Genomic DNA, 115,343 nt, shown 5'->3' with positions numbered 1-115,343 from the left:
CGTATACATCGCATTGTTTGCTCCAACTCTCATTCGACATACGCCATTTCTGCAAATGGCATCGGTCAAGTCGACAAACTCAACGTGCTCAAATTGCTCAAAGTAGTTCACTAACTTCGCCACGTTTTGAGGGTGATGTTGTTTGGGAGAAAAGTCGCAGGCAGACTCTTCTGTCTCGCCAAACAAACGCGCTTTCCAAAGGCATTCTCCTACCGCAAACGGTGCAGAAGGGGTTGGACCGAAAACGACCACTTCCTTTCCTTTCAGTTCATTCAATAATTTGGTTAATGATGCTTCATAATCGGCTTGTGAAAGCTCTTTATTGAAATTAGAAGAGATAACAACGCGACGAATGGAAGGGGTACTTAGAATGGTATCGACAGCCTCATTGAAGAACTGTCGGCAAGAAATTGAGCCAGCAGCTTCTAGGATGTCGACATAACCGACCGCACAGGAATCTTGAGTAAGTTGCACCACGCCAGTTGGTGTTACTTCGGATAGACGCTTCACGTAAACCATGCTGTGACTATTGCCTAACACAGCGATGGCGGGCTGCGGCGCAGACGAACACACATCGTTAACGTTGGTGTTGCCGTTGCAATCTAAACCATAACCGTTGTTAACGCGCATGGCCTCGAAAAATGCGCTTCTTTCTGGAAAACCACCGTTCTGATGACCGATAACGCCGAGCGTTAGCAAGGGCAACGTCAACAACACAATAACCGCGGACACAGTGCGCATGCTCATGGCTTTTCGGCTACGGAACGGCTTTTCAATAAAGCGCCAAGTGAAGTAAGAAAGTACAAAAAGAGTGACAACGTAAAGTGGGATATTGATGTCTTGTGTTGTGTCCAACACGTAGCGGTAAAAGACAAATAATGGAATGTGCCACAAGTATAAGCTGTAGCTGATTAAGCCGACGAACACGACCCACTTTAGGCTCAGTAATCTACCGCAGACATTGTCTTTAGAGGCAAACAAAATCACCAACGCGCTACCGATGACTGGCACCAGCAGCGTAATGCCCGCGCCATCTTGCGATTTTTCAAACAAAAGCGCGGAAGCCAATATCAAAACGATGCCAATGGTTGCTAGAGTATCGTTAGATTGAACTTGGACTTTTCTCATCACTAATGCGAGTAATGAACCGGTTGCCAGCTCCCAAGCGCGAGAGAAGATCATGTAAAAAGCGAAATCAGGATCGTTGCTCGCGTAGACAATAGTCATCAAACTCAGCGCAAATACCGCGATGAAAAAAGTCAGGTAAAACGCGTTTTTACCACGAGCGAGTAGCATGAGTAGTAAAGGAATGACAATGTAGTATTGTTCTTCAACGCCCAAGCTCCAAGTGTGAAACAGCGGATTGGCTTGATCTTCTAAACCGAAGTAATTGTGGCCTTTTAGATACAGAAGAATGTTGGATGAAGAAAGAATAGAAGACACTGCAAACTGACCAACGTCTTTGTGTGCTTGCGGCAAAAATAGCCACCAAGACATCAAATAGCTGACGGCGATCACCACCAGTAAGAGGGGGAGTATGCGACGAATGCGTCGCTCATAAAAATCACCAAGGCTGAACTTCTGGTTTTCTAAGTCGTTAATCACGATGGCAGTGATCAAATAGCCGCTGATCACAAAGAACACGTCGACGCCAATAAAGCCACCAGCGAATTGCTCAACTCCTGCATGAAACAAAATCACCAACGTGACAGCAATCGCCCTTAATCCGTCTACTTCTGCTCTGTAAGTCATATCGTGTTGCTCCAACATTCCGTTTAATGAAGTAGAGCAAAATATGAACCAGAAATAATGTTTATTTAAATCAGTGCCTTAAAATGATCATCAAAATGAAAATGCTAGGTGGGTTAACGAATTCCCAAATTGAATTTCAATATGGAAACCCCATAAAGAATGATCTTAAGAAGTGCTAAATCAAAGAACGTAAAGCGCGAGGCACTTAGACTTCATTGAAAATGATTACGCTAAAGAAACGATGACAGAGAATACGATTCAGGAAAAAATTGCCAGCTTTACTTGTATCGAAGAGGCTTTGAATTACTTCGACATCGAGTTTGATAGCCGATTTATCGAAAACAATCGAACCGAGTTGGTTAAGAGGTTTAACGGCTACCTAATCCTCACTAAACCGGATGATTGGTTTTCAGGTCGTCGTGCTTTAAAGAATGCTTACTGTAAAGTACAACGCAGTTTGCTCAGTAAAACGACGCGCTCTGCGTGTCGAGGTTGTACATCTTGTCAAAGACGTTAATTCTGGTGGCTTGCCTAAAAAGAACCCTGCATCTTGGTGTCACAGGGGGAAGAGCAAGGTTCTTTTGGTTTCGCTATTGGTTTGTCGCGAGTTACGAATCAGCTTTACGTAGATGAATTAACCCGCGTGATACGCAGGGTAGTCCACCAAGCCTTTTTCACCGCCGCCGAACAATGTGGCAGGGTCATGTTCTGCCAGCGGATAGCCATGCTTGATGCGGCTTGGTAAGTCTGGGTTTGCAACAAACGGACGGCCAAAGCCAATCATGTCGGCTAAACCACTTTCAATCGCGTGTTGCGCCTTTTCTGCGTTGTAACGACCGGCATAGATCAGTGTGCCTTTATACGCCTCACGAACTGCGGTTTTAAAGTCGTGCGGAGTGTCTGGCGCGTCGTCCCAATCCACTTCAGCAATGTGAATGTAAACCACATTGAGTTTATCAAGCAGCGCTGCAGCGGCGGTGTAGGTTTCGACTGGCGTACTATCAACGGTGCCATTTAACGAAGTGAATGGTGCAAGACGAACACCAACACGCTCAGCGCCAATAGCTTGCGTCATCGCCTCTACCACTTCACCAAGAAAACGCAGACGGTTTTCAATTGAGCCGCCGTATTCATCGGTGCGGTTATTCGCTTCAGAATCGATAAACTGGTTAACCAAGTAGCCATTCGCTGCATGAAGCTCGATACCATCGAATCCGGCTTCTATCGCGTTTAGGGCGGCTTGGCGGTACTCTTCAATAACGTTCTTGATGTCTTGTTTGGTCATTTCACGTGGCTCAACCACGTCGACAAAACCCGGTTCGTCTGTGCCGTTATCGACAAATACTTTCACGTTTTCTGCTTTTAGCGCAGAAGAAGAAATAGGCTGCTCACCGCCAATGTTATCAGGGTGAGTCACGCGACCAACGTGCCACAATTGCGCGAAGATAGTGCCGCCATTCTCGTGCACCGCATTGGTTACCTTTTTCCAGCCAGCAATTTGCTCTGGGCTGTAAATGCCTGGTGTCCATGCATAGCCTTGACCCATTGGCGAAATTTGTGTGCCTTCAGCAACGATTAGGCCCGCTTCAGCACGTTGAGCATAGTAGGTCGCCATCATGTCGTTAGCGATATTACCTGGTTGAGAAGCACGAGAGCGCGTCATCGGAGGCATAACGATACGGTTTTTTAATGAGAGAGAGCCAAGTTGAATGGGTTGAAATAATGCGTCTGTCATAGGAAACCTCGTTATTTTTGAGTTTGGATGAGTTCGATTTGGTAACCATCGGGATCTTTAATGAACGCGATGTGAGTTTCTCCGCCTTTCATTGGACCTGGCTCGCGAGTAACGTTGCCACCAAGCGCTTTAATTTTTTCGCAAGCGGCGTAAATATCTTCAGACCCCAGTGCCATGTGTCCGAATGCGTTACCCAAGTCGTAACTGTCGGTATCCCAGTTATAAGTTAGCTCGATGGTCGCGCCATCTGGTTGATCAGGGTTACCAACAAACACCAGTGAGTAACGCTATTCTTGGTTTTCAAAACGATCCAAAACACTCATTCCCAGAACTTTTGTATAAAATTCGATAGATTTGTCTAGGTCAGCAACACGGATCATCGTGTGGAGAAACTTCATAAGTCGCCTTTTCATAACGTTGCGTAATCACTATGCAAACCATATCGCCACTCTAAATAAACTGGAAATTATCGTTAATTATCAAAATGATTATTTAGTGTTATGAAAAGCGAGGTTGCTGGCCCTGCAACATGCAAACAAAGATTACTCGCCGTTTCTTTTTAATTGTTGGCATATGCTAATTACTCTTTTGAGAAACCGAGTAACTATCATGTCCACAAACAGCTACTGTCATTACACTCACGAGTCTCATCATCAATGTGCGGTTTGTTCTTCAATTAATGTGAATCCGAACTCTTTGGCCGTGAACTATCAATACCTAGCCGATGGCTCTGTTGTCGGAGAGTTTCACGTTTTACCGCGTCATCAAGGTTACACAGACCTGTTGCATGGTGGTATTGCCAGTTCGCTTCTCGATGGTGCAATGACGCATTGTTTGTTATCTAGAGACATTCAAGCCCTTACGGCGCAGTTGGATGTGCGCTACCATGCACCTATTCAGTTAGATGATCGAGTCACGATTACTGCACACTGTGAAGGTGAACGACGCGGTATATATCAACTGGTGGCTCAATTGCGGGTCGAAAGCGAAGTTAGAGTGACGGCTAAAGGGAAGTTTATTCGTCCTAAAAAGGCATAAATAAAAACGTGTTCTACGGAGAGGCAATGAAGAAATTTGATGAGCTGTATGCAATTGCGACGAGAAAATCTCAATATGACCAAACCAATACTTGGTTTAAAGGCGTAGAGACTTATCTGGAGGCCATTGGCAAAGAAGTTGATGAAGTCCGCGAAGAGATTCGCGAGGATCGCCTTTGTCATTTGGAAGACGAGTTAGGCGATGTGTTGTGGAACTACCTTAACGTATTAAAAGCGCTGGAAAGAGAAAAGGGTATAGATCCTGAGAAAGTACTCGAAAGAGCCTGCACTAAATACGAGCAGCGTGTATCTGCGATTGAATCGGGACGCAGTTGGGATGAGATAAAACAGCAGCAGAAACAAGCCTTGAACGCGGAACATGAAGCCGCGCAGTTAGAAGATGTAAAGAGCCAATAACTGCGCTTGGTATTGAAAGGATAGGTTAATAGGGAATACCTAGTCAGCCCTTGGAGCTGTTGACCAACAGTAGGTCACAAGGTGGTTGATCAAGTAACGTGTCTACAGTGCTGCCAGACCAAAATTGAGATGACATGCTTCGTTTACATGCCCCCATAATCAAAATCGCTGCTTGTGATTGCTTAACTGCTTTTGGTAACGCCGTTTCAGGGTTTCCTTCTGGCAGCAGTAGTGGTACTCGAGTTAACCTTTGCGCACTAATAAAATCTGTAATGCCTGCTTTTTGGTTGCTTAATATCTCTGCACGATAGCGAGAGAGGTATGGCGCGACGTATCGGCAGTAAACGAGCGTCATTTTCCCGCTTAAGGTTTGTTCTAATTTTGAGCCTCGCGAGACGATGGCTTTATCTACTATCGACTTTTCATCCCCTCGATGAAGTGGGTCGATTGCACAAAGCATGTTGGCGTGAGAAGGCCATGAACGCTCACTCAGTAGCAACAAGTCGCAATCTTGTTGTGCTAGTTCTGTGAGCATCGTTTGAATCTCGTGTTTGTTAAAGTGTCCCACGAGCAGTAAGTCAGTGTGGTCAACAAGTCGTTTCGCAACTTGCTCAACCCAATGACTCCCTTTGAAATGCTCGTAAGAGAGCGTTGGCGTTTCAAGCTCTTCTTCTTCACAAAGTTCGACAATTAATGCGTTGAACTTTAAGGTCCAAGCTTCAAACTCAGCTTGTCTTTTTTCTATATGGTCAGAGTTGAAACTGAGAAAATGAGCGAATGCGTGATCTTCACTTCGGCGATGGTCTTCCACTAAAACCACAATAGGCTGAGCCAACGCTGTCGAAAATTGAATCACTTTACGAAGCACCTTACGACTTGGTAAGGCGGCCTGCTGAGTCAGAAAAAATACAGGTGCCATTGATTACTCCATTATCAAACAAGGCGAATGAGCCTGACACACATTCAAGTCTATACCATGAACTGATGCAGAGGCGTTTTGTTTCTGCGAGCGAAATATAAATTCCGCAATTAAGTCAACTATCGCCTAGAATTTTAACATCAAGAATTCATGCCTTCGGATAGCACATATCGTCAATGCGGCGAATGTGGTACTGAAAGCTATAGGTAAAAGTAATGATAGATTCCAACCAATTGCAAATTAACCGCAAAGTGCCACATTTGCTTGCTGAGATCATTAAAGCGATAGAATCGACCGAAGACTTGAGCTTTTTGAAAGACTATCAAGAAGCACAGATTGCGAACATTTTGGAATCGGTCAACATTGCTTACCGTAAGCGTGTCATAGAAGCAGTGCCGCCTGAGAAGTATTGGACGGTATTAAATTTGCTCCGATACGACACCGCCAAGCACATTCATCAATCACTCAATAAAGACTTACAACATGAACGCTTGGCGTACATAACGGATTCAGAACTGATCATCTTTGCGGACTTTCTACCGACCGAATTTGTAGATGAATACCTTATTGATCAAAGTGAAGAGTCTGTCGCGCATATCCAACAAGCATTGTCGTATGAAGACAACAAAGTTGGACGTTATGCCGAGCCTCACTTTCTGGTCGCAAACCCTAAAAACAGCGTAGGAGGCATCAAAACCGAGCTGCTAAAACGTGGGCAAAGTCCAGTGCGGTTGATTATTGTGCGTGATGCAAGTGGTGTGATTGGTACGATAGAGCCGCAAACCCTGTTGCTGCATGAGAACCATACCAAACTCACAGACTTGACCGTAGTCACGCCAATTCTGGAAGATATCCAAACGATTCAAAGCGTCAGTAAACAGGTCTCGATTGATGGTGGAGCGCATTGGTTTCCTATCATGGCTGGTGGCAAAATTATGGGCGTTTTGTCGATGGCGACCATCGCGATTACCTTGCGTGAACTCAGCCTACAAGCTGTAGTGGCAGAAAACGTACGAAGTGAAGAAGATTTGTTCACACCATTAACTGTGGCGACAAGGCTAAGAGCACTTTGGTTGGTGATTAACTTGCTGACCGCTTTTGTTGCCTCTGCCATCATTGGTATTTTTGATAATGTGGTCGAGCAAGTTGTAGCGCTTGCTATCTTAATGCCCGTTGTGGCGAGTATGGGCGGCATCGCAGGTAGCCAAACCTTAGCGGTGGCCATTCGGGGTATCGCACTAAACCACTTGCACCAAAGTAACTTGAAGCTATTGGTGAATAAGGAATTAAAAATCGCCACCATTAATGGTTTAATTATGGGATTGGTGATCGCGGGTGTCGTTTACATGGTGTTTGACTCTTTGCCATTGGCGCTTATTATTTGCTGTGCCATTTTCCTCAATAGTTTGGCGGCCGCGGCATCGGGTACGTTGATACCATTCACGTTGAAAAAGTTTAACATTGACCCCGCCGTGGCTGGCTCGGTAGTATTGACGACCGTTACCGATGTCGTTGGTTTCTTTGCGTTCTTAGGCTTAGGTGCCATTTTCTTGATATAGATATCCAATTGACGCGTTAACTAGCAGAACCAATCGCACCATTTCCCAACCCAGTATTTTGGGCGAGCTTGCTTCACTCAGCATTCCTCCGTTTTCCATAACCGATGAACACGTCGTTTCGGTTCTTACTTTGTATATCTCTTTACTGCCCAGTTCTATTCCCCAAATTTCCCACTACCGATCTCGCTTAACGCTGGCGTGCCAAATGCCAATTTCAAACGCCAGATGATGCCCATTTTCTTGGCTGTACACGCATTACTTCACTCAAACAAAAAATAAGGAAACAATTTTGAATAAACTCATCGTATTCACTGGTGGTCCCGGTGCAGGGAAAACTTCGGTAATCGAACAGCTAAAAACACAAGGCTTTATCTGCGCGCCAGAAACCGGTCGTCACGTGATACAAACGCAGGTTGCCAATCACGGTTCAGCATTACCTTGGAATGACAAACAAGCTTTTCGAGACGAAATTATGAAGGCAGAAGTGAGCAATTACCGAGCTTTCAATGTCCACCAAGGGAATGTGTTTTTTGATCGCAGTATTGTGGACGTATATGGCTACAGTAAGTTGGAACAACTGCCAATCTCGCATGAGCTCATCACGCATTGCCAGACGCTTCGTTATCATTCTCAAGTGTTCATTTTTCCACCTTGGGCATCGATATTCAGCAATGACGAAGAGCGAAAGCAAGATTTTTCTGAAGCGGTGGCTACGTATCAACAGATGGTCAACGCTTATCACAAATTTGGTTATCAATTGATCGAAGTGCCCAAAATGTCAGTCGAAGACAGAGTAGCGTTTATTCTCGGCTCAGTCATCGAACAAGGCTGAAAGATGATTGATGCAAACAAATGAGTAAGGCTATTGTGAGCACGACAACAATATGCGTAAAGGGAGTTATTTATACTGGATAAAATTCAATAACTTAATTGAGTGTTATGTCTTTTAAATATCTTACCTTATTGCTCGCAACGACGAGCATGAGCAGCTTTGCTGATGTAGGCCTGCCTTCGGGGGATGATTGGTTAAACCATGTGACGAATGGCCTAGCCCCATATTGGATGATGGAAAGCGCGCATGGACAACCTGAGGGGAATTTTCCGACTTTTCGTTGTGATAACGGTGTCATTCTCGATCCACAAAAGCCGTGTGGAGAATTAAACAAAGGGTGGATTAGCCCGCACTTCGATCGCGAATACACCCGCATGAAATCGCGCCAAACTTACGCTTATGGCGTACTTTTTCATCTTACGGGTGACAAGCAAGCATTAGAGCTGGCAAAGAAAGGGGCTTATTACCTGATTGATCATCTACAAGATGAGAAAAACGGCGGCTTCGTGAGCTTTACGCGTAGTGGAAAACCGGGGATGGAGTGGCAACAACGAACTTCTCAAGACCAAGCTTACGCCTTGGTGGGGTTGGCGATGTACTACTACTTAACGCAAGATCCAAAGGTTGAACAAGCACTTATCGACCAGCAAGCGTTTATATTTAAACAATACCGACGAAGCGATGATCGCGGTCTGGCGTGGGTTTTGAAAGATGGTGATGGGGAAAGTGAGAAGCAGCAAGAGTTAGTCGCTCAACTTGACCAAATTAATGGCTACCTGTTGTTAACGGCGCCACTTTTACCAGAACCAGCGCAAGCCAAGTGGAAGCAAGATCTGCAATGGCTGATGCAAGTGATGCTAGATAACTACCATTCCGTCAAAGAGCAGCGTTTTTATGGCGCGATACACCACAAAGCGGTAATGATGCCAGATGCGAAACACAATGATTTTGGACACACCATCAAAGCGTATTGGATGACGTATCTCACTGGTCAGTTGTTGGAGAATTCCAATTGGACAGAGTTTGGTTTCAAAGGAATGAAACACACGCTTAAACAAGCGCAATACCAGCAAAACTTTGAGCAAGTCAAAGCGCTTTTCTCACCAGAATGGCAGAGTAAATGGACGCAAGAGAGCATTCCTGCTTGGCAATCAAGACCATACAAGCACTATAGCTCGTCTTGGGAATGGGCAGAGCTCGATCAAGCGGCAATGACAGTTTCCCTTGTTGATGGTTCGATGAAAGAAACGCTTCAATACACGTTACCCACTTTTATGGATGCATGGGTGGATCATCAATATGGAGGCGTCGGTCTAAGCCCTAAATCAACCAAAGCGTTCCATTGGGGAAATGGTTACCACCAGTTTGAACATGCGTTGGTCGGGTATTTGTACGCGCAACAAATGGCAAAACAGCCTGCCAAGCTTTACTACGCGCGACCAGCAGAGAATAAAATGCCACTTAATCCATATTACTTTAGCGCAGACGTAAAATCGTTGTCGTCACAAAGTGATGGAGTCACCACCGCGACATTCACCAATATTCGACCTTAGGTTGGTCGATGGTGATGTGTTAATTAAAGTCCGCGTAAAAGCCAAAGCAAAATTGTAGCAGTAATATCAATAAAGGCTAACCAACTGGTTAGCCTTTATTTTTAATAATCTTACATGTAATGGTGACAACACATATAGTTAACGAATGTTTATTTGTAATGACCGCTGAGTGTTTCTAACAAATATCTAACTATAAATTAACTTTCATTGATTAGGGTATATCTCACAACTAGGACAACTTAGAGCTTGGAACTTTATGCAATCCTGTTCATAATAATGGTTTTGAGAGAATCATTATGTACATTTCTATACTAACGCACGAGAGAGATACGCCGTTATCAATCAACTACATTAATTGCATGTATCCAGCTGACAAACTATTTAGCTCTTGTGTCGAACTAAGAAGCAAATTAGATAATGAGAAAATTCCCGTTAATACCATAAAAGATACTTCTCTTGCGGGACCATTACGTAAGCTTCCAAATGATATTACAGGTGAGAAAAGGTTACAAAAGCTTAAGGAACAGATAGATCGCAACATGGCGGTTAAGTCTGGTATGTTAACCGATCGAATGCACTGGAAAAACAAAGCTGTTATTCCTTCACGTAAATTTTCGTCTCTAGCTCCAATACAGTCGTCAACTCTAGCTTCTACTGCAATGAAAGCAAATAGTGGAAGGGCCATGGCCTTAGGGATGGTATTACAGAAAGGCAGAGCTATGCTTCTCTTTGATATTATCCGACAAAACGTTAGAGTACTAGCTAATCGAGTACACAATGCAAATCTAGAATCATCTGGCTGCATTTTGATTGTTAATGTGAAGTATTTGAAAGTCGAAAGGGAATATGGGAAAGCTCCTCAACTATCTAGAGTTTCATTAGCAAGTATAATTCCTCAAGAAGACAAGTATAACTTTGATTCGAGTGCTTATGTTCGTGGTCAAATTGCCAATATGTGTGAAGCTAGTGCTAAAGCTCCGATCAATACAAAGTTTCAAATTGTAAGCGGTCAGTATGACGATTCATACTCGACAGCAGTCTTGTTTATCAAATGCACATGGGAATAACATGAGAATTGTTAACGTTTTATTAGTAGTGCTCCTTGTTACGGCATGTAACGATACTACGTCAAAGTTTGAGGCAACTAAAACGACAGAAAGCCTCCTAACTAAGAACCGAGAAGCTCCAGAGCAGTTGTACAGCGAAGCAAATAAATTTTATGAACAAGGTGATGTGCAAGGAGCAAAGTCTTTATTGATCAAAGCTATCGAAGTGGATGATGTTCATAGTAAAGAGCTTTTAGGGATAATCCTTCTGAAAGAGCCAAAAGTCATGGATGTTAAGCGGGGCTTTTCTTTAATCTCAGAGGCTGCTGATGATGGGTTGGCGAGTGCACAATTTTATTTAGGATCATGTTTGTATGATGATGGCTGTGGTTTACCTGAAAATAAGGTGCTTTCAGCCTATTACTTGACGCAAGCGTTAAATAATGGTGAAGGTGGTGCACAAATGCTACTTGGATTTCTAGATGAAGAAATAGGTGACACTGCGATTGATCAAAAAACATATGCGGTAGAGCTGAATCGCTATATAGAACAGCTCAATTAATATTGCGGCTTAATGTTTTATAGGGTTTTAATCGAACCTCAAACAGAGAGTGCTGGACTTCTACAAAGCAGTAGAAGCCACAGCGAAGCTGCAACAATAATCGAGTGTGTAATAGAAAATAAAAAGCCGTCAGAACCACTGGTTTTGACGGCTTTTTATTCTATGACAGGTAGAGACTTCAATTTTCAGCGTGATAGGTCCATGAAAACTTAAGTGAGATTCCAATCACGTCGCATGATCTCACTAGTGTCATTGGAAATAAATGAATTGTTTCTGATACATAGAACGTATTAACATGGTTGCACTGGGCCCTTATGAGTAAATTCATTGAATATACCATTTGAGAGAGAGGGTTTAATTTTAAAAATAACAGTTAGTTGGAATCTAGGTTAAATGAAAATAAAACTATTTAAAAAGCTACAAGTTGTATTTCTTGTGGTGTTGTTTCTCTAGGTTGTCCAAGCGGAAGCATGATCTAAAACGCTTATTTTATTCAAATAAATGGAAAGAAATGAAAGTGGAATTAAAAAATAACTATTCAGAATCAGAAATAAACCAGCCACCATCGGTACTTCTTGTTACGTCTCTGTTGTGTCTGGCGTCCGTTTGTTGGGCTGCATTGCTGTTGGCCATTGAATATATTGTTGGGATAGAAATGAGTGGTACAGGCTTTCTTAGCACGTTAATCCCAGCCATGAGTGTTGGTTATTACTTCGGCTACAAGACTGGAGATGTAATGCCATCAAAAACAAGATGGTATGCTGTTTTACTGTGGACTTTAGCAAGTTTGGTAGTGTTCTCTCTTATCTTAATGTCGTTAGATATTTCTCCGTTTTATTTATTATCTGAGCTCGGTGGGGTAAGTATTTTTATTGCTATCATAATGCTAATAACGATTGGCATCGCCTACTTAATTTTAAAAAGTGGTGAGAAAATGGCGATTAGAGTATTACTCAAAGCCAAGGAAAGTCAGTAGATAAAATACAACAAACGATTCAATTAGGATCATGACAAGACGCCAGCCATAATGTGCTGGCGTTTTAGTTTCCTGTTTGTAGGATTTTTTGTCTAAAAGGCAAACCCATTGATTGTGTTGTAGTTTGAGTTAATGGTTTATGCCTTGTGCGCAAGATAGCTTAGCAGGTTTATGTATCGAGAAACGTGTGTATAATTCGCCACGAATTACGATTTATAGATATGAAAGGTAAGTATGGCAGTCCTCGAAATTCTCTCCATTCCAGACCCAAGGCTTAAAGTAAAAGCAGAAAAAGTCACTGATGTATCGACACTACAAACGCTGATAGACGATATGCTAGAAACACTTTACGCAACGGGCAATGGTATCGGTTTAGCTTCAACCCAAGTAGGCAGAAAAGAGGCGGTTGTTGTCATCGATATCTCTGACGAACGCAATGACCCTTTAATCTTGGTTAACCCAGAAGTGGTGAGCGGAGAAAACAAAGCACTTGGTCAAGAGGGATGTCTCTCTGTTCCTGAGTACTACGCAGATGTAGAGCGTTACACGTCAGTTGTTGTTTCTGCACTAGACCGTGATGGCAACCCGATTACAATCGAGAGCGATGAGTTCTTGGCGATTGTGATGCAGCACGAAATTGATCACCTATCTGGTAACTTGTTCATTGATTACCTTTCACCGCTGAAGCAAAAAATGGCGATGAAAAAAGTGAAGAAGTACGTAAAAGCGAAAGCTAAGTAATATGAGAGGAAGTAACCCTCCATGTCGAGTTACTTCCTTTTAAATCAAGAATAGGAAGGTAGTGAGAGCGGTTTATCTCTGTTTTTGGGGGACATAACGCTTTACGACCTTCATAAGCCTTTGAAATGAAGAACAGTCCATATGTGACTCATGAGGGCAGGTGGCAACATGGTTTAGGCTGTCTCGCACCGCTTTCAAACGTTTTATTTGCTCATCAATCTCAAGTGCCTTTTTCGTTAGTAAGTCACGATCGATATATGGCTTTGAAACTTCTGATTGATTCAACATTTCTGCCATTTCGTTAAGCGATATTCCAGCGATACGCCCCAAACTAATTAAATTGAGTGTATTGAGTACCTCTGGTGAATATTGGCGTCTCAATCCATTCCTTCCTATCGAGCGAATTAACCCCAGCTGTTCGTAATACCTGAGCGTTGAAGTCGGCAATCCTGATTTTCTAACCACTTCTGCAATATCCATATTATTCCCCATTGACTTCAAGTTGGCTTTAAGTTGTAGCATGCAACTAAGACCTTAACAAATCAAAAACTTGAGGAGAGAAAAATGCTGCTTTTAATGGGATTGCAAGCGGTGCTAATAGGGATTGGTGCCACTTTGATAATGGATTTATGGGCATGGTTACAAAGGAGAGTGTTTGGTATTCCTTCATTAAACTATGCGTTGGTTGCGCGCTGGGTTTTGTACATGCCCCAAGGAAAGTTTATGCATGCGCCAATTATGGCGTCAGAGGCGATGCCGGGAGAAAAGTCACTTGGCTGGTTTTTGCATTATGCCATCGGCGTTACTTTCGCTTTGGCTCACGTTACTGTTTTTGGTCATCATTGGTTGGTAGAGCCCAGTCTAATGCCCAGCTTAATTACAGGCGTGGTAACGTTGATCTTCCCATTTTTGGTCATTCAACCTTGTCTAGGATTTGGTTTTGCTGCGAGTAAAACCCCAACACCTTGGAAAGCCCGTTTTCTTAGCACATTGGCGCATTTGGGTTTTGGTTTGGGTTTATTCATAGCCGGGTTTGCAATCAAAGTTACGAGCCAGTATTTTGCATAGAGAACATGAGCATCATGCAAACGAGTGGTTTTTATCTATGATGCTCAACTCTTGGTTGTTTTTTGCGCTTTGATCATAGTTGACCGATATGTCTAAAGTCTGTTGCATTTATCCAAGACGTAAAGTCGGCGGACATTTAACATTGCCTTAACGTCAGAATGGCAAGCGGTTTACCAAGAAAAACTAAAATTATCTGGTTTGACATAAAGAATATTAAGGGTTTCAGATGGCTTCAAAAGTGGCAGGGATATCAATACTGAGTTTATTGGCAGCGCCAGTTGCGATGGGAGAAACAGCCAGTGCTTATGATTTATGTTTGCTAGACAAAATAAAGCAAAGCAAAGGTGAAGAAACCATAAAGAGCATTCGCGCGCAGTGTGAGCTTGACACAGTAACCAGCACAGTGCCCGCTGATCCAGAAATTGAAGAGCCTGAAGAACTTCAGGAAAGTTTGGTCGACAAGCGTTTGGAATCAGAACGAGAAAACGCGTTCGAACCGTTTAGTCTGGTCGCGCATCGCGTTAACTATATTCTTCCGTTTACATACAGTGATCGTGTAAATAAACGCGCGTATGCCGACACCAAATACGGCGATGAACTGCGTAAGGAAGAGGCGGAGTTCCAAATCAGTTTTAAAGTACCAATGAACTATGATGACTTGTTGTTTGATGGCGATGGTCTGTTTTTTGGAATGACTCTTAAATCATTTTGGCAGGTATATACGGGTGCAGCATCTCGTCCATTCCGTGAAACCAATTATCGTCCAGAGCTTTTTTACTACACCCCAACTGACTGGAAACCACTTGATGGTTCGACTTGGTTAGGTTTTGGTATTGAACATGAGTCTAACGGTCAGAGACAGGAGCTATCGCGCAGTTGGAACCGTGTCTATGCCAACGTAACCTTTGCAAAAGACAATTTTGCGGTTTCTATCCAGCCTTGGTGGCGTATACCTGAAGATGAAAAGACATCGCCTAATGATCCCAAAGGTGATGATAACCCGGATATCGAAGACTATATGGGACACTTTGAGCTATCGAGTGCTTACAAGTGGAATGGTTACGAGTTTACCTTTTTAGGTCGCCAGAACTTTCAAACACATAAGGGTTTTGCAGAACTGGGTGTGTCATTTCCGATTTGGGGCAAAGTTCAGGGGTACGCACAATACTCAGCGGGTTATGGTAAGAGCTTGATCGACTATGATCATAATCAGCAGCGGATTGGTGTTGGTATTGCAATCAACGGTGTTTTGTAGTTTTTCGTAGATGGATAGAAATTAACACTGGCAATTGAAATTTCAATATTTAGAATGCGAGGCTGAAATTGATTTCTAACCTAGAGTGATTTTATGCTTCGTGATTACACCTTCGATTGTCTTGTAACTATGCCTCGCCATGAGCTGGAAGAGTTTAGTGCTCGTATGATCAGTAAAATGGTGCCAGAAGACGTGATGAATGAGCTGTTCACTTTTGAACAAGAAGAAGTGGATAGTGAAGACCGCATGTTGTCTGCACGTCTTGATGCAATGCTACGCATGACAGCAATCGCACTGAGTGAAATTCAACAAGCGTTTGATGACTCAGACAACGCAAAGCAAAATAGCGAGCGAATGACGCGATTGGTGCTTTGGCATTTCTACGCGATCTCATTCCGTTTGGAAGAGGCCATCACGCTAGAAACACACTGTGCTCTAGTGGAAAAACTAATCGAAAATGTACCTTCGGATGTTTTTGCGTGGGTAAAAACATTGACGGAGCTGCTACACACTTACGCTGAAATCAACGCGAAAGAGAATCCTCAAGACTAAACACCTGTCGTTTATCGTTCAGTAAATTAGAAACAAGGCGAGCCATTTGGTTCGCCTTGTTTTTTCGCGTCAGATAAACCTTCGGGTTTGAAATACCAAACAAGCCTAGACTCAGATTTGTTCGTTCACTAGCGAACGGCGTGATTCCTTCTTACACTAAATCAAGGTATTTGTTGCTAAACAAGCAAATGCATGACTAAGTCGTGTATTGTTTTCCACTAAAATGCGGATAACTTATGTCGAAGAACCTTCTGGTTTTTAAATTGGAACCGACTATTGAGCATGTACGCTTTCCAGCTGAGCTTCATCTATCTAAAGGAAGTGAACGATGGATCCGTTAACGCAAGGTTTATTGGGTGCAGCTTTGCCACTGGCCGTGAGCAACAAGCGAAACCTTGCAGTTGTTGGCGTGTTGGGCGTGGTCTCTGGGATGGCGCCGGATTTAGATGTGCTCATCCGTTCTTCAACTGATCCTTTGCTGTATTTGGAATACCATCGCCAATTTACTCACTCGCTCTTGTTTATCCCGTTTGGTAGTTTCATTTGTGCTTTGTTGTTATATCCATTGTTCGCAAAAAAGCGAGGACTAAGCTTCCGGCAGAGTTGGTTTTACTGTGCGCTTGGTTATAGTACCCATGCGTTATTAGACGCATGCACCAGTTATGGAACACAGCTTCTATGGCCGATAAGTAACACGCGTTATGCTTGGAACACTATTTCGGTAATCGACCCCGCGTTCACACTCCCTATTTTAATATTGCTTTTGTTTGTTGCACTGAATCGAAGCCCAAACTATGCCCGCATTGCATTTTTATGGTGCCTGGCTTACCTAAGTCTTGGAATGATCCAGCGAGATAGAGCAGAAGTAGCTGGTTGGGAAATCGTCAAAGAGCGACAACACAACGCTATACAATTAAAAGCCAAACCAAGTTTCAGCAATCTTTTGGTTTGGAAACTAATTTATGAAACGGAAGAGAGCTACTATGTAGATGCCGTAAGGGTGGGGCGTTCAATAAAAATTTACCCTGGCGAATCAACTCCAAAGTTAAATATAAAAGAGCAATTTCCGTGGCTAAACCCGCAATCGCAACAAGCAAGAGACATCGAACGTTTCCGTTGGTTTTCAAACGGTTTTGTAGCGACGGATCCGAATAATGAAATGCGAATTGTTGATATGCGTTATTCCATCGTACCAAACCAAATTAATGCGTTATGGGGCATCAATCTATCCCCAAAAGCCAGCGCAGACGCGCACGTTGAATACACTGCTCATCGAGGAAGTACTGCAGAAGATCGCCAAGTTTTTTTCAACATGCTTACGGATTTTGAGTGATGGTTTTACTTTGGATGTCGATGCGGTTTCGTAATAACTATTACGCAGACTGAAAGTCCTTTACTAGGGTCGGCTTGCTAGCGAAGAAAATCTTGCCAAACAGGGACTTGTACTTCCAGCCAAGAGACAAAAGCCGTTTAGCTAAGTTCTTGTTTTCAATGATTGCAACCTCAACACCTTGGTAGTGGTAAGGATTGCTTTTGATGTAGTCGATAAATGCAGTAAGCACGCCTTGCCCGCGAACGGAGGGTGCAAAGTTGACTGCTACAATAGAAAAGCGTTGGCTACCTGCTGGGCAACGGACTAAACAGTGCCCAAGAGGATGAGTAATAGTCTCAGAAAATTCAGGAAAAGGGCGAGACTCAAGCTCTTGAGAAAGCGCATCGTATCGCTGACATAGATAAGAAAATAGTTGTTTCGCTTCGCTGTTCATATCGGTGCCGCTTTTGTGTTGCTTGGTTTGAAGGCATTGATGTCTCAAACATTGTAACCATAGATAGCAACACAAAACGCGGTAAACTTTTTCAGTAATGATTTCCTATTTTTGAAACCTGAATTGTTACAAATGAAGTTGATTGGGTTTTATATGGTAGTTGTGAACGAGTATTTCTAGTTGAAGGGAGAATACGTTGGTTACTGGATTCTTACTGGAATTCCTTTGTTAAAAGGCGAGCTGCTTGGTTTAATGCCGCTCGTTTAACTGCGAGTGGCATCTTTTGTATTTCGTCACCTTGTACAGCGACGATCGGACATGATGTGGGATCTTCTATCCTAGCTCTTCATGGTCTAAATTATCTCATTAACCACTCAGAGCTAGATTCTTAGTCTCGCCAAGGCTCGCTGGACTGACACAAAAACATCGTTAAACTCCTGTTATTAAATTATTTGGTCCGCCTTTGCTTACTTTTGAACGCTTAACTAGGCGTTACTCCAAGTGCTTAAATTGCAATGCCACAAGTCGCTGATACAACTCACAGCTTTGCATTAATGATTGGTGGTTACCAACATCGACTAACTCGCCATTGTCGAGCACCGCAATTTTATCCGCATGTTGGATAGTCGAAAGACGATGAGCAATAATCAGCGTTGTGCGTCCTTTCATTAGAGCTTCAAGTGCTTGCTGAACGTGATGTTCACTTTCACTATCAAGGGCGCTGGTAGCTTCGTCTAGCAGTAAGATTTTTGGATCTTTTAGAATCGCGCGAGCAATCGCAATACGCTGCTTTTGTCCGCCCGATAGCCTAACGCCGCGCTCGCCTAAAAAGCTGTGATAGCCTTCGGGAAGCTTCTCAATAAACTCATGGGCATGGGCTTTTTTCGCGGCTTCGATAACTTGTTCATCCGTCGCTTCAGGATTACCGTAGCGAATATTATGGAAAACATCATGGCTAAACAGCGCTGGTTGTTGTGGTACGAGCGCCATTTGACGTCGAAGCTCGTTTGGATCGAACTGTCGAATATCTTCACCACCAAACAACACTTGCCCTTTTTGCGGATCATAAAAGCGTTGCAGCAGTTCGAATAGTGTTGTTTTACCGGCACCAGAAGGGCCGACCAACGCCAACACTTTTCCTTGTTCAGCAGTTAGATTTAACTCTTTGATAGCTGGTTGATTTGGGCGAGAAGGGTAGTTGAAACTCACCGAATTAAAGTTAACCTCAGCAGGCATGTCGGCACGGACAGGCAAATGGTTGCTTGGCGCTTTAATATCACTGGCTACTTGAAGGATCTCAATCAGCCGTTCGGTAGCACCTGCGGCTCTTTGCAATTCACCCATGACTTCGGAAATGGTTGCAGTCGATGAGGCAACCATAATGGCATAAAACACAAATGCGGCTAGGTCACCCGCAGACATTTTTCCGTGAATCACATCGCTGCCGCCTATCCAAAGCATGCCTGAAATCGCGCTGAACACAATCACAATAACGCCTGATATCAGGATCGCTCGCTGCTTTACTCTCTGTCTGCCTACTTCATAAGCTTTTTCCACCTCGACAGCGAAAGCCGCTCGTTCATGCGACTCTGAGCTAAAACTTTGCACGGTTTTAATATGTTCTATCGCTTCTCCAGCGTAGCTTCCGACATCGGCCATTGAGTCCTGACTTTGGCGAGAGAGAGCACGCACGCGTCGTCCATAAAACAAAATTGGCACCAAAACCAAAGGCACAGAAGCAAGCACAATCAGCGTGAGCTTAACGTTGGTAGCGAATAACATAATGATGGCACCAAAACACATCAAAGCGCTACGCATCGCCATCGAGAACGATGAACCAATAATGCTTTGCAGCAATGTGGTATCGGTAGTCAGGCGCGACATTATGTCGCCGCTACTGTTGGTCTCAAAATAGCTCGGATGCAGCGTAATCACATGATTAAACACCGCAAGGCGAATATCCGCACTAACGCGCTCACCTACGGCAGAGACAAGGTAAAAGCGAAAGAAAGTCCCAATGGCAATACACAATGTGACACCGACAATAAACTGAATCGCATTGGTGAGCTCTTGCAATGATTGCTGAGCAAAGCCTTGGTCGATAAGAATGCGCACTCCATAGCCAACGGATAACGTCAAACTTGCTGTCGCGACAAGGGCAACCAAGGCTGCCGCAACCCGCCATTTATAAGGTGCAATAAAGGTGCTGAGTTTAAGAAGAATGCTGAGATTTTTGTTATTTTTTCTGCTCATGAGTGACTCACAAAGCGTTTTAGGTACCTGGCATAGTAAGCCAGTTTGGTTGGTGAGACCAGCGAACTACCGCTTTCGGATTAGGAAGTTGAGGAGTTTGATAGAGTAAACATTACTCTATCTGTTTACTTTTAAGTAATCACTTAAGTCACATTGACTACTTACGGAATCCCCATGGGATTGAAATTCAAACTTTCTGATGGGGTTGGTGGCTTCGCAGTTTAAATTAGACATATTTACTCTTTCCTTCATACCGATGACATGATGCCTGAAAACTCCTTTCCAAATAACAACCTTTTGATTGGCAACGGTTGTGGTCACTTCTACACTGCATATTGTTTGAAATAGACCGTCGAAAATACTTAGAACTTTATTCCTTTTTCTGAAAACAGGATCAAACTTGAATTCCCCATTTGTATTCGTGGTGAAGCTACGTTCGAAAGAACGATTTTCTGACCGAATGGTAAGTACTACATTTGCATTCTTTATGGGGGTATCGTTCTTCGTAATACGTCCTTTTATGCTTGGTGTAAACTCTTGAGCTTCCTTACCAAAAAATAAAAAGCCAACAGCAAAAACAGAAATCAGTACGAGTATGAGTAAAGCTGCAAACTGTTCTAAGAACAGAAAAACATTGTTGATCATCGCTTACAAATCAGTAGTCAGTGAATACACCTCGAATTGTTGCGTATTGTCTCGAGTGACTATAGCGAGTATCTAAATCGGTGAGACATAATTCACGATTTTTTTAGAAGTTTTGGAGGATAGAGTGACCCAGGCGATCTTTGTTTTGAATAAGAAGCACTGCGATATTGACAGATATAGCCAATATCGCATGTATATCGAAAATCACTTAAACGTCGAAGAGACTAGAATCAGCTTTTAGTTCGGAGGGGGTTACGCACGGCTTTTGGCGAGTAGCAGGTCGACTTTTCCTTTGGCTGTTTTACTGACCGTTTGCATCAACTGAAAACTTGGTTTTTCGACGCCTGAGTTTTCTATCCCTTCGACCATTAAGAGCCAAAGCTTGGCTGTCATTTGCGCATCGGCTAGTGCTCGGTGGAAAACACCGTCGTTGTCGATATTTTTATAGCGAACAAGTTCACCTAGCTTATGTGATGGGGCTTCTTGAATGAGCCGTCTTGCCACTAGTAAGGAGCAAGCAAACTCACCCGAATAACCACAGTTGATTCGTTCAAGCTCCGCATCTAAAAATCGTTTATCGAAGGACGCGTTGTGAGCGATAAGGTTTTCGCCTGCAATGAACTCACTAAATGACGCCATTACCTCTTCGCAGCTTGGTGCCGATCGCAACATATTGTTGGTAATGCCGGTGTAGTTCTCAATGAAAGAACTCACTCTGAAACCGGGATTCATGAGTTGCTGAAAACTATCGACAACCTCGCCATTGACTAACTTTACTGCACCAATTTCTATTGCGCGATCACCTAAAGTAGGAGAGAGACCTGTGGTTTCAAAGTCGAGTACGACCACAGAGTTTGCTTGAGGCATAAAATTTTCCAGCTGAGTAATATTGCGCAAGAGTATTATCGAAAGCGACAGAAAAAGAAAGGCGAACACAATGGTGAATATCTGTCTATCTTTACTCCACAAAGTCAGTGTTCGTCGTCCACTGTTTATGGACAGGTACGTTCTGGCTTACCCATCGCGGCTTGTGCGGTAGCCTTATATTTCAAATGTTTTTCGGCTTTTCGATTCATTTCAATTAAGCATTAACTTTCGATACAACATACTGATTATAAATTGATTTTATAAATCAACTTCGGCATCATTCACGGCTTGATTTTGAGTATGAATATCATCACGGCAAAAAATTAGAACAACTTATAATGAGAGGCTAGGGAACGATGGAACCAATGAAGAATCATTATTTAGAGATACCTGAAGAAAGAAAATTGCGTATTTTTCGTGAAGAAGATGAAGATTTCTACAGCTTCTGGGAAAGAATGCTTGATGAAAAACAATCTTTTTATAAGCAACCTCTTAAAAGAATGAAAGGCGATGCTTGGGATTCGCTTGAGGCATTCTTCACCGCTTCCGAATTCGGACAACATCAGGCCTCGCCAGCTTACATAAAAAGGGCGCTTGAGTTACTGAATAACGTGTACTTGCTGGCCAATCATTCAGACCAAGTGGTTGAATTTTCCGTTGGGCACCGACACTTTTCGGAAGTGGGTAACCGTTCTGTTGCAGAAGGAACAATGGATGCTTGGTTGGATGAAATCTGTTTAGCAATGGCAGCGAGAGATTGGCGCTGCGTAGAGCTGATGACCATCATGGATGAGTCGTTAGTTTCTATAAAGACGCCGTTTAATGTTGCACTAGTCGAGTTCGTTAACGGTGTATTTAGCAATTCATCAGCGTTACCTGAGTTATTGCAAACTGTGATGGAGAAATCTTCTCCGCAATACTTAGAATCAACCAGAGTGCCATATGTACACTCTTTGTTTATTCCATTTGTGAATGTGTTTGTTGCCATTATCGATGGCGATGAGGCACATTATCAAGAGGCACTGAGGGATGCGTTAGAGGCGCATTACCAGTTCTACATGAATGAAGATGTTCGCTATTCGCCAAAAGGAAATGTTTCTCTGAAACTGACTGGTCTTGCTGCATTAGCATACGATAAGTATGGCTGGACGATTCCAGAAGCCGCATATTTACCTAAATGGCTTGTTTACGGTGAGCATGATCTTTGTTCTGCGTAAATCACTCTTAAGTTAAATCTATGTCCAACCGGAGGTTCAGCACGGAGGCATACGCAGAAAATACATCGCGAAAATGCAGTTTACGCCTCCGTTTTAACAAGTTACATTGTTGAAGCTTTGATTCAAAGGACAGAACAATGAGTGCCCACCTAAAACAGCTTTGTCATATCCATCTCTCTGGTAATAAAGAAGATTCTCCAGCCGAACACTTTGCGAAAATGACAAAGTGGTGCGAAGAGAACAACGTAAATCACGATGTCTACGGTGAGGGAGAAACGATTCAAGCGTTCGAGCAAAAGGTTGCCGATCTGCTGGGTTACGAGGCAGGGCTTTTTGTTGTAACAGGGACGATGACGCAGCCAACGGTGCTTGAAATTGTCACAAGACAAAAGCGTAATCCTATTGTCGCCATGCACGCATCTAGCCATATTCCGGTGCATGAAAAACAAGGCTATCAGCTTCAACATCGCTTTAGTATTTTGCCAGTAGGGAACCCTTATCAAACATGGAAGCTTGAGGATCTCACTGCTTGGCCGGATGAAATCGCAGCCGTTCTTTATGAACTCCCGATGCGAGAAATTGGTGGTCAGCTACCTTCATGGCAAGAACTGGAAGAAATCAAAGCGTACTGCGCCGAAAACAAAATTCATCTCCATATGGATGGCGCAAGACTTTGGGAAACCGCAGCTTACTATCAGAAAGAATACCGCGAGATCGCCGCTGGTTTTGATACGACCTATGTTTCACTTTACAAAGGCATCAACGGCATGGGCGGATCTATGTTGCTTGGCTCAAAGTCGTTCATTGAACTGGCTTCAATGTGGATGAAGCGGCAAGGTGGCAACCTCTATCACAGAACACCTTATGTGGTGTCTGCGGCAATGCAGTTTGATGAAAGGTTGTCACAAATGCCGGCTCTGTTTGAGCGGACAAAACAGATCTACAAGATCATTGAAGAGTTCCCATCTTTGGCGGTGAGACCAACCCAGCCTCAAGCAAACATGTTGCACCTTATCCTGCCATTTAGCTGCGAAGAGTTGAAAGAACTCCAACACACGTTTGCCACGGAAAAGGGCATTTGGTTTGGTAACCCGCAAGTCACGGCACATCCAAATCAATCGATTGTTGAATGGTATATTGGTGACTACCTGCTCAATCTTGGTGATGACGAATTAAGGTCGTTTTTCAATCAGTTACTCGGTAAGAAGGCATAAACTTATCAATATGCGAGCTTACTAACACGCCATACGCGACACTTCATGTATTCTTAATTGAAGCGAAGAAGAGGATTTATCAATGTCAAAAAGCTCCAAACTTCACAATGAAGACAAACTGGTTAAGAAGGCACTAGAGATTGGTGGGAAGATGGCGAAGCTACAAGGCTTTGACCTTCCTCAGTCACCACAACCTCTAAGAGTAAAAGCGATTTACCTATTCTTGGTTGATGCCAAACAGATCACCCCATTACCGGAAAGCAAGCTAGACGGCGCAAGCATCAAACACCGACTGGCAGTCTGGATACACAGTGCATTGCCAGACAACGACCCTCTAAAGTAGAAAACCTCATAAGTCATATAGGTCATTAATTAACAAGGCGAGCCAAATGGTTCGCCTTGTTTGATCTTGGCGAGTGCACCGAGGTCTTCTAATGTTTCGTTATCATTGATTTACAAAACAGTATCAAAAGGGCTAAAGATAAAGCCAGAGAAGCGCTACAATGCTCGCGTTGCAAGAGTGCAACCAAGAATACTCATTTACAGAAGCCTTGAAGTAACCATACATGTCTAAAGATTTCGAATTCACTACAGAATACACACTCGACAAGCCATTTTTTGCTGAGTGTTATGATCAAACTAGCCAGCCAGTTAAGTTCCCGCAAGCGTATTTGAAAGGGATCCTCTTTCTAATTTTTGGTGTGGTTTTATTGGAGTTTGAACTGCTACCTAACGGTTACGTCGGTTGGTTCTTTATCGTATTGAGTGTGATTGAAGCGTGCAGCGTTTACTTCAAAAGAACTTGGTGGCTGTGGCGTCAAACCATCAGCTCAAGTCGCGGCAGTAAAGTGGTGTTTGAAGTGAATGCAGATGGCGTACGCTACAAAAGCGGTAAAGTTGACCGCAGCCTCGCTTGGAATGATATCGACCAACTCGAACAAACTGATTTGGGCTTTATCCTTCACCTTGGTAAACAACGCCAATACATCAGCAAATCTTGCTTAAACGAAGAAGTGATCGCGTTTATGGTAGAGCAGCACGCGGCATCAAAAGCGAGCTAACAAAAAAGCGAGTCCGTGGGTTTGCTTTTTTGATCTTAGAGTTTGATGCTTATGGGGTAGCTCTGATTCAGGCTCAAAATCTGAACCACTACACTCGGTGTTTCTGGTTGCGTCTTTCCAGTATATGGACTCCTTAAGTGTGCTGCGGAGTTAGTGTGTAAACTGAACCAAAAAAGTGACAATGAGATAGTTTATTGTGAGCCTACAGTGATGACGCCAACTTCTAGAGCATTTTTGCTCGATTACTATGTTCGGCAAAGGTTTGACATTCGTTAGTTTGTTGGGTTTTCCCTAATAAAGTTCATGTGGCCAGTGTTGGACTTATGCGTCTAAAGGTAACTTCTATGCGGAAGAAACTTATTCGATTTGAGGGGGCTATCCATGGAATTGCGATTCGAGCCCCATGGGAGGCGTTCGAAGCTTTAGGTAAAGTAGCCTATGAGAATGGAGTGTACAGCGAGAATCGAACCTACATCATCATCAGCTTGGAAGGGGGCGCAGTTCGGGTTTTGTAAGAGCCATTTCCCATTAAATCTATTTAATGTCAATTGTTTAAGTTACTTTTCCAACAGAAATCCAAAAACAGTTGAAACTGTAAACCTACATTTTGGCTCCTAATCACGAATTTGAAAATAGTGAAAAATTCATTATTTTCAAATTCGTTTTGATAAATCGCGACCCGATTTGGTTAGAAAGTTTCATCTAAAAAGTGCTTAATAAGAATCCCATTTAGCGGCGTTATGTCAATGTCACCAGTTAACTTATGAGGTGACGAGTTCACCTCTAACTAAGCATTCACGTTACTATGCCATTGCAATGGTTAGGTTAACTTAGCAACGATATCGCTTGTTTAGATACTCTGACTAGTCGTCCAATGGTTCTTTCGAAAACCCATCTAATGAATCGGGCGGATAGATCCTCAACGATGGTCCCATAGTGACCGGCAAAAACAAGCATATGGCCTAATAAGCCTTTTAGTTGCTCTTCATTGCGCTTAGATGATTTAGCAACGGCTTCTAGCTTTCTTGAAAGCCAATCATAAAAGGTCAAGCCAGCAATCACGCCTGCTTGAATCGTTACCGTTGACAAAAGAGCCACATCTTTCAAATAGGTGATAAGTGCGCCCTGTATTCTATCGGCCCAATACTCCGAAAAAGAAGCTTGATTTCGTTGCTCATACTTTAGACGGATAGGGGTAAATAAGTGGTCATTCGATTTCCTCTTCAACGCTCCCCAAGAATCCGAGGAAGCAGTGTTTAAGTAACCCGGATTTTTGTTTCTTGCCATCAAATGGGCTGATATGCTTAACCCAGTGCCAGAGTCCAAGCGGTACTCGCCTGTTGAGATTGGAGCATGAATAAATGGCCAAAGCGGTATTTTGGGTACAGGATCAGCACCATGCGTACATCGATAAACACCATCGTTTAGCTTTTCCGATGAGCGTGCGTATGCTTCCAGACCAACTCTAGGAGCGCCAAAGGTGTATAAGGTGGTTCTGACCTTCATCTCATTACGCACCCAATCAGCGCAAAGTGATGCGAGTGCTCCACCTAAGCTGTGCCCAACGCAATGTATACGTTTTGGTTTAGGATTCATCTGCATAATATACTGCTTCAACTTGGGGCTAAGACTTTGAAAACAATTGTTGAAACCAGCATGAGCGGGCGAACCGTTTGGTGATCCTTTCACCCCTATATTCGCATTTGTGATCCAGTCATTAGCATTTTGTGTTCCTCGAATTGAAATGACAATTTCATTCTCAAATGTAGAACCTTTACCAGTGCCAACCACTGCAAACGCCTCTGAAGTTCTCATCAAGCCAGGGATAACTTTACGCAATACCGGTACATTGGATAAACCCGCTACACCGCCTGTAAAACCATCAAATACATCATCTTCAGAAAAAGAAAAGTGATTTGAAAAACTGTTTTTGCCCGGCATGATAAAACGGCCATTATTTTCATAAGCTTTGTAAGGAATATCCGCTATTTCTGAAGCCATTTTTGGTGTTAACTTTGCCATTACGTGTCCTTATTTAGTAATATTTTTTCAGAAAATCCTTTCAAATCACACCTACTAATAATTTCAAGATCGAGGCCATTCTCAACAAATTTATTTTTAAAAAAGTAACGATATTCGTCCGAATTAATCTCACAACTTAAATCAAGAAGATTATCTGAAATAAATTCATAGGGTTTCACGTCAGAAAAGCGAGCCTCTAGTAAGTAGTATTTTTTGCCATCTACAAAAATGTAAATACCAATGTAGCTAGAGGATTCATGAAGGGCAGGTTCTTTAAACGTCTGATAGTGATATGTAGGTTGGAAATGAAAATAACCATTTTCTGACGTAATTGTCTCGGTGATATAACGGTTTTTAGAAAAAGCCGTGTGTAGATAAACTACCTCGCTAGTAAACGCTTTCCCGTCTAAGTATAAGCGACCAGTGATCTCTGAGCTAAGTATGTATTGAAACTTTTTTAATTTGAAGAAATTAAACATATCTGCGTTACAACCTGTTGAGAGCAATAATATTGTGGCACTCATAAGGGAAACCAGTATTTTAGTCATTTGTTTACCAATATTGTACATAGGTCAACCCATATCCACGCGTGAGACGATACTATGTCCTAATGCTCTCAAGTGCTAGCCTAGGACCGCCCCAATTCTCAAAAATAAGTCATGTCAAAGCTTATATCTAGGCATACTTTAAAAAATAATGTAAATGACATGTCTATTACTTTCATGGGGTAAACATAAGTAGACTCCCTCTGGCAAAAAAATACCGAGCTATTCGTTAAAGTACCTATCCACGTCCATTTCGTAAGCTTGCATACTCATTGTCTCATTCTGAATTCTTATCATGAAGACCAGTTAACAATAGCTACCGCGAAAATGGTTGTTTTTTTATAACCGATAAAACATGGCGCCATCTCAACTTTTTCAGCACCATTGCTATATCACAGCGAAAATACCTCGAGTTCACTATAAAGCTCATCGATGTGCCTGGGCAGGTTGGAGTGGTGTCAAAGATGAGCTTCCGAAAGCGAATGTTACTCTCGACTGGTTCCATATTGTGCAGTTATTACACTGGCTGTTGATGACGCTCGAAAAACAATGACATGCAAAAAGCTCTTCGTTGGGCGGTGTTAAAGGATGCTGAGAGTCCGATGACAGATAGGCAAGTACAAGCTTTAGTTGACTAGAGCCAGTAAGAAAAGTCCTAACAACCTTAGAAAAGCACCCAGAGAGAATACTTCAACGTTGGAGCTCGACCTATGCTAATACCGAGAATTTGACTGACCGAGGCACTGAATACTGTGGCCGTGTTGAACAGCATGATTACCAACTCTACCTAGCTATCAATGATATCGACCAATTCGAACAAACTGATTTGGGCTTTATCCTTCACCTTGGTAAACAACGCCAATACATCAGCAAATCTTGCTTAAATGAAGAAGCGATCGCGTTTATGGTAGAGCGGCACGCGGCATCAAAAGCGAGCTAACCAACTCACATCAAGCTGGAATGAGCGATCGAAAAAGTAGGTGATATATGATCGAACATTGTAACAAGTATATGGTCGATTCTGAATCAATTGGGTTTGATGTAGAAAGCTAATAAGGTTTAGAGGTTTCTCTTTCGGACATACTGCTTCGGTGTCATGCGCGCAATCTGCTTACACTCTCTAGTCATGTGTGCTTGATCGGAAAAACCTTGCTCTAGCGCCAACTCCGATAAAGTAAGATCGGGTTGCGCTCGGAGTTGCTCTAAAGTGTGCTTAACTCGTTTAATGCGTTGGTAATGTTTAGGAGTAATCCCCAACCATTTCTGAAAATTGCGCTCTCTCTGGCGCTGACTGATGGTCCCTGTAGGTTGGTCAATAATGTGGCCGACATACCGCGGTTCATATTCGTCAATCAGTGTTTGAACCCAGCGATATAACGTAGAAATCCTTGCATATGGCGAACGCGCTGTTTGCAGAGACTCAAATGTTGCTAGCGCAGAAGAAGCCAAAGGGTGGTCGTCTTGAATCCGCAATAGCTGTTCTAGACGTTTACCAAATAGTTGATAACTAACAGCAGGATGAAAGCGTACGCCAGTCATCACCGCACCTGGCGGTAGGCAGACCTGATGTGCCAGAATGCTTATAGGTAGTAGGACAACCCCTGGCGTTTGCCACTCACCATCCATTTGTACTTCATTCTGTAAAATGAATACCACACCTGTACCAGCATCACTGAGTAATTGTTTACGTACGGTTTGCGTCGTATCAGGTTTGACGGATGCTGACCAAATGGCTTGAACATAGCCAGCTAAAGCCTTTTGAGGTTTTAAAATATCAAATTCTAAGTTCAAATGAATCATCCTATTTAACCTCAACTTAAATGAGAAAGTGATACACATGTACTTTTCATCCTATTAAGTTGAGGTATAAGCAGTGGCTTACAAGTAAGAACCGTCAAATAGAATTATCGAGGTTTATAGACTCCAACCTTTGGCTTAAATGCCTTAACTATTCGGTTCCAACTATTGATCGCGTTGATTGCAATTGTTAGGTTGACCATAGCTTCTTCTCCGAAGGTATTCAAGGTCAGCTGATAGGTATCATCATCTACTGGTAGGCCAGCAGTTAGTAATTCAGCCCAACCTAGTGCAACGTGTTCTGCATCGCTGTAGAATGGCATATCTTTCCATGCACTAAGCCCCCATATGCGTTCCGGCTTTTCACCTAACTTAAGCGCATCTTTACTATGCATGTCGATACAAAATGCACATTGATTGATTTGCGATATGCGTAACTTAACCAGTTCCCATATGATCATGTTCATAGTTTCTGATTGGCTAAATTGTTCATGGAAGTAAGCTTCCTGAGCGTATAGGATTTCTATTGCTTTTGGCGCTACTTCAATATATTTGAGTCGTTTTTTCATGGTCATTCTCCTTTGTTTTTTACATAGTAAAAAACGCTCTTAGCAAAAGATTGAAGATTTTCGACATGCACTCAATAAAGTTAGATAAAAGAGTGAACGACGAAAGCGAAAAAATGTACCTATTGGAAACCAAGAAAACTTATGCCAATTAACAAAGTATTGCTCTAAATAATGCGACTTAAGGTTGGCGTCTATTTTTACTCCACCACCTTCCGTAAACGAGCAAAAGGTGCTGAGTTACCTATATACACACCAGCCGCAACGATAAAGACGCCTAAAACATTTTCCCATTGAGCCTGATCACCAGAAATGGACGAAATCAGTAGAGTGAATACCGGCATAATATTAAATAATGGAGACATTTTATCTGGACCAAGAACGATAGCGCCTTTCATCCAAAAGTAATAAGCAATCAAAGTTCCAAACAGGCTCATGTAAGCTATTAATGCTAGGTCTTTAAATGTTATGGCATTTAAGCTACGGCTAAAGTCGCCGTGGTACATCGCTATAGCGACCATTTGAATGGCACCAATACTTAACACCCAACGTAACTGCTGAGTTACTGGGATATGAGATGTTAAACGCTTCGCTAGAATTGTGTATAAACACCCACTAATTAAAGCAAATAACATGTATAGATCACCAATATTACTATTGCTGCTAATAGAATGAATATTTCCCCCTGTAATGACGATTACCACTCCACAAAAACTGATTAGTGCACCTAAAATAGTTTTAACCGAAATGGAAGTTTTGAGAATAAAGCCCGACAACAAGATAGTGACAAGTGGTAGATTTGCCTGAACAACCGCTGCGTTCACTGGGGTAGTAAAGCTCATTGCAGAGAAAATAGAGAAGTTTTGGATAGTTACACCCACGGTTGCTATAACAAACAACGACAACATACTTTTTCGTGTGAGCTTGGCTCCATATGGAGAGCGTTTAGTACCTCTTATCAACAAGAGTATTAAAGCTGCAACGGAAAACCGTAACGTCGCTGAATCCAAAGGAGAGACATCGCTATTAATAGCCTTTATTACGTTAAAATTACTAGACCAAAAAAAGATAGCGACAACAACACCGCACCAAATTGATAAATGCTTAGACATAGATCTTCCTGATAAAAATTAACTTGACGCGATAATGCTATATATTTCATATTTGATTTTTAATAGCCAAATTTAAGAGGGTTAATCCCAAATATGGAACGTCACTCTTTGGATGACCTTTTGTTATTCGTTTCTGTTGCTCGTTATCAAAGCCTAACACAAGCATCTGAGCGTCTTAATGTCCCGTTAGCCACGCTAAGCCGGAAGTTAAAAAGGCTGGAAACAAACTTAAATTGCAGACTATTTAACCGCAGTGCACACCACTTTGCGTTAACAACTGATGGCGAAAAATATTATCAACTCTGTGAGCCATTACTTCTTAGCTTAAATAATGTGACATCGAGAATTGCGACTGAGCGTCAGTCTTTAAGCGGAACGATAAAACTATCAGCGCCAATTAACATGACACAGATGTGGTTAAAGCGGTGCGTTTATGAATTTGCAGAGCAACATCCGAAGATATGTATCGATTTAGATGTACAGAATGAAAAAATCAATCTTGTATCTAACCGTGTCGATGTTAGTTTTCGTCTTGGTGATCTTATTGAACAAGACTGGATTGCTCAGAAATTATGGTCGATTCCATTTGCGCTTTGTGCATCACGAAGCTATTTAGAACAACACCAACCGATTACCCATCCAGAACAACTTGTTCATCATCGCCTAATTACGGTAAACAACGACAGCCAATGGAAATTAGTTAATCAAATCACCAATGAAACATTTGATCATCCGCTAAAGTTTCAATTCACTTCAAATGATGTACTACTAGTTAGAGACGCCGTCATCCATGGTTTAGGAATTGCGTGGATTCCAACCTATTACTTTCATGAGCTAAATCATGATCAACATAACCTGCTGCCTTTGTTGCCGGAATGGCAATGCTCGGGTAAAGAAGTATTCATTATGTATCGAGACCGCGATAAAAGGCCTGCAAGAGTTGATGCATTTATTGAACATGTCTTAAATTGGAAAAATCGCATTCAAATGTTTGCTTGAAAGAGGTTTATCACATTGTGCTGTGCCGGTAACCTCAAGTGAAGCTTCATGACTCTGCTTCAATTGAGTTCATTTATTTAACCTCTAAAAGAATCATGAATACATAGGCAGTTAATGGGATTCGAGTTTACAAGTGATTCGGTCAGCTAAAACTCAAGCTAAGTAGAAAGTATTTGCAGTTGTATTTGCCTCTGAAAATCGTTTAGAGCTTTCTCATCCGCGAAGTTCTATAAGAAATTATTAAGGATATATTTGTGTGCGATTTCGTGAAAAAAATTATTGTAGGTTTACTTTTCAGTGCTTCGTCTTTTGCTTCCTTAAGTCAATATGTTCCAGCAATGAATGATAAGAACGGTTATGTAGAACCATTTCAGATGTTTGATAATGTCTATTATGTAGGAGACAAGTGGGTCTCATCATATGCCATTGCTACAGAAGACGGACTTGTTATCATTGATACGCTTGACTTCCCTTACTCTGAGTGGATACCTATCAACCTAGAGAAGCTAGGGCTAAAAGATAAGCCAATAACGCACATATTGGTAACTCATGGGCATTCTGACCACGTTGGGGGCGCCCAGTTACTTCAAGAGAAGTATGGTTCCAAAGTCGTGATGACCAAAAGCGCTCATGAACTATCTATACAGCAATCAAACAAAAGCGAAGGTGAGAACAAGTTCCTTCCTCCAAATTTAGACATAGAGATAAAAAGCGATAGCTCCATGGTTATTGGTGGACATGAGTTTAAGTTCTATCTCACACCTGGCCACACGGAAGGTGATTATTCCTTAGACTTCGCTGTTGAAGATAATGGCGAACAATATCGTGCTTTTATCGTTGGTGGGCATAGCGTAAGTAGCAATGATCCAGAAGTTATTGGCCAGTTCCTGACTAGCATGGAGAAAATTAGAAAAATTTCACTACAGGCACCTATTGTGAACGTTAACCTTTCGAACCATCCACATAAAAATTTCCTTTTTGAAAATAGGAAGAAGCTCGGCACAAGCGGTAACCCGTTTATCAGTGAGGCAAACTTCTTCATGTTCCTTAAGCAACAAGAAGATTTAGCTAAGGGAAAACTAGAAGAACTATAATACCATGGTATACGAGCAGCCTTCGTTATTAGGTTAGAGGTTTACTCTTGAGTTATAGCTAAGGCTTTAATAAGTTGCTCAATCAAGATTCGACACTGGTGGCAGCTATATTGTTTGTCGGTTCTAGTGACAAAGGCGCTGTGCGTAAACATTCGTATTGTGTGCCTTAAACCTTTGCAAGGCGTTACGTGCTTTCTGGAAAAGTCTCAAAATAGCGTACAATTAGCGTTTTGACACAGCGGAAATCATCATGGCCAAAACTGTTCAGCAGCAAATCGGAAACATTGCTCTAGTCGTTGAAAATTACGACGATGCTATCGAGTTCTATACTCAAAAACTTCAATTCACTCTGGTTGAAGATACCAACCTAGGTGGTGGTAAACGCTGGGTTCAAGTTTCTCCTCCAAACTCCAATGGTACAAACCTACTTTTAGCTCAAGCGAGTACACCGGAGCAAACGCATGCAGTAGGAAATCAAACAGGTGGTCGTGTTTTCCTGTTTCTGCAAACTAATGATTTTTGGCGTGACTACGAGTTGATGAAGAAAAATGGTGTTGTATTTAATGAAGAGCCTCGTGTGGAAGAATACGGGACAGTGGTGGTGTTCCAAGATCTCTATGGTAATAAATGGGACTTACTGCAACTGAACTAGAAACTACATAGCACCTGCATAGCATAGTGTTCATGAGGAGTTTCCAACAAGCCTTTAAGGCTCTGAGATATTAGTGCTAATTCATAGGTTCTCAGAAGTTACTGTATTTCTAAATCACTTTTGTGCAAACAATAACTAGCCATCATTCCTTCTCGATGTATCAACAAGTGTTAGGGCGGCACACCAAAAACAAAAAGGCGAACCAAACGGTTCGCCTTTGTCGATTTAGAGACTACAAAAATTAATCTTCGTAGTTATCGATGCTTGGGCATGAACAGATTAGGTTACGGTCGCCGTATACGTTATCTACGCGGTTTACCGTTGGCCAGTACTTCCAAGATTTGGTCGCTTTAGACGGGAAGCAGCCAATCTCGCGAGAGTAAGGGCGGTCCCAATCTTCAGCTGAAAGATCAACTTGTGTGTGTGGCGCGTTAACAAGTGGGTTGTTATCCAGTGGCCATTCACCGTTTTTCACTTTCTCCATTTCTTCGCGGATAGCGATCATCGCATCACAGAAGCGGTCCAGCTCTTCTAGATCTTCCGATTCCGTTGGCTCAACCATTAGCGTGCCCGCTACAGGGAACGACATAGTTGGTGCGTGGAAACCGTAGTCCATTAGACGCTTCGCGATGTCTTCTTCGCTGATACCTGTTTCTTCTTTCAGCGGACGAATGTCGATAATACATTCGTGCGCTACGCGGCCATTTTTGCCACGGTAAAGAACAGGGTAGTGTTGGCGAAGTGTTTCCATCACGTAGTTTGCGTTCAGAATTGCTACTTTTGTAGCATCTGTTAGGCCAGCTTCGCCCATCATTGCGATGTAAGCCCAAGAGATAGGCAGGATAGAAGCGCTACCCATATCTGCTGCTGATACTGCGAAATCTGCGCCTTCTACACCGTCTTCAATATGCCCTGGTAAGAAAGGAGCTAGGTGAGATTTCACACCGATAGGACCCATACCCGGACCGCCACCACCGTGCGGGATGCAGAAGGTTTTGTGTAGGTTTAGGTGAGAAACGTCTGAACCGATGAAGCCTGGTGATGTTAGACCAACCTGCGCGTTCATGTTAGCGCCGTCTAGGTAAACCTGACCACCAGCGGCATGAACCATTTCACACACTTCTTTCACTTTCTCTTCGTAAACGCCGTGCGTAGAAGGGTAAGTGATCATAATGCTTGATAGGTTGTCTTTGTGTTTCTCGATTTTCGCTGCTAGGTCGTCGATGTCGATGTTGCCTTCTTCATCACACTTAACCACAACCACTTTCATTGACACCATAGATGCTGTCGCAGGGTTAGTACCGTGCGCAGAGCTTGGGATCAAACATACGTTGCGGTGACCTTCGCCACGGCTTTCGTGGTAGCGTTGAATCGCGATAAGACCTGCGTACTCACCCGATGCACCAGAGTTTGGTTGTAGTGAGAATGCGTCATAGCCAGTGATTTCACATAGCTTTTCTTTAAGGTCTTTTGCGAGTGCAGCGTAACCAGCTGCTTGTTCTGCTGGTGCGAACGGGTGGATCGAACCAAACTCAGGCCAAGTTACTGGAATCATCTCTGCTGCTGCGTTCAGCTTCATCGTACAGCTGCCCAGTGGGATCATGCCGTGCGTGAGTGAGAAGTCTTTGTTCTCTAGCTGTTTTAGGTAACGCATCATCTGTGTTTCGCTGTGGTGCGTGTTAAACACAGGGTGTGTTAGATATTCTGTTGTGCGGCGCAATGCTTCTGGAATGGCTGCAAACTCGTTGCCTGCGATTTCAGTTGATAGTGCTGCGACTTCTTCTTTCACACCGAATACTGCGAATAGGGCTTCTACATCTGCCACGGTTGTGGTTTCGTCGAAGCTCACACCTAGCTGAGTACCCAACTTACGTAGGTTGATGTCTGCGGCTAGTGCTTTCGCGTATAGGTCTTCAGTTTGTGCACCTGTGTTGATAGTGATGGTGTCGAAGAAGCTGTTGTGAGCAAGCTCGAAGCCGCCTTTAGTTAGGCCAGCGGCTAGGATGGCTGTCATGTGGTGCGTACGACGAGCAATCGTGCGTAGACCTTCTGCGCCGTGGTAAACCGCGTAGAAAGACGCCATGTTCGCTAGCAGTGCTTGAGCAGTACAGATGTTTGAAGTCGCTTTTTCACGACGGATGTGCTGTTCACGCGTTTGCATTGCCATACGCAGTGCTTGGTTACCGTTGGTATCGATAGAAACACCGATAACGCGACCAGGCATTGTACGCTTGTGCTTATCACGCGTTGCCATGAAAGCAGCGTGTGGACCGCCGTAACCCATCGGCACGCCAAAACGTTGTGCTGAACCGATTGCTACGTCTGCGCCCATTTCACCTGCAGGTTTAAGTAGGGTAGAAGCAAGAAGGTCCGTTGCTACAGTCACTAGTGTTTTGTTTGCTTGCGCTTTAGCGATGATGTCCGTTAGGTCACGAACTTCACCTGTTGTACTTGGGTATTGAACTAGTGCGCCGAACACGTCTTGCTCTGGTAGTGATTCTAAAGAACCAACCAAGACTTCAAAGCCGATGAATTTCGCACGAGTTTTTACCACTTCGATGGTTTGTGGGTGAACGTCGTCAGCAACGAAGAATACGTTGCTCTTGCTTTTACCCGCACGCTTACAAAGTGTCATCGCTTCTGCGGCTGCCGTTGCTTCATCAAGCAATGACGCGTTCGCGATTTCCATACCAGTAAGATCCATCACCATTTGTTGGTAGTTTAGAAGTGCTTCTAAACGACCTTGTGAGATCTCTGGTTGGTAAGGGGTGTAAGCGGTGTACCAGCCCGGGTTTTCCATCACGTTGCGTAGAATCACGTTCGGCGTGAAGGTGTTGTAGTAACCCTGACCAATGAATGTACGTTTAACTTGGTTCTGATCGGCGAACTTACGCATTGCTGCCAGCATGTCTGCTTCGCTTTTCGCTTCTGCCAAGCTCATTGGTTGCTCTAGGCGAATTTGTGCTGGTACGGTTTCGTCGATAAGCGAATCTAGGCTAACTGCGTTGATCGCTTCCAACATTTTCTGTTGGTCAGATTTGTTTGGTCCATTGTGGCGAGCAACGAACTCGTTTTGTGTGCTGAGGCTTTGAAGTAATTCAGTCATTGTCCTTTACCTACTCCTTGGTTCGGGTAACGGATTTGCGTTACTAATAAATTAAATTATACGTCCGAACCTAGAAAAAAAGCTGTTCTCTAAACAGGCTAGGGAACAGCTTTCGTCACATCCTAATTACTCTTCTTCGATAGAGTTTAGGTATTCGTCTGCGTCTTTCAGGTTATCTAGTTCAGATACATCAGACATCTTCACTTTTACGATCCAGCCACCTTCGTACGGCTCTTCGTTAATTAGCTCTGGGCTGTCTTCTAGTTCTTCATTGATTTCTACGATTTCACCAGTGATTGGTGCGTAGATGTCTGACGCTGCTTTTACAGATTCAACGAGAGAGAAGCTTTCACCTGCTTCAACTTCGTCTTCTACGTCTGGTAGGTCAACGAATACCACGTCACCTAGCATTTCTTGTGCATGCTCAGAAATACCAATTGTTACTGTGCCGTCACCGTTGTCACGTACCCACTCGTGGCTATCTGCAAACTTCAGTGTTTTGTCCATTGCTTAATCTCCGAATAACTTGTCAGGAATTATTATGATTTCAAAAAAATCGTTTACTGGTATAGAGGAAAGCGACTGCAAAGTTCTTTTACTTCTTTGCGAACGCGTTTTTCAACTTCTGCGTCACCTTCAGGGTTGTTCACTAAACCGTCCAGTACGTCACCAATCCAATTACCGATGAGTTTGAATTCTTCAGCGCCAAAGCCGCGGCTTGTACCCGCAGGCGTTCCTAAACGGATGCCCGATGTAATCATAGGCTTCTCTGTATCGAATGGGATGCCATTTTTGTTACATGTGATCCCAGCACGCTCTAGAGCTTCTTCTGCTTTATTGCCTTTCAACCCTTTCGGACGAAGGTCAACCAGCATTAGGTGCGTGTCTGTGCCACCAGTTACGATGTCGCAACCGCGAGTTTGCAATACTTCCGCTAGGACTTTTGCGTTATTGATCACCGAATCAATATAAGTTTTAAATTCAGGGCCAAGCGCTTCACCAAATGCGACCGCTTTGGCTGCGATAACGTGCATCAGTGGGCCACCTTGTAGGCCAGGGAATACGGCTGAGTTGATTTTCTTAATGATGTCTTCGTGGTTAGTAAGAATCATACCGCCGCGAGGGCCACGCAATGTTTTGTGTGTTGTAGTCGTAACAACGTGTGCGTGTGGCAGTGGGCTAGGGTGCGCGCCTGTTGCGATAAGACCGGCGATGTGTGCCATGTCGACCATAAGAATTGCATTTACTTCGTCTGCGATTTCACGGAATTTTGCAAAGTCGATAGTACGTGGAATAGCGCTACCACCTGCGATGATCATTTTAGGTTGGTGCTCAAGTGCTAGCTCACGAACATCTTCGTAGTTGATTTCCAGTGTTTCGCGATCAACACCGTATTGAACTGCATTAAACCATTTACCAGAAAGTGCAGGGCGTGCACCGTGCGTCAGGTGACCACCTGCGTCTAAAGACATACCAAGAATGGTGTCACCAGGTTGAAGCAGTGCTAGTTTTACTGCGCCGTTTGCTTGTGCGCCTGAGTGTGGTTGAACGTTTGCGTATTCACAATTGAAAAGTTTTTTTGCGCGTTCGATAGCAATGGCTTCCACTGTATCTACGTGCTCACAACCACCATAGTAACGACGACCTGGGTAGCCTTCAGCGTATTTGTTTGTTAGGCATGTGCCTTGAGCTTGCATTACCGCTTTAGAAACAATGTTCTCAGAAGCGATAAGTTCGATTTGTTCGTTTTGGCGAGCGGATTCCGCTTGAATTCCAGCAAAGACAGCATCATCTGTCGCAGAGAGGTTGGTAGAGAAAAAGTTTTCCAAGCTGTGGTTAGGGTAACTCTTATTCATGGTAGTTGACCTTCCAAATCTGAAAATGAACCCGCAATAGATGAGTTATGATTTGCGGTTGTGGTTCATTTGTCCTCAAAAACAGCTGAACTGCGTAGCAGAACAGAGTGAACATCCGGCCCTAAATTTGGGCAAAAACTCCGTTGGATTGCGTGTTTCCTTTACCAATCTCTTACGGAAATATGCATCTCTACATCTAACAAGTTGGTAACATAGCGCCTGTGACGGGAACAATCAACCAAAAATTTCCTATAGGAAACAAGATTTCAAAATTTGTTAACAAGAGCACGGTTTAATTCACTTGGTGGACTTCTATCCACTATGTGCTTCATGCACAATGCGAGTAAGACAAAAAATATGGATATCTATAGAGGGATTTATGGCAGAAAGTATTTACGATGAATACCCATCGATGACGTTGGCAAAAGAGCAACATGACCAAAATATCGAGCCGTTAAAACTGGGCCAGCGTATTAAGGATATCCGCTCGAAACTCGGTATCACATTAGAAGAGGCCAGTCAGCGAACCGGGCTTGCTCGATCTACACTGAGCAAAATAGAAAATGAGCAGATCTCCCCGACGTTTCAAGCGATGCAAAAATTGGCACTTGGCTTACAAATTGACATGCCACAACTATTTGAGCCACCTAGAAAAAAGGTAGCGACAGGGCGTAGGGATGTTACCAAGAAGAATGAAGGTAAACCACACCCAACACAAACTTATGAACATGAACTGCTCGCGACACAACTTTCCAATAAGAAAATGATGCCGTTTAAGAGCCAAATTCGAGCTCGTAGTTTTGATGAATATAAAGACTGGGTTCGTCATGATGGCGAAGAATTTCTGCTTATCTTATCTGGTGAGGTCATGTTCTATTCTGAGTTTTACGAACCTGTTGTTTTAAGCGAGGGAGACAGCGTTTATTACGATGCAAATATGGGACATATGTTGACCAGTGTTAGCGAGGAAGATGCGCTCATTTTGTGGGTGACAGCCAAATAGTGATAAATACTTGTAAATTTCCTATAGTGAAAGCAAACGATTGCTGTTGGTGGTCGTTATGATGAAAAGGCGCTTTTTTGATGAGAACTTGCTCATTAAAGCGCTTTTTTTGTACGATTTGTTGTGATTAAAATGTTAAGAGTCACACTTTTGCAAGTCGATCTACGTCTTGTTCGTGCAAAATAGAATGAGCCATGTTTATTATTGGAAACACATCGAATGCCGATAGCATTCTCGGGTCTATCTAAATGGAGACGAAAATGACTCAAGAACTACTGAAAACACCACTACACGCACTTCACGTTGAAGTTGGTGCCAAAATGGTCCCGTTCGCGGGTTACGATATGCCTGTTCAGTATCCTCTAGGCGTAAAGAAGGAACACTTACATACTCGTGATGCGGCAGGTCTGTTTGATGTTTCTCACATGGGACAGCTTCGCCTAATTGGTGACGGTGCAGCTGCGTTCCTAGAAACATTAGTCCCAGTGGATATTGTGGATCTTGAGTCTGGTAAACAGCGTTACGCTTTTTTCACTAATGAAGAGGGCGGCATCATGGACGACTTGATGGTGGCTAACCTAGGCGATCATCTGTTTGTGGTTGTGAACGCAGCATGTAAAGCGCAAGATATCGCACACCTACAAGCGCATTTACCATCTGGTGTTGAGCTAGAAATTATCGAAGACCGAGCTCTACTTGCAATTCAAGGCCCTAAAGCGGCGGCTGTATTGGCGCGTTTTGCACCAGAAGTTTCTGAAATGCTGTTCATGGATATTCGTAAAGTCGATATTTTAGGCGCCGAGTGCATTGTTTCTCGTAGTGGTTATACAGGCGAAGACGGTTACGAAATTTCGGTTCCTGCTGACAAAGCGGAAGAGCTAGCACGGAAACTGACTGCGGAAGATGAAGTTGAATGGATTGGCCTTGGTGCTCGTGATTCGCTTCGTCTTGAGTGTGGCCTTTGTCTATACGGTCATGACCTAGACACAACAACAACACCTGTTGAAGCGAGCTTGCTATGGGGTATCCAAAAAGTTCGTCGTATTGGTGGTGAACGTGAAGGTGGTTTCCCTGGCGCAGACATTATTCTTAAGCAGATTGAGACTAAAGATGTGGCGCGTAAGCGTGTGGGTCTAGTAGGTCAAACCAAAGCGCCAGTGCGTGAAGGTGTTGAACTGTTTGATGCTGACGGCGTTAAAATTGGCGTTGTAACCAGTGGTACGGCGGGCCCGAATGCAGGTAAGCCAGTCTCAATGGGGTATGTTCGTGCGGATTTGGCGGCGATTGGTACTGAAGTGTTCGCTGAAGTGCGTAGCAAAATGCTACCAATGACAGTTGAAAAAATGCCGTTCGTACCACAACGCTACTACCGTGGTTAAAACGAATTGAAACAAAAATGCCGAGCTTTGTAGCTCGGCATTTTTATGTCTTCTTTTCGCTTGTTTGCTTTTAGTTTACTGCTTCATCAATAGTACAGCACATATCAATAACGATATCTTCAAGCTTTTCCGGATGAATCATCTCTTCTTTTGGGATCCCAAATTGAGAGGCCATAATGGTATTAAACAATTCCCAATGCTTGAGCAGCAGTTTTTCGCGATTATCTGCAATATCCGGCCATGTTTCTTGCATCATTGGTGCGAGACTGACAGCACCATGTGCGAAGATCAACATTTGCCACTTTGATTCCCACTGATCAAACTGTGCATTAGGGTTTTCGCTGTTGTACTGCTCGAAAATTCCGGTAAATATCGCAGCGAACTCATCTTTTGACTTTAAGAAATACTGCAGCAGAGCACCGTCATCGCCTTGTCGAATAGCATCGGCGATCATCTGTACTGGGTGAGGGTTGACAAGAGCAAATGCTAGCATGCGAACCATAAACAGATAAATTTTTCTATTCGAAGGTGTGTTCTCCGGCATTTCATTGATGAGTTCAGCCATATAGCACTGCATGAACTCGTCCATTGCATCGCTAACCGCTTGCCAGATTTTCTCTTTGCTGCCGAAGTGGTGACGGATCAAACTATGTGAAACACCAGCCTTTTCACTGATATTGCGCAGCGAGACACGCTCGTAACCAAGTTCACAAAACATATCTGCTGCCACTTTAAGGATCAGACACTTAGTTTGTTCTGCTGCTTCAGCACTTCTACGCCCCTGCTTTCTTTCATTCATAGTTCGAATTTTCCCGAATATTAATCACGCGCTTACTTTTACCAGAAACCGAACGCTTTGACTAATTAATTTGCTATCCACCTGGAAAATATGTTGATCAATTTCAAATTCTGCTTATACTGCACGGCTGTGTAATATATAAAACCTACGGAGAAAGCGGGTGCGAAAACAATATTTAAAGCGCACTTTAGTTGGCGCAGTGGTGACATTAAGTCTTTCTGGGATGCTAACTGGGTGTAATAAAGCCATTTCTGAGCCGTCTGAACCTTTAATCAAACCTGTTAAATTACTGGCGGTGAAAGACCTAGAACTTGAAGACTCGCACGCCTTTTTAGCGCGTATTGATGCAACACATCGCGCGCAGCTTTCTTTTCAGGTTGGTGGAGAGGTTGATGAATTACGTGTACGCATGGGTCAAAAAGTCCAAAAAGGTGAAGTGCTCGCAACGTTAGACCCTAAAGATCTTCAGCTTGCGTTAGATGCCGCTCAAGCGCAGTACGCGTTAGCGAAAACACAATGGGACCGCGCGAAAAACCTTTACGGAAAAAAACTCATTAGTACTGATGAGTACGATCAGAAAGAAACTCAATATAAAGCGGCATTGGCGAACTACGAACAAGCTAAAACCGATTTGAGCTATACCAAAATTCACGCACCGTTTGATGGCATTGTGTCATATACCTATGTCAACCCGTTTCAAGTAGTAGCAGAGAAGCAGGAGATCTTGAATCTCATTGATAACACGACGTTGGATGTGTCGTTCACCTTGCCTGTAAGTTATGCGGAATCCGTATCACTTGAGTCACTGCAAAACTCCGATATGTGGGTGACGATGGATAGCGAGCCAGGAAAACGTATTCCTGGGCAATTTAAAGAAATTTCGACGCAGCCAAACATCGATACCAATAGTTATGAGGCGATCGTGACCATCACTCGACCAGAAGATCGCAATTTGCTGACAGGTATGACAGGGCAGGTACACATTGCTAAACAACATGTATCGGACGCGATGACGTTACCTCAGTCTGCTTGGGTTAACAAAAATGGGACGCAAGGTGAAGTTTGGGTAATGGACAGAAACACGCAGCAGGTCAATAAAGTCACAGTTTCACTTGATGCAGCAGGTGGTGTGAAAGCCGGGCTTGATAACAATGATTACGTTGTTATTGCTGGTGTTGAGAGACTGGTTGAAGGACAAGTGGTGAAAGCTTGGGTTCGTGAGGGAGGCATTTAATGAAACATTCTCTACTTACGATCTCTGCGATTGCACTTGCAGTTTTAACAGGGTGCAAAAATGAAAACCAAGCTATCGTCGAGCAGCCACTTTTTGTGTCGACTATCTCGGTGGATGCACCAGTACAAAGTCAACATCGCGCGTTCAAAGGCATAGTAGTGCCTGCAGAGCAAACGCCAATGGCATTTCGCCGCGCTGGGGAAGTTCAGCACGTATTGGTTAAAGCGGGTGACGTTGTTAAGCAGGGGCAAATGATCGCAAAGCTAGATGATAGCAAAGAGAAGCAAGCCGTGAATGACGCAGAAGCACAATACACACTTGCAATTCGTCAGCTTAAACGCGGTGAAGACTTGCATGCACGTCAAATGATTTCAAAAGCGGAACTTGATGAGCTAACCGCCAATAAAGAGCTAGCTGAGGCTACTTTCTATAACGCGACCAATCAATTGAATTACACCCGTTTATTCGCCCCTTTCGCCGGCAAAGTATCTGATGTTTTCAAAGAACGTTTTGAGCGTGTGGCAATTGGTGAACCCGTGTTAAACCTATACCAAAACGATTTGGTTTACGTGCGTATTGAGCTTTCCGACAATGTTTTAGCGATGGTAGACCCAAACTCAGACAGCATGAGCTACAAGCCTAGAGCAACCTTTTCCGGCATCGATGGCAGATTTGCTTTGGACTATTTAGAGCACACAAGTGAACCCAACGCTGAAACTCAAACCTACGAAATGTACTTGACGATGCCACAGCCAAAAACAGAGATATTGCCGGGAACCAGCGTAAGCGTTTTGGTCGATATGGTGAAGGCGGGCATTACCTCTATTGATGGTTACAGTGTTCCTGTCACGGCGCTTCAAGCAGGCAGTGAAGGGAATGAGTTCTTTGTGTGGAAAAAAGAAGGTGACATTGTCACACGAGTGCCTGTCATGATTTCTCAAGTGAATGGCAATGGAGCCATTGTGTCGTCAGGTGTTAGCCAGGGCGATATTCTGATTAATTCAAATCTGCGTAAATTACGCGAAGGTAAACATGTGGATGTTGTGGAGAATAACCAATAATGAACATTGCTGAGTATTCAATAAAAAACAAAGTCATCAGCTGGTTGTTCATTATTATCCTTGCTGTTGGTGGTTTAACGTCATTTTTGGAGCTTGGACGATTAGAAGACCCGGCATTTACGATCAAAGATGCCATGATCATCTCAACATACCCTGGCGCGACGTCAAAAGAAGTTGAAGAAGAGCTGACGTATCCTCTAGAAAAAGAGATTCGAAAACTCCCTTATATCGACAAAATTACCTCTACGTCTTCTAATGGTATGTCTCAAATAACGGTGAGCATGGAAATGGACTATGGTCCTGATGAACTGCCGCAAATTTGGGATGAAATGCGCCGTAAAATTAATGATTTACGACCATCATTGCCTCAAGGTGTTCAGTCTTTACAGATCATTGATGATTTCGGTGACGTTTATGGCGTGATGTTAATGCTCACTGGTGACGATTACGACTATGTAGAGCTGAAACGTTATGCGGATTACCTGACCCGTGAAATCGAGCTTGTTGATGGTGTTGGTAAGGTAGACATCACGGGCGATCAGCAAGAAATGCTATTCGTTGAGATCTCACTTGATCGCCTTGCTGCACTGAACTTAGACATGAATGTGGTTTCGAGCTTGTTGAACCAGCAAAACAATGTGGTTTCAGCAGGTGAAGTGATGGTCAATGGCGAAAGCCTTGTTATTCGCCCAAGCGGCACCTTAAACACAGTAGAAGCACTAGAAAATCTGATCATTCATGGCCGTGACACAGGAAATCTAATTCGTCTAAAAGACGTAGCAACGATTTCTCGCGGTATTCAAGAGAAGCCAAGCAACGTCGTACTCTTTAACGGTCAAAAAGCGATTAATATCGGTATCTCGTTTGCATCGGGTGTGAATGTGGTTGAGGTTGGTGAACGTTTGGATGCGGAGCTCGCGAGCCTTGAGTCTATCAAGCCTGCTGGCATCGATATGAACTACTTTTACAACCAAGCCAATGAGGTGGATGAATCTGTTAAAGCGTTTGTAATTAGTCTAGCGGAGGCAGTGGCGATCGTAATCATTGTGTTGCTGTTTACTATGGGTTTACGCAGTGGTGTCATCATTGGAGTTGTGTTGTTATTGACGGTATTTGGTACCTTCATCTTGATGAATTACAACAACATCGAACTGCATCGTATTTCTCTTGGCGCGTTAATTATTGCCTTGGGTATGCTGGTTGATAACGCGATTGTTGTCGTGGAAGGCATATTGGTTGGCCTAAAGAAAGGGCGTACCAAAGTTCAAGCGGCTGTCGATATTGTAAAGCAAACACAATGGCCTTTGCTGGGCGCAACTGTTATTGCAATTACGGCTTTTGCACCTATCGGTTTGTCGCAAGATGCGACAGGTGAGTTCATGGGCTCTCTATTCTGGGTGCTGTGTTTCTCACTATTTTTAAGCTGGATTACCGCCATTACACTGACGCCTTTCCTTGCCGATCTTTTGTTGAAAGAGGAAAACAAAGAGCAGGGTACTAGCGAAGATGATCCTTATAAAGGCTGGTTGTTTGTCGTATTTGGGGCATCGCTGAAATTTGCATTGCGATTCCGCTGGCTTACCGTTGCTGGCATGGTGGCGCTATTAGTGGGTGCTGTCGTGGCATTTGGTAATGTAAAACAGCAGTTCTTCCCACCATCGAATACGCCGATGTTCTACGTGGATATGTGGATGCCAGAGGGTACTGACATCCGTGAAACGATTAAAAAAGCTGAAGAGGTCGAAAGCTACATTCGTCAGCAAGATGATATTGACTTTGTTTCTGCTTCGATTGGGCAGGGCCTACAGCGTTTTGCTTTAACCTATCAACCAGAAAAAAGTTACGAAGCGTACGCGCAGTTCCAAGTTCGCGCGACTGATCGTGAGAAAATGTTTGGTTTACTGCATAAGTTAGATGAGAATCTGGCGAAAACATTTGATGCGCCTACGTTCCAGTTTAAATTGATGGAATTTGGTCCATCACCAGCGTCTAAGATCGAAGCGCGTATTACTGGCCCTGATCCACAAGTTTTACGTGACTTGGCGGTGCAAGTTGAAGACATCCTTCATACCGATCCTGGTGCCCGAAACATTCGTCACGATTGGCGAGAGCGCACCAAGGAACTTGTACCCGTTTTCAATGAGTCTAAAGCTCGTCGCTTAGGTATTTCGAAAGAAGATCTTTCAAGCACTCTGCAAATGGCGTTTGGTGGTAGCACCTTAGGTTACTTGCGTGATGGTACACATACGTTGCCAATTATGACACGCCTTCCTGAAGAAGAACGCGTAGATTTTGAATCACTACAAAACGTGACCATTTGGAGTCCTTCGTTGCAAACGTATATTCCGGTTGATCAAGTGATTGATGGCGTTCAACTGGATTGGAGTGAGCCGCTAATTCAGCGTCGTGACCGTAAGCGTACGTTAACCGTTCTCGCGGACCATGATGTGTTGAGTGACGACACGGCAGCAAGCTTATTTGCTCGTGTACAGCCTAAAGTGATGGCATTGCATGTTCCAGAAGGGTACGAAATCACATGGGGTGGTGAGTACGAATCATCCAAAGATGCACAAGAAGGCCTATTCGGTTCATTGCCGATGGGTTACTTGTTGATGTTCATCATTACTATTTTACTGTTTAACTCAATCAAAAAGCCGTTGGTCATTTGGTTCACCGTTCCGTTAGCGATCATTGGCGTTGCTTTTGGTTTGCTTACCACGAACATGCCGTTCAGTTTTACAGCATTCCTTGGTTTGTTAAGCCTAAGTGGCATGATTCTGAAAAACGGTATTGTGTTGCTTGACCAAATTAACCTTGAGTTGGAGTCAGGTAAAGATCCTTACCTCGCGATTGTCGATAGTGCGATAAGCCGCGTTCGTCCGGTAAGTATGGCTGCCCTAACAACTATCTTGGGGATGATTCCACTGGTCTTCGACGCCTTCTTTGGCTCGATGGCAATAACGATTATGGCAGGTCTTGGTTTTGCTACTGTACTGACACTGATAGTGGTGCCAGTGATGTTTGCAATTCTGTTTAGGGTAAAACCGACCACTGCATAGGGACTCCTGGCTATTTGCCAGCTTCCTGCCTAGCCCTGAAGGTTTTCTTCGGGGCTTTTTTGATCTTACTAATATATACCAAACCATTCATTTGCTTGATTTTAATGATTTTCTTACGATTACAATGCAAATCATGCGTATACTGATGTAACGACACATCAAAGATTGAGATTACATGAATAAGCGCATATTAAACGGACTCTTCTTCGTTGGTTCTTTCACCTTGGTTGGCTGCACCGCGACGGATAGCATGCCGACAGAAACCAAACAACCTGCCCCTAAAATTAACAGTGTTAGTGCTGAAGTAATTTCCAGTTGGATTGATAGTAAGGTTTTAGCCCCTGAAGGGCTGTCGCTCGAGCAAGACAATCTACGTTATCTATCGGGTAGCGCCGACCTAAACAGCGACGGAAAGGCAGAACACATAGTGTTGCTTCAAGATCGCTATTTCTGTGGTAGTGGTGGCTGCTCTGCATATATGTTTGATAATGAGGGAAACGTTATTAATCGAATGTCGGTAACTCGCACGCCTATTGTACTAGCCGACAGTTACAGTAATGGTTGGCAGGACTTTATCGTTTGGAGTAATGGCTCATATCGACTCATGAGTTACAACGGTGAGTCTTATCCAAGTAACCCGTCACTAGAGCCAAAGGTGGATCGAGACGCTAACCAGCAGGCGGCAATCGCAAATGTAATGGCGACAGAGCTTTATCAGCAAGACGGCTATGACATTCTGCCCGCAGAATCAAAAACCTTGTGGACGCCAGCTAACGTTTACCACTTTACCTTCAAGCACTACGGTGACCCGCATAGCGCTTATCAAGCAACGGTGGATATGAGCAGTGGGGAAGTAGACATTGTAGCCGTTCCGGCTGCGGAATAAAAAACACCTCCCTTAACCGGAATTAAAGGGAGGTGCTAAATGCCAAATTCGAGGGTGGCATTGTTAACCGGAGTCGCTCTAATTAAGCTGCGACTTCTTGTTTCGCTTCTGCTTTGCTTTTTAAGAATGCGTAAGCAAAGCCAGTTACCGCTGTACCTGCTGCAATAGCCACTAAATACATTAATACTGGTGAAATTGCGTTAGGAATTAGCAGCACGAATAGACCGCCGTGTGGTGCCATTAATTTCGCACCGAATAGCATCGATAGGGCACCAGTAAGCGCGCCACCTGCCATACAAGATGGAATCACGCGCATTGGATCTTTCGCAGCAAATGGAATTGCGCCTTCAGAGATGAAACAAAGGCCCAAGACAAATGATGCTTTACCTGCCTCACGTTCATTTTGTTCAAATTTGTTCTTCGCAATGAAGGTCGCTAAACCCATACCTAGCGCAGGAACCATACCTGCGGCCATGATTGCCGCCATTGGTGCGTAAGTTTGTGAAGCCAGAAGGCCAACACCAAATGCGTAAGCGGCTTTGTTTACCGGGCCTCCTAGGTCGAAACACATCATAGCGCCAAGGATAATACCCAGTAGTACTGCACTGTCAGAACCCATGTTGTTTAGGAAGTCAGTCAGGCCGTTCATGATGCCTGAAACTGGGCCGCCTACGATGTAGATCATGACAAGTCCGGTGAACAATGTTGCCACAAATGGAATGATCAGAATCGGTTTTAGCGCCTCCATCGATTGTGGCAGTTTCACCTTATCTGCGAGGAGTTTCGCTGCGTAACCAGCAATGAAACCAGCCGCGATACCGCCAAGGAAACCTGCGCCAGTAGAACTTGCTAGCATACCGCCAACAAGACCAGGAGCGAGACCAGGACGGTCAGCGATTGAAAACGCAATATAGCCAGCAAGTACAGGAATCATCAATGCGAATGCAGAGCCACCACCAATGTTCATCAAGGCTGCTGCTAGTGTGCCTTCTTCTTTAAATGCTTCAATACCAAACACGAACGATAGGGCGATGATCAAACCACCAGCGACAACCACAGGCAGCATGTGCGATACCCCTGTCATCAAGTGTTTGTAAGCGCCTTTCTTCTCGTCTGCTGCCGAAGCAGAATTTGCAGAACCTGAATGTTGGTAAATCGTGGCTTGCTCGAATGCTTTGTCCATCTCTTCGGCTGTTTTCTTCAGAGCTGGACCTGTTTTCGTGCGGTACATCTTTTTGCCGTTAAAGCGATCAAGTGGCACTTCAATATCCGCAGCAATGATCACCAGATCGGCGTCTGCAATTTCTTGCTCAGTCAGTTGGTTTTTAGCGCCAACTGAACCACGAGTTTCCACCTTGATTTGATGGCCACGACGCTTGCCTTCTTCTTCTAAAGCTTCTGCCGCCATAAAGGTATGCGCAACGCCAGTAGGGCAAGCGGTGATTGCAACAATTTTCTTCGCTGCTGATGTTGTATCTGCAGTGATAGGGGCTGCAAGTGTGGTTGCTTTTTCAAGTAAAGTGGCGTTTTCAACCGCTTGCTGGAGAAACGCAGTTGCGTCTTTTGCTATTTCGCTAATTTCCGCTTGGTAAACCTTTTTTCCTACAAAACGAGAAGTGTCGACGCTAGTATTTGCCGCAATGACAATGACTTCGGCTTGTTCAACGTCAGCTTCCGTCAATAGTGTTGGTTCAACCACACTTGATTGACATTCTATTTTGGCATTCCAGTTTAATTTTGCGGCGGCTTGTTCTAGTAATCCTGCCGCAAGGATGCTATTTGCTACACCGCTCGGACAGGCAGTAATAATGGCAATATTCATACGATAACCTTCTGTTCCTTAGTTTTGTTCTAAGTTTGTAATAGGGTAAAGCGCGCTAACTTCAGTTTGTCGCTTGATATTTTCCAGTTCTTCCTGACTGGTTAGCCCTACGCCAACTTGACTAACTGCCAAAGCAGAAAGTGCCGTAGCGAAGCGCAATAAATCGTTTTTAGGCATCAGTTGCATGTGGCCCCAACACAAGCCAGCGACCAGCGTATCGCCTGCGCCAACGGTGCTCACTACATTCATTCGAGGCGGTTTTGCACTAAGCCATTCGCCTTGGTTGAGCCACATAACACCGTCAGGTCCCATAGAAACCACGATGTTTTCTATGCCCTTGTCGCTCAGTGTTTGCGCAGCAGCTTGGCATTGTTCAGGCGTTTCTAGATGTTCGCCAACAAAATCACCAAGTTCTTCATCGTTAGGTTTAATTAACCATGGGTGAGCTTCAATACCTGACTTCAATGCGGCTTTGCTACTGTCGAACAACACCTTTTTGCCTTGTTGATGCAGTGCTTCTATCCATGCAGCGCATTGTTCGGCGGTTACGCCTCTAGGTAAGCTACCTGCAAGTACAAAGTAATCATGCGTCTCCGCTAGACGAAATAGTATCTCCTCAAAGCGAGTAATTTCGTTGGTCGTTACTTGAACGCCAGGGAAGTTGATATCACTGACGTTGCCATTGGCCTCAACCAGCTTAACGTTGATACGAGTGGCACCCTCTACTTCCACAAATTCATTCTTAACGTTGATGTCATTGAAAAGCTGATGGAATAGCTCAGGGTTATCTTTACCAAGAAAGCCGGTAACCGTGACATCTGCGCCTAAATCGCTCAACACTTTTGCTACGTTGACACCTTTACCAGCAGCGTGGAGATTGCTTTGCTGTACTAAGCTCACGGAACCAACGTTTAGTTCATTTACTGAACCTGTTAAATCCAATGCTGGGTTGAGCGTAATAGTGACAACCTTATTTGTTTTTTTTGTCATATCGGATCCTTAACCTTCACCAAGGCCAGAAGCGATTGCATTTCCGATAGACTCCAAGGCTTGCGGGGCATCAGGGCCTTCTGCTGTAAATTGAAGTTGGTGACCGTGCTTAACGCCCAGCGCGATGACTTTCATTAGGCTCTTCGCGTTTACTGCTTTTCCATCTCCGTTTAAGTTGGCAACACGTATAGTGGATTCAAACTTTTTCGCTTCTGCGACTAACATTGCCCCCGGACGAGCATGTAGGCCGTGAGAGTTTTTGATTTTAAATACAGCGGTATTGCCTTCTTCTGAAGATGCGGCTGTGACTTCTTCACCTTTGAACAAAGCAAGAATCTGTTCTACTGATGCATCTAAAAGCTTGCCGTGTTCATTGTTAAACACAATATTAGAAAGCGTTTTTAGGATAGGTTGGTGAGCATTGTTACATGCTGCGAACGCGACAAGTGCACGCACTTTTTGACCTTCATATTCGCAGTCGTTTGCCGTCGAGACAAATGACACACCTGTGCGAGTGACATGTTTGTCACTGCCAATTAACCACAGGCCATTACCTAAGTGAGTTGGTTGTTTGGTAACGAGATCTGCAACGAACTCGTTATCAGCACATCCAGTATTTTTTAACAGACCACCAGCAACAGCACTCATCTGTAGCATGTCGCTCGCAGGGAACATGAGTTGAATTAAAGAAGCGTCAAAGTCTGCTTCAAGCTGAACATCACCGTGCAGTAGGGCGATGATCTCGTCTTCGTTTTTTGCATTACGCAGACGCTCTTCTACGCCATCTGCGCCTAGCACTTTGGTGAGCTGTTTAAGAATGCCAAGGTGTTCATCAGATTTAGCTGCGATACCGATAGCGACGAACACAGTATTGCCATCACCCCAGTCGACACCTTGTGGGAAGTGATGCACAGCAACACCCGTTGTTTTCACCATTGCACGAGTGTCGGTTGTACCGTGCGGGATGGCGATACCGTTCCCCAAAAACGTAGAGTTTTGGTTTTCACGGTTTAGCATGCCTTCAACGTAACCGCGTTCAACTAGGCCTTTATCAGTCAGGCTATGAGCAATACTCTTTATTGCTTCAAACTTATTTGTCGCTGATTGCGAGAGGGTAATGTCGTTCTTATTTAGCTTAAGCATGGTGCTTCTCCAGCCTTAAGGTATCAATTTAAAAATGTATTCTGTGTGGGAAGTTGAACGCCGCTTCTTCTGAGCGCTTATCACTCCTCAAACCTTTTATCTTTCAAGCTAAATCGATTCAGCTTGTTGGTAAATTTTTTAAAAGACTCAGAAAAACTGTTTTAAAAACTGACGTTAACAAACGAGCCTTTGCCGCTGTCCTATAGCCTAGCTCACAAATTGGTTTGTTGCGTGTTCGGGTGATTTACGTCAATTTTTAAGTTTTGCTGAATCCTTTCAGCTTTTATACTGAATCGGTTCAGCTTATAATTCAACTTATCGAAAGATCGTTGATGTATTAATATGATCGCGCGCACAGAATAAGGTTTAGAATATGACACTGGATGAAATAGCCAAATTAGCGGGTGTTTCTAAGACAACTGCAAGCTATGTGATTAACGGAAAAGCGCAGAAATACCGCATCAGCGAGAAGACTCAGAAAAAGGTGATGGCCGTTGTAGAAGAGTACAATTATAAGCCAGATCATGCGGCGTCTTCCTTGCGGGCAGGTAATTCACGCTCATTTGGGCTTATCATCCCAGACTTAGAGAACACCAGTTATGCGCGTCTTGCAAAGCTGATAGAGCAAAACTCTCGGAAAGCGGGGTACCAAATTTTGATTGGCTGCTCTGATGATGATCCTGATACAGAGCAAAAGGTGGCGGAAGCATTAGTCAGTCGTCGTATTGATGCGTTGTTTGTGGCAAGTGGTATGCCCACTGCAAACGAGTATTATCTTAAGTTGCAAAATTCAGGTACGCCAGTTATCGCGCTAGACCGTCCAATGGATGATGAGCACTTTTGTTGTGTCATCAGCGAAGATTTTGACGCCGCACTTGAACTCACTCAGTCAGTACTGTCCGAAGATATTAAGTCCATTGGCTTAATCGGTGCATTGCAAGATCTTCAAGTCTCAAAAGAGCGTGAGCTCGGTTTTCTATCTGCTTCTCAACAAGGTGGCAAAACGGCAACAGTGGGTTATGGACAACACTTCTCTCGGGAAGAAGGCAAGAAAGTCTTAGAGAGATGGTTAACAGAGAACGCATTGCCAGATGCCATTGTTACAACGTCATACACACTGTTAGAAGGTGTGTTGGATGTAATGCTAGAAAAACCAGAACTGATGGGAAAGGTGCGTTTAGCGACATTTGGTGATAATCGACTGCTGGACTTCTTGCCTGTGAAAATCAACTCTTTGCCTCAACAGTTTGAGTTGATCGCGGACAGCGCAATGGAGTTAGCACTCAACGCTTCCGCCAAGCGTTACAAGCCTGGCGTAGAACTTATCCCGCGTAAAATTGTGAAACGTCACTAAGTAACTAAATAGGTTGCTCAAAGCTTTACTTCAACCGTCAGCGCCACAAATGCGTGGTCGCTGGCGTTTTTATCTCTGTTATAAATCGGGTTGATCAGATGTTGGTTAGACACCTGATAGTCAACAACCTCGGCAACCGATATATCTGATAAGGTATCAAACTCTTGTGAGAGCAAGATATAGTCGAGTACATTCCCAGTGGAAAAATGATAGTGCGTGGCTGGGCGTTCATCCTTCAGGGTGTCACTTTGCAATAACCAACCATCTTTGAGTTGTAATTCAGTGACGCTGTCACCAGTGTTGGATACCAATGAGCTGTTAACGCTGATAGGAGTGATAGGTTCATTCATATCGCCCATTAACACTGTCGGCATTGGTTCTTTTCGATACCTCTTTTGCATCGCGTCTCTTAACATCGCTGCTTCCCAGCCTCTTTGCTGGGTGGATAACCAGCGCCCAATAATCGTGCTAGACGTTTCTGGTTGTTCTGAGTCGGCTGGGCGTTGAGATTTCAGGTGCGTTACGTAAACGGCGATATGACCAAGTACAGGATGTATTACTTGGGCATAGATAGGTTTGCGACTGAACTCTGGAACAACACTTACTCCAAAAGGCTCAAGCGTTGCTAAGTCAAACTCTACCGCTTGTACTTTTTCTATTGGAAACCGAGATGCGATTGCCACAACAGGGCTTGAGTAAATGTACTCATCTTCAACATGTGGGGTGTCAACGGTCGCAAAGTAGGGGTAGCCGATGGTTGAAAAGAATGCCTGGGTCTTCTCGATACTGAATACTTCTTGTAAGCCAATCACGTCGCCTTCCAGTTTTTCAACTTGACGTTGTGTCCACGAAAGTTTGTCTCGCCATTGCTCTAACGAGTATATGTTCTCGAAATCATAGTAGGCGTTAGGCGGTGCGACAAAATTAAACAAGTTCGCAGTGACAAAGGTAATTCTACTTGGTTGAGACAAAGTATTCGCTCTTTTCAACAATAACTTAGAGAGTATATACCTTCAGGTTGCGTAATTGCAGCTTCGTTTGAGCTACGCATCGGTATACAAGTTAACAAGCGACAAGTTAAATGGGTTAAGAGGTGCTCAAATGCCAAGGCGAATCGGTGATTGAACATCGGCAGAGGTTTCTATTTTTAAGCATTGCGTTTAAACTTCAGGGCATCAAATAGTAAGAGTAAGTAACATGACCCAAGATTACGACCACGAAGAGTATTTAGAAGGCGAAGAGATTGAGATCGAAGCGATTGGCATCGATGTTGATGCGCATCCAATCGAACTGTACAAGCTTTTTAAAATCGCAAACTTGGTCAGCGGTGGCGGCGAAGCAAAACATATCATCGAGGAAGGCTACGTCGCGGTGAATGGTGAACTAGAAACACGTAAGCGCCGCAAGATGTATGATGGTGACTTTTTCGAGTTTAACCAGGAATATTATGTTGTGGTTTGCGATGCGCCAGTAACCGAACCTGAAACGGCAGAGCAAAAAGCAGAAAAGAAAGCGAAAAAAGAAGCGCAGTCTTCTCGTAAAGATAAGTCTCGTCAAAGTAAGTCACCTAAAGCCTCTGGGCCTAAATCAACAGGCCGCAAAGCGGCACATAAAGAGCGTAAAGCGCAGAAAGAAGCGTTGTCTCAGTCTGCTAAGAAAGGCAAAAAAGAAGACAAACCACAAGCCACTCGTGATCCGAAGAGCGGTCGTAATTCTATTGATTTTTTCTAGGGAAATGAACGCTTAACTAAATAAGTGACATCTGAGTAAAACTAAAAAGCGCCGAGCATATTATATCGGCGCTTTTTTGGTTTCACTGTGCTGTAAGTGGGCAGTGTTAATGCACTGTCGTCTCGATGTTTAGGCGATCTGTCCAGTGATGAATGGCGCAAGGCTTTCCTAAGTAAAAGCCTTGGTAATAATCCAAATTAAGTTGATACATAGCTTGTAGCTGCACGTCTTCTTCAACCCCTTCTATAATGACTTTTGCTCCCATATGATCCGCTAGATCAACGGCGCTATGTATGGAAAAGGTTTCTCCGGCGCAGTAGTCTAGCAAATAGGAACGATCGATTTTGATGATGTCAGGGCAGAGCTGCTGAACACGTGCGATATCAGAATGTTGGGCGCCAAAATCATCGATAGCAAAGATAAAACCATTTGCTTTCATTAACTGTACGGCTTTGATTAATAAATCCGTATCTCCGCATGACTCTTCGACTACTTCAAAAACTACGTCTGATGGGCTCATACCAAGTTCGGAAAGGCGTTTGTAAAGCAGGCCGTTATCTTTAAAGCCCATGTCTTTGGTTAGTGTGAGTAGCGTTTGAGGCATGACGTTAAGAAACAGTTTGATCGGCGTCCCTGCGAAATAGCGTGCGAAATTTCGAATGTGCATTGCTCTAGATAAAAACTCTACACATAAGCGAAAGTAGGGATCAAGACCATTATTGGCCAGAAACACGTCAGGACGAATTAGGGAACCATCAATGCCACGAATACGCAGTAAGGCTTCCATACCAATAATACGTTGGCGTCTATCAAAAATTGGCTGATAAACACTGTGAAAAGTGAATTGATTGAGAACTACGTAATATTCACCAAGATTATCTTGTTTTATGTATCGCTCGTAGTCGGATTGATTCTTTAACTCCATGAAAAACGCCGAAAATTTAGCATCTTGCCAATGTAACAGGGTGCAATTCTGATTTGAAGAATCAAATGTGCCTAATTACATATGCGGTTGAGTTAATTTGAAATGGCTTCCGATTTTGCTTCAATATGGCGAAAAATAAGTGACAGACCAAAACAAATTAAGAAGTAAGCGAGGCCGACAATCAACCAAATTTCAAATATATACCCTGATGAATTTGCCATCTCTGTCCCAACAAACGTCATTTCTTGTATCGAAATCAGTGAAACAATAGAGGTGTCTTTCACCAAAGAGATGGTTTGACCGGCAAGTGCAGGTGTTATTGATTTAAGCACCTGTGGCGCGATAACAAATCGGTATTTCACCCATCGAGACAAGCCCAATGAGTCAGCCGCTTCCCACTGACCTTGGTCGATACTTAGTAAGCCACCGCGCACAACTTCTGCAATGTAGGCAGAAGAAAGTAAGCCGACACATAACACGCCAGAGGCAAGGTTTTCCCAAAGGTTCGAAGGCCCAAACAGAAAGTGCTGTAGCGTATTTGGTTCGCCGTTGTAGTTTCGTAGAAGATCTTCCAAACCGAGTAACGGGATCAATTGGTTAGATATGAAAAAGTAGAAAATAAAAACAAACACCAACGGAGGGATGTTTCTCACTAACTGGATAAACGCATTGGCAGGTGTGCGCAACCAAACGGAACGAGAGAAGCGTGCTAAGCCTAACAAAGTGCCAAACACTAATGCGAAGCTGATGCCCCAAATACTGAGCCTTAACGTCGAAATCAAACCTTGGAAGAAGTAGGGCAAACCACCATCTGCTCTAGGCGTGAAAAGTAATTCAAGCGCCTCTTTCCACTGCCACAAATAATGCACACCAATAGTGGACCGATGGTACAGCCAAACACCACCGATACCGCACATAACAAGTAGTACCCAGTCTAGTGTGTTTAATTGCGGTAAAAGGTAGCCTGTGCTGGATTTCGCGGGTGCAGTGCGAGTGGTAGTGTGTTCGCCCAAAAATTTAACTCCGATAGATGATGGAAAAGTAAAATAGATGATTCAAAAGTATAGGCTCGCGGCGTCCACGAGCCATTTAGATTACTGGCCTTGCGCGACTTGATCTTGCCAATCTAATGTCGAGAACCAGTATTCATAACGTTGTTTTAACCATCCATCTTGGGTTCTTGCTTCAATCCATTTATTGAAAAAGGCTTTTTTATCTTCTTCCCCCAAGCGAACAGCAAAGGCTTCGTTACCTTTTGATAGTCGCTCAGAGAATGGAAGGAATAGTTTGTCGCTGTGTTTCACTGTCTCATGTTCAGGTTTTGGGCTAGAAGCAATGACCGCGTGGGCGTTACCATTCAGCACCTCTTGGAACGCTTGCGCGTCGTCATCAAATTGCAGGATCTTCGCTTTCGGGAAGGTTTCTCTGGCTACTTGAACGGTGAATGCGCCGCGACGAGCCGCAATTTTTACGCGTCGTGAGTCAAAATCCGAAAATTCGCTAAAACCAGAGGCGAGTTCTTTGTTTGCTGCTACTTGAACGCCTGAGTGCGAGTAGGGCGCAGTAAACAAGACGCTTTTGGAACGTTCAGGCGTAACAGACATGCCACCAATGATCACGTCGAACTTTTTCGCCAGTAGTGCGGGAATAATGCCATCCCACGCAGTCGGTACGAATTCCACTTTCAAACCTGAATCTTGTGCTAAGCGTTTGGCAACATCGATTTCAAAACCGATTAACTCACCTTGCTTGTTACGCATTGCCCAAGGTACAAATGTTGACATACCAACGCGCAAAGTTCCTCGTTCTTTGATTTGATCTACATTGGGTGTGGCGACATCTTCTTTCGCGATTGTAGGCATAGCTATGGCTAGCCCTAATAATGCAGTAATGGTCGCTTTGAATAACTTCATGTTATCTCCTTATAATTTGCGCCAACTGGCTCCGAGTTTGTGTTCTAGCCATGCAGACAAGCCAGAAAGTGACAGAGTGAGAGCAAGATAAATTGCTGCCACGGTAAACCAAATTTCGAACGGCATCGCCGTCTCTGAGACGATGTTGCGTGCCTGTGTTGTTAAATCAAAAATCGCCATCACGCTTACAATGGAAGAGTTTTTGATCAAAGAAACCACTTCATTGGTCAATGGCGGTAATGTGCGCTGTAAAACCTGGGGCAAAATTACGTCTTTGTAAGTGTAAAACGGTGATAACCCGAGTGTTTGTGCTGCTTCGAATTGCCCTTTAGGAATACTGTTTAAACCTGCGCGGAATATTTCTGCAGTGTAAGCACCTTGGAAAAGGGACAATGCCAAAACGGCGGTACTGAATCGGTCCAAACCAATCACGGGGCCAAACACGAAGTAGAGCAAATAGATTTGCACCAACAACGGCGTGTTGCGTATTACCTCGACATAAGTGGTGCCAATAACATTGCCGACTTTCGAATCGCTAAGCCTTAGTAACGCGGTGACCAACCCCAACACTAAGGTGAAGAATAGACTAATACCCGAGATGTTTAGCGTGACCAATAACCCATCGATAAGTTCTGCTGGCCACCATTCCCCATCTTCATAAAAAGCGATGTAATCAGGTACGCGTTCCCATTGCCATTGATAGCCCATAGCAGCGGCACCAGAGTCCAACACCCACACAATCGCGATGAAGAGGAGCATCATTTGCAGCAAAGCTTGAAGGACGGGTTTGATTACGCGAACTATCATCAGTAACTTAAAATTTGGTTCAAAAATGCTTGGGTTCGTGGATGCTGTGGTGTTTCAAATAAGGCGATCGGTGAGTTCATTTCCACGATTTGGCCTTCATCCATAAATACCACGCGGTTCGCTACTTTTTTGGCAAATCCCATTTCGTGCGTGACGCAAATCATCGTCATTCCACTTTGAGCCAGTTCAACCATGACATCCAACACTTCGTTGATCATTTCCGGGTCAAGCGCCGAAGTCGGTTCGTCAAACAGGAGTAAATCCGGTTCCATACACAAGGAGCGGGCAATCGCGACGCGTTGCTGCTGACCGCCAGAAAGCTGGATAGGATACTTACTCGCTTGCTCTTCAATATTGACTCGCTTTAGGTAATGTCTTGCGCGTTTTTCAGCTTCTTGTTTTGATAATTTGTGTGTGCGAATCGGCGCTAAGGTGAGGTTTTCCAGTACAGTCAAATGAGGAAAAAGGTGAAAGTGTTGGAACACCATGCCGATTTTACCGGGCTTGAGAGATTTTGCGTGAGAAGGCTGGCCGAACACATGAAGCTGGCCTTCTTGAATCGATTCAAGATGATTGATGCAACGAATGAGCGTTGATTTTCCGGAACCTGAAGGGCCACACACCACGACGATCTCGCCAGAATGCACGGAGAAGTTGATGTCTTTTAGAGCGTGGTAATCGCCATACCACTTATTTACGTCGCTAAACTCAACGACGGGAGTATTCTCTTTCAAAGGGGCACGCTATAACGGAAAAATATCCTTTTACAATAGCAAGTTGTGCGCGTAATTTCATTAAGAATAAGCTAATGTTTAGGCGATGATTTTAAGACTCTATTCAGATCGCTTACAAGATACATCCATGTTTCTTTAATGTTGGTGCAGTCTAGAGTATGACTAACTCAGTTCAACGAGATACGGATAACGAACAACAATCGCAACAACAGACATAACCATTAGTGTCTGTGCAGAATAGTAGGTCACCATGACAACTTGTCGTGAAAATATTGACCGTCCTCCAAAGCGTTCGAAAGCCAATACGATGCCAGAGATAATAAAGATAAAGCTTCCGAGCACTGCAAAAGAGGAGGATTGTGTTTTCCCACTCAAATAATACTCGATCGAAGCCCAGCACATAGTCATCAGTACCAATATATAACTAGCAACTGGCCGTTTTTCTTTACCGAGATCCGGTCGGAACAACCAGTAGACGCATATACCGAGTCCGAACGAGGCAATTGGGAGCCAAGGTGTAAAATGCCACGCTGACATGATGGCAAAACCATAACTATAGGAGAGATGGGCAGAGCAAAAGAGCACTAATCCTGTAATGAACTTGTCTCTAGGGAGCATTAATAACACGTCACCAAGCAACGAGAGCGATAAGCCAATCAAAATCCAATGCGCATATGGCATTGGGTAAGCCGGGGACTGAATTAAAATACCAAGCATACAGAGCACTGGTAATGGTTTAGAAACGTAAAAGAGCCATTTAGAGCCTTTACGGATACTGATGATATGTATGAATGCTAATACGACAACAACTAGCCACATAAAGTGTTTTCTCGAACAGACAAAATTATGTAGTACATCACTACAACAAATCAAAACTTAATTAACGAGTTAACTCGTTCTTTGATCTCAATTATTTTTATTTGTGTAAAGCTGGACAGTTGTCTCTTTACTAACCAACACGGCCGATTTTTTGTCTGGAGGGAATCGTTGTTTTTAGAAGCCTCCTCGTTTTGAACGTGATGTGGCTTACAAAATAGCATAAAAAAACGGTATTGTGACTGTTAAGTCACAATACCGTTAAACCCTAGGAAGGGCAGTGAAGAATTGTTGCAGTTATGAGACAGCTAACTCTAAGATTTCTCGGCTACGTTCAAGTGTGATCGCCTGGTTTTCACCTAAAACAGTCATGCCGTGTTTGTTTAGTTGATCAATGATGGCATCGATAGCTTGTTCACGGCTCTCACCATAGTTTTCGAGCTTAGTTGCGACATCAAGTTGATGATAAAACGCTTCGATAGCTTCGATTGTGCGCTCTGCTAAATCCTCACCTGCTTCAAGACCAAATACGTTGCGACCCATTTGTTCTAACTTAGGGCGCTTAAACTGCATTTGGTTACGAAGTAACGACGGTTGGACAATTGCAAGAGAACGCGCATGATCAACGCCCCATAGAGCCGTTAATTCATGGCCGATCATATGTGTTGCCCAGTCTTGTGGAACGCCACTACCAATTAACCCATTCAATGCTTGGTTAGCAGACCACATTAAGTTTGCGCGCCACATATCGTCGTCTCGTTCCGTAAACTGTTCTCCGAGTGTTTTTAAAGTTTTCAGCAGTGTTTCTGCGTAACCATCTTGAACCATTGCACCGGTAGGAAGCGTCAAGTATTGCTCACATACGTGCACCCATGCGTCAACAATGCCGTTGATAAGCTGGCGTTCTGGCAGTGTTTTCATTACATCTGGGTCTAACACGGCAAATTTTGGCTGCACTGCTGGAGACATGAACGGAAGTTTGTCTTGAGTTTCTTTTTTAGTGATAACTGCGCCCATGTTTGACTCTGAGCCTGTTGCTGGCAATGTCAAAATTGCAGCTAGAGGCGTCGCTTCAGTGACTTGGTGCTTACCAATCATGATATCCCAACCATCACCATCATACTTTGATGCCGCTGCTACGTATTTGGAGCCATCGATGACTGAACCACCACCTACCGCTAAAATAAAGTCAACGCCATGCTCTTTTACCATTGCGACTGCTTTATCGAGTGTTTCTTTGGTTGGGTTTGGTTCAACACCTGAAAACTCTAGCCATTCATGTCCCTCAAGAGCTTCTGCTACTTGGTCGTACACGCCATTTTTTTTGATGGAGCCACCACCGTATACCACTAAAACTTTTTGGTCGGATGGGATAGCTTCTTTGATTGCTGCGATTTGTTTTTGACCAAAGAAAATCTTGGTTGGGTTTACATAAGAAAAGTTCATTATTAGCCCTCTTGCTTCCAGTGAAGGAGATTGAATACATGCATATTAGTCCTGATTAACGATGGTTAACAGGTCGATTTCTGCAAATAATTTGCCTATTTCTACAAAATTGATGCTCTTGAGCTAGAAAGTTAAAGTCGAGAGGAAGTATAGTGCTCGAAACGATAATAGAGACCAAACTCGTTGGTCATTGATGGAGCGCTCTAATGCACACTCTCGCAGATATCATGCAGCAATATGTTGAAAAGCAGGGGCTGCATGACCTAGAAGGTATGAAGAAAACAGCGATAGATGGCGTATGGTTTTATCGCAGTAGCAAAGGGAATCATCGCCAGCCGTTTGTCTATCAGTCCGGCATCATCGTCTTGGGTCAAGGGCATAAGAACATTCATATTGGTGATACACCAGTGCAATATGGGCCCGATGATTACCTTGTTGTCGGGGTTCCCATGCCACTAGAGTGCGAAGCGTTTGCGACAAACAATGAGCCTTTACTTGGCATTTCGATAGATATTTCGCCAACGCTTCTTCATAAACTCGTTAAAAAATTAGAGGCTGAGAAATTCAGTAATAAGTGTCTGGATGCTACCCGTTGCGGCCTTAAGTCGGTACGTATGAATGAAGGTATGTTGGATGCGTGCAAGCGGTTAATGAAAGCAATGTGTGACGAGCTTGATGTTATCATGCTTGGCGAGCTGCTTCTTGAGGAAATTGTGTATCGTACTTTGGTGAGCAAAGAGGGGTATGTTTTATTTGACCTAGCACATCAAGAAGGTTCTTACGCGAGGGTCGCTAAAGCACTAAATCGTGTACATCAAGCGTATCATGAACAGTTGAACGTACAAGCATTGGCTGAAGAAGCCAACATGAGTGTGTCTGCTTTCCATCAAGCATTTCGCAATGTCACGCTTGAATCTCCGTTGCAATATATTAAGAAAGTTCGACTTAACAAAGCGCGCGAATTGATCCAGTTAGAGGGGCGACGTGTTAATGATGCAGCGAGAATGGTCGGGTACACGAGCCCATCACAGTTTAGTCGCGAGTACAAGCGGCATTTTAATGAAACGCCAAGGTCAACAAAGGCTTAGTGATCTTTATTTCAAAATGGCGACTTTTTTTACCTTTTTTATTAATTTGCGAGTGACATATTTATTTGAGTTATAAAATTAGTTACTGGTGCCAAATAATAGGTACGTTGTTGCAATCATTTAGTGGATTGTTGCGAGGCGGTGTGGAAAACTCGTAAATAGATAGTGTGAAATCACCAACTTGTACTTAAGTTATTTTACGTCGAAATAAAAGTATAGATGCGTTTCGTTTAGCGCATTTAGTATTGTTTTAACAATAACTTAAGGAAGAGCGATTATGCACCTTAACAACGGCAACGCAGTGAAAAACGTGTTCACACTAAGCACACTCACCGCTTCTTGTCTTATGGCCTTCAATAGCTACGCAGCAGTTGACTGTGCCCCTCTAGAAACTTGGCAATCATCAAAAGTTTATAACGGTGGCGACCAAGTTCAGCATGAAGGTAATGCTTATAAAGCGCGTTACTGGACGCAAAACAACAATCCAGCGCAATCTGGTGAGTGGGGCGAGTGGGAAACACTTGGCGCTTGTGATGGCACTGGACCGGTTGATCCACCTCAGAATGAAGTCCCGACGGTTACTCTGACATCGCCTTCTGCGTCGGCTTCTGTGACTGCGGGTGATGTTGTTAACCTAGCTGCAGATGCGGCAGATACTGATGGGACTGTTAGCAAAGTAGAGTTCTTTGTTGATGGTGTATTAGTTGGTCAGGCAACGTCTGCGCCGTATGCTGCATCGTGGACAGCAACTGAAGGACAGCACGAGTTCTCTACCAAGGCCTATGACGATGCAGGTGCCGTTAGTACGGCAAGTGTTGTGACGTTAACTGTGGCATCAGCGCAACCTGGTAATGAAGCGCCGACAGTGGATGTCGTGCTTTCTGCGAACTCTATTGACCTGGGTGGTTCCGTAACACTGACTGCAAATGCTACGGATGCGGATGGTACCGTTGCTAAAGTTGATTTTTATGTTGCAGGTGTGCTTGCTGGCACTGCTACAACAGCGCCATACACGCTGGATGTAACCCCTTCACAAGCTGGCTCATTAAGTGTTTATGCGAAAGCAACCGATGATGCTGGAGCAACAGCAGATTCTGCACTTGCAACGTTAACGGTAAACGGCGGCGCAGTGACATCTAATTGTCGTCCTGATGGTCTTTATCAAACAACGGGTGTAGATGTTCCTTACTGTTCTATTTATGACGAAGAAGGCCGTGAGAAAATGGGGGCTGATCACCCACGTCGTGTAATCGGCTACTTCACCAGTTGGCGAGCAGGTGACGACCCACAATCGACTTACCTTGTTAAAGACATTCCTTGGGAACAACTTACTCACATTAACTACGCGTTTGTGAGCATTGGTTCTGACGGCAAAGTAAACGTTGGCGACGTTAATGATCCAAACAACCCTGCTACAGGCAAAACTTGGCCAGGCGTTGAGGTAGATCCTGCTCTTGGTTTTAAAGGTCATTTTGGTGCACTAGCAACTTACAAGCAAAAACATGATGTTAAAACGCTAATCTCGATTGGTGGTTGGGCTGAAACGGGCGGTCACTTCGATACGAACGGCGATCGTGTAGCTGATGGTGGCTTCTACACCATGACGACGAATGCGGACGGTTCTATTAATCATGCTGGTATTGAGAAGTTCGCAACTTCAGCCGTTGAAATGATGCGTCAGTACAAGTTCGATGGTCTGGATATCGACTATGAATACCCGACGTCAATGGCTGGTGCTGGTAACCCTTACGACAAAGACTTCATGGAACCACGTCGTCAGTATTTATGGGCGTCTTACCAAGAGCTGATGAAAGTATTGCGTGAGAAACTTGATGCGGCATCCGCGCAAGATGGTATTCATTATATGCTGACTATCGCAGCACCATCTTCAGGTTACTTGCTACGTGGGATGGAAACCTTCGATGTAACTAAGTACCTAGACTACGTAAACATCATGTCTTACGACTTGCATGGGGCTTGGAATGATCACGTTGGTCATAACGCGGCTTTATTCGATACAGGTAAAGACTCTGAGCTAGCGCAGTGGAACGTATACGGCACTGCTGCATACGGTGGTATCGGTTACTTGAACACAGACTGGGCTTACCATTACTTCCGTGGTTCTATGCCAGCAGGTCGTATTAACATTGGTGTTCCTTACTACACCCGTGGTTGGCAAGGTGTTACTGGTGGTGAAAATGGCCTTTGGGGCCGAGCGGCACTACCAAACCAAGCAGAGTGCCAACCGGGCACAGGTGAAGGTGAGAAGAACAACTGTGGTCACGGCGCTATTGGTATCGACAACATGTGGCATGATACCGACCCTAAAGGAAACGAAATGGGCGCTGGTTCTAACCCAATGTGGCATGCTAAGAACCTAGAAAACGGTATATGGGGCTCTTACGCAGCTGCTTACGGTCTTGACCCAGTCAACGATCCTTCAGATAAGTTTGTTGGTACTTATACTCGTCATTACGATAGCGTTGCTGTAGCACCTTGGTTGTGGAACGCGGAGAAGAGCGTATTCCTATCTACGGAAGATAAAGCTTCTATCGAGGTGAAAGCCGATTACGTTATCGATAAAGAGATCGGCGGTATCATGTTCTGGGAACTAGCCGGTGACTACAACTGTTACGTACTGGATGCAAATGGTAATCGTACGGCAGTAGATGCCACTGAACAAGCTTGTGCGGCGGGTAATGGTGAATACCACATGGGTAACACTATGACCAAAGCTATCTACGACAAGTTTAAGTCTGCGACGCCTTACGGTAACAAAGTAGCTACTGGTCCAACACCAACTGAAGCAGTAGACATTACTGTTAGTGTTGGCGGCTTCAAAGTTGGCGACCAAAACTACCCAATTAACCCGAAAATCACGTTTACGAACAACACTGGTCAAGCGATCCCTGGCGGTACTGAATTCCAATTCGATATCCCAGTATCTGCGCCGGACAATGCGAAAGACCAATCAGGTGGTGGTTTGAAAGTGATTGCTTCTGGACATACTCGAGCAAACAACATTGGTGGCTTAGATGGCGTAATGCACCGTGTGTCGTTCTCTCTACCAGCATGGAAAGACTTGCCAGCGGGCGGCACTTACGAGCTTGATATGGTTTACTACCTACCAATCTCTGGTCCGGCTAACTACTCAGTGATTTCTGGTGGTAAAGAGTTTGCGTTTAAGTTTGAACAGCCAGATCTACCAATTGGTGATCTCAATGCGGGCACGGGTGGTGGTACCACTGAACCAGGTACGTGTGATACGACAGGTTTAGTGACATACCCAGCTCTGCCACAAACGGATTGGGCAGGTAATCCAAGCCACGCTAACCAAGGTGATAAGATCATCCACAACGGTGTGGTTTACCAAGCGAACTGGTGGACAGCGGCTGAACCGGGTACAGATGGTAGCTGGTCAACGGTATGTAACATCTAATTATTATGGATTATTTGTCATAGCCTAATGTTTACAGGCACTTAAACAAAAGCGCACGATGATTATCGTGCGCTTTTTTGTTGTGATAGTTTGTCGTTTAATCGAATTGGTAACTTTCAGGTATGACGACAATACCTTTGTCTGAGATTTTAAATCGCTTCGCATCTTCAAGTTTGTTGATGCCAATTTGAGTATGTGGCGGAATACGAACATGTTTATCAACTATGCAATTGACCAACTGACTTCCTTCACCGACTTCCACGTCATCAAAAATGATAGAATCGACTACCGTTGCACTGTCTTGGATACGTACATTAGAAGAAATAATGGAGTGCTGTACTGAGCCGCCGGAATTGATGACACCGGTAGCAATGATGGAGTTAATAAAAATACCTTCATTACCCGTAGCCGACGATACAGTACGAGCTGGTGGAAACTGCGGCTCGTAAGTACGAATCGCCCAATTAGACTGATAAAGGTTCATTGGCGGCACAGGTTCTAGTAGATCCATATTCGCTTCATAGAAGGAATCAATGGTACCTACGTCGCGCCAATAGCAATCTTTATCGACGCGCCCTTTACTACCACAGAATTGATAAGCGTAAACGGATTCCGTATCAATCAGCTTAGGTATGATGTCTTTTCCGAAGTCATGGCTTGATGAATCGAGTTTTGAGTCTTCTTCAAGCGCTTCTTTCAAAACATCCATATCAAAGATATATATTCCCATAGAAACAAGGCTTCTGGTCGCGCTTCCAGGAAGGGTAGGTGGGGTTTCAGGTTTCTCTATAAACGAAGTAACGAGCCCGTTTTCTGCGGTGCCCATTACACCGAATGCTGAAGCATCCTCTACGGGAACATCCATACAGGCAACGGTGAGCTTAGCACCTTTCTCTTTATGCTCTTCAAGCATTGCAGCGTAGTCCATTCGATAGATATGATCGCCGGATAACACAACCACATACTTTGCATCATTTCGCGATAGCAACCACATGTTGTGATAAATCGCATCGGCGGTTCCTTCATACCATGCACCACCTTTGCGCATTTGTGGTGGAACAGCAGTAATGTACTCGCCTAGCTCTGGATTGAATATCGACCAGCCGTCTCGTAAGTGTTTTTGAAGTGAATGAGATTTATATTGGGTTAAAACAAGGATCTTGCGTAAACCCGAATGTAAACAATTGGTTAGTGTGAAATCTATAATTCTATATTTTCCGCCAAAAGGTACGGCTGGCTTGGTTCTGTCATCGGTGAGTGGGCTGAGTCTAGACCCCATCCCTCCTGCTAAAATTACGGCGAGTGCGTCTTCCATAGTATTCCCTTTCCCTTTTCTGACATGCATCAAAACGGTGCTAACCTGAAGGAGGTGGTATGCAACGCAGAGGTTTTGAAAAGCATGTGCTAATGTGCTTATTAGTGAAAAGTCTACTACAAGAATCGAGCCATAGAATATCTCCTTAAAAATCAAGGAGGTTAAAATTTCACTGTAAGACAACTGCACCATATTAGTGAAGCGCTAAATAGCCCGTGCATCAAATTGGCGCAAAATTGTAGAAAGGAGAAGTCAACAAGTATGGATTTACAATGTAAAGTGGCGACAAAACAAGAAGATAAATAGGGTTTTCTAGCTTAATAACTATGGCTAAACAAGGCTTAGGGTTAGCGTCTTAACTCTAAAGGTCTAAAACAGGCGCGTTGATGTAAGGCAGGAGAGCTTTGTATCAACAATTCAAGAGTAGAAGGCCTGAGACAACTCTTTTCACAGTTGTTGAGAGTGAGTGGATAGGTAAGTAGACCACTCACTCAATGAATATGCTCACTTCACTGATAGCGATACGTTATCACTGCACTAAGAGAGACCGACGATATTTCCTTCATCATCAAGATCTAAGTTCATAAATGCGGGTTTATCAGGTAAGCCTGGCATCGTCATCACGGTACCAGATAATGCATAAACGAATCCTGCGCCCGCACACAAGCGCAGCTCGCGGATTGGGACGGTAAAACCAGTTGGTGCGCCTTTGACTGCGGAGTCTGTGGTTATCGATAATGGTGTCTTCGCGATGCAAACCGCTAAGTTGTTAAAACCTAGATTTTCAAAATGGTTGAGCTGTTCAGTCGCGATAGGAGTCATTTCTATATTGGTTGCGCCATAGCCCGCTTCACATACTGCCATGAGCTTTTCGAGTAATGATTGCTCTTTGTTGTATAACGGACAAAACTCTACAGGCGTGGTACACGCATCAATAACATGTTGAGCTAGTTCCGTTGCGCCTTGTCCGCCTTGCGAAAAAGCGGTGCTGATGGCTACTTTAACTTCGGGATTAAATTGGTGAATCAGATCTTCAAGAGCTTTAAGCTCTTTCACACAATCTTGTGGAAACTGATTAATGGCAACGACAGCAGGTAAACCGTATTTATGAACGTTATTTATGTGCCATTTTAAATTTTCAAACCCAGCCTCCAATGCTGCTTGGTCCGGATTAAAAATGGAATCTGGAATAGCCATACCTGGTCGTAAATCGTAGTGTCCGGAATTCGCTTTGAGACCGCGTAATGTTGCTACGATCACTACACAGTCCGGGGCTTTGTTGGCGGCAGCAGCTTTAATGTTACACGCTTTCTCAAATCCCATATCCGAACCAAAACCGGCTTCAGTTACCGTGTAACCTGACAGTTTTAGCGCAATATCGTCCGCGATAATGGATGAATTTCCATGGGCGATGTTTGCAAATGGACCTGCATGGATCAACGTAGGAACACCTTCTAGAGTTTGCATCAGTGTTGGTGCAATCGCCTCTTTTAGTGTTACTGCCATTGCTCCTGCAACTTGTAGATCTTCCGTGGTGACCGGGTTTCCGTTCAAATCGTACGCTACGACAATTTTCCCGATACGTTGGCGTAAATCTTTTAAATCATTGGCTAGTGCAATGATAGCCATTAACTCAGAAGCGGCTGAAATATCGAACCCTTCGTCACGCTCGAAACCATTGATGGTTTTTCCTGCATCATTGAGGCCAATTTTGACTTTACGTAGTGCACGATCATTATGGTCCATCACTCGTTTCCAAGTAATACTTGCCGTGTCGATTTTAAGTGCTCTTAACCCGGTGCGTGATTCAAAGGCATCATAACCCTCGCGTTGCTCATGGAACAAGCGAGCGTCAAGAGCGGCTGAAGCAAGGTTGTGCGCCGCTGTCACTGCGTGAATGTCACCAGTAAGGTGTAAGTTTAACTCTTCCATTGGAGCTACTTGAGAATAACCACCGCCCGCTGCGCCACCTTTAATACCGAAGACGGGTCCCATCGAAGGTTGCCTTATACATGCAATAACAGATTGATTAAGCTTTGCTAAACCTTGCGCCAGTCCTATCGTCGTAACGGTTTTTCCTTCGCCAAGAGGAGTCGGCGTGATCGCAGTGACGAGTACAAGTTTACCGTCATCATTTACTTTGAGTCGTTCCAAACATTTTGGGTGGACTTTGGCTTTGTGCTTCCCGTGAGTGTCATACTCTTCGGGCAATAGTCCTACTTTTTCCGCGATAACATCAATAGAAGAAAGTGGTGTTTTTCGGCAAATTTCGATATCTGACTGCATGGAGAATCCCCAAAGTGGCACACAGGTAGCGTTGAAAAACTACCTGAGTTATAACGAGTATTATTGTGAGGCAAAGGTCTGCTTGGTGATGGTACTGTTTCGGTTAGGCTTGTAAAGAGTTTACTGCTTCGTATTGTGCGACATACTAACGAAATCTACTCGTTATAGTGCTAGATAAAAACAAAAAGGCCACCAAATGGTGACCTTGATATATTTTTAGCTTTAAAGCTGTCGTTTTAACGATCCCAATAAGTCTCTTCTAAGCTATCTTCTCGTTCAGGAAGCGCTCGCGATAGGCGAGGAGAGTGCTGCGTCAACACTTCATAGCTTACTCGGTTTGCGTATTTACAGATCTGAGAAAGCGAGGAGTAGGTTAAGCATCGTACTTCGTGCTTTTCTGAGTTAGGCACTTCTTTTTGGTGGAAAGAGTTTGCTGCCATGTCATGCAGTAAGGCTGAAAGGGCTGCATCACCTGCACCGTTAGTGTTCTTAATCTCTAGTGGTCCACCAAGGTAAGGGCCGATGTGAGAGTAGACCTTCATTGGGTTTTGACAGTCTTCTTTACGCATCGCACGACTAAACTCGTACTGGTTAAAGGCTTCGAGGGAGCTTTCAAGGATGTCGTGTGTGGTTTCTCGTTTTACTTTCTCGTCGGTGTAACCAGCCATGTACAGACCATTTGGTCCTGCTGTACAAAGTACGAGATCAACCCACTCAAGTGCTTTATCAGCAGCTGCTAGCGGCTCTGTTTCACCTGTTAGCGCCGCACCTTCTTCTTCATTCATAGCGACAACAGAAATGTTTTCGCGAATGTATTCTTGCCACCACTGTGCGTTACCTTCGATAACGTACTTTGTCCCTAACGTAAGTACAACAGGGACATCGTGCTTCTTAGCAAAGTCGATCGCTCTTTGTACCGCTTTAGGCATTGGATCTTCTTCTTTACCACGCATTAGGTAAGAAGAAACAACCAGGGCTGATGCTTTCTCAAAGATCTCTTCAGGAATGCTTTCCGGAAGTAGTTGATTCATATGACCTTCGTTGATAGCAAATGTACGCTCACCGTCTTGAGAAATTAGGGTGTAGCAGCGACCAATAGGGCCATCTACCGTTTGTAAATGGTTAAGGTTCATGCGTGAAGACGTACGGCAAAGGTAGCGGTAAGCAAAAGAACCGACTTGAATGTTCTTAGACATCACACCGAGCAAAACGGATTTGCTATCGGCTAAAACTGAGTAGTTGTGAAGAGTATTGCCAATCGTGTCACCTGGGTATTGGTGTGTGATCAGGCCTTGCTCAACCAGTTCTTCGTAAAGAGCATCTGCTTTGCTTTCTTCAAGAACGAGCGAATGTCCTTTACTCAGGTTGTATTTCTCTAAAAACGCGTCATCTACACGTGCTTCGATATCTACAATGGTTTGACCGACACCAACAATAGTTGGGCGATATAGCTTAGGTGCCTGTCGGATTTGGTTTACTAATGGATCTCGAGCGTGAGTTGGGAAGTAGTGTTTAGATTTACGCTGACCAGGAAACTTCATGCTTGTTCTTGAGTGAGAAAAAAAAGAGGCGGGATTGTATCACAAAAAAATGAAAATCGTGGCGATTTATTACAAAGAAGTCTGCTCGCTGAAAAAATCAGCGAGCTGAGTAAATAGCAACCAAAGCAGCTGCAATTTATGACGCTTGTCGTATTGCAATGGGTTGTTTTTTAAACTTGTTGCTCAGCAGCGCCCGGAAAGAGCCTGCTCCGCGCTAACTAAATTTACCCGCGTTACTTTTTCACTTCAGTTGGCTCAACGTAAGCCTTGGTACCCCAAAGTGGGACTGTCGAAAGGCTATGTTTAAAACTACCATCGGTCTCTTTTGTTGTATAAGACAAGTAGAGTAAGGTTTGGTTATCGGCATCATAAATACGGCGAACCTTCATTGTTTTGAAGAAAATGCTTTTTGACTTCTTAAATACAATTTCACCGGACTTACTCTTATCTATTTTTGCAATCATTTCCGGTGTGATTTCGCCAGTCTGACGACATGATATTGAGCTATCACTTGGATCTGCTAAGCTGAAATCCGCTTCGATAGAGGCGATGTGACATGTGACACCTGTTACCACCTCGTCTTTCAACTCACCGACTTTGATGTCTTTCAAAGTAAACCAACCGAGCCCCACGTCAGCAACATCGTTATCTGAACAACCAACTAGAGTAGTAGCAAGCAATGCACTTAACAGCATCTTTTTCATTATTTTTGTCCTTAACTAGGAAAGATATTGATGAAATCTATCAGAGGTTTGCACCTAAAACAAAATTTAGCCACGGAAAGGTCTATGTGCGCTAGGTTTGTTGCGGGCTTCATGCTAATGTACTGCTCTAAACGAAGGTATCAAGATGAATGAACAACAGTTAGCCAGTATCGAGCGTAAAAATACATGGCTGTATGATCTGGTCGAAGTTGAATTTCCGACACCAGAGAGTTTGAAAGGGCGCGATGTCTATTTCAAAACGCTAGAAAAAGCAACGTATCAAGTAGTCGACAAAGACACACTACTGGAAAGTGACTCTGAATTTAACCCCGACGACATTTTTCTGGTCGATTTTCATCGACTGACCATTATGTTCTCTATCTTGCAATCTCAGCGCTGGGAACAGCAGTATGATAAAGATATGATCATTGAATATCTGACACAGATTATCCTCACGCCAGATTTTGAATTATATGTTGGTTTTAAATCTGGAGTCCCAATTGGTGCTGCTATTGTTAGCCATCTCGAAGGAAATACACTCATCTCTGATGTTGCTGTTTCTGAATCAAAATACAAAAGCTCGTTTGTGGCTGATCTGGCTAAAAGACTAAGCACCGAGCAAAAACTGTTAGACTCAGTGGTTATCGAAAACTAACTTACACGTCAATGTGCATAAAAAGTAAAGCAAGATGACGTTGGGTGATCTTGCTTAGAAAAACTGTAATTGCTACCTTCTATTTCCATGAAATGCCAAGCTCGTCGTTTCAACAATCCCAAACTCAAATAATATTAATCCAAACATTCTTAAAATCAGCTTGGGCTTGAGCCTTTAAGACGTCTGGAGATGGCTATGGCAATTACCAATATTAAGTGCGTGATATTTGACTGTGATGGTACGTTGGTCGACAGCGAAAGACTGTGTTGCCAAGCGCTCGTCAATGTCTTTAACCAGCATGGGGCTGAGTTAACGATGGAAGAGTGCGTTTCTCACTTTAAAGGAGGAAAGCTCGCTGACATCCTTTTAGATACTAAAGAATTGAAAGATATCAAAGTTCCAATTGATGTTTTAGAGCCGCAATACCGAGAAGAAGTCAAGTCTCTTTTTGTGCGTCACTTACAGCCGATGGATGGCGCAAAACGATTAATTCAGTTTTTGGATTCGCATAATATCGAATATTGTGTGGCGTCTAATGGACCTAAAGATAAAATTGAATACGCTTTGGAGTTAACCGGTTTACTCGATGCTTTCCGAGGCAAAGTGTTCTCGGCATTCGATGCGAATAGTTGGAAGCCTGAGCCCGATTTAATCATGTACAGTGCTATGAGCATGGGCTTTTTACCAAGTGACTGTCTTTATATTGATGACACGCCTAAAGGAGTTGAGGCGGGACTAAACGCCGGTATCAAAACGATACAGTTATTTAATGGTGAAGCTATCAATCTTGTTGATGACGAGCGTGTAATTCGCATCCATCATTTAGATGAATTAAAAGAGCAGCTGTGTGGCTGCTCTGTTTGACCTATTAATGGCAAACCGGACTTAAGCTGTGGATGTGCTTAAGTTTAGACTGTAGGTAAGGCGTTTGATGTAGACATTGGATAGATGAGAAGTTTTTTGTATGAAATCCGCAAGCAGCGCATGTGAATTTCTCGCCATCCGATGAAATGAGATATTCATCTCCTTGGCAGAGTGGGCAATTCAGGTTCTCTATGTCTTTTGTGTCTTTGTAATTATTCATATTGTTTTCCAGCAGCAAATTGGAATTGGCAAGATCAAGCATAGCGGAACGCTTTGTTTAAGAACATTATTTCATCGGGTACAGCGAGAACTTGAGATTCACTTCAAATATCCACTTGGATGTCGTAGAAAATATCGAAGGTAATAGTTGAACACGGTTTAAAGAAAAGGGCTCCTTAAGGAGCCCTTGTTGATCATAAGCCTCACAACGTTATGCGGTGCGGTAGCGTTGTAATATCTCACCAAGAGAAACGGAGGCTTGCGTGAGATTAGCGACGCCAGCGGTAGATTGCTCCGCCACTTCTCTGATTGTGCTTGATTGACTACGAATTTCTGAAAGTTCCGATGCAATATCGTTAGCCACTGCGCTTTGTTCTTCAGCAGATGTGGAAATCTGAATGCTCATGTCCATTAATGAGCGTGCTGACTCGGCAATAGAGGTAACATCATGGCCGATTTCATCAATAAGCTGGCTGCTGGTTTGAGCTTGCTGAACGGTTCGGTTGGTGATTGAAGCAATGTTCTGACTCTCTATTTGAAGCTTCTCAATCATGGCTTGAATCTCTACTGTTGCCTGTTGAGTTCTGCTTGCTAATGTACGTACTTCATCGGCAACCACTGCAAATCCACGACCTTGTTCACCAGCACGGGCTGCTTCGATTGCTGCGTTTAGTGCCAACAGATTAGTTTGTTCTGAAATGGCGTTAATCGTTGTGATCACGTCATTAATCTGCGTCGTATTCTCGTTTAAATTGGTTACTGACGTAGAGGCTTGTTCAATATAGCTAGATAACGTCTCTATCTCGCCAATCACGTTTTGTACACGGCTTCTGCTTAGTTCGATCTTCTGGGCATCTTGGTCTGACTGCGTCGTTGCTTGTTGAGAAATACTTGATACCTCCTTTGCAGAGGCTGTCATTTCTTCCATTGCCGTCGCGACTGAATCAAGCGTTTGATATTGATGAGATATCTGGGTTTCACTCAACTGCATATCTTTTTCGAATGCAGAAGATGTCTCGCTCAACATCGTTGCATTATTTTTAACACTATTAACCAGTTCACTTAAGGTATCCATAGACTTGTCTAGCGCACAGCCGATGGTACCGAATTCATCTCGACCAGGGTGAAAACCAAGACGAGAGGTTAAGTCACCGTCACCAATTTTTTCGGTTGTTGTATATAAAACCCACAGAGCTCCTCCGATAAACGTTGCCACCCAGTAAGAGAATAGGGCAAAAGGAATAACCCATAAGAAGCTGAGTAATAGTGACGATAGAGCTGATGATTTTACCGATTCGTATTGTGTGGACACATTTTGAGTCAGCTTAATCACTTCTCCAGAATGCAACTTGGCATAAGCGGTGACAGACCCATCGACAAAAGAACTCTCGCTTACGCGGTTCGATTTCGATACGCCGTCAATTTCTGTAGCGCGGTTTGATTGAGCATCAACGATACCAGAAAGCTTCGCTTCGCTCGCCGAGATGGCTTGCTGCTTAAATTGTTGTATTTCATTGAAGTAGCGGCTTCCAGCCACTGAAGTGAGGGCTACTAAAAACAGTAGGAATATAACCCACATTTTGTCGTTGATAGACATCTTGATAAACAGCCTGTCTATCGTTCTAAACTCAACTTCTCTCATTTAAAGCTCCATTAGAGATAAAAGATATTGACCAAATCTATTGCTATATCGAAACAAAATATGCGAAGTTAATCAGCAAAATATGTAACGAATACTAAATTTAGTTTAAGAAATGAGATCTAAGGACGCCTATAACAGTATGTTATATCTTTAAATTGACATGAATGTTGATAAAAGAGTCATTTCTCTAAAGTGTTAAGCGGATATGAAATCTAATTGCAATCGTTTACTTTTGATTATGCTCATAGGTTTTTAAATCTTTACTTCTCGCTGTCATGAATGTGTCATATAAAGACTATAAAAAGGAGTTGCTGATGTGGATATGGCAAGAGCCAGGCCGTCAGCAAGTAAAAGCAAGAGAGCTTAAAATAAAGGAGGTCACAATGAGCGACCAATACCAAAACGATGAGAGCCTAGAGCTGCTAGATGCGCTTGAAATTGGCATTATCTTGTCGGAATACGTTGGCTCAGACAACGAAGCCGAATAGCGGAACACTCTCATCTCGTCGTAATTGACGTTATACTAGGTTCATGTCACACCAAGCCCTAGAGGCCAAAACTGGCGTCGAATGAACTTTCTAGCCCACCTGCATATCGCAGATCACAGTAACAGCCATTTGTTGGGAAACTTGCTTGGAGACTTCGTAAAAGGAGATCCAAGCAAGCTGTATGATCGCGATATCTCAAATGGCATCAGATTACATAGATTTGTTGACCGTATTACCGACCATCATCCAATCGTCAACGAATGTAAGCCTCATTTCACTGGTGTTGCGCGACGTTTTGCACCTATCGCTTTGGATATGTTTTGGGATCATTGCCTCGCAAAACACTGGAACGACTTTCATTCCGTGCCTCTCGAACACTTTGTAAAAACGGCATACGAGAGAGTAAACCGAGAGGTTCATGAACATTTGCCGCCACGTTTTTTGGTGCTCCACAGCAGAATGTGGCATGGCCGATGGCTTCAATCCTATCAAGATCTAGACAATATAGAATTTGCACTACATCGGATGTCGCAAAGAAGTCCTAGAATGGCAGACTTAACCACAACATTTAAAGTGATTGAAAGTGATTACACCGAATTAGAAGAGAAGTTCTCGTCACTTTATCGAGATGTTTTGCGCCAGTCGTATGATTTTCAGCAACAGCTTAATGACTCAACTCAATGAGATAGAAAAGTAGTATGGCTTTAGGGGCTCTGGTAAACTCTGCGCTCCAAAAATAATGAGGTTACACATGTCTGTTAATTTTGCTGATTTAGGCATCGAACAAAAGCTAATCGAGACGCTAGGCAATCTAAATATCGTGACGCCAACACCAGTGCAAGAAAAGTCAATTCCACACGTCCTTGCAGGAAAAAACTTACTTGCTGCTGCACAAACTGGTACGGGAAAAACGGCTGCGTTTGGTTTACCTATCATACAAACCGTTCAGCAAAAGAAACTTAATGGCACACCTCAAGCATTGATTTTGGTTCCAACACGCGAGCTTGCACAGCAGGTATTTGATAATTTGAATCAGTACTCGGCAGAAACAGAACTTCGCATTGTGTGTGTTTATGGTGGTACAAGCATTGGCGTACAAAAGAGAAAGTTAGAAGAGGGCGCTGATATTTTGATTGCCACGCCAGGCCGCCTTTTGGATCACCTGTTTAATGGTAACGTAAACATCTCTAAAACCGGTATGCTCGTGTTAGACGAAGCCGACCGTATGTTAGATATGGGATTTTGGCCTGACTTGCAGCGCATCTTCCGACGTTTGCCTGCTGAGAAACAGATCCTATTGTTCTCTGCGACATTTGAGAAGCGAATCAAAACTATTGCGTATAAACTCATGGAATCGCCAGTTGAAGTCGAAGTTTCACCAGCAAATACGACTGCTGAAACGGTAACACAAATGGTTTATCCAGTGGATAAAAAACGGAAACGTGAATTGCTAGCGTACTTAATTGGCTCGCGGAATTGGCAGCAAGTGCTTGTATTTACAAAAACGAAGCAAGGCAGTGATGAGTTAGCGAAAGAGCTCAAGTTAGATGGCATCAAAGCGGTTTCTATCAACGGTGATAAATCACAGGGTGCCCGCCAAAGAGCTTTGGATGAATTTAAACAAGGTAAGGTACGTGCTTTGATTGCAACCGATGTGGCAGCACGAGGGTTAGATATTCAAGAGCTAGAACAAGTCGTGAACTTTGATATGCCATTCAAAGCAGAAGATTATGTCCATCGAATTGGCCGCACTGGAAGAGCAGGAAAGTCAGGTTTGGCGGTTTCTCTGATGAGTCGAGATGAGGAGTACTTGTTGCAAGCTATCGAGAACCTGCTTGATCAACGCTTACCCCAAGAATGGCTGGCAGGTTTCGAACCAAGCCTTGCAGAAGAAGTTGAGCCTGAACAAAATGGGGGTGGGCGTCGTCGTAGTCGTTCATCTGAGAAGCGTAAGCTAAAAGCAAAATTGGCGATTCATAAGAATCGTGGTAAATCACGTAGCTCTCGCTAAACCGCGCAAACTTTTGTTCTTACATAGTCAGGCTGTTTTTGCCTCTTCATAGACGTCTAACGTTTGGGGGATAGCAAGTAGGTACCCTTGATACATATCGAAACCGAGCTTTTTCATTAAGCGAAGTTGATGCTCGGTTTCAATTCCTTCGATAACGGTTTTAGAGCATAACGCTTTTGCGAGTGATAATGCATCGTTAAGCGCTTTAAAATCACCGTTTTCATACCTTAGCAATAAAGAGCGATCCATCTTGATTATATCTGGGCAAACGCTTCTCACTCGCTCAGTTGTCGATGCATTGACGCCATAATCGTCAATCGCTAATTTAAATCCTTCAAGACTTAACTCCCGAGCAGCTTGAGACAAAGAGAGTTCATCCTCCACCTTCAATTCAAGTAACTCCATGACGATTTGTTCATTCATCAAATGCGATTCATAAATGGTTTGTTTTAGCAGTCGGTTATAAGTGATGTCTTTAACTAGTATCTCTGCCGCTACCGGTAATACATTGAGAAACAATTGTTTTGTGTGAAAGCGAGACTGAGAGAAATTTTTGATATGGATTAGGCGACTTAAGCGTTCAACGTTGAGCAAATCTTGAGTGGGAGTCGCTTTGGATTGGAAAAACTGATCTGGCCTAACCATGGTGCCATTGGCATTGCTAATTCTTACCAGTGCTTCAAGGCCAACGATGGAAATATCGTTCTTATATATGGGTTGAAAGACACTGCGGAGAGTGAAGTTCGCGTATTTCGCAATATACTGCCCGTCGGCTTCTTTCCGGATGCAACTAAGTAGTTGCGAGATGCTCATCATTGTTACCACAACCTAAATCAATGTCTCAACATCAGCGTTATCGCGCTAATTTTTCTATTTCATTGGCAATGAATCTAAGTGTGCTCATTAACTCAAGCAAGAACGATGGTAATGGATGGGTAGTTTTGTCGAGTGATATCAAACAAATTGCTGAAATAATTGATAATCTCAGCACTTCAATTTGATGCTACCATTGCAGTACGGCATACAACTGCAAATATTTTCTGACTAACTGCTGTTTGTTCGAACGCCGTAAAGGATGCCCAAACTTAATGTAACAAGGGCTAATACCGAATCGAGTGTCCAAAGATTGCGTGAGTTGCGACTCGCTGGTGTACAGTGTGATTCCTTGTTCTGTGTATTCGTTGATCTGATCGGGTAGTTCCCCCACCCACCAATGAAGTAATTCTCGGCTCGTTTTGCTGCGACTTATCCAATGATCGCAAACCAAAAAGAGTAGGTCATTAGGCTGTAAGGCATAGCCATATTCACTCTGCCATTCCGTAATTGATGAGAGTAAGTTTTCCCGGCAAGATTTTCCGGCACTGACCATATGGTGACTCAGAACCCAGACAGTGCCGATGTCGGATGAAATTCGATAGTGATGGGGAAGGTCTGGAGAATCCAACACTTCGATTGGCTTTATCACGCAGTTGTATCCAAAGTGACGAAAAGTATGTTCCATCCTTCTTGAAAACGCGAGACCAAGATGATGCTCACTCATGCCTTGGTTATGCACCGCAGGGTAATGCTTTTCACACAGCTTAAGACAGTCGTCTTGAAAATCATTAACACTTTGAATAACTAGGTCGAGTAGCAAAGAATATCCCTTAATAATTACAAAACGAACTGCAAAAGGTTAGCATAGTCTTTTGAGAATAGACTAATTTACTTCGGCAACTTCTTGATCTAAACACCAAATTTCTCACAAATGACCGTGTTTAATCTTTAATAGAGCAACACGAAAGAAGCAGAAGTTGAACAAAAATTTGAAAGGGAAAAAATGATAAAGCTAGAACGCGCACAAAAAGAGGCGTTGGCCACCGCCATTCAAGATTACATGCAAGACGAGCTAGATGTTGAAATTGGCCAGTTCGATAGTGAGTTTCTAATTGATTTTATTACAGAAAAACTAGGACCAATTTATTATAACAAGGGTGTTGAAGATGCTAAGTTACTGGTTGAACGCAGAATGTTAGAAGTTTCCGAAGAGCTGTATGAGATAGAACAAGAAATTAAGCTGTAAGTTTCAGTTTTACAAACGATTTAAAGTTCCTTCAAAAAATTCGAACAACTTGATAGATACGGTACCATTGGCTGGATGTAAATGATGGTAAATAATCTGTTTCATATGACGTAAATAGGTTAATGTAGTGTTTCTTGCTCAGCATTAACTTAGGAATATATCTAGGAACTTGAGATGGATACACTGGTAAAGAATTACAACCTTACTGCACGCGTGATGCATTGGTTATCAGCGCTGTGCATTATTGGTCTATTTGCAGTGGGTTTGTGGATGGTCGACCTTAGCTATTACAGCGAATGGTATCGAACTGCGCCGCATTACCATCGCTCTGTCGGTATTTTACTCGCTATTTTAACTTTGGTACGCATAGTATGGAAACATGTGACGGCGTCACCAAAGGTAGAAGGCAAACGTTACGAAGTGCTTGCTGCTAAAGCAGCGCATGGTGTCATGTACCTACTATTGGTCACCATCTTTGTTTCAGGTTACCTCATTTCAACGTCTGATGGACGCGGCATCGAAGTGTTTAATTGGTTCACCGTGCCAGGAGCGGGAGAGTTATTCCCAGGCCAATCAGATATTGCAGGTGAGATTCACTTCTATGCAGCTTGGGCAGTCATCCTGATTGCAGGCTTACATGCTATTGCTGCACTAAAACACCACTTTATCGATAAAGACAACACATTAAGAAAAATGTTAGGAGCTTCAAAATGAAAAAGTCACTTTTCGCTACAGGATTAGCTATCGCTATGGCACTGCCATTTGGTGCGCAAGCTGCAGATTATGTCATCGATACCAAAGGTGCTCACGCTTCAATCAACTTTAAAGTTAGCCACTTGGGTTACAGTTTCATCAAAGGTCGTTTCAATACATTTTCTGGTGACTTTTCTTTTGATGAAAACAACATTGCTGACTCAAAAGTAAATGTTGTTGTTGATACAACCAGCCTAGATTCAAACCATGCTGAACGTGACAAACACATTCGTAGTGGTGACTTCATCGATGCTGGCAAATACAGTGAAGCAACCTTTACTAGCACAAAAGTGGTTGATAAAGGCAATGGCAAACTAGATGTAACTGGTGATCTAACGCTACACGGTGTTACTAAGCCTATTACTATTGAGGCTGAATTCGTTGGTGCTGGTAGTGACCCATGGGGCGGCGAGCGCGCTGGCTTTGTTGGCAACACTCGCCTAGAGCTTGCTGACTTTGACATCCCAGTAATGGGTGCTTCAAGCTACGTCGATATGGAACTTCATATCGAAGGTATTAAGAAGTAATTAGTTCCTTTTAGATACACTAAAAGCGCTCTTCACTTGAAGAGCGCTTTTTTATTATCTTAATCACATCACTAACATCGATAAACCCGTCAGTGATAGCGATTGAAAGCCAATAAACGTTGTAAATGTTTAGCGAATTACGCTGTTTCTAACTCGCTTTTTTCCACTAGGTTTAAACGCTCACCAAAAATCGGGCGTAGTGCTTTTAATACTTCAGTACGAGTAACCACCCCGACCATCTGCCCATTTTCAAGCACAGGAAGCACTTGTGGCTTACTTACTTTGATACTTTTAGCGCGTTCTTCGAGAGACAAAGACGTCAAGCGAGTGGCGATACCCATACTGCTCGCTGGGTACAACTGCTCTTTATCGATACATAGGAATTCCACAACATCAACGAGGCGATCATCAGCGTCAATTGCGACCACATCTCTGCTCATGATGTCGACGACTTTTTGGTCTTTCACCGGAATGTAGTCCTCACACCATAGTTCTACCATCACATCGTGAGCAGAGAAGAAGCCAACTAATCGATTTTGTACGTCTACAACAGGTGCGCTAGTTACGTTGTTATCAAGTAACACATCCAGCGCGGCTGCAATTGGCGTTTCTGCACGAATGGTGATTGGTTTTGGGTTCATAATGTCTTTAACAAAAGAGGCATTTTTCATGGTGAAATCCTTAAGTGACGACAGTGTTGTAGTTGTAGTGATAGAAGAAATATTCGCTGCTTTTAGTTCTGGTCGGCGAAAAATACACCAGTTTGAAAGGCCAACTAATACCGCTCCGCCGACGATGTTGCCAAGCGTGACAGGAATTAAGTTAGCGGTAATAAAGTGGCTAATGTTTAGGTCTGTGTATTGTGACGCGGGCACACCGACAGATGCCCAAAAAGATTCAGGTGCAAAATTCGCGATAACAATACCAAGTGGAACCATAAACATGTTCGCAACACAGTGCTCAAAACCGCTGCTGACAAACATTGCCACAGGCAAAATTGTCATTGCTGCTTTTGTCATTGCATTTGCAGAACTAAATGTCAGCCAAATCGCTAGGCAGACCAACAGGTTACAGAGAATACCGAGTGCAAACGCTTGAATGAGAGTGTGGTGAAGTTTGTGTTGTGCGATGTTAAGCGCATTTAATCCCCATTGACCGCCATCCATCTGATAAAGACCAGCAGCAGTAACCAGCGCAAGTAGGAACATCGCACCAATAAAGTTACCAACGTAAACTTTGCCCCAGATCGAAAGCATCTTACCGAACGATATTTGCTTATTGGCCCAAGAAATACTGGATAGGACGGAGCTGGTAAATAATTCACCACCGCAGATCACTATGAGGATCAATCCCATGCTAAATGCGAGTCCACCAGCTAGGCGGCTCAAGCCCCAACCAGCGCCCGTACTACCGGTGGTCACCGTGATGTAAAACAAGAATGCTAACCCGATGAACGCGCCGGCCATAATGGCGAGGCTTAATGTCATACTGCTGGTTTTGTTTGCCTTACTTAACGCAAATTTTTCCGCTTCAACCATCATCTCTTTTGGAGAAAAATACTGGTGATTTTGAGAACTGGTCACCGCCATATTGACTCCTTAATTTGTAATCGCATAAAAAATCCTTGGTTATTAACTCAAAAATGAAATTGTTGTTTTTATTAAGAGCCTCAATGACTTCGGTTTCAAAACCATTGAGGCTTGCGGTGTTCCCGAACCGCGTACTCAGAATAGGGAGAACGGTTAGTAAGGTAAAATTGATAATATTTAGAAACCTCATCAAATTAATTGATAACTTTACGGGGCTAGGTAAAATGAACTCTATTGCTTATTGGGGCATGCTTTAACAATTGTGGGGATTGGGAAATACCCACTAATAATGGAGGACACTTTGCGCTACTCACTTAAGCAATTAGCGGTTTTCGACGCAGTTGCAGATACCGGCAGTGTAAGCCAAGCCGCAGAAAAATTGGCTTTGACACAATCAGCGACGAGTATGTCGCTTGCGCAATTAGAGAAGATGCTTGGCAGGCCGTTGTTTGAGAGGCAAGGCAAGCAAATGGCGTTAACCCATTGGGGGATGTGGTTACGACCAAAAGCAAAACGCTTGCTACAAGACGCATTGCAGATTGAAATGGGCTTCTATGAGCAACATTTATTGAGTGGTGAGATTCGTATGGGAGCGAGTCAAACACCAGCAGAGCACTTAGTTCCCGACCTTATTAGTATCATTGATAATGACTTTCCAGAAATGCGTATTTCCCTCGGTGTACAAAGTACAAAAGGGGTGATTGATGGGGTATTAGATTACAAGTATGACTTAGGGATTATTGAAGGGCGCTGTGATGATAACCGTTTACACCAAGAAGTATGGTGTCGTGATCATCTTACTGTTGTCGCAGCTTCTCATCATCCTTTTGCGCGTAATCAGTCTGTTAGCCTTGCGCAGTTAGAGCAAGCGAAGTGGGTACTAAGAGAGCATGGCTCTGGCACACGAAAAACATTTGATAGTTCTATTCACCACCTTATTGAAGATTTGGATGTGTGGCGCGAGTACGAACACGTTCCGGTGTTACGTAGTTTAGTTGCTAATGGTCAGTACCTTACTTGCTTACCGTATTTAGATGTAGAGCGATATATAGAAGCAGGTCATCTTGTGGCATTAAATGTACCTGAGTTAAAAATGGAAAGGACGCTTTCATTTATATGGCGTTCAGATATGGCAGAAAACCCATTAGTCGACTGCATTAAAAGAGAGGGACTACGAATGATGAAAGGGAAGCCTTCAGTTCTTTAAAGGTTGATTAAACATGCCTACGAGATGAGTTGGGTTTATTCCCTAAATCTGTTGATTTATCGGTTGCGTCAAACTTTTAATGTAAATTGTGAAAATAATAATATTTTATTGTGATCAATATCACCGATAAGCTGAGCTGATGTATCTAACATGTCTCCTTGATTTCAATGTATGAAGGCAGTTATTGAACCATATAGGTACGATAATAGCCGAGTAGGTATGACTACCATGACGACACTTTTAGCTATTTCTATCACTACTGGAATTTTATCTGGCGTATGGGGTTGGATCGCCATCTCTTTAGGTTTGCTTTCTTGGGCTGGTTTTTTAGGTTGCACGAGCTACTTTGCAGCGCCAACTAGCGGATTGAAAGGACTAGGTATCAGCTTAATCACTAATATGACAGGCGTATTCTGGGCAATGGTAATTATTCACGGTTCCACTTACGTGGGGTTGGAAATTATTGGCTATGTGATTACCGCTATTGTGGCATTCTTCATGTGTATTCAAGCTAAACAAGCTTGGCTCGCGTACATCCCTGGTACTTTTATTGGTTCATGCGCAACATTTGCGGCTGACGGAAACTGGCAACTTGTCATTCCATCGTTGTTGCTAGGTGGTGTGTTTGGCTATCTAATGAAAGCGACAGGGCTATGGTTGCATACGAAATCAACCGCTACTTCTTCTTCGCTTGCTGAGCAAGCACAGTAGTGAACCCCCGATCTTATTGGTATCCACTGTGTATTGAGTTTTATCCCTCTCAATACCCTTAATCAAAATTAATGATGTTTGATACAAGCACACCAAATTGGTGTGCTTTTTTTGTATTACAAGACAATACGCTGAGTGTAAAATACGTCTAACTCATGTATTGCCGTTGGCCATGGTAACAACGCGTTTAAGTGTCCAGCGCAGAAGAACAGGAATACACTCCATGCCTTTCTCTTCACAATGAGAAACAATAGCCAAAGCTAAGTCCGGTTTTGCATGTTTTTTCAAAACACGATTTACGACTTTTTTAGCAGGGATAGGGTGGTCATGAGGAACTTTGATGATGTCCTTAAAGAAAAGTTCAAAACCATTGTTGTACAGAAAGTGCTCGATGTCTCGGTCGGGTAACTCCGTAAGTCGATGCCTTTCCTGATCATGGTCGAGCTGTGCTCGCACTGCATGCGCGTACTTTTTCCCTGCTGGGTCGCCATCGGTAACGACATGCCAATCAATACCAAACTCTTTTGCTACTTTGATGAGTGATTTTAGACCTGATTGAGCAAACTCAACGATTTGAACCCCTTCGGCAGCCAAGTCATACCCGCATTGACGAGCCAGTTCATGAAAAAGCCAAACTTCGGTTTCGCCCTCAACAAGTAACCAGCACCGCGCAAATAATGCTCCTGAACGATGAAAACGAATATGGAAACCAATTCGGCGCAACTCATCTCGACCAAACTTTGTTGAGTTTAAACTCTTAGCGATGGTTCTGTCTGATAGCCGAATTAAACGTCGAATTGAATACAGTGGAACAGAACCGAGTAACGTGCCACTGTTGGTGGTTAATATCTTTTGCATTGGCAACAATTGCAATAAGGACCACGCTCTCGCTAGATGAGTTGGATGCAGTCGACCTTCTGGATCTTCAATAATCAGTATTGGTCTCGCGCAGCGCCTTAAATCGGTGGGACCCTTAGCTTGAAGATAGGCATTGAGTAACCCCATTAAAAGCAAGCGGCTTTGTTTGTCATTGGTTTCTTTCAAGAACTGACTCAAACCTTTATCAGAGGAAGGGCTTGTATAGAAAAGACCATCGCGAGGTTTGCGTGGGTTACCTTTACTGACACTTCTGAACGCAAAATAGTGCTCAACAAGCGTTTGCATTGAGTCGAGACTACTACGAATCTCACCTTTATTTACATGGCCAGGCATAGCCAATAAGCGTCGACAGGTATTGTTGATTCGTTTTTCAATCCGAGCATTTTTACCATCGCCGTTGACATGGTTTAAATCTGGGAAGCGTCGGGAGTCACGTAGTCGGATTACAGGATGAAGTGTCATTAACTCAATAGCGAGTTTCTCTGAGTGGTGAAGTTTTTTGGGTTTGCCGTTATGATCCAAAAACGCGTACTCTGTATTAATGCCGTGCTCATCGCGAGACGCACTAATACGATAGTAAATGACTTGCTCACCATCTTCGTTGGTGCACCATGTAGGCTTTATGCGTCTGTAGCGTCCCGCTTTTACTTCGTTTTTATCCTGTGCTTTAAAACAAACAATGATCTGTAAGTGTTGTGTTTGTGGATGAGAAATTGAGTAGTCAACGTGAAAATCTTTCAGTTTGAATTGATACAATGAGCCATTGGCAGGTAATGCGATGGAAAGGGCATCGAGTAATGATGATTTGCCCCACGTGTTTTCACCGATAAGCGTGGTGAGTTCGTCAAAAGAGAGTGAAAGGCGTTTGATGCCTCTAAACCCGGAGATTTCGATGCGTTCTAGTCTCATCTCAATCCTCCTTGCAATTATTTGAATTATCGAGAGTTATTTTGCTACTCCTAAGCATATATGAATTCGAAATTTTTGAGTTAAGCTCAGTTCACAAAATTACGAGAGCCTCTTACTGAATAGAGACCGTTACAAGCGAGGCTTGCTTTCAAAGCCGGGGGACAGCATCGTGATCACTTAAACATGAAATCCTAAATCGCAGTTTCATAAAATTCATGATTCTGTCATGATTCACTTCTTATTATTATAAGGAATGAAAAAAGAGAAGATGAAGATGAATAACAATCATAAGCCAGTGAGAATCAAACTGGCACACATCAATGACACACATTCCTACTTTGAACCAACGTCATTACAGTTAAAGCTTAAGATAAACAATGAACTCACGCTAGAGCCTTATGTCAGTGCTGGCGGCTTTTCTCGTATCGCAACCCGAGTCGAGCAGTTAAGAGATGATGCTCAGCGCCAAGGTCACGGGATGTTGTTCCTCCATGCCGGAGATTGCTTCCAAGGCACGCTGTATTTCTCACTATTTAAAGGCAAAGCCAATGCCGACTTATTGAACGCATTAAAGATTGATGCAATGGCGTTAGGCAATCATGAATTAGATATGGGGAATGAGCCAGTTGCATTGTTTTGCCAACGTACTCAGTTCCCATTGCTTGCTGGCAACTGGGATTTATCCAATGAATCACTTAAAAAAACTCACCGTATCAGTGATTGCAAGGATGTATATAGTTACCAACCGGATACACAGAGCGCTCAATACATTGTTAAAGAATTCCATGGTGAGCGGGTCGCGATTTTCGGATTATCCATAGATAAAATGAGCGACATCGCAAACCCTGATGCAGACACGCCTTTTCACTCAGCAATTGAAACCGCCAAGGCGACCGTAAAACAAATCCATTCATCAGGTATAAAAAATATTATTCTTCTGAGCCACTTAGGTTATGAAGGTGATTTAGAGTTAGCTGAGAAAGTCGCAGGTATTGGTATAATTGTTGGTGGACACAGCCACCGGTTGCAAGGTGATTTTTCATCAATAGGGTTAGGACAAGACGATCCCTACGGTATCAAAATTAATGATACCTATGTGGTGCAAGCGGGTTTCCATGCTTTGACAATGGGGCACTGCGTCATTGAGTTTGATGAACACGGTAAAGCAACGATGTTGAGTGGACAAAATGAACTGTTGCTTGGTCGACGTATTTTTTGGGACTCGACGCTAAACCAACAGCTCGACCAAGGTGTATTCGAAACCGCGTGCGACTTCATCCATGGTCAACCGAATGTCGTGGTTTGTAAGAAACACCCGGAAACTCAAGCGATCCTGAGCGATAAGTATATTCCTCAGGTCAGGCAGTTACAGTCACAAGTCATTGCTAGTGTTGACACCAAAAAGCGTCATGTGAGAATTCCCGATGAATTTGGTGAGAGTGAGTTGGCTTCCTCCGTTGCCCGCTCATTTCTGCACTGTTTAAACAAACGTGGATATGACGTTCAATTTGCAATTCATAATGCGGGTGGCGTGCGAACCTCTTTGAACCCTGGCAACATCACAGTGGCAGACATTGCCGGACGACTGTTGCCTTTTGCCGTTCCTATCGGCTTTTACGATGTAAAAGGCAGCGCTATTCGCCGTGCACTTGAAGGCGCGATAAATAATGCACTCAACAATGGCGTAGAAGGCACTGGATCTGGCAGTTATCCGTACACTTACAATTTAAACTTCGAGTACCACGCAGATGCCCCAAAAGGTGAAAGAGTTCAATCATTAGTGATTTTTGATGGCAAACAATGGGTAGGTGTTCAAGATGATGTTTGGTATCGAGGGACTTCTTCTGCCTATACGATGAAAGGGAAAGAGGGGTATGACGCATTGCAGGAGATGAAAGGAGAAGGGCGTGTGACCAGTTTGTCCATGGCTGATTGTTTTATTGAACTCCTGACCGATGAGCCAAACTGTTTGAATCAAAGTCACAAACTTTACACAAAGCGACGTCGATAATAGATACTGGTATTGATTTTGCTGCTCTCCACTTACTACATGGGTTGATGAGGATGGCAGTATGTGGAATAAAGATTGGGCAGATACGGCAGTCGTGGTTGCCTGGATCGCAATTTGGTCAACACTGGTCTACTTTGTGCCTCTAAGCGGCTTTTGAATTGCTAAGAATGTGGATGTTACAAAAGGGAGCAGTAATGCTCCTTTTTTGTATCTATCTTCCCCGTTAGGGCTCTAACCAATGAAGAGTTTGTCTTGATCCATTTGCTGCTTTTTGTCTGTTTACTAAAGTTCAGGTGGTTGAATCCATTTCTTTCTTTTTATAGTGCTTCCTGATTTTTGATAAGAATTTTATTTCGATAAGACAAGGCTTTTTTGTTGGAAAGCCTGACGCTCGGCGTTATTATGTCGGCGTTTGGGGAGTAGTTAGCGCAAGTTTACTTATCGTCATCTCGTTAAGCATCAGCTTATCCGGTAAGTAAAGGTGTTACGTGGTTCATTCACATCAACACTTCAACGAGACCAACGCATTCATTGACTAGCAGCACATAATCGTTATGTGGCTGTTGGTTGTTATTGTATGCGGAAGGTCACCAAACGAAGTCCTTCCGCCATGGGAGGAAATATGTCTCTTATCGAAAATACCACCCAATTGAGCCAATCGGTGCCTCTTCAAGAATCATTAGCGATGTATGGTGCTTTTGGTTTATTTACCCTTGTTCTTGTTACGCTTGATATCTATCAAACACGTGGTGGCGTTATCACGATGAAAAAAGCCATCGTTTGGAGTGTTTTTTGGTTCTTGCTTGCCTTTGTTTTTGCAGGTTCTATTTATTTATTCTGGGACTTTTACGCGCCACATAGCGCTTATACGAACGACAAAGCAACGATTTCATTCTTAACTGGTTACTTACTAGAGAAGTCGCTAAGCGTGGATAACTTGTTTGTGTTTGCCATCATCTTTGCACAATACAGTGTGCCGGAGCACTTGCGTCCGAGAGCATTGCTTTGGGGGGTGATAGGTGCGCTAGTTTTACGCGCTGTCATGATTGCGGTTGGTGCTCAGTTACTTTCACAGTATCACTGGGTATTGTACTTATTTGCTGCTTTTCTTATTTGGACGGGTGTTAAGCTAGCTCGCGACAAAGGCGAAGCAGAAGAGGTTAATCCATATCCGGAGCAGTTGATTCGAAAGGTATTGCCAGTTACAGATGACTACCAAGGAAATCGCTTAATCTTAAAGCAAGCTGGTAAGTGGGTGGCAACACCGATGCTGATCGTTGTTGGTGTCATTGCAGTAATGGACGTTATGTTTGCGTTGGATTCTATACCAGCTATATTCGCGGTAACACGAGAGCCATTTTTAGTCTTAGCCGCGAACGTATTTGCATTACTGGGTTTGCGATCGCTGTACTTTGTTCTTCAAGCAATGTTAGACAAGTTTGTATACTTAAAACCAGCATTATCAGTAATCATGATGTTTATCGGGGTAAAAATGCTATTGGTTGGAACAGAATATGAGATTCCGACAGCATGGTCTCTCACATTTTTAGTTGTTGTGATGACATCGGCAGTGGTTGCATCACTCCTAAAAAATAAAGCGAAGCGTCAAACTAGCGTTAATATTACTAATCAAAAAATATAAAGTAAGCACTAAAATCAAAAGAAATAACGAAAAATATTGTTAAATATATGTTGTTGCTTAAGGGGCGATTATGCAGGTAATGTTCAGTTATTCAATGTAATAACAGCAATTGTGATTATTTATGCCGTTATTATTCATTTGTATTTTTGAGTTTTGTAATGAGTTTGTTTTATTAGAAATTCTAATTTGAATGGGTAAAATTTGTCATTTCTTAAACAATAAGAAACTGACTAATATACAACCAACTAAACAGACTACTGCTTTTAAAGAGAGGCAATCATGGCACAAGCAATGCAAATGACAAATGTAGCTTTACCAACCTCTATGGATAAGAAAACCTACGCGGTTAACTTCAAAGGACTGATTGCTCACTTACTGGACATTCTATTTGTAGATAATACTGCGCCACGCAGTTACTACGCAGAAGACTTGTCAACACATATTCAAAAAGACATCGGTATGTACCGTTAATATTGAAATAGTGTAAGAAATACCGGCCTATGAGCCGGTATTTTTTTATTTGTATAACATGCCTACTCAACCTACGCCTTAGAAAAGAAACACTCTAGAGGAGGTAGACATGATAGTAGATTAAGTGTTGTATAGAAAAACGGAGCACCATTGGTGCCCCGTTTTGACTTGACTGAAGTGAGATATTACTTCTTGCGGCAGTATTCTGCGATCACGTACATCGACTGACCACCATTTGCCTTACCCGAAACTAGCTTTGGATCATCGCCAAGGCTAATACCACGAATCACTGTACCTTGTTTGATTACTTGGTTAGTGCCTTTTACTGGTAGGTCTTTAATTACTGTTACATCGTCACCTTTCTTAAGTTCAGTGCCGTTACAGTCAACCGTTTTATCGTCAGCAGACATCCCTTTCATTGCCCAGTTCATTTGCTCTTCTTCCATGTACATCATGTCAAGAGCATCTTGAGCCCAGCTTTCTGTGTTTAGGCGAGTGAGTTGGCGCCATGCAGTCACTTGTACAGCAGGAACCTGGCTCCACATGCTTTCGTTTAGACAACGCCAGTGGTTAATGTCTTTTGGCTCATCGATCTCACCCAGACACTTATCACAAACCATGATGGCAGTATCAACCGTCACATTACCGTGAGGTGGGACAGCGTATGCAGTTAGTTGAGATTCAGAAGAACACAGTTCACATTTTGACTCGCAGCGCGCAAGCAGAGTAGCTTCAATAGACATAAGGACTCACCTTAGTAATGTTATTTTGTGGCGGTATTATCCACTTTATCCTGAGAAATAAAAGGGTGTTAGCGAATTAAAGACTAGATTTTACAATACTCCAACCTGATTAAGGTGAAGATGTAAAATATTCGCTAAATAAATAATACGGAAGTATAAAAGACACTATTAATTGTTTTGGCTTATGAATTAGTTGTGTCAATTTCTACAACGATTACAAGCCTAAAAGAGGTAAATGTAGAGAGAGGGTGGCTAGAACATAGCCCTCTAATTTACAGAGGGCCTGTCGTTAACGTTCGACAATCTGGACAATTTGCTCTTTTGAAATACTCATTTCTTTACCATCCATGTCTTCATATTCGTACATACCCGTTTCCTCGTTCAGGTCTGGTTTACCGTAAGAGGTAATAATTTTCCCTTCATTTGTCGACATCAGATATTGGCTACTTCCGCATGCAGCAAGAAGTAATACAGTGGCAATAACAGTCAATACGCGCATAGAGTTTTCCTTTTAAACAAGTGAGTTAGGCAAAGACATCGATTTAACTATAGCAGAGGAAATATGAGTGGGTTTGAATAGAATTGAAATGAAAAAGCCCAGTAGAAACTGGGCTTTGGTAGGAAGGATGTTGCGATTACTTCAAAACAGAAGTGTTAGTGACACCTGTTAGTGCGTCATCCATTAAGAAGTCAGTGTTTTCCATCTGCATCTCTACATGATGATCAATATCAGACAGAGTGCCATTTGGCGAAGCAAAAGTACTGTGCGATGCAGTAGCATTAAACTGTACAAAGCTCGCAGTTGCATTCACATCAGTGTCCGTACTGTTCACAGTCTTCAACCCTAGCTTATTAGCAAGCGGTTCAGTACCCGCGAATGGTGCATTTGGAACACTGTTTGGTACTGTGCTATCGCCATCCACTTCTGTCATAAAGAATGGTGTCGTTAGCGAACCAGATGCCACTAAATCTGAAGCGTTTGTGAACGGATCGACAGTGTCTAGTGTAGTCTGTGCTGCATAGATAAATTGTGAGAAACCTGCTTCTAGCGCTGCTACTTGAGCTTCCGTTGCCGCAGCCTCAAAAGCTTCGTAACATGTTTTATCTTCTAGATCCGCACATGATGCATCAGCGTAATTCGCATAGTCTTTTGATGCTGCATAAGCGAGGTTATGTTTGATCTGAGGGCCGTAATTGTCTGAACCCAGTAACAAATTACCAATTTGTCCACCAGAGTTCTGTACTGATGCAGAACTAAAGGTGTACAGCGCATCCGCAGAAGGGCTGCCCAGTGTATTGTTTGCTGCTGCAACGGCAGATGTAGCTACAATACCGCCAAGTGAATGACCTAGCATTTTGACTTTTGAACCCGTCATTGGGTTGAAGCCTTGCAGAGGACCTCCAGCAAAAAGACCGCCTTGAGCAGATACTACTAAGCTAGCGCGCAAACCTAACACATCCAGAACACTCTGACGTAGGTTGTCACGCGCAACGGCTAAGTTGGAAAGATTTAGATAAGCCAGTACATTCGCATTTGCGGAACGTTGTTCATCTAAGCTGCGCGTACCATGAATAGGTAAGTCAATAGCGATAACTGCCACACCTGCTTTTACCATATTGAACGCGAACGCGTACGCATTCTCTTTCGCTGAGGTGATGCCGTGTTGATAAATCACAACGTCTGTCGCGACGCCAGATTTAGGTGTGAAGACCAGTACTTCGACATCTTCAACCGATTTCACTACGGGAACAGGCGAGTAGCGAGTAATAATACGCTCACTATCAAGCTGGGTACCATCGGTAAGAGTAAGCTTAGCTCCAACAAGTTTTAGCTGCTCTGTAGGATCTGTAGCAAGCTTTGTCACATCAACAGGATCATTTGCAAAAACGCCTGTTGATAGCTGCTGAACCATGTTTGCTTGCTCGTTCGGATCCGCTAATGCTGCGCTTAGCTTCGCTAGGCTTGGCATCGCAGATACCATTGGTTGCATGTTCCAGCTTGCGCCTTTTTCCAAGTAATGAGGCAGTCTTACCACACCTTGTGTCACGCTTACATCGGCACCTGATTGCATGTAAAGGCCTTTAATTGCCGTTTTAGCTGCGTCTAGATCGCTAATGTATTTACTAAAGTCATCGTCAGAGTCTAGCGCAGTGCTAAAGTCTTGGGTTTCACCGAGCGTTATTGTGTAGGCCGTTGATAAGTCTACTGAACCTTCGTTTGAGTCATTTTTGTAAACGGTATTTAGTGTGTTTGCGCCAGTAGAAAAACCAGTAGCGGTTACTCCTTTGACTGCCGCTAACGTATCACCTACAGACTGGGTACTGAACCATGAGGAGTAAACGATGTCGTTAGGATTAACTTGAGCTAGACCAAAAATGCCTTCAACCGCCTGAGTGACTGCTTGAACAGAAGCAAGGTCGCCAGTTTCATAAACGATTTCTTTCGATTTACCTGTCGCATAACTGGCTGATGTACCAATTGGCTCACCATTCACGTCAGTAACATCTTGTGTAACCGCAAAAATGTACTCGCTTGACTCATCAAGTGCAGCCAAGAACTGGATGTATAGAGAGCTACCTTTTGCTTGAACTACGTAGTCCTGATTCTGAACGAGTACCTCTTCGATTGGGTTAGATTTACCGTCCCACTCGGTTAAGCGTTGGTTAATCTTGATGACTTTAACACCAGACGACAGCATGCCCGTTGCAAAACCGTCGCCGTTGAAGTTAAGAACGATTGGCATAGACGTTGACCATCCATCCATCGTGTTCATTGAGGCTCTAGGGTTGGTTAAAGCATCATCGCCATCAGTTGGCAGACCAAGCGTACCATCGCTTGTGTCCATTAATAAGTAAGACGGTGCCGGTACATCTGCGTTCGCTCCTTGAAGCGTAAAACTGATGGATGTTTCGCGATCAAGCAATGCTTGGACTTCATCTTCAAATTGAACTTTGTCGGAAGTACCAGAGCTGGAGGTATCATCACCACAACCAGCAAGAAGGATTGCAGAACAAAGCATTGATAATTTAAACGTGTGTTTCATTGGTTTACTCCGTAATCCCATTATTTGAAGGTGTAGTTCATCTGTACCGCGCTGATGTAAGCAGTACCTTCTGAGTCAAACTTAATCTCTTCACCCAGAGCATTTTTCTCAGTGAAAGAGCCTGATTTACTCTTAACAAGTGCAAAGCCTGCATCGAAAGTTAAATTCTCATTCATTGCGTAAGTTAGGCCCGCGCTGTACCAAAAACGGTCACTGTCAGGGATACTCAATGTTGCTTCACCTGCTTGTTCGTCGTACGCAAAGCCTGCACGGAATGTCCAGTCTGTATTAAGTATGTAAGTTGCACCAACGGAGTAGCGATTGTTGTCTTCATATTTCTCAGGTTTAAAGAAACATACTCCGTCATTACATTCGTTACTGGTCGCTTTTAGTTCTTTAAATGTGCTCCAGTCGGTTTGTTGCCAGCCGTAATGTACAGCCCATTGTTCATTCAGTTGATGGAAAGCCGATAATTCGATAATTGAAGGGAGAGAAATTTTTAAACGGCCATCAACTTTTGGTGATGAAGCTCGACCAGAGTCGTAACTACTAAACTCACCGTCATCAAAATCTAGATCAACCTTAGAGCGGTAGCCAAAGCCAAAACGGTTGTTTTCATTTAGCTCAAATAAAGCGCCGACATTCCAACCCCAAGCGAAAGTTTCACCTTCCATGCCGACAAGGTTATCGGACTTATTACCACCTAAAATTCCGGCAAGTGCGCCTTTGTGGCGAGTCAGCTCTGCTTCAGCGTATACTAGGTTGATACCACCACCGACACTGAAAGACTCGTTGATACGGTAAGCGACATTAGGGTTGATGTTTACTGAAAGTAGGGAAGTGTCACCCGCCATATCACCAGCGGAAATATCATTTGGATAGTCAGTAGCAACACCGTATGTTGTGAACATACCGATACCCCAAGCCCAGTTATCATTGATAGGGCTGATGTAATAACCTGCTGGCACGATCTGTAAAGGGGCGACATCTTTCGCGTGTTCATTGTTTACAGTGTCGTATACATCGACTTCAGGGTCGATGATAGATAACGCGCCCGAAAATTGAGCTTCTTTGAAAAGTGTCATTGCTGCAGGGTTACGAGCAAGGACGCTTGCATTATCTGCGACAGCCCCTTCCCCTGAAAATGCTCGACCAAGACCAGATGCCGAATGTTCAGCTACCTGGAAGCCCGCTGAGTGGGCATTACACGCAAACAATATTGAAATTGTAAGCAGAGAGCAGTGCTTCTTGTTCATCCTTGACCCTCCTAGGGTGTCATAATGCTGGACCGAAGTCCTTGTAATTGTTGTGTGGTACTTACACCAATTGTTAATACGCGAAATACAACGGTGATGTAAATGTAATGTTAATTGTATGTTTAATAACTTGTCAAAGTTTGAGCGTATTTTGCGTTTTAAATATGATGCATAGGTCAAACGATGGCTTGTAAGGGCATGTATTATCGTTATATTTTTGAAGAGAATGGTACGACCAGAATTGTTTTGCGAGCTTTATAGTTAAATAACGATCAAATCAAGAGATAGCTCGCTTTGCTGTTTCTTCACTTCACAGGCATAATTCGCGCTCGCTATGTAGTTATTCAATAGACGCAATAGGAACCGCATTGGAATTACTGAATGTTGAATTTTTAGGTCGTTCGCTAAGGCTCGAAGGATCAATGGCTGGGTGGCAGCAGTTATATTGGGATAATACGTTGGTGTCTCAAATCGATGCCAGTGACAATACCGCAGAGACTTGTCTACACCAGTTTAAGCTCTCTGCGGGTGAGGAAATCCTGAACTGTCATTTAGAGTGTTCTTTAACATGGCAACCGTTTGAATTGAGTTACAAGGTCACAATTAACGGTGAGCTCGTCAACGAAGGTTGTCGAAATGAAAAAGACATCGAGCGCCAAGTGCCAGAAGTTACGCCACCATCCGAAAAGCGTTTAAGTGTAATAGGCCTCGTATCTCTTGGGATGAAAGCACTTAAAAGTGCGAAAGTTATTAAAGTGGCGTTAGCGTCTGCAAGTCTCGCTGCATATTCTTGGCTATTTTCCTTCGAATTCGCGCTAGCGTTGATCGCTTGTTTGGTTTTTCATGAATATGGTCACATTAGAGCGATGAAGTATTTTGGAATGAAGACCAAAGGGATCTATTTGATTCCATTCCTAGGTGGTTTGGCGCTAAGTGACGAAAAGATAAACACGCGCTGGCAGGATGTGGTTATCTCAATCATGGGACCATTTTTCGGTTTAGTACTTAGTGTTGTTTTTACTTTGCTTTATTGGATGACTGGTGAGGTGATCTTCGCTGGGCTTGCTGTGTTTAACGCCTTGCTAAACCTATTTAATCTGCTGCCTATTTTACCATTAGATGGTGGCCATGTGCTCAAAAGTATTACCTTCTCAATGAATACTTGGGTCGGGTTAGTTGGCAGTATTGCGACCGCTTTATTAGGCATTTTTATCAGTTACTATTTCGGTCTGACGTTGCTAGGGTTTTTATTGTTAATGGGAATGTTGGAAGTGGTGATGGAATGGAGAGCTCGACATCAAAGCCATTTATTGCCATTAACCCGTTATGGGCAACTATTTTCACTTGCTTGGTACTTGGTCTCTGTCGGAGGTTTTGTTTCTATCATCTGGTACTTTGCCACTCTCGGAGATAGTTTGTTAAGTTTGCCGCTACAGATATTGGGCACTTGATTAGAATCATTAAAAAGCTCCCTAGGGAGCTTTTTTATTTGGCAAGCTTAAGTAGTAGACGATAGTAGCAATGAATTAGCCACATCTTGGTGCTTTCGCGTTATACGCAGGCAGCTTATTTATGGTTGCTTGTAAATCTTTAATGCGCGTACTGTGCGATGGGTGGGTTGAGAAGAATTCAGGTGGTTGAGAACCACCTGATGCAGCACTCATATTTTTCCATAAATCGACACTTTGACGTGGGTCGAAACCTGCTTTTGCCATGAATTCCAGCCCGACAATATCAGCCTCGGATTCCTGAGTACGACCGTATGGCAAGATAACACCGTATTGAACACCGACACCAAGTGCCGCCATCGTCATTTGTTGATACTGTTTGTACTCGGAAGCGCCAATGGCAACGTTTGCTAGAGACAACCCTGCATTTGCTAACTGACTTTGTGAGAGACGTTCATTACTGTGGTCAGCGAGGACGTGAGCGACTTCGTGACCAATGACTGTTGCCAACTGATCTTGGTTTTTCGCGACATCTAAAAGCCCGGTATACACGCCGATCTTCCCACCTGGTAGAGCAAACGCATTGACTTGTTCACTATCAAAAACAACGACTTCCCAGTCTTTAAATCCAGATTGAGCGGGAATGGTGTCAGTGATGTGTTTGGCAACGCATTGAACGTAGGCATTCGTTTTGCGATCTTTGCTGATTGGGATATCTTTCTTCATTTGTTCGAAAGATTTAGCGCCAAGCGATGACATTTCCTGATCTGAAAACATCAGGATCTGGTTGCGACCCATCGGTGATGCGCTACACGCTGTTAAACCCGCGATAGTTAAAAGAGCAGAGGCTTTCATCCATACCTTCATAACAGGCTCCATTTAATTTTTTGTTTTGAAGCAATAGTATATACCCAAATAGTAACATGATGCATGGATCAAGTTATTCATCTGATTAATAAATAAGGTGAGATGTTACGTCTTGAAGTTATGCCCAGGTAGCGTCTATGCTAGCTTCTTAGCACATCGTTACAACCTAACAAACCAGTTTGTGAAACTAAGAGTAAAACAATGAGTATATGGAAAAAGCCCGTAAGCATAGAGATTCTGAATGCCACGTCAAAAAATACCCTGATCGAGCACCTACAAATTAAATATACAGATTTCACTGACGACTCCCTTACAGCAACCATGCCCGTATGCAGCTTTACTCATCAACCTTTAGGAATGCTTCACGGTGGTGCATCAGTCGTGCTCGCAGAAACATTAGGCTCATTGGCTGCAAACTTCTCTGTCGATGAGGGCAGCTACTGCGTCGGTTTAGATATTAACGCGAACCATGTGCGAGCCATGCGATGTGGTCATGTGATTGGTACGGCAAAACCGCTTCATCTGGGTATTTCAACGCAAGTGTGGCAAATCGATATCACTGATGAGCGAGGCCGTTTAGTGTGTACCAGTCGCTTGACCATCGCTGTGAAACAACACAAAACAAAGTCGGTATAAACTAAGATGGTGATTGAGTTTTCATTAGGAAAAATCATTGCAACCCAGCGTGAAATAGTGATTAAGCTCTCCGGCAGTGCAATGGTAACCTTGCAAGCGCAAACCGATGCAATTCAGCTGCTGGGTAGAGGAGCGAACGTTGTTTTATCTCATGGAGCAGAGTGCAAATGGTCTATCAAGCTGGACAACGAGGTACAACTGGCTGAACTTTCGCGAGAAATTGGTATCGATATTCAATAATTTATAGTGTGATGTTTGCACTTTTTGGAAAAAATGAGGAAACTTAGCTTATCGACAACAAGATAAGAATTTCCTCTTTATGAGTAGCCCTCGTTTACGTGTTCAGTTCGAAACACTGTTTGAAAAATTTTCCGGTCACGATACGGACGTTCAGCTCGAAGACATCACGGAAGCGTTGTTTTGTACACGTCGTAATGCTCGTATTGTTCTAAATAAACTTGAAGAAGAGGGCTGGATTGAGTGGCATCCGGCAGCGGGTCGAGGAAAACTTTCGAAACTCGTTTTTAAACGTAATCGAAGCGACGTCAGCGAAAACCTCGCCAGGCGTTATCTCGATGAAGGGAAAATCGGTCAGGCTCTAGATGCGCTTGATAACGATGCGGCACGATTGACGCAGGTTATCCAAGGTTATTTAGGGCTTCAGCATCGACAGGGCGAGCAGGTCGTGCGTTTGCCTTATTATCGACCATTGTCGATGTTAAACCCGCAGAAACCGATGCGGCGTTCTGAACAGCACATCGCCAGACAAATTTTTAGCGGACTCACTCGCCTTGATGAAAATGAACAACTTCAACCAGATTTAGCCCACACGTGGGAAGCAATTTCTGATACTCATTGGCGTTTTTATCTTCGTCGTGGAGTACGCTTTCATAATGGTGAACCGTTAACAACCAGTTGTGTTCTTGAAAGTGTGCTTGCGTTAAATGGCTTGAACTTGTTTTCTCACATAAAGCGGGTGTCTTCACCACAAGAGTGGACCGTTGATATTGAGCTCGTCCGTCCTGATCGCTACCTGCCTCTGGCTCTGAGTGAGTCGCAAGCAAAAATTTTGCTACCGAGTGCTTTGCGTTCTGAAAGCTTTGATAGACAACCGATAGGGACAGGGCCGTTCCAAGTTAAAATGAATGATGATAAGCGTCTTATTTTGACTGCTTTTGATGGCTACTTTGGTTTTCGCCCTTTACTTGACCAAGTGGAGGTGTGGGTAATCGATGAAGCCTATTCTTCAATGGTTTATCCAAGCCTGTCAAAGCCGAAGATGGATAAACAAGGTTCATCCGATGAAGTCGAGCTGGACCCTGGCTGTACATTCCTATTACTAAACAAAAACACTGGGATTGCAAAAGATCCACGTTGGGCAGAGTTCCTCTCGCAAACCCTCAACAGTCACCAGATTTACGCGCATGTCCCACAAGATAAAGTGATGGAACTGGGAGTATTGCAAGCCTTTGGCCTTAAGCCCGGTTGGATTGATCTTAGGCCAGCAGAAGCGGGCAGCGTACCACAGGCTAATAAGGTAATTTCCGTAGCGTATCAGAAAAAGCATCCGATGTTTCCAGTAGTTGCCAAGGCCATCAAGACACTCTTAAAACCGCACGGTATAGAGGTTGAGTTTATTCGTTATGATTCTCAACCGCCCGCACCGGAGGAAGTGGATATCTGGGTGAAAGCTATGGGCATTGCAACGAACCGAAATGACGCGTTGGCGGGCTGGCTCCTGGATTACAGTGATATTGAGAAGTTCAGTTCAGGTTACGATTTTAGTGAATGGGCTAAACTTGTCGATCAATGGCGTGCTGGGATGCACACAGACTTTCCTGCGCGTGAGCTAGGACGACAGTTAGTAAAAAGCTGTCAGGTGATTCCTATGTTTCACTGTTGGCTAGGCGTGAATAAAGACCACAGCGGTGCGTTACAAAATGCAAAGTGTAATGCCTTAGGTTGGTTTGATTTTAATAATGTATGGGTCAAACCGGATATAGAAAGTAACCATGGCGAAACCGAATAAGAAGCAGCCGACGAAAACCGTCGATATCTATTGCTCAAAGTGTAAAACTCAACTATTTAAGTACCGTAAAGGCGGGAAAGGCGCACTGGTTAAATGCTTCAAAGAGCGCATTGTTGACGATTTCACACAAACCCCATGTATTTGCCCCGCTTGCGGACAAGAGTTTGCAAGAGATACTTTAGTAAGAGGAACCCCCGCTTACAAAATGATTGGCGGCAAAGTGACAATGAAATAATGAAGGGCTAGAAAATGAGTATGAAACATGACTATTGCATGGTTTTAAGTACAACCAGTAATGAAAAAAATCGAGATCAGATCATTAAAGGTTTGCTAGATGCCCAATTAGCCGCGTGTATTCAAACAATGCCTATTGAAAGCCACTACGTTTGGAAAGGGGAGGTTTGTACTGACAACGAATGGTTGCTAGTCATCAAAACTCGTCGAGAACTTTATGAATTGGTGGAAGAGAAAATAGAAAACCTGCACGAATACGAGGTCGCTCAAATCGTACAGGTTCCAATTGTTGATGGGTTTAACCCTTATTTAGAATGGTTGAGAGAATCGACGTTGAGCCGACATTAAGAATAACGACAACACTGCACCAACGGTATCGCACAACATATCTTTCTGGGCGTCCCATATGTCACCTTGCGAGCCCAGAAAGGCAATTCCCTCATCGCCACCAGCCAACTCCGCATACCACCATTCGATAATCTCATAGCCAGCAGCAAGTGACATGATAGCAAACAAAGCAAACCAGCAAGAGAACGCTTTGTTGAACCGTTTTTTGTTTATCAAGTATTCAGCGATCGGATATGCGTAAAGGCCAATTGAAAAGTGCGCAACGCGATCAAAATTATTTCGCTCTGAACCAATCATGTCGTTAAACCAGTCAAACGGCACTTCGGAGAACGTATATTTCGCACCGATAGTGTGCAAACAGAGCCAGATGAACATTAAAAAGTAAGCCGTATTACTGAACTGATAGCGAATCGAAATCGCCCAAATAGCAACAAGAATACCAATCGCCGGGATAATCTCCGCAAACCAAACTGCACGTGAGTTAGGTTCCAACGCAGAAAATAAAAACACGATGGCATAAAAAATCGTTAATCCTAAGAGTGTCGAGGTGCTTTTCATAGAGTTATTTGATCCTTCAATTTATCTTACAGTGGGACTCCATAGATTGTGTTAATGATTGCACTTAATTGAACGGTGTGCAATTGATATTTTAATGGGTTTTTTGATCACTGAAAATGTTGATTTATTGGCAAACTGCTCAACATTAAAACGTTTGCGCGTGCACTTTTCATTAAAGTTTGATTTACAACATGCCCATCCATAGAATCCATGATTCAGTCTAATAAAAAAGAAGTAAAGCCATGAAACTGGAAACTGTCGATTATCTTGCTGACGATGCTGCTCAACAGTTCGTTACCTCTCTACGAGAAACGGGGTTTGGTGTGTTGAAAAACCACCCGATTCCACAAGAGCTTGTAGAGTCAATTTACAAAAACTGGCATGAGTTTTTCTGTTCAGATCAAAAGAATGATTTTCACTTTAACGTAGACACCCAAGATGGCTACTTCCCACCTTCTGTGTCTGAAGTGGCGAAAGGGCACAAAGTGAAAGACATCAAAGAGTACTTTCATGTTTACCCTTGGGGGCAGATCCCAGAGCAGCTTAAAGCTGAAATCTTAGAGTACTACGAGCGTGCCAATGCATTTGCTCAAGAGCTATTAGGTTGGGTTGAAGCGTACGCACCTAAGGACGTTCAAGAGAAGTTCTCTATCGCGTTGTCAGAAATGATCAATAACAGTGACAAAACATTACTACGCGTGCTTCACTACCCACCGATGACAGGCGAAGAAGAGCCAGGCGCTATTCGTGCTGCTGCGCATGAAGACATTAACCTGTTAACGGTTTTGCCTGCTGCTAATGAACCTGGACTGCAAGTAAAGAGTAAAGAGGGTGATTGGATCGATGTACCATGTGACTTCGGGAACTTAATCATCAACATTGGTGATATGCTTCAAGAAGCGTCAGGTGGTTATTTCCCTTCAACGACTCACCGTGTAATCAACCCTACGGGTGGCCGTCAAGAAAAGTCACGTATCTCATTACCGTTGTTCCTGCATCCAAAGCCGGAAGTGGTGTTATCTGAGCGCTACACTGCACATAGCTACCTTATGGAACGTTTACGTGAGCTAGGGGTTATTTAACCTTTACGTGATCTCCTTACAAAGGCCGATGGTGAATGACTATCGGCCTTTTTGCATTTATGCTACAAAGTGGAAACTATGTTTTTTGTGCCGTGAATGGGGCCCTAAACTCGTGTCAGAGAGGATGAATGGAAGGACAACGTACTGTCAATAGTATTGAGCCTCATGCAATAGAAAATCCGCTGCTTTGGCCAATGTTAGAAATTCTGAGAAAACAGCCCTCTAATTGGAAAGTGCACACCTTGGCAAGCTCGTTGGGTGAACAAGGTTATATTTCAAAGCTGGACGACTCTCCCGATAAGGATTTATTCAAAAGAAACTTCCTGATCATGAATGCATTATATCAACTGCAAGACACTCTGTATCCGGATAGCTGGCTTCAAGTCGAAGCCATGGATATTCAGCTCATGTCTTCGATGGAAGCTTTGAGGCATAAGATCGATATTCATGATCCTTTGCGTGAGTATTACTTAGATTGGCGCAATTACGAAGCGGACGAAGATGAAGTGCGTCGACTGTTGAATGAATTTTGGACAACTTATCAAAAGTTCATCGGTGGTTCGTCAGTAGCCAGCGTAGATAAGACAAAGGCACTGTCACTATTTGAACTTAACACTGACGCTACGCCTGCGGAAATTAGAAAACAATGGCGAAAACTCGCGCTTCGTTGGCATCCTGATCGAGAAAATGGCGATGCAGAAAGATTTAGAGTTCTTTGTGAAGCGTGGAATGTACTGAGAAACGAATGATTCGCTAAGAATAAAGATAAAGGAAGGCAGCTAACTATAGCTGCCTTTTGATTGAACTGTCTCTGTCAGCGTATCAAAACTAGCATGATGACTTAAACTGAGATTTTCGCATGCGGTTGAGGGCAGCCATAACGTCTAGTGTGCGTGGTTTGGCTAAGTCGCCTTGTTTAGGAAGAGCGGCATGCCACTCACCAGACAGCATTTCTTCAATCTCCTTCGCCGGATGATTACACCAACCTGGAAGTTGAGCAATTTGGAACCATAACCAGCCAATTGTGTTGACTTCATCGGCTGACTCTATCTGTTCCAAAGCGCTAAGATCAGTAAACTCTTTACCAAATCGAAGTGACTCTTTGCCTTTCGCATTCACACGGAACTTGCCGTCAGTCAGAATATTCATCAACGCAACGCGGTTCAGTGCTCGAGGTGGGAAGGTCTGTAAACGTTCTTCTGACTCGTTATGGCGTTGAGTAGGGTGCTGAGCGATAACTTCTTTCGCTTTTTCAGTCACATCAACGGCTTGGTAGTCGTGCATTTGAATGACGGTATCGGCAACGTCTAAGTAGTCGCCCGACCCACCCATAACGATAATGGTAGAGATATCAAGATCATCTCGTAATTGACCAATGCGGTCGACGAGAGGAGTAATTGGCTCATCACCTTTTGCCACCAATGCCTGCATACGCTCATCTCTAATCATGAAGTTGGTAGCAGAAGTATCTTCATCAATCAATAATGTGCTTGCACCCGCTTCAATAGACTCTTGAAGCCAAGCGGCTTGCGACGTTGAGCCTGATGCGTCTTGAGTAGAAAAGTCCGCCGTATCTTTACCCATCGGTAAATGGTTGATGTAGTTCGACAGGTTCAAGTGGTGTACGCATCGGCCATCTTCGGCACGAATCTTCATAGCCTTGTTATCGGCAACAATGTATTCGCGGCCATCTCCTGGAATATGATCGTAAATTGAACGCTCTATTGCATTTAATAAGGTAGATTTACCGTGGAAGCCGCCACCTACGATCAGTGTGATACCTTTTGGAATTCCTAATCCTGTGACATGGCCCTTGTTTGGCGCATGTAAAGTGGCTTGTAGAGATTCAGGGGCTTTAAACTCAACGGCTTCTTTCATTGGAAGGTCGCAATTACCTGCAATTCGAGGAAGAATACTGCCGTTTGCGACAAACGCGACTAAGTTATTGGCCTCTAACTGTTCTCGCAGGGCATCTTGGTCTTCAACAACTTGACAGTGCTTAATTAAAGCGGCTTTGTCGAGTTCACGCTCTAAAGTTGCTCGACGGATAAACTTAGGCAGGTGGAAAGTCAGTATGTTGTTGGCTTTTTTCCCCAATACTGAACGACCTTCAGCCGGTAAGTTAACTCGAAAACGCAGTTCAATACCTTCTTCAGTAAACAACACCGCGGTGCTATCCAGTACAGTTTGGCCTGTCAGTGAAATTGATACTGAGTTTTCTTGTTTAGCAAACTGTTCAAAACTACGCGCAATAAAATCACGTGCACCTCTTTGAAATGCAGGAGACTCGTCTCTTAGCCACTCAAGACCAGTCAAAGACCATGCGCGAGTCGCACGAAAACGTGACGCCGATGCATAAGGGTCACCCTGTACATGATCGATAAACAAAGTGAAATCAGTGAAGTCGTATTGACCTTTGATTTGCTGATAAGCTCGGTAGTTCTGCTTTTCAATTTTCTTAAGCGTGGCAGTCAACTGATCCATGAAGATATTGGCCTTTTAATAGAAGCGGGCGGCGATTATAGAAACCACCGCCCTCATAGTAAAGAGAATGCTTAGGAAGAGTAGGCGTATTGCCCGCCAGAAAGGCGCTGATTAAACAAACTTTGCTCAAATTCATTACAAGGCATAGGTTTACCATAAAGAAAACCTTGTCCGATATCACAACCCTCACCAATAAGAAACTGCTCTTGTTGGTGGGATTCAATGCCCTCGATCACTACTTGGAGTTCCAGTTTTTTTGCAATGTGTATGATTGAACAAATGATCTCGCGATCATCATCTGACTTTTCCATTTGCTGGACGAAGCTTTTATCAATTTTGATGGCATCAAACGGATATTTCTTTAAATAGCTGAACGAAGCATATCCTGTACCAAAATCATCAAGTGACAATGTCACACCTAGTTTATGCAACTTATTTAACGTTGTGCGTGCTACTATTTCATCAGCAATTAGAGCGCTCTCGGTTACTTCGAGTTCGAGAAAGTGTGCTGGCAAATGGAAAGTGTCGAGTAGGTGTTGCACTTGTTCTGCAAAATTTACGTTTTGTAATTGAATGGGAGAAACGTTGACGGCAATTTTGAAGTTATCGATTAACTCAGACCATTGTTTCGCTTTGTCTATCGCGGTACGCAGAACAAAAGAGCCAACTTCAAAGATAAGCCCGTTTTGTTCGGCCATATGTATCAATGCTTCGTTGGAAACGTCGCCAAGTATTGGATGTCTCCAACGAAGCAAGGCTTCTGCGCCAATCCATTTACGTGTTTTGGAGTCTACTTGAGGTTGAAAGTACAACACTAAATCGTCGTTACGCACTGCTTGTAAAAGGTAACTTTCCAGTTCATTGTGACTATTGAGATCCGCCGAATGATTTTCTCTAAAATAACTAAAAGGTTCGCCGGATTCTTTACATAGAAGCATCGCGTAACATGCATGTTGAAGGATACGCTTAGCATTGCTGCAATCTTTGTAAGCTTGAACTATACCGATATACGTGTGCAAATGTATTTCTGTTTTGTTGAAGACAAACCCATCTACGCTAATTTTAGTGATATCATCTAATAGTTGATTTAACCGAGCTTCAATATCCTCTCCCCAAATCAATAAAACCATGTCATTCGAACTTGGTCTACCAGTGATAAATCCGCTAGCACCGTGTCTGGTTAATCTGAAGTGAAATTCTTTTAAAATGTTGTCAAAGACCTCGAACCCGTGCCTGGTCTGAATACTGCGAGCGTTACTAAAACCAATGTTGATGACCACAAGCGATTGCTGATCACTATCAAGGGACTGTAAGGTGTATTGGACAATGTTCTCAAGTGCAGAGCGATTTAGAAACCCAGTTCCCTGATCATGTGTTTTTTGGTAGCTCACTTGTTTTTCCGCGGCTTTACGGCGATCAATTTCTTGTGTTAAAGAGTAACTTAACTGGGCTAAATCCGTGGTACGATTTTCAATTCGACTCTTTAGCTCGGTGTTAAGTCGCTGAAGTTTATGTTGTTGGTACACAACTGAAAGCTGTGCTTCGATTGAATCTTTGAAAGTTTCAAGCAACTGACGGTAACTATCGTTGTACTCGTTTCTCTCAGAGTCAAGCATACAGATTGTTCCAAATGTCTCCCCATTTGGCCAGAATAGCGGTAAGCCGCAATAAGAAATCATGCCTAGTTTGATGTCTGGGTTATTTTGCCATTCTTCATCTTCAAGCGCATTGGGGATTACAAGCTCGCCTTTCTGTTCTATAACTTGCTCGCAATACAAACCGTTACCAAGCAGCTCTGCATCGCCAGTACGATAAGGATTACCTAGAGTTTCGCTAGATGTATTTACTTCTATGCGATCCGGATGGATACGCATAATTAATGTGGTGGGTACGTGTGTTATTTGAGCCAGTAAGTTGACGATTTCCTGCCAACTTCTTCGCATAGACTCAGGGATTTCGTAGTCTAATGTTTGCAATCTCCCCATATAGGTCATCCTTTACGTGGTTTCACTTCCTGTGAATTAAAAATGCAGACTGCTCTATTTTGTGCTCGCTTTTTAATTAAGTATAGGGTGGCTAGGGCTCGAAACAAAAAAAAGTCCTGAAAAGTGTTCAGGACTAGGAATAGTTGTCACATATCTCATCCTTGAAACAGGTAACAAGTATCAAGGCTTAAGCGACATTAACGATTCAATAGAAATGTCTTGCGAATAGTCGACATATTCAAAGTTAAAGCCATTGAGCTTCATAAACTCATCTTTAAAACCTTGGTAATCACCAATCTCTTTAAAGTTATCAGCATTCATCTGTTCTAAAAGAGCGTGGACTTCTTGTTGAACTTGCGGTTCAAGTTCCAAGTCATCTATTCGAATCAAGCGTTCACCGTCAACTGGCACTTTCTCTTGATCGTATAACTTCGTAGTAAACAGTCGCTGCATTTGTTCAATACAGCGTTCGTGAGTACCTTTTTCCTTCATCACTCGATAAAGCGCTAACAGGTAAGGGCTTAGAGCAGGGATGAACACACTGGCTTTCGTCACCAACGCCTTACACACGGTTGCGTAAGCACCGCCGTCAAAGTTGGCGAGTTTGAGGTTTAATGAATGACTGGTTTGGTGTAAATCGATTTTCGCTCGACCTAACGTACCATCGAGATAAATTGGGTGCGTAATGTCAGGGCCCATGTAAGAAAAGGCGATGGTTTTGCAGCCGTTTGCAATAGAGTCGTTATTGATGAGTGTGTCAATCCAGCTTTCCCAGTCTTCGCCGCCCATTACTTTAATGGTGGCATTGGCTTCCTCTTCTGTTGCAGGCGTTAAGGTGGTTTCTATCCACTTATCGTTCTCCAGCATGATAGAAGCGCCAGTGACAGGTTCACCAATAGGTTTAATGACACTGCGCCAAAACTCATCAGATTCAGGTTTAGGTCGAACACCGGTTGCCAAGCTATAGATGACTAAGTCAACTTCACCCTCAAAGTACGTTTCAATGGCTTCAATCACTTGATTGCGCACCGAACCAGAGAATGCATCGCCAACAATATTTATTGCGGTACGCCCGGCTTGATTTGCTTCTTGCTTAAAAAAGACGTTGTTATACCAACCCGCACTCCCAACCCCTTTCTCTGAAGGGCCACGCTCAAATGAGACGCCAATGGTATCGGCGTTAGCGCCACCGAACGTTAGGGCTATTCGTGCCGCTAGGCCGAAACCAGAGGAGGCACCAATAATCAAAACCCGTTTTGGGCCTTTTTTGATCTGTGGGGCGTGCTTTACGTATTCAATTTGCTCTTTAATAGATGCATGACACCCTTTGGGGTGCGCAGAGCGAGCAACAACACCTTGAATTAACGGTTCTATTCGCATGTTGTTATCTATCCTCGATGAGTGGAATTGAAAATAGATTAACGTAAAGTTACGTAAAACTTATTGAGCTAGACCATTAAAATTAGAGATGTTTAATTAATTCTTGAGCAACGAAATCAGCGATCCAAGGTTGTGCATCTGGTTTTGGGTGAAGGCCATCATCCATCATCCATTCTGGTTTGGTGACAACATGCTCTAAGAAGAATGGCATCAAGGCAACTTGTTGATGCTGTGCAAGCTTAGGGTAGATATCGTAAAACATATCGCTATAGCGCTTACCATAATTAGGTGGAACCCGAATTTGCATCATGACAACGTCCGCACCAGAATCTTTTATCATGGTAATCATTTTTGAAAGATTCGACGTAATAAGTTTAGGAGGGAAGCCTCTTAGGCCATCGTTGGCACCTAACTCAATAAGTACCATGTCAGGGCTATACTGAGTTAGCAACTGAGGTAACCGTGCTAAGCCATTGCCGGTTGTATCGCCAGAAATGCTGGCATTAATAACTGTTACATCTTGACCATGTTCTGACAACGCATCAGGGAGTAAGCTAGGCCAACTCTCTTCGATCGGCATCTGATAGCCTGCACTCAAGCTATCACCCAAGACAAGTAGCTTTTCGCTCGCATGTGAAGTAGCGGAAAAACAAAAAAATAGAACTAAGGAAAGTATACGAATCATGCAAACACCTGTACTTAATGCACCTATTGTTCAAGCCAATTTGGTTTCTAAACAAGTCTCTACTAATCAAGAACAATTAACAATCCTCAAAGACGTAAATGTTGACATCCGAAAAGGAGAAAAGATCGCCATCGTCGGAACTTCCGGTGCAGGTAAGTCAACATTGATGACGTTGCTAGCTGGTCTTGATACACCGACATCAGGCGAAATTACTTTATTAGGTCATGAATTATCAAAACTGGACGATGAAGCACGTGCGAAAATTCGGGCTGACTCTTTAGGTTTTGTTTTCCAAAGTTTCTTATTAATCCCGAGTTTGAGTGCATTACGTAATGTCACGCTTCCTTGTCTTTTACGTGGTGAAGCCGAAGATGAAGCAAGAGCAGCGGAATTATTAGCTGCTGTTGGATTGGAAAAACGTGTCGATCATCTACCAAGCCAGTTATCTGGTGGTGAACAACAGCGAGTTGCACTAGCGCGAGCATTTATGACACAACCTGAACTGTTGTTCGCAGACGAGCCTACCGGCAATCTTGACCATCAAACCGCAGACAAAGTGATTGAGCTGCTATTCGATCTTAATGAACAGCACGGGACAACTCTGATTTTAGTAACACACGATGGTCATCTAGCAAGCCGATGTGACCGTATCTATCGTATGGAGGCGGGTGAGCTTAAGGAGGAGATATAATGTCTGCAGTATCATCAAGTGAAGCAACATCCACAGAGCAAAACAGTACAACACAGCACTCGTCGAATAAAAGTTTGATACGTTGGAGTTTCGGCGAAATAAGGCAGGGGAATCTTTGGCCTATTAGCGTTGCTCTTATTCTCGTGATTGCGAGTATCTTTGCGCTTTCTGCATTAGCAGAACGAATGGAGCAGGTGATCGTCAAGCAGGGGAAGGATGCATTAACGGCAGATGCGGTGTTTGTGTCTGCTAATCCCATTCCGGACACGTTGTTAACCTCGACTGAAAACCTTGAACGTTCGATGATGACGCGATTTGCGACTATGGCATTTAGCGATAATGGTATGCAGCTTATTTCTGTAAGGGCGGTGGATGATAATTACCCTTTAATGGGAGAGCTCGTTCTTGAAAATAATCCGGCCAGTCGCGTTAAAGAGAACCAACTCTGGCTTGATGAGCGGATTATGACTCAACTAAACGTAAACTCAGGTGACAGCGTCACGATAGGCGATGCCGAGTTTACTGTATCAGGCGCAGTATTGATGGAACCTGGCTTGAGCTTTAATCCATTTCAGCAAATGCCTTCTGCATACATTCATCAAAGTGACGTAGATAAAACAGGAGCAATTCAAGTTGGGAGCCGAGTTCAATACCGTCTGTTTTTACAAGCCGATGATAAAACACTAAAGAGCTTACAAGATGATACGCAGCTTTCTCCGAGCGATCGCTGGCGCACGCAAGATACTGCCAGTCGTAGTAATGAGGTTTTTGAACGCACGACGCAGTATCTGTCGTTGACCGTAGCGATTGTCATCATTATGGCAGCGACAACATTGGTTCTTACTTGTCAAAATTACGTGAACAGCCGGACACAAACTATCGCGATGTTGAAAAGTCTTGGTGCGAGCCGCCGATGGATTGAAAAGTGGTTATTTATTCAAGTCACAATCCTTCTCATTAGTGCCAGTGTCGTCGGTATATTGTTAGGGAGCGGGCTGGAATATTTATTACGTATTCCACTCAAAGACTTATTACCCGACCCACTCCCTAGTTACGGCGTCACACCATTTTTGGTGGCATTTATCTCAGCAGTCTTGATTACGGTGCCTGCTCTCGGTATACCACTTTTAGGCTTGATTAAAACTCCCGCGTTAGAAGTGCTACAGCAGGGTAAAGCGCAACGTTCTTGGAAGCGAATGTTACTTGTTCTAGTGCCCGTTATTCCATTACTTTTACTGTATGCTGATAACACCTTAGTTTGGATCGTGCTCACTGGTATAGCGGTACTGTTTGTGGTACTCGCAGCAGTTAGCGTCACACTCACAAAGCTGTTTGCACGTGTGTCAACCCATCCTGCAATGAAGCTTGCGTTGAGTCGTATCAACCGGACGCCAGTAACCAGCGGCCTACAGTTTGGTGCTTTGGCATTATCTTTGATGTTGCTGTCTATCATTTGGCTTGTGCGCAGCGATATTCTCGCGGATTGGGAGAGAACCTTACCTGCAGACGCGCCAAATGTGTTCGCTTTGAACATTGGTGATTATGAGCTCGATAACTACCTAGAAACCCTAGACAAAAACGGAGTTACGCGGTCACAAGCTTATCCAATAATTCGTGGACGACTAACAGAGATTAACGGTCAAAACGTCAAAGAGATTGATTACGAAGGAGAAGGTTCTGACGCGATACGTCGAGAGCTAAACCTGACATGGGGAGATACCCTACCAGAATATAATGATGTGCTTTCGGGTGAATGGACAAACAAAGGGAGTGTATCTGTAGAAGCGGATGTAGCAAATGACTTAGGCATAAAACTCGGTGATACGCTGCGCTTTGTAATAAACAGCCAGAATTACGATGCAGTAGTAGATACCATCCGTTATGTCGAATGGCGTGACATGAAGCCTAACTTTTATTTTATTTTCTCATCTGACGTGATGGCTAATTTACCTGGTTCTTACCTCATCAGTTATAGGATTGAAGAAGGAAATGAAGCGTTGTTGACGTCAATGTCACGTGCTCACCCAACGGTCTCTGTTTTAGATATCCGAACTATGGGCGAGAAAATTCAGGCTTTGATTCAGCAAATCGTATCAGCAATCACCATCCTTGCTCTTTTAGGCGTTGTTGCTGGTCTGCTGCTCATCTTTACGCTACTGAGGTTAAGCTTGTCCCAACGCCAACAAGAGATTCGTTTGTATCGCACATTAGGTTCAAGTAAGAAACGGATCAACACAACCCTGTGGGCCGAGTACGGAATTATGGCGTTGATTGCTAGTGGTGTTGCGGTATTCGCTGCGGAAGTTTGTGTGGCCGCAGTCATGACATATGGATTCGATCTCAATGCACAAATTCACCCCGAATTGTGGATAGCTTTACCGCTTGCAACATTTGTTACGTTGGCACTTGTAGTGATGAGTTTGTTGAAAAGATTGTTAACGCCAGTAAACACTTAATCGCAGCGAGTGTTATCAAGTTTGGAACACTCCATGACACTTTTATTTTAGTTATCCACAAAAACAGTGGGACTCTCAGCCCATTAAATCAGTGGCTTACATGATAATGCTTGAATTTGTATACCATTGATATCATCAGCGTATGACAATTTTAATGAGTCTGTCAAATCTTCATAGTTGATTTACGTGTAGTTCTAGACATAAAAAACCCCACCAATAAGGTGGGGTAATGTCATATCTTAGATTCTAGTTTGAAGGTGATAGGTTGCTATAAAATGCCACCATTCGATCATCCTCAGCGCGGTCAATTTCACCACGAACAACAGGGATGATGTTACCAGAATTATCAACATCAGAACGAACGTGAAGATTTACATCTACTTTTTGATGTTGTGTTTGAATTGAACTGATCTCTCTACCAGCACGACCAATTAGATCGAAGATATCGGTATTTAAGAACTCGGTATATTTATTTTTACCAAAAAAGTTTTCAGGATCTAACAAGCCGCCTTTTCTGCCCTCATATACAGCGTATCCGCCCATTAACCAAGGGTTAGCTCTTGCTGCCATACCTGCTGCTGCTCGTGCTCCACCTGCTGCTCGTGCGGCTGCACCACCTTTAACACTTGCACTTGTTGCACTACCAAGACCTAGTGCACTTGCTGCACGGCTAATAAGCTTGAACAAACCTTTGAATGCATTTGTTAATGTATTTACAACACTCAAGCCACCGCTTAATACAGTGAAGATTTTCGAACCGACCCAAATTGAAGCAATTGTTTTACCAATCGTGATAATCTCATCACCGTGTTTGATAGCACCGTCAACAAAGCTTCGTACACTCTCCCCCATTTGACGAAATGTTGGTTGCAATTCTTTCATATCCATCATCAGAGATTCGATATTACCGCCACCAAATCCAACAAGGAATTCGTCGGCTAGGCGTCCAACCCCTACACCCATCAACGTGATGTTCTGTCTAGCTTTCACTAGAGTATCTAAATCTTGTTGTGAGAGATTCAAACCAAATCGTTCACGTTGTGAAGCAATTTCATCAAGATTACGGATTGCCTTAAATTGCAAAATAGCATCGTTGCCGAACGACTCTAACAAGAACGTTAACTTGTTCATGTCTGTTCCTCTACGTTTGGCTTCCTTAGCAATAAGATTCATAGCTTCAAGTGGTCGTAACTCTTTTAGCATCTTCTCAGAAATCTTACTATTTTCTTTTAGCCACTCTGCAACATCTTTAAACTCACCGCCTTGCGTTTGTTGGTAGTCTCCGAGCTTGTCTGCGAAGTCTTTGTATTGGTCTGCAACAGAATCCATCGATAAACCATACTTCTTGGACGCAGCCGCAATATCTTGGAATGTCTTAGCATCCAAACCAGATTTCTTGAGAGCAGCATCCAGTTCTGTAGCTCGTTGTAGTGATTGTTGGATACCCACTGCTGCTAAACTACCACCAACTAACGCAGCGCTCATACCTGCATTTTTGAGAGAACTTGCTGCCGCCATTCTACGCTCATTGTTTTGGCGAGTGATTAACGCTGCTTGTTTAGATAGTTCTCGTGTTCGGGCTTTCTCTTTACGGTTTGTATCAGATAGTTGATTCTTCAGCTTCTTCTCTAAATGAAGCAACTCTTCTATAGTTTTAGCCTGTTTCAGTTTATTTAATAGAACCTTCTTTTCTGCCCCATTCATATCACGAATTGCACTTGTGGATTGAGCAAACCGTTTCAACACTTTCTTCTGGGTAGCTTCAAATTTCTCTTGTTCTTTTTGGAGCTTACGATAATGCTTGATATGAGCATCTTGATCTTGTTGTCGTTGTCGCCTAGCTCTAGGAGAACCACTAACACCAAGAACATTTTCAGGGTTAGCTTTATCGAGTTGTCGAGCCAGCTTTTTACTATCTTTCAACACCTTAATCCATGAAGGTCTATCTAACTTCCATGCAACCGTGTTTGTAAATTTATGAAGTTGTCGAGCCATATGAATTAACCTTCTCTGTTAAAAAATTCTTTAATAATTTGTTCATTCGATTTTTGTTCTAATCCCATGAGATTTACATAACCATCTTTATACAAATCAGGTAGTTTATTCACCTTCCCACTAAAGCCATTATTAGAGCTGTTAGTTTTACGTTGACCATCAAGTGACTTTTGTTCATCGGCAAACGTTAGAAGGTATCCCTTTTCATAAGACACGTTGCGGATATGTTCTAATAGGAGTCGATATTCCATAGAATCAGTTGTGTTGACTTGTCGAGGCGTATATTTAACAATGACGTAGTCATTTAAATTGTAAAACTCATTCACGATTGTTAACTTAGTGCTTTTGTTAAACCAATTGAGAAGAATTTCATGGGCATTCAAAGGGCGTTGCTCTTTGTCATCAATACTTAACAAATTACCCTCTGGGTTTTTAATAGGGTTCTTACCAACGTGGCTTTGTTGCTTAAATCGATGGAACTAAATCAAGAAGCTACGATCTGATCGGCTACACCCATTAATCGTCGTAGCC

General features: G+C 43.5%; 105 protein-coding genes and 2 pseudogenes (1 of these 107 running past the window's edge). 57 read left to right on the top strand and 50 right to left on the bottom strand.

What is annotated here, in order from left to right:
* A protein-coding gene (locus R7127_RS10410) for an acyltransferase family protein (protein ID WP_172563777.1) crosses the window boundary here: on the bottom strand, positions 1-1,752 show its 5' portion. Its footprint begins 147 nt before the window's first position; 1,752 of the gene's 1,899 nt are visible here — the first part of the coding sequence; its start codon is at positions 1,750-1,752; its stop codon lies off the left edge, out of view.
* Between the two features lie 241 nt (positions 1,753-1,993).
* Between R7127_RS10410 and R7127_RS10405 the strand changes: the two genes are divergently transcribed.
* Positions 1,994-2,269, top strand: coding sequence for a nitrogenase-stabilizing/protective protein NifW (locus tag R7127_RS10405; RefSeq protein ID WP_053349151.1), 276 nt, complete (start codon positions 1,994-1,996; stop codon positions 2,267-2,269).
* 117 nt (positions 2,270-2,386) lie between these two features.
* Here R7127_RS10405 and R7127_RS10400 read toward each other — a convergent pair whose 3' ends face one another.
* Both R7127_RS10400 and gloA read right to left on the bottom strand, forming a co-directional pair.
* Positions 2,387-3,487, bottom strand: a complete 1,101-nt coding sequence (locus tag R7127_RS10400) for an alkene reductase (protein WP_017820984.1) — start codon at positions 3,485-3,487, stop codon at positions 2,387-2,389.
* Positions 3,488-3,498: 11 nt separating this feature from the next.
* Positions 3,499-3,885: pseudogene (gene gloA / locus R7127_RS10395) on the bottom strand (lactoylglutathione lyase).
* 211 nt (positions 3,886-4,096) lie between these two features.
* Here gloA and R7127_RS10390 point away from each other — a divergent pair.
* Both R7127_RS10390 and R7127_RS10385 read left to right on the top strand, forming a co-directional pair.
* On the top strand, positions 4,097-4,525 hold the full coding sequence (locus tag R7127_RS10390; RefSeq protein WP_031781242.1) for a PaaI family thioesterase: 429 nt from the start codon (positions 4,097-4,099) through the stop codon (positions 4,523-4,525).
* 26 nt (positions 4,526-4,551) lie between these two features.
* Positions 4,552-4,941, top strand: a complete 390-nt coding sequence (locus R7127_RS10385) for a MazG nucleotide pyrophosphohydrolase domain-containing protein (protein WP_047101463.1) — start codon at positions 4,552-4,554, stop codon at positions 4,939-4,941.
* A gap of 43 nt (positions 4,942-4,984) precedes the next feature.
* Here R7127_RS10385 and R7127_RS10380 read toward each other — a convergent pair whose 3' ends face one another.
* A complete protein-coding gene (locus R7127_RS10380; RefSeq protein WP_047101465.1) occupies positions 4,985-5,860 on the bottom strand; it encodes a universal stress protein in 876 nt (291 codons plus the stop codon).
* A gap of 215 nt (positions 5,861-6,075) precedes the next feature.
* On the opposite strand from R7127_RS10380, the gene R7127_RS10375 reads away from it, so the two are divergent.
* From R7127_RS10375 to def, 7 genes are all read left to right on the top strand, one after another.
* Positions 6,076-7,419: a magnesium transporter gene (locus tag R7127_RS10375; protein ID WP_064376938.1), complete on the top strand. Its 1,344-nt coding sequence runs from the start codon at positions 6,076-6,078 to the stop codon at positions 7,417-7,419.
* A 289-nt stretch (positions 7,420-7,708) separates the two neighbouring features.
* On the top strand, positions 7,709-8,251 hold the full coding sequence (locus R7127_RS10370; protein ID WP_047101468.1) for an AAA family ATPase: 543 nt from the start codon (positions 7,709-7,711) through the stop codon (positions 8,249-8,251).
* A 107-nt stretch (positions 8,252-8,358) separates the two neighbouring features.
* Positions 8,359-9,804 carry an AGE family epimerase/isomerase gene (locus R7127_RS10365; RefSeq protein ID WP_064376937.1) on the top strand — a complete coding sequence of 482 codons (1,446 nt, stop codon included), beginning with the start codon at positions 8,359-8,361 and terminating at the stop codon, positions 9,802-9,804.
* A 296-nt stretch (positions 9,805-10,100) separates the two neighbouring features.
* Positions 10,101-10,871, top strand: a complete 771-nt coding sequence (locus R7127_RS10360; protein ID WP_064376936.1) for a hypothetical protein — start codon at positions 10,101-10,103, stop codon at positions 10,869-10,871.
* A gap of 1 nt (position 10,872) precedes the next feature.
* The gene (locus R7127_RS10355; protein ID WP_033906511.1) at positions 10,873-11,412 is read left to right on the top strand and encodes a tetratricopeptide repeat protein; all 540 of its coding nucleotides are present in this window, start codon (positions 10,873-10,875) and stop codon (positions 11,410-11,412) included.
* A gap of 511 nt (positions 11,413-11,923) precedes the next feature.
* Positions 11,924-12,388, top strand: coding sequence for an ABZJ_00895 family protein (locus R7127_RS10350; protein ID WP_017635325.1), 465 nt, complete (start codon positions 11,924-11,926; stop codon positions 12,386-12,388).
* Between the two features lie 234 nt (positions 12,389-12,622).
* Positions 12,623-13,129: a peptide deformylase gene (gene def / locus R7127_RS10345; RefSeq protein ID WP_033906512.1), complete on the top strand. Its 507-nt coding sequence runs from the start codon at positions 12,623-12,625 to the stop codon at positions 13,127-13,129.
* A 72-nt stretch (positions 13,130-13,201) separates the two neighbouring features.
* Here the strand turns inward: def and R7127_RS10340 are convergent, their stop codons facing one another.
* Complete coding sequence (locus R7127_RS10340; protein ID WP_021707542.1) at positions 13,202-13,609, bottom strand: helix-turn-helix domain-containing protein; 408 nt, start codon at positions 13,607-13,609, stop codon at positions 13,202-13,204.
* 84 nt (positions 13,610-13,693) lie between these two features.
* Between R7127_RS10340 and R7127_RS10335 the strand changes: the two genes are divergently transcribed.
* The 4 genes from R7127_RS10335 to R7127_RS10320 all read left to right on the top strand — a co-directional run bounded on the left by R7127_RS10335 (position 13,694) and on the right by R7127_RS10320 (position 17,337).
* Entirely contained in the window at positions 13,694-14,197 is a 504-nt protein-coding gene (locus tag R7127_RS10335; RefSeq protein WP_033906514.1) for a DUF2938 domain-containing protein, read from the top strand.
* A gap of 226 nt (positions 14,198-14,423) precedes the next feature.
* Positions 14,424-15,452, top strand: a complete 1,029-nt coding sequence (locus R7127_RS10330; RefSeq protein ID WP_005376466.1) for a phospholipase A — start codon at positions 14,424-14,426, stop codon at positions 15,450-15,452.
* 93 nt (positions 15,453-15,545) lie between these two features.
* Positions 15,546-16,004, top strand: coding sequence for an exoribonuclease R (locus R7127_RS10325; RefSeq protein WP_172563778.1), 459 nt, complete (start codon positions 15,546-15,548; stop codon positions 16,002-16,004).
* Between the two features lie 328 nt (positions 16,005-16,332).
* A complete protein-coding gene (locus tag R7127_RS10320) occupies positions 16,333-17,337 on the top strand; it encodes a metal-dependent hydrolase (RefSeq protein ID WP_172563779.1) in 1,005 nt (334 codons plus the stop codon).
* Between the two features lie 40 nt (positions 17,338-17,377).
* Here R7127_RS10320 and R7127_RS10315 read toward each other — a convergent pair whose 3' ends face one another.
* The 4 genes from R7127_RS10315 to R7127_RS10300 form a co-directional block, all read right to left on the bottom strand.
* On the bottom strand, positions 17,378-17,770 hold the full coding sequence (locus R7127_RS10315) for a hypothetical protein (RefSeq protein WP_005376463.1): 393 nt from the start codon (positions 17,768-17,770) through the stop codon (positions 17,378-17,380).
* Between the two features lie 492 nt (positions 17,771-18,262).
* Positions 18,263-20,023 (bottom strand): ABC transporter ATP-binding protein/permease, encoded by a 1,761-nt coding sequence (locus tag R7127_RS10310; RefSeq protein ID WP_172563780.1) that lies wholly within the window; start codon positions 20,021-20,023, stop codon positions 18,263-18,265.
* Between the two features lie 117 nt (positions 20,024-20,140).
* Positions 20,141-20,668, bottom strand: coding sequence for a DUF6795 domain-containing protein (locus R7127_RS10305; protein WP_033906518.1), 528 nt, complete (start codon positions 20,666-20,668; stop codon positions 20,141-20,143).
* Positions 20,669-20,920: 252 nt separating this feature from the next.
* Entirely contained in the window at positions 20,921-21,535 is a 615-nt protein-coding gene (locus R7127_RS10300; protein WP_005376459.1) for a PolC-type DNA polymerase III, read from the bottom strand.
* 356 nt (positions 21,536-21,891) lie between these two features.
* Between R7127_RS10300 and R7127_RS10295 the strand changes: the two genes are divergently transcribed.
* The 5 genes from R7127_RS10295 to R7127_RS10275 all read left to right on the top strand — a co-directional run bounded on the left by R7127_RS10295 (position 21,892) and on the right by R7127_RS10275 (position 25,542).
* Complete coding sequence (locus R7127_RS10295; RefSeq protein WP_033906519.1) at positions 21,892-22,752, top strand: immunity 49 family protein; 861 nt, start codon at positions 21,892-21,894, stop codon at positions 22,750-22,752.
* A gap of 137 nt (positions 22,753-22,889) precedes the next feature.
* Positions 22,890-23,966, top strand: coding sequence for a threonine aldolase family protein (locus R7127_RS10290; protein ID WP_033906520.1), 1,077 nt, complete (start codon positions 22,890-22,892; stop codon positions 23,964-23,966).
* An 82-nt stretch (positions 23,967-24,048) separates the two neighbouring features.
* A complete protein-coding gene (locus R7127_RS10285; protein ID WP_005376453.1) occupies positions 24,049-24,309 on the top strand; it encodes a DUF5062 family protein in 261 nt (86 codons plus the stop codon).
* Positions 24,310-24,532: 223 nt separating this feature from the next.
* A complete protein-coding gene (locus tag R7127_RS10280) occupies positions 24,533-25,027 on the top strand; it encodes a YcxB family protein (RefSeq protein WP_033906521.1) in 495 nt (164 codons plus the stop codon).
* Between the two features lie 344 nt (positions 25,028-25,371).
* Complete coding sequence (locus R7127_RS10275; protein ID WP_162564176.1) at positions 25,372-25,542, top strand: hypothetical protein; 171 nt, start codon at positions 25,372-25,374, stop codon at positions 25,540-25,542.
* A 310-nt stretch (positions 25,543-25,852) separates the two neighbouring features.
* Here R7127_RS10275 and R7127_RS10270 read toward each other — a convergent pair whose 3' ends face one another.
* Positions 25,853-27,049 (bottom strand): lipase family protein, encoded by a 1,197-nt coding sequence (locus R7127_RS10270; RefSeq protein WP_033906522.1) that lies wholly within the window; start codon positions 27,047-27,049, stop codon positions 25,853-25,855.
* Positions 27,049-27,597: a DUF6795 domain-containing protein gene (locus R7127_RS10265; protein ID WP_033906564.1), complete on the bottom strand. Its 549-nt coding sequence runs from the start codon at positions 27,595-27,597 to the stop codon at positions 27,049-27,051. The genes R7127_RS10270 and R7127_RS10265 overlap by 1 nt, the downstream gene beginning before the upstream one ends.
* Positions 27,598-27,949: 352 nt before the next feature.
* On the opposite strand from R7127_RS10265, the gene R7127_RS27045 reads away from it, so the two are divergent.
* Together R7127_RS27045 and R7127_RS10260 are read left to right on the top strand one after the other, a co-directional pair.
* A complete protein-coding gene (locus tag R7127_RS27045; RefSeq protein ID WP_033906523.1) occupies positions 27,950-28,147 on the top strand; it encodes a transposase in 198 nt (65 codons plus the stop codon).
* Between the two features lie 234 nt (positions 28,148-28,381).
* Positions 28,382-28,534, top strand: a pseudogene (locus R7127_RS10260) (YcxB family protein); the annotation flags it as partial.
* Between the two features lie 119 nt (positions 28,535-28,653).
* On the opposite strand, the gene R7127_RS10255 reads toward R7127_RS10260, so the two are convergent.
* The 3 genes from R7127_RS10255 to R7127_RS10245 all read right to left on the bottom strand — a co-directional run bounded on the left by R7127_RS10255 (position 28,654) and on the right by R7127_RS10245 (position 31,069).
* A complete protein-coding gene (locus R7127_RS10255; RefSeq protein WP_172563782.1) occupies positions 28,654-29,394 on the bottom strand; it encodes a helix-turn-helix domain-containing protein in 741 nt (246 codons plus the stop codon).
* Between the two features lie 104 nt (positions 29,395-29,498).
* Positions 29,499-29,960, bottom strand: a complete 462-nt coding sequence (locus R7127_RS10250) for a carboxymuconolactone decarboxylase family protein (RefSeq protein ID WP_033906524.1) — start codon at positions 29,958-29,960, stop codon at positions 29,499-29,501.
* A 197-nt stretch (positions 29,961-30,157) separates the two neighbouring features.
* Complete coding sequence (locus R7127_RS10245; RefSeq protein ID WP_033906525.1) at positions 30,158-31,069, bottom strand: DMT family transporter; 912 nt, start codon at positions 31,067-31,069, stop codon at positions 30,158-30,160.
* 93 nt (positions 31,070-31,162) lie between these two features.
* Here R7127_RS10245 and R7127_RS10240 point away from each other — a divergent pair, with 93 nt between their 5' ends.
* The 3 genes from R7127_RS10240 to R7127_RS10230 all read left to right on the top strand — a co-directional run bounded on the left by R7127_RS10240 (position 31,163) and on the right by R7127_RS10230 (position 33,814).
* Positions 31,163-32,068: a LysR family transcriptional regulator gene (locus tag R7127_RS10240; protein ID WP_054730378.1), complete on the top strand. Its 906-nt coding sequence runs from the start codon at positions 31,163-31,165 to the stop codon at positions 32,066-32,068.
* A gap of 266 nt (positions 32,069-32,334) precedes the next feature.
* Positions 32,335-33,162, top strand: coding sequence for an MBL fold metallo-hydrolase (locus tag R7127_RS10235; RefSeq protein WP_225455282.1), 828 nt, complete (start codon positions 32,335-32,337; stop codon positions 33,160-33,162).
* Positions 33,163-33,412: 250 nt separating this feature from the next.
* A complete protein-coding gene (locus R7127_RS10230; protein ID WP_005388788.1) occupies positions 33,413-33,814 on the top strand; it encodes a VOC family protein in 402 nt (133 codons plus the stop codon).
* A gap of 241 nt (positions 33,815-34,055) precedes the next feature.
* On the opposite strand, the gene gcvP is transcribed toward R7127_RS10230, so the two are convergent.
* The 3 genes from gcvP to R7127_RS10215 all read right to left on the bottom strand — a co-directional run bounded on the left by gcvP (position 34,056) and on the right by R7127_RS10215 (position 38,776).
* Positions 34,056-36,920 carry an aminomethyl-transferring glycine dehydrogenase gene (gene gcvP, locus R7127_RS10225; protein ID WP_017820968.1) on the bottom strand — a complete coding sequence of 955 codons (2,865 nt, stop codon included), beginning with the start codon at positions 36,918-36,920 and terminating at the stop codon, positions 34,056-34,058.
* 126 nt (positions 36,921-37,046) lie between these two features.
* Entirely contained in the window at positions 37,047-37,427 is a 381-nt protein-coding gene (gcvH, locus tag R7127_RS10220) for a glycine cleavage system protein GcvH (RefSeq protein WP_005376432.1), read from the bottom strand.
* Between the two features lie 53 nt (positions 37,428-37,480).
* Positions 37,481-38,776, bottom strand: a complete 1,296-nt coding sequence (locus R7127_RS10215; RefSeq protein WP_005376430.1) for a serine hydroxymethyltransferase — start codon at positions 38,774-38,776, stop codon at positions 37,481-37,483.
* Between the two features lie 379 nt (positions 38,777-39,155).
* Here R7127_RS10215 and R7127_RS10210 point away from each other — a divergent pair, with 379 nt between their 5' ends.
* Both R7127_RS10210 and gcvT read left to right on the top strand, forming a co-directional pair.
* Complete coding sequence (locus R7127_RS10210; RefSeq protein WP_005376429.1) at positions 39,156-39,779, top strand: helix-turn-helix domain-containing protein; 624 nt, start codon at positions 39,156-39,158, stop codon at positions 39,777-39,779.
* Between the two features lie 260 nt (positions 39,780-40,039).
* Positions 40,040-41,158, top strand: coding sequence for a glycine cleavage system aminomethyltransferase GcvT (gene gcvT, locus R7127_RS10205; RefSeq protein ID WP_172563783.1), 1,119 nt, complete (start codon positions 40,040-40,042; stop codon positions 41,156-41,158).
* Between the two features lie 70 nt (positions 41,159-41,228).
* Here gcvT and vdeR read toward each other — a convergent pair whose 3' ends face one another.
* Positions 41,229-41,957: an efflux transporter transcriptional repressor VdeR gene (gene vdeR, locus R7127_RS10200; protein WP_172563784.1), complete on the bottom strand. Its 729-nt coding sequence runs from the start codon at positions 41,955-41,957 to the stop codon at positions 41,229-41,231.
* A gap of 160 nt (positions 41,958-42,117) precedes the next feature.
* Here vdeR and R7127_RS10195 point away from each other — a divergent pair, with 160 nt between their 5' ends.
* From R7127_RS10195 to R7127_RS10180, 4 genes are all read left to right on the top strand, one after another.
* Complete coding sequence (locus tag R7127_RS10195; RefSeq protein WP_154204340.1) at positions 42,118-43,191, top strand: efflux RND transporter periplasmic adaptor subunit; 1,074 nt, start codon at positions 42,118-42,120, stop codon at positions 43,189-43,191.
* Positions 43,191-44,252 carry an efflux RND transporter periplasmic adaptor subunit gene (locus R7127_RS10190; protein WP_154204341.1) on the top strand — a complete coding sequence of 354 codons (1,062 nt, stop codon included), beginning with the start codon at positions 43,191-43,193 and terminating at the stop codon, positions 44,250-44,252. Before R7127_RS10195 ends, R7127_RS10190 begins: the two co-directional genes overlap by 1 nt.
* Positions 44,252-47,311, top strand: a complete 3,060-nt coding sequence (locus R7127_RS10185) for an efflux RND transporter permease subunit (protein WP_053349132.1) — start codon at positions 44,252-44,254, stop codon at positions 47,309-47,311. The genes R7127_RS10190 and R7127_RS10185 overlap by 1 nt, the downstream gene beginning before the upstream one ends.
* A gap of 175 nt (positions 47,312-47,486) precedes the next feature.
* Positions 47,487-48,197 carry a hypothetical protein gene (locus R7127_RS10180; RefSeq protein ID WP_064377087.1) on the top strand — a complete coding sequence of 237 codons (711 nt, stop codon included), beginning with the start codon at positions 47,487-47,489 and terminating at the stop codon, positions 48,195-48,197.
* 82 nt (positions 48,198-48,279) lie between these two features.
* Here R7127_RS10180 and fruA read toward each other — a convergent pair whose 3' ends face one another.
* The 3 genes from fruA to fruB are packed head-to-tail and all read right to left on the bottom strand — an operon-like array spanning position 48,280 to position 52,152.
* Positions 48,280-50,019 (bottom strand): PTS fructose transporter subunit IIBC, encoded by a 1,740-nt coding sequence (gene fruA, locus R7127_RS10175; protein ID WP_115386631.1) that lies wholly within the window; start codon positions 50,017-50,019, stop codon positions 48,280-48,282.
* Between the two features lie 18 nt (positions 50,020-50,037).
* A complete protein-coding gene (pfkB, locus tag R7127_RS10170; protein WP_318141789.1) occupies positions 50,038-51,009 on the bottom strand; it encodes a 1-phosphofructokinase in 972 nt (323 codons plus the stop codon).
* Between the two features lie 9 nt (positions 51,010-51,018).
* Positions 51,019-52,152 (bottom strand): fused PTS fructose transporter subunit IIA/HPr protein, encoded by a 1,134-nt coding sequence (gene fruB, locus R7127_RS10165; protein WP_136977128.1) that lies wholly within the window; start codon positions 52,150-52,152, stop codon positions 51,019-51,021.
* A 373-nt stretch (positions 52,153-52,525) separates the two neighbouring features.
* On the opposite strand from fruB, the gene cra reads away from it, so the two are divergent.
* Positions 52,526-53,506 carry a catabolite repressor/activator gene (cra, locus tag R7127_RS10160; protein WP_062730994.1) on the top strand — a complete coding sequence of 327 codons (981 nt, stop codon included), beginning with the start codon at positions 52,526-52,528 and terminating at the stop codon, positions 53,504-53,506.
* A 17-nt stretch (positions 53,507-53,523) separates the two neighbouring features.
* On the opposite strand, the gene R7127_RS10155 is transcribed toward cra, so the two are convergent.
* Positions 53,524-54,477 carry an endonuclease/exonuclease/phosphatase family protein gene (locus tag R7127_RS10155; protein WP_033906531.1) on the bottom strand — a complete coding sequence of 318 codons (954 nt, stop codon included), beginning with the start codon at positions 54,475-54,477 and terminating at the stop codon, positions 53,524-53,526.
* Positions 54,478-54,703: 226 nt separating this feature from the next.
* On the opposite strand from R7127_RS10155, the gene R7127_RS10150 reads away from it, so the two are divergent.
* On the top strand, positions 54,704-55,237 hold the full coding sequence (locus R7127_RS10150; protein ID WP_005376400.1) for an RNA-binding S4 domain-containing protein: 534 nt from the start codon (positions 54,704-54,706) through the stop codon (positions 55,235-55,237).
* A gap of 106 nt (positions 55,238-55,343) precedes the next feature.
* On the opposite strand, the gene R7127_RS10145 is transcribed toward R7127_RS10150, so the two are convergent.
* The 7 genes from R7127_RS10145 to R7127_RS10115 all read right to left on the bottom strand — a co-directional run bounded on the left by R7127_RS10145 (position 55,344) and on the right by R7127_RS10115 (position 61,878).
* Positions 55,344-56,162 carry an EAL domain-containing protein gene (locus R7127_RS10145; RefSeq protein WP_033906532.1) on the bottom strand — a complete coding sequence of 273 codons (819 nt, stop codon included), beginning with the start codon at positions 56,160-56,162 and terminating at the stop codon, positions 55,344-55,346.
* Between the two features lie 92 nt (positions 56,163-56,254).
* Positions 56,255-57,175, bottom strand: coding sequence for an amino acid ABC transporter permease (locus R7127_RS10140; protein WP_033906533.1), 921 nt, complete (start codon positions 57,173-57,175; stop codon positions 56,255-56,257).
* An 81-nt stretch (positions 57,176-57,256) separates the two neighbouring features.
* The gene (locus R7127_RS10135; RefSeq protein WP_033906534.1) at positions 57,257-58,075 is read right to left on the bottom strand and encodes a transporter substrate-binding domain-containing protein; all 819 of its coding nucleotides are present in this window, start codon (positions 58,073-58,075) and stop codon (positions 57,257-57,259) included.
* Between the two features lie 9 nt (positions 58,076-58,084).
* A complete protein-coding gene (locus R7127_RS10130) occupies positions 58,085-58,882 on the bottom strand; it encodes an amino acid ABC transporter permease (protein WP_033906535.1) in 798 nt (265 codons plus the stop codon).
* Positions 58,882-59,616, bottom strand: coding sequence for an amino acid ABC transporter ATP-binding protein (locus R7127_RS10125; RefSeq protein ID WP_033906536.1), 735 nt, complete (start codon positions 59,614-59,616; stop codon positions 58,882-58,884). The genes R7127_RS10130 and R7127_RS10125 overlap by 1 nt, the downstream gene beginning before the upstream one ends.
* A 162-nt stretch (positions 59,617-59,778) precedes the next feature.
* The gene (locus tag R7127_RS10120; protein ID WP_172563787.1) at positions 59,779-60,435 is read right to left on the bottom strand and encodes a lysoplasmalogenase; all 657 of its coding nucleotides are present in this window, start codon (positions 60,433-60,435) and stop codon (positions 59,779-59,781) included.
* A 294-nt stretch (positions 60,436-60,729) separates the two neighbouring features.
* Positions 60,730-61,878, bottom strand: a complete 1,149-nt coding sequence (locus tag R7127_RS10115) for an iron-containing alcohol dehydrogenase (RefSeq protein ID WP_033906537.1) — start codon at positions 61,876-61,878, stop codon at positions 60,730-60,732.
* A gap of 206 nt (positions 61,879-62,084) precedes the next feature.
* Between R7127_RS10115 and R7127_RS10110 the strand changes: the two genes are divergently transcribed.
* The gene (locus R7127_RS10110) at positions 62,085-62,966 is read left to right on the top strand and encodes an AraC family transcriptional regulator (protein ID WP_033906538.1); all 882 of its coding nucleotides are present in this window, start codon (positions 62,085-62,087) and stop codon (positions 62,964-62,966) included.
* Positions 62,967-63,243: 277 nt separating this feature from the next.
* Positions 63,244-66,405, top strand: a complete 3,162-nt coding sequence (locus R7127_RS10105) for a chitinase C-terminal domain-containing protein (protein WP_172563788.1) — start codon at positions 63,244-63,246, stop codon at positions 66,403-66,405.
* Positions 66,406-66,502: 97 nt separating this feature from the next.
* Here R7127_RS10105 and glgC read toward each other — a convergent pair whose 3' ends face one another.
* The 4 genes from glgC to R7127_RS10085 form a co-directional block, all read right to left on the bottom strand.
* A complete protein-coding gene (gene glgC / locus R7127_RS10100; RefSeq protein ID WP_033906540.1) occupies positions 66,503-67,720 on the bottom strand; it encodes a glucose-1-phosphate adenylyltransferase in 1,218 nt (405 codons plus the stop codon).
* Between the two features lie 537 nt (positions 67,721-68,257).
* Positions 68,258-70,006, bottom strand: a complete 1,749-nt coding sequence (locus R7127_RS10095) for a formate--tetrahydrofolate ligase (RefSeq protein WP_167416042.1) — start codon at positions 70,004-70,006, stop codon at positions 68,258-68,260.
* A gap of 236 nt (positions 70,007-70,242) precedes the next feature.
* Positions 70,243-71,547, bottom strand: a complete 1,305-nt coding sequence (locus R7127_RS10090; protein ID WP_005376376.1) for an inosine/guanosine kinase — start codon at positions 71,545-71,547, stop codon at positions 70,243-70,245.
* 233 nt (positions 71,548-71,780) lie between these two features.
* Positions 71,781-72,251 (bottom strand): CreA family protein, encoded by a 471-nt coding sequence (locus R7127_RS10085; protein WP_005397614.1) that lies wholly within the window; start codon positions 72,249-72,251, stop codon positions 71,781-71,783.
* 145 nt (positions 72,252-72,396) lie between these two features.
* On the opposite strand from R7127_RS10085, the gene R7127_RS10080 reads away from it, so the two are divergent.
* On the top strand, positions 72,397-72,906 hold the full coding sequence (locus R7127_RS10080) for a hypothetical protein (RefSeq protein WP_005376378.1): 510 nt from the start codon (positions 72,397-72,399) through the stop codon (positions 72,904-72,906).
* 195 nt (positions 72,907-73,101) lie between these two features.
* Positions 73,102-73,770 carry an HAD-IA family hydrolase gene (locus R7127_RS10075; protein ID WP_042520824.1) on the top strand — a complete coding sequence of 223 codons (669 nt, stop codon included), beginning with the start codon at positions 73,102-73,104 and terminating at the stop codon, positions 73,768-73,770.
* Positions 73,771-74,200: 430 nt separating this feature from the next.
* Here the strand turns inward: R7127_RS10075 and R7127_RS10070 are convergent, their stop codons facing one another.
* Complete coding sequence (locus R7127_RS10070) at positions 74,201-75,631, bottom strand: methyl-accepting chemotaxis protein (RefSeq protein WP_042520826.1); 1,431 nt, start codon at positions 75,629-75,631, stop codon at positions 74,201-74,203.
* A gap of 314 nt (positions 75,632-75,945) precedes the next feature.
* Here R7127_RS10070 and R7127_RS10065 point away from each other — a divergent pair, with 314 nt between their 5' ends.
* From R7127_RS10065 to R7127_RS10055, 3 genes are all read left to right on the top strand, one after another.
* Positions 75,946-76,119 (top strand): hypothetical protein, encoded by a 174-nt coding sequence (locus R7127_RS10065; protein WP_017820948.1) that lies wholly within the window; start codon positions 75,946-75,948, stop codon positions 76,117-76,119.
* An 81-nt stretch (positions 76,120-76,200) separates the two neighbouring features.
* Positions 76,201-76,803, top strand: a complete 603-nt coding sequence (locus R7127_RS10060) for an ACP phosphodiesterase (protein ID WP_054865345.1) — start codon at positions 76,201-76,203, stop codon at positions 76,801-76,803.
* 67 nt (positions 76,804-76,870) lie between these two features.
* The gene (locus R7127_RS10055; RefSeq protein ID WP_042520829.1) at positions 76,871-78,130 is read left to right on the top strand and encodes a DEAD/DEAH box helicase; all 1,260 of its coding nucleotides are present in this window, start codon (positions 76,871-76,873) and stop codon (positions 78,128-78,130) included.
* 27 nt (positions 78,131-78,157) lie between these two features.
* Here R7127_RS10055 and R7127_RS10050 read toward each other — a convergent pair whose 3' ends face one another.
* Positions 78,158-78,946 carry an EAL domain-containing protein gene (locus R7127_RS10050; protein ID WP_042520834.1) on the bottom strand — a complete coding sequence of 263 codons (789 nt, stop codon included), beginning with the start codon at positions 78,944-78,946 and terminating at the stop codon, positions 78,158-78,160.
* A gap of 187 nt (positions 78,947-79,133) precedes the next feature.
* The gene (locus tag R7127_RS10045; protein ID WP_042520835.1) at positions 79,134-79,766 is read right to left on the bottom strand and encodes a hypothetical protein; all 633 of its coding nucleotides are present in this window, start codon (positions 79,764-79,766) and stop codon (positions 79,134-79,136) included.
* 183 nt (positions 79,767-79,949) lie between these two features.
* Between R7127_RS10045 and R7127_RS10040 the strand changes: the two genes are divergently transcribed.
* The 3 genes from R7127_RS10040 to R7127_RS10030 all read left to right on the top strand — a co-directional run bounded on the left by R7127_RS10040 (position 79,950) and on the right by R7127_RS10030 (position 81,472).
* A complete protein-coding gene (locus R7127_RS10040) occupies positions 79,950-80,192 on the top strand; it encodes a DUF2164 domain-containing protein (RefSeq protein WP_042520836.1) in 243 nt (80 codons plus the stop codon).
* Between the two features lie 174 nt (positions 80,193-80,366).
* On the top strand, positions 80,367-80,906 hold the full coding sequence (locus tag R7127_RS10035) for a cytochrome b (RefSeq protein WP_042520838.1): 540 nt from the start codon (positions 80,367-80,369) through the stop codon (positions 80,904-80,906).
* On the top strand, positions 80,903-81,472 hold the full coding sequence (locus R7127_RS10030; protein ID WP_017634178.1) for a YceI family protein: 570 nt from the start codon (positions 80,903-80,905) through the stop codon (positions 81,470-81,472). The genes R7127_RS10035 and R7127_RS10030 overlap by 4 nt, the downstream gene beginning before the upstream one ends.
* A gap of 137 nt (positions 81,473-81,609) precedes the next feature.
* Here R7127_RS10030 and focA read toward each other — a convergent pair whose 3' ends face one another.
* Positions 81,610-83,061, bottom strand: coding sequence for a formate transporter FocA (focA, locus tag R7127_RS10025; protein WP_318141791.1), 1,452 nt, complete (start codon positions 83,059-83,061; stop codon positions 81,610-81,612).
* Positions 83,062-83,362: 301 nt separating this feature from the next.
* Here focA and R7127_RS10020 point away from each other — a divergent pair, with 301 nt between their 5' ends.
* Complete coding sequence (locus tag R7127_RS10020) at positions 83,363-84,268, top strand: LysR substrate-binding domain-containing protein (protein WP_005376369.1); 906 nt, start codon at positions 83,363-83,365, stop codon at positions 84,266-84,268.
* A 228-nt stretch (positions 84,269-84,496) separates the two neighbouring features.
* Positions 84,497-84,979 (top strand): DUF1097 domain-containing protein, encoded by a 483-nt coding sequence (locus R7127_RS10015; RefSeq protein ID WP_017634175.1) that lies wholly within the window; start codon positions 84,497-84,499, stop codon positions 84,977-84,979.
* A 153-nt stretch (positions 84,980-85,132) separates the two neighbouring features.
* Here R7127_RS10015 and R7127_RS10010 read toward each other — a convergent pair whose 3' ends face one another.
* Positions 85,133-86,767, bottom strand: coding sequence for an ATP-dependent endonuclease (locus R7127_RS10010; RefSeq protein WP_047103581.1), 1,635 nt, complete (start codon positions 86,765-86,767; stop codon positions 85,133-85,135).
* A gap of 268 nt (positions 86,768-87,035) precedes the next feature.
* Here R7127_RS10010 and R7127_RS10005 point away from each other — a divergent pair, with 268 nt between their 5' ends.
* The 3 genes from R7127_RS10005 to R7127_RS09995 all read left to right on the top strand — a co-directional run bounded on the left by R7127_RS10005 (position 87,036) and on the right by R7127_RS09995 (position 90,891).
* Positions 87,036-88,778 carry a bifunctional metallophosphatase/5'-nucleotidase gene (locus R7127_RS10005; RefSeq protein ID WP_115386643.1) on the top strand — a complete coding sequence of 581 codons (1,743 nt, stop codon included), beginning with the start codon at positions 87,036-87,038 and terminating at the stop codon, positions 88,776-88,778.
* Positions 88,779-89,400: 622 nt separating this feature from the next.
* Entirely contained in the window at positions 89,401-90,420 is a 1,020-nt protein-coding gene (locus R7127_RS10000) for a TerC/Alx family metal homeostasis membrane protein (protein ID WP_062730983.1), read from the top strand.
* 279 nt (positions 90,421-90,699) lie between these two features.
* Positions 90,700-90,891, top strand: coding sequence for a hypothetical protein (locus R7127_RS09995; protein ID WP_042520848.1), 192 nt, complete (start codon positions 90,700-90,702; stop codon positions 90,889-90,891).
* Between the two features lie 185 nt (positions 90,892-91,076).
* Here the strand turns inward: R7127_RS09995 and R7127_RS09990 are convergent, their stop codons facing one another.
* From R7127_RS09990 to R7127_RS09975, 4 genes are all read right to left on the bottom strand, one after another.
* Positions 91,077-91,634 carry a PhnA domain-containing protein gene (locus R7127_RS09990; RefSeq protein WP_005376350.1) on the bottom strand — a complete coding sequence of 186 codons (558 nt, stop codon included), beginning with the start codon at positions 91,632-91,634 and terminating at the stop codon, positions 91,077-91,079.
* A gap of 289 nt (positions 91,635-91,923) precedes the next feature.
* Entirely contained in the window at positions 91,924-92,133 is a 210-nt protein-coding gene (locus R7127_RS09985) for a YgdI/YgdR family lipoprotein (protein ID WP_005376349.1), read from the bottom strand.
* A 136-nt stretch (positions 92,134-92,269) separates the two neighbouring features.
* On the bottom strand, positions 92,270-94,678 hold the full coding sequence (locus tag R7127_RS09980; protein ID WP_042520851.1) for a VolA/Pla-1 family phospholipase: 2,409 nt from the start codon (positions 94,676-94,678) through the stop codon (positions 92,270-92,272).
* Positions 94,679-94,698: 20 nt separating this feature from the next.
* Positions 94,699-95,934, bottom strand: coding sequence for an outer membrane protein transport protein (locus R7127_RS09975; RefSeq protein WP_042520853.1), 1,236 nt, complete (start codon positions 95,932-95,934; stop codon positions 94,699-94,701).
* 422 nt (positions 95,935-96,356) lie between these two features.
* Between R7127_RS09975 and R7127_RS09970 the strand changes: the two genes are divergently transcribed.
* Positions 96,357-97,385 carry a site-2 protease family protein gene (locus tag R7127_RS09970; RefSeq protein WP_318141801.1) on the top strand — a complete coding sequence of 343 codons (1,029 nt, stop codon included), beginning with the start codon at positions 96,357-96,359 and terminating at the stop codon, positions 97,383-97,385.
* A 75-nt stretch (positions 97,386-97,460) separates the two neighbouring features.
* On the opposite strand, the gene R7127_RS09965 is transcribed toward R7127_RS09970, so the two are convergent.
* A complete protein-coding gene (locus R7127_RS09965; protein WP_149192557.1) occupies positions 97,461-98,249 on the bottom strand; it encodes a M48 family metallopeptidase in 789 nt (262 codons plus the stop codon).
* 201 nt (positions 98,250-98,450) lie between these two features.
* Here R7127_RS09965 and R7127_RS09960 point away from each other — a divergent pair, with 201 nt between their 5' ends.
* The 5 genes from R7127_RS09960 to cutA all read left to right on the top strand — a co-directional run bounded on the left by R7127_RS09960 (position 98,451) and on the right by cutA (position 101,496).
* Entirely contained in the window at positions 98,451-98,885 is a 435-nt protein-coding gene (locus R7127_RS09960) for a hotdog fold thioesterase (protein ID WP_042520857.1), read from the top strand.
* Between the two features lie 6 nt (positions 98,886-98,891).
* Positions 98,892-99,125 carry a DUF3389 domain-containing protein gene (locus R7127_RS09955; protein WP_005386281.1) on the top strand — a complete coding sequence of 78 codons (234 nt, stop codon included), beginning with the start codon at positions 98,892-98,894 and terminating at the stop codon, positions 99,123-99,125.
* Positions 99,126-99,204: 79 nt separating this feature from the next.
* Positions 99,205-100,914, top strand: a complete 1,710-nt coding sequence (locus R7127_RS09950) for an SgrR family transcriptional regulator (protein ID WP_005386283.1) — start codon at positions 99,205-99,207, stop codon at positions 100,912-100,914.
* Positions 100,898-101,149, top strand: a complete 252-nt coding sequence (locus R7127_RS09945) for a hypothetical protein (RefSeq protein ID WP_017634167.1) — start codon at positions 100,898-100,900, stop codon at positions 101,147-101,149. Before R7127_RS09950 ends, R7127_RS09945 begins: the two co-directional genes overlap by 17 nt.
* 14 nt (positions 101,150-101,163) lie before the next feature.
* Positions 101,164-101,496 carry a divalent-cation tolerance protein CutA gene (gene cutA / locus R7127_RS09940; protein WP_017634166.1) on the top strand — a complete coding sequence of 111 codons (333 nt, stop codon included), beginning with the start codon at positions 101,164-101,166 and terminating at the stop codon, positions 101,494-101,496.
* Here cutA and R7127_RS09935 read toward each other — a convergent pair.
* Positions 101,458-102,054, bottom strand: a complete 597-nt coding sequence (locus tag R7127_RS09935) for a DUF2238 domain-containing protein (RefSeq protein ID WP_005376330.1) — start codon at positions 102,052-102,054, stop codon at positions 101,458-101,460. The two genes, cutA and R7127_RS09935, sit on opposite strands and share 39 nt — an antisense overlap.
* A gap of 242 nt (positions 102,055-102,296) precedes the next feature.
* Here R7127_RS09935 and R7127_RS09930 point away from each other — a divergent pair, with 242 nt between their 5' ends.
* Together R7127_RS09930 and R7127_RS09925 are read left to right on the top strand one after the other, a co-directional pair.
* A complete protein-coding gene (locus R7127_RS09930) occupies positions 102,297-103,136 on the top strand; it encodes an isopenicillin N synthase family dioxygenase (protein WP_005376329.1) in 840 nt (279 codons plus the stop codon).
* Between the two features lie 128 nt (positions 103,137-103,264).
* Positions 103,265-103,885 (top strand): DNA-J related domain-containing protein, encoded by a 621-nt coding sequence (locus R7127_RS09925; protein WP_005376328.1) that lies wholly within the window; start codon positions 103,265-103,267, stop codon positions 103,883-103,885.
* A 79-nt stretch (positions 103,886-103,964) separates the two neighbouring features.
* On the opposite strand, the gene R7127_RS09920 is transcribed toward R7127_RS09925, so the two are convergent.
* From R7127_RS09920 to R7127_RS09905, 4 genes are all read right to left on the bottom strand, one after another.
* Positions 103,965-105,620, bottom strand: coding sequence for an ABC-ATPase domain-containing protein (locus R7127_RS09920; RefSeq protein ID WP_025767781.1), 1,656 nt, complete (start codon positions 105,618-105,620; stop codon positions 103,965-103,967).
* A gap of 71 nt (positions 105,621-105,691) precedes the next feature.
* Positions 105,692-107,605 (bottom strand): sensor domain-containing phosphodiesterase, encoded by a 1,914-nt coding sequence (locus R7127_RS09915; RefSeq protein ID WP_206971408.1) that lies wholly within the window; start codon positions 107,603-107,605, stop codon positions 105,692-105,694.
* A gap of 180 nt (positions 107,606-107,785) precedes the next feature.
* The gene (gene fabV / locus R7127_RS09910) at positions 107,786-108,985 is read right to left on the bottom strand and encodes an enoyl-ACP reductase FabV (protein ID WP_172563793.1); all 1,200 of its coding nucleotides are present in this window, start codon (positions 108,983-108,985) and stop codon (positions 107,786-107,788) included.
* Positions 108,986-109,067: 82 nt separating this feature from the next.
* Positions 109,068-109,670: an arylesterase gene (locus R7127_RS09905; protein ID WP_158156034.1), complete on the bottom strand. Its 603-nt coding sequence runs from the start codon at positions 109,668-109,670 to the stop codon at positions 109,068-109,070.
* Here R7127_RS09905 and R7127_RS09900 point away from each other — a divergent pair.
* Together R7127_RS09900 and R7127_RS09895 are read left to right on the top strand one after the other, a co-directional pair.
* On the top strand, positions 109,669-110,361 hold the full coding sequence (locus tag R7127_RS09900; protein WP_005376323.1) for an ABC transporter ATP-binding protein: 693 nt from the start codon (positions 109,669-109,671) through the stop codon (positions 110,359-110,361). The genes R7127_RS09905 and R7127_RS09900 overlap by 2 nt on opposite strands.
* Positions 110,361-112,817, top strand: coding sequence for an ABC transporter permease (locus tag R7127_RS09895; RefSeq protein WP_172563794.1), 2,457 nt, complete (start codon positions 110,361-110,363; stop codon positions 112,815-112,817). The genes R7127_RS09900 and R7127_RS09895 overlap by 1 nt, the downstream gene beginning before the upstream one ends.
* A gap of 246 nt (positions 112,818-113,063) precedes the next feature.
* Here R7127_RS09895 and R7127_RS09890 read toward each other — a convergent pair whose 3' ends face one another.
* Both R7127_RS09890 and R7127_RS09885 read right to left on the bottom strand, forming a co-directional pair.
* Positions 113,064-114,812: a hypothetical protein gene (locus tag R7127_RS09890; protein ID WP_318148397.1), complete on the bottom strand. Its 1,749-nt coding sequence runs from the start codon at positions 114,810-114,812 to the stop codon at positions 113,064-113,066.
* A 5-nt stretch (positions 114,813-114,817) separates the two neighbouring features.
* Positions 114,818-115,228 (bottom strand): hypothetical protein, encoded by a 411-nt coding sequence (locus tag R7127_RS09885; protein WP_318148396.1) that lies wholly within the window; start codon positions 115,226-115,228, stop codon positions 114,818-114,820.
* Positions 115,229-115,343: the final 115 nt, after the last annotated feature.

The sequence above is a fragment of the Vibrio sp. 1159 genome (assembly GCF_033340395.1).
Lineage (GTDB): Bacteria > Pseudomonadota > Gammaproteobacteria > Enterobacterales > Vibrionaceae > Vibrio > Vibrio alginolyticus.
This window is presented reverse-complemented; position numbering and strand designations above follow the sequence as displayed.

Bases quoted from the DNA above. Each gene is read 5' to 3' on its own strand.
- R7127_RS10405 (WP_053349151.1), top strand. From the start codon at position 1,994: ATGACAGAGAATACGATTCAGGAAAAAATTGCCAGCTTTACTTGTATC.
- R7127_RS10400 (WP_017820984.1), bottom strand. From the start codon at position 3,487: ATGACAGACGCATTATTTCAACCCATTCAACTTGGCTCTCTCTCATTA.
- R7127_RS10390 (WP_031781242.1), top strand. From the start codon at position 4,097: ATGTCCACAAACAGCTACTGTCATTACACTCACGAGTCTCATCATCAA.
- R7127_RS10385 (WP_047101463.1), top strand. From the start codon at position 4,552: ATGAAGAAATTTGATGAGCTGTATGCAATTGCGACGAGAAAATCTCAA.
- R7127_RS10380 (WP_047101465.1), bottom strand. From the start codon at position 5,860: ATGGCACCTGTATTTTTTCTGACTCAGCAGGCCGCCTTACCAAGTCGT.
- R7127_RS10375 (WP_064376938.1), top strand. From the start codon at position 6,076: ATGATAGATTCCAACCAATTGCAAATTAACCGCAAAGTGCCACATTTG.
- R7127_RS10365 (WP_064376937.1), top strand. From the start codon at position 8,359: ATGTCTTTTAAATATCTTACCTTATTGCTCGCAACGACGAGCATGAGC.
- R7127_RS10360 (WP_064376936.1), top strand. From the start codon at position 10,101: ATGTACATTTCTATACTAACGCACGAGAGAGATACGCCGTTATCAATC.
- R7127_RS10355 (WP_033906511.1), top strand. From the start codon at position 10,873: ATGAGAATTGTTAACGTTTTATTAGTAGTGCTCCTTGTTACGGCATGT.
- R7127_RS10350 (WP_017635325.1), top strand. From the start codon at position 11,924: ATGAAAGTGGAATTAAAAAATAACTATTCAGAATCAGAAATAAACCAG.
- def (WP_033906512.1), top strand. From the start codon at position 12,623: ATGGCAGTCCTCGAAATTCTCTCCATTCCAGACCCAAGGCTTAAAGTA.
- R7127_RS10340 (WP_021707542.1), bottom strand. From the start codon at position 13,609: ATGGATATTGCAGAAGTGGTTAGAAAATCAGGATTGCCGACTTCAACG.
- R7127_RS10335 (WP_033906514.1), top strand. From the start codon at position 13,694: ATGCTGCTTTTAATGGGATTGCAAGCGGTGCTAATAGGGATTGGTGCC.
- R7127_RS10330 (WP_005376466.1), top strand. From the start codon at position 14,424: ATGGCTTCAAAAGTGGCAGGGATATCAATACTGAGTTTATTGGCAGCG.
- R7127_RS10325 (WP_172563778.1), top strand. From the start codon at position 15,546: ATGCTTCGTGATTACACCTTCGATTGTCTTGTAACTATGCCTCGCCAT.
- R7127_RS10320 (WP_172563779.1), top strand. From the start codon at position 16,333: ATGGATCCGTTAACGCAAGGTTTATTGGGTGCAGCTTTGCCACTGGCC.
- R7127_RS10315 (WP_005376463.1), bottom strand. From the start codon at position 17,770: ATGAACAGCGAAGCGAAACAACTATTTTCTTATCTATGTCAGCGATAC.
- R7127_RS10310 (WP_172563780.1), bottom strand. From the start codon at position 20,023: ATGAGCAGAAAAAATAACAAAAATCTCAGCATTCTTCTTAAACTCAGC.
- R7127_RS10305 (WP_033906518.1), bottom strand. From the start codon at position 20,668: ATGATCAACAATGTTTTTCTGTTCTTAGAACAGTTTGCAGCTTTACTC.
- R7127_RS10300 (WP_005376459.1), bottom strand. From the start codon at position 21,535: ATGCCTCAAGCAAACTCTGTGGTCGTACTCGACTTTGAAACCACAGGT.
- R7127_RS10295 (WP_033906519.1), top strand. From the start codon at position 21,892: ATGGAACCAATGAAGAATCATTATTTAGAGATACCTGAAGAAAGAAAA.
- R7127_RS10290 (WP_033906520.1), top strand. From the start codon at position 22,890: ATGAGTGCCCACCTAAAACAGCTTTGTCATATCCATCTCTCTGGTAAT.
- R7127_RS10285 (WP_005376453.1), top strand. From the start codon at position 24,049: ATGTCAAAAAGCTCCAAACTTCACAATGAAGACAAACTGGTTAAGAAG.
- R7127_RS10280 (WP_033906521.1), top strand. From the start codon at position 24,533: ATGTCTAAAGATTTCGAATTCACTACAGAATACACACTCGACAAGCCA.
- R7127_RS10275 (WP_162564176.1), top strand. From the start codon at position 25,372: ATGCGGAAGAAACTTATTCGATTTGAGGGGGCTATCCATGGAATTGCG.
- R7127_RS10270 (WP_033906522.1), bottom strand. From the start codon at position 27,049: ATGGCAAAGTTAACACCAAAAATGGCTTCAGAAATAGCGGATATTCCT.
- R7127_RS10265 (WP_033906564.1), bottom strand. From the start codon at position 27,597: ATGACTAAAATACTGGTTTCCCTTATGAGTGCCACAATATTATTGCTC.
- R7127_RS27045 (WP_033906523.1), top strand. From the start codon at position 27,950: ATGGCGCCATCTCAACTTTTTCAGCACCATTGCTATATCACAGCGAAA.
- R7127_RS10255 (WP_172563782.1), bottom strand. From the start codon at position 29,394: ATGATTCATTTGAACTTAGAATTTGATATTTTAAAACCTCAAAAGGCT.
- R7127_RS10250 (WP_033906524.1), bottom strand. From the start codon at position 29,960: ATGAAAAAACGACTCAAATATATTGAAGTAGCGCCAAAAGCAATAGAA.
- R7127_RS10245 (WP_033906525.1), bottom strand. From the start codon at position 31,069: ATGTCTAAGCATTTATCAATTTGGTGCGGTGTTGTTGTCGCTATCTTT.
- R7127_RS10240 (WP_054730378.1), top strand. From the start codon at position 31,163: ATGGAACGTCACTCTTTGGATGACCTTTTGTTATTCGTTTCTGTTGCT.
- R7127_RS10230 (WP_005388788.1), top strand. From the start codon at position 33,413: ATGGCCAAAACTGTTCAGCAGCAAATCGGAAACATTGCTCTAGTCGTT.
- gcvP (WP_017820968.1), bottom strand. From the start codon at position 36,920: ATGACTGAATTACTTCAAAGCCTCAGCACACAAAACGAGTTCGTTGCT.
- gcvH (WP_005376432.1), bottom strand. From the start codon at position 37,427: ATGGACAAAACACTGAAGTTTGCAGATAGCCACGAGTGGGTACGTGAC.
- R7127_RS10215 (WP_005376430.1), bottom strand. From the start codon at position 38,776: ATGAATAAGAGTTACCCTAACCACAGCTTGGAAAACTTTTTCTCTACC.
- R7127_RS10210 (WP_005376429.1), top strand. From the start codon at position 39,156: ATGGCAGAAAGTATTTACGATGAATACCCATCGATGACGTTGGCAAAA.
- gcvT (WP_172563783.1), top strand. From the start codon at position 40,040: ATGACTCAAGAACTACTGAAAACACCACTACACGCACTTCACGTTGAA.
- vdeR (WP_172563784.1), bottom strand. From the start codon at position 41,957: ATGAATGAAAGAAAGCAGGGGCGTAGAAGTGCTGAAGCAGCAGAACAA.
- R7127_RS10190 (WP_154204341.1), top strand. From the start codon at position 43,191: ATGAAACATTCTCTACTTACGATCTCTGCGATTGCACTTGCAGTTTTA.
- R7127_RS10185 (WP_053349132.1), top strand. From the start codon at position 44,252: ATGAACATTGCTGAGTATTCAATAAAAAACAAAGTCATCAGCTGGTTG.
- R7127_RS10180 (WP_064377087.1), top strand. From the start codon at position 47,487: ATGAATAAGCGCATATTAAACGGACTCTTCTTCGTTGGTTCTTTCACC.
- fruA (WP_115386631.1), bottom strand. From the start codon at position 50,019: ATGAATATTGCCATTATTACTGCCTGTCCGAGCGGTGTAGCAAATAGC.
- pfkB (WP_318141789.1), bottom strand. From the start codon at position 51,009: ATGACAAAAAAAACAAATAAGGTTGTCACTATTACGCTCAACCCAGCA.
- fruB (WP_136977128.1), bottom strand. From the start codon at position 52,152: ATGCTTAAGCTAAATAAGAACGACATTACCCTCTCGCAATCAGCGACA.
- cra (WP_062730994.1), top strand. From the start codon at position 52,526: ATGACACTGGATGAAATAGCCAAATTAGCGGGTGTTTCTAAGACAACT.
- R7127_RS10150 (WP_005376400.1), top strand. From the start codon at position 54,704: ATGACCCAAGATTACGACCACGAAGAGTATTTAGAAGGCGAAGAGATT.
- R7127_RS10145 (WP_033906532.1), bottom strand. From the start codon at position 56,162: ATGGAGTTAAAGAATCAATCCGACTACGAGCGATACATAAAACAAGAT.
- R7127_RS10135 (WP_033906534.1), bottom strand. From the start codon at position 58,075: ATGAAGTTATTCAAAGCGACCATTACTGCATTATTAGGGCTAGCCATA.
- R7127_RS10130 (WP_033906535.1), bottom strand. From the start codon at position 58,882: ATGATAGTTCGCGTAATCAAACCCGTCCTTCAAGCTTTGCTGCAAATG.
- R7127_RS10120 (WP_172563787.1), bottom strand. From the start codon at position 60,435: ATGTGGCTAGTTGTTGTCGTATTAGCATTCATACATATCATCAGTATC.
- R7127_RS10115 (WP_033906537.1), bottom strand. From the start codon at position 61,878: ATGAACTTTTCTTATGTAAACCCAACCAAGATTTTCTTTGGTCAAAAA.
- R7127_RS10110 (WP_033906538.1), top strand. From the start codon at position 62,085: ATGCACACTCTCGCAGATATCATGCAGCAATATGTTGAAAAGCAGGGG.
- R7127_RS10105 (WP_172563788.1), top strand. From the start codon at position 63,244: ATGCACCTTAACAACGGCAACGCAGTGAAAAACGTGTTCACACTAAGC.
- glgC (WP_033906540.1), bottom strand. From the start codon at position 67,720: ATGGAAGACGCACTCGCCGTAATTTTAGCAGGAGGGATGGGGTCTAGA.
- R7127_RS10095 (WP_167416042.1), bottom strand. From the start codon at position 70,006: ATGCAGTCAGATATCGAAATTTGCCGAAAAACACCACTTTCTTCTATT.
- R7127_RS10090 (WP_005376376.1), bottom strand. From the start codon at position 71,547: ATGAAGTTTCCTGGTCAGCGTAAATCTAAACACTACTTCCCAACTCAC.
- R7127_RS10085 (WP_005397614.1), bottom strand. From the start codon at position 72,251: ATGAAAAAGATGCTGTTAAGTGCATTGCTTGCTACTACTCTAGTTGGT.
- R7127_RS10080 (WP_005376378.1), top strand. From the start codon at position 72,397: ATGAATGAACAACAGTTAGCCAGTATCGAGCGTAAAAATACATGGCTG.
- R7127_RS10075 (WP_042520824.1), top strand. From the start codon at position 73,102: ATGGCAATTACCAATATTAAGTGCGTGATATTTGACTGTGATGGTACG.
- R7127_RS10070 (WP_042520826.1), bottom strand. From the start codon at position 75,631: ATGAGAGAAGTTGAGTTTAGAACGATAGACAGGCTGTTTATCAAGATG.
- R7127_RS10065 (WP_017820948.1), top strand. From the start codon at position 75,946: ATGTGGATATGGCAAGAGCCAGGCCGTCAGCAAGTAAAAGCAAGAGAG.
- R7127_RS10060 (WP_054865345.1), top strand. From the start codon at position 76,201: ATGAACTTTCTAGCCCACCTGCATATCGCAGATCACAGTAACAGCCAT.
- R7127_RS10055 (WP_042520829.1), top strand. From the start codon at position 76,871: ATGTCTGTTAATTTTGCTGATTTAGGCATCGAACAAAAGCTAATCGAG.
- R7127_RS10050 (WP_042520834.1), bottom strand. From the start codon at position 78,946: ATGATGAGCATCTCGCAACTACTTAGTTGCATCCGGAAAGAAGCCGAC.
- R7127_RS10040 (WP_042520836.1), top strand. From the start codon at position 79,950: ATGATAAAGCTAGAACGCGCACAAAAAGAGGCGTTGGCCACCGCCATT.
- R7127_RS10035 (WP_042520838.1), top strand. From the start codon at position 80,367: ATGGATACACTGGTAAAGAATTACAACCTTACTGCACGCGTGATGCAT.
- R7127_RS10030 (WP_017634178.1), top strand. From the start codon at position 80,903: ATGAAAAAGTCACTTTTCGCTACAGGATTAGCTATCGCTATGGCACTG.
- focA (WP_318141791.1), bottom strand. From the start codon at position 83,061: ATGGCGGTGACCAGTTCTCAAAATCACCAGTATTTTTCTCCAAAAGAG.
- R7127_RS10015 (WP_017634175.1), top strand. From the start codon at position 84,497: ATGACGACACTTTTAGCTATTTCTATCACTACTGGAATTTTATCTGGC.
- R7127_RS10010 (WP_047103581.1), bottom strand. From the start codon at position 86,767: ATGAGACTAGAACGCATCGAAATCTCCGGGTTTAGAGGCATCAAACGC.
- R7127_RS10005 (WP_115386643.1), top strand. From the start codon at position 87,036: ATGAAGATGAATAACAATCATAAGCCAGTGAGAATCAAACTGGCACAC.
- R7127_RS10000 (WP_062730983.1), top strand. From the start codon at position 89,401: ATGTCTCTTATCGAAAATACCACCCAATTGAGCCAATCGGTGCCTCTT.
- R7127_RS09995 (WP_042520848.1), top strand. From the start codon at position 90,700: ATGGCACAAGCAATGCAAATGACAAATGTAGCTTTACCAACCTCTATG.
- R7127_RS09990 (WP_005376350.1), bottom strand. From the start codon at position 91,634: ATGTCTATTGAAGCTACTCTGCTTGCGCGCTGCGAGTCAAAATGTGAA.
- R7127_RS09985 (WP_005376349.1), bottom strand. From the start codon at position 92,133: ATGCGCGTATTGACTGTTATTGCCACTGTATTACTTCTTGCTGCATGC.
- R7127_RS09980 (WP_042520851.1), bottom strand. From the start codon at position 94,678: ATGAAACACACGTTTAAATTATCAATGCTTTGTTCTGCAATCCTTCTT.
- R7127_RS09975 (WP_042520853.1), bottom strand. From the start codon at position 95,934: ATGAACAAGAAGCACTGCTCTCTGCTTACAATTTCAATATTGTTTGCG.
- R7127_RS09970 (WP_318141801.1), top strand. From the start codon at position 96,357: ATGGCTGGGTGGCAGCAGTTATATTGGGATAATACGTTGGTGTCTCAA.
- R7127_RS09965 (WP_149192557.1), bottom strand. From the start codon at position 98,249: ATGAAGGTATGGATGAAAGCCTCTGCTCTTTTAACTATCGCGGGTTTA.
- R7127_RS09960 (WP_042520857.1), top strand. From the start codon at position 98,451: ATGAGTATATGGAAAAAGCCCGTAAGCATAGAGATTCTGAATGCCACG.
- R7127_RS09955 (WP_005386281.1), top strand. From the start codon at position 98,892: ATGGTGATTGAGTTTTCATTAGGAAAAATCATTGCAACCCAGCGTGAA.
- R7127_RS09950 (WP_005386283.1), top strand. From the start codon at position 99,205: ATGAGTAGCCCTCGTTTACGTGTTCAGTTCGAAACACTGTTTGAAAAA.
- R7127_RS09945 (WP_017634167.1), top strand. From the start codon at position 100,898: ATGGCGAAACCGAATAAGAAGCAGCCGACGAAAACCGTCGATATCTAT.
- cutA (WP_017634166.1), top strand. From the start codon at position 101,164: ATGAGTATGAAACATGACTATTGCATGGTTTTAAGTACAACCAGTAAT.
- R7127_RS09935 (WP_005376330.1), bottom strand. From the start codon at position 102,054: ATGAAAAGCACCTCGACACTCTTAGGATTAACGATTTTTTATGCCATC.
- R7127_RS09930 (WP_005376329.1), top strand. From the start codon at position 102,297: ATGAAACTGGAAACTGTCGATTATCTTGCTGACGATGCTGCTCAACAG.
- R7127_RS09925 (WP_005376328.1), top strand. From the start codon at position 103,265: ATGGAAGGACAACGTACTGTCAATAGTATTGAGCCTCATGCAATAGAA.
- R7127_RS09920 (WP_025767781.1), bottom strand. From the start codon at position 105,620: ATGGATCAGTTGACTGCCACGCTTAAGAAAATTGAAAAGCAGAACTAC.
- R7127_RS09915 (WP_206971408.1), bottom strand. From the start codon at position 107,605: ATGGGGAGATTGCAAACATTAGACTACGAAATCCCTGAGTCTATGCGA.
- fabV (WP_172563793.1), bottom strand. From the start codon at position 108,985: ATGCGAATAGAACCGTTAATTCAAGGTGTTGTTGCTCGCTCTGCGCAC.
- R7127_RS09900 (WP_005376323.1), top strand. From the start codon at position 109,669: ATGCAAACACCTGTACTTAATGCACCTATTGTTCAAGCCAATTTGGTT.
- R7127_RS09905 (WP_158156034.1), bottom strand. From the start codon at position 109,670: ATGATTCGTATACTTTCCTTAGTTCTATTTTTTTGTTTTTCCGCTACT.
- R7127_RS09895 (WP_172563794.1), top strand. From the start codon at position 110,361: ATGTCTGCAGTATCATCAAGTGAAGCAACATCCACAGAGCAAAACAGT.
- R7127_RS09890 (WP_318148397.1), bottom strand. From the start codon at position 114,812: ATGGCTCGACAACTTCATAAATTTACAAACACGGTTGCATGGAAGTTA.